At 69.1% G+C, this 113,721-nt stretch carries 100 protein-coding genes, 1 tRNA gene and 1 pseudogene (1 of these 102 only partly in view); 54 read left to right on the plus strand and 48 right to left on the minus strand.

Annotated elements, in window-relative coordinates:
- Together ML01_RS30080 and ML01_RS04225 are read left to right on the plus strand one after the other, a co-directional pair.
- Positions 1-566 (plus strand): DUF6399 domain-containing protein (locus tag ML01_RS30080; protein WP_254045133.1); only part of this gene is annotated, 566 nt, incomplete at its 5' end.
- A 62-nt stretch (positions 567-628) separates the two neighbouring features.
- On the plus strand, positions 629-3,100 hold the full coding sequence (locus tag ML01_RS04225; protein WP_156427547.1) for an autotransporter outer membrane beta-barrel domain-containing protein: 2,472 nt from the start codon (positions 629-631) through the stop codon (positions 3,098-3,100).
- Positions 3,101-3,439: 339 nt separating this feature from the next.
- On the opposite strand, the gene ML01_RS04230 is transcribed toward ML01_RS04225, so the two are convergent.
- From ML01_RS04230 to ML01_RS04245, 4 genes are all read right to left on the minus strand, one after another.
- Positions 3,440-3,784 (minus strand): TusE/DsrC/DsvC family sulfur relay protein, encoded by a 345-nt coding sequence (locus tag ML01_RS04230; RefSeq protein WP_058554162.1) that lies wholly within the window; start codon positions 3,782-3,784, stop codon positions 3,440-3,442.
- A 226-nt stretch (positions 3,785-4,010) separates the two neighbouring features.
- Positions 4,011-5,276 (minus strand): PcfJ domain-containing protein, encoded by a 1,266-nt coding sequence (locus ML01_RS04235; RefSeq protein WP_058554163.1) that lies wholly within the window; start codon positions 5,274-5,276, stop codon positions 4,011-4,013.
- Between the two features lie 118 nt (positions 5,277-5,394).
- Complete coding sequence (locus ML01_RS04240; RefSeq protein ID WP_058554164.1) at positions 5,395-5,988, minus strand: hypothetical protein; 594 nt, start codon at positions 5,986-5,988, stop codon at positions 5,395-5,397.
- A gap of 72 nt (positions 5,989-6,060) precedes the next feature.
- A complete protein-coding gene (locus ML01_RS04245; RefSeq protein WP_082673946.1) occupies positions 6,061-7,407 on the minus strand; it encodes a pyridoxal phosphate-dependent aminotransferase in 1,347 nt (448 codons plus the stop codon).
- Positions 7,408-7,840: 433 nt separating this feature from the next.
- Between ML01_RS04245 and ML01_RS04250 the strand changes: the two genes are divergently transcribed.
- The 3 genes from ML01_RS04250 (at position 7,841) to ML01_RS04260 (ending at position 11,615) form a co-directional block, all read left to right on the plus strand.
- Positions 7,841-8,059, plus strand: a complete 219-nt coding sequence (locus ML01_RS04250) for a hypothetical protein (protein ID WP_156427548.1) — start codon at positions 7,841-7,843, stop codon at positions 8,057-8,059.
- Positions 8,060-8,078: 19 nt separating this feature from the next.
- A complete protein-coding gene (locus tag ML01_RS04255) occupies positions 8,079-10,706 on the plus strand; it encodes an ATP-binding protein (protein ID WP_058554166.1) in 2,628 nt (875 codons plus the stop codon).
- Between the two features lie 159 nt (positions 10,707-10,865).
- Positions 10,866-11,615 carry a molybdopterin-binding protein gene (locus tag ML01_RS04260; protein ID WP_058554167.1) on the plus strand — a complete coding sequence of 250 codons (750 nt, stop codon included), beginning with the start codon at positions 10,866-10,868 and terminating at the stop codon, positions 11,613-11,615.
- Between the two features lie 28 nt (positions 11,616-11,643).
- Here the strand turns inward: ML01_RS04260 and ML01_RS04265 are convergent, their stop codons facing one another.
- A complete protein-coding gene (locus ML01_RS04265; protein ID WP_058554168.1) occupies positions 11,644-12,129 on the minus strand; it encodes an LEA type 2 family protein in 486 nt (161 codons plus the stop codon).
- 366 nt (positions 12,130-12,495) lie between these two features.
- On the opposite strand from ML01_RS04265, the gene ML01_RS04270 reads away from it, so the two are divergent.
- On the plus strand, positions 12,496-12,738 hold the full coding sequence (locus ML01_RS04270) for a hypothetical protein (RefSeq protein ID WP_058554169.1): 243 nt from the start codon (positions 12,496-12,498) through the stop codon (positions 12,736-12,738).
- A gap of 9 nt (positions 12,739-12,747) precedes the next feature.
- Here ML01_RS04270 and ML01_RS28355 read toward each other — a convergent pair whose 3' ends face one another.
- The 4 genes from ML01_RS28355 to ML01_RS04280 form a co-directional block, all read right to left on the minus strand.
- A complete protein-coding gene (locus tag ML01_RS28355; RefSeq protein ID WP_156427550.1) occupies positions 12,748-12,918 on the minus strand; it encodes a hypothetical protein in 171 nt (56 codons plus the stop codon).
- 179 nt (positions 12,919-13,097) lie between these two features.
- The gene (locus ML01_RS04275) at positions 13,098-13,283 is read right to left on the minus strand and encodes a hypothetical protein (RefSeq protein ID WP_058554170.1); all 186 of its coding nucleotides are present in this window, start codon (positions 13,281-13,283) and stop codon (positions 13,098-13,100) included.
- A gap of 10 nt (positions 13,284-13,293) precedes the next feature.
- The gene (locus ML01_RS28360; RefSeq protein WP_156427551.1) at positions 13,294-13,842 is read right to left on the minus strand and encodes a hypothetical protein; all 549 of its coding nucleotides are present in this window, start codon (positions 13,840-13,842) and stop codon (positions 13,294-13,296) included.
- 661 nt (positions 13,843-14,503) lie between these two features.
- Entirely contained in the window at positions 14,504-14,950 is a 447-nt protein-coding gene (locus tag ML01_RS04280) for a hypothetical protein (protein WP_058554171.1), read from the minus strand.
- 254 nt (positions 14,951-15,204) lie between these two features.
- On the opposite strand from ML01_RS04280, the gene ML01_RS04285 reads away from it, so the two are divergent.
- Positions 15,205-15,882 (plus strand): heme-binding protein, encoded by a 678-nt coding sequence (locus ML01_RS04285; RefSeq protein ID WP_254045134.1) that lies wholly within the window; start codon positions 15,205-15,207, stop codon positions 15,880-15,882.
- A 194-nt stretch (positions 15,883-16,076) separates the two neighbouring features.
- On the opposite strand, the gene ML01_RS04290 is transcribed toward ML01_RS04285, so the two are convergent.
- From ML01_RS04290 to hemA, 5 genes are all read right to left on the minus strand, one after another.
- On the minus strand, positions 16,077-16,844 hold the full coding sequence (locus ML01_RS04290; RefSeq protein WP_082673965.1) for a molybdopterin-synthase adenylyltransferase MoeB: 768 nt from the start codon (positions 16,842-16,844) through the stop codon (positions 16,077-16,079).
- A gap of 140 nt (positions 16,845-16,984) precedes the next feature.
- Positions 16,985-17,395 carry a hypothetical protein gene (locus tag ML01_RS04295; RefSeq protein ID WP_058554173.1) on the minus strand — a complete coding sequence of 137 codons (411 nt, stop codon included), beginning with the start codon at positions 17,393-17,395 and terminating at the stop codon, positions 16,985-16,987.
- 33 nt (positions 17,396-17,428) lie between these two features.
- Positions 17,429-18,298, minus strand: coding sequence for a peptide chain release factor N(5)-glutamine methyltransferase (gene prmC, locus ML01_RS04300; RefSeq protein WP_254045135.1), 870 nt, complete (start codon positions 18,296-18,298; stop codon positions 17,429-17,431).
- Positions 18,299-18,322: 24 nt separating this feature from the next.
- Positions 18,323-19,402 (minus strand): peptide chain release factor 1, encoded by a 1,080-nt coding sequence (gene prfA, locus ML01_RS04305; protein WP_058554174.1) that lies wholly within the window; start codon positions 19,400-19,402, stop codon positions 18,323-18,325.
- Positions 19,403-19,414: 12 nt separating this feature from the next.
- Positions 19,415-20,692 (minus strand): glutamyl-tRNA reductase, encoded by a 1,278-nt coding sequence (gene hemA, locus ML01_RS04310; protein ID WP_058554175.1) that lies wholly within the window; start codon positions 20,690-20,692, stop codon positions 19,415-19,417.
- A gap of 229 nt (positions 20,693-20,921) precedes the next feature.
- Here hemA and ML01_RS04315 point away from each other — a divergent pair, with 229 nt between their 5' ends.
- The 6 genes from ML01_RS04315 (at position 20,922) to pth (ending at position 26,286) form a co-directional block, all read left to right on the plus strand.
- A complete protein-coding gene (locus ML01_RS04315; RefSeq protein ID WP_058554176.1) occupies positions 20,922-22,682 on the plus strand; it encodes a tetratricopeptide repeat protein in 1,761 nt (586 codons plus the stop codon).
- Between the two features lie 67 nt (positions 22,683-22,749).
- Positions 22,750-23,592, plus strand: coding sequence for a 4-(cytidine 5'-diphospho)-2-C-methyl-D-erythritol kinase (gene ispE / locus ML01_RS04320; RefSeq protein WP_058554315.1), 843 nt, complete (start codon positions 22,750-22,752; stop codon positions 23,590-23,592).
- A 68-nt stretch (positions 23,593-23,660) separates the two neighbouring features.
- Positions 23,661-23,735: transfer RNA gene (locus ML01_RS04325), tRNA-Gln, on the plus strand.
- A gap of 115 nt (positions 23,736-23,850) precedes the next feature.
- A complete protein-coding gene (locus ML01_RS04330; RefSeq protein WP_058554177.1) occupies positions 23,851-24,804 on the plus strand; it encodes a ribose-phosphate diphosphokinase in 954 nt (317 codons plus the stop codon).
- A 155-nt stretch (positions 24,805-24,959) separates the two neighbouring features.
- Entirely contained in the window at positions 24,960-25,586 is a 627-nt protein-coding gene (locus ML01_RS04335) for a 50S ribosomal protein L25/general stress protein Ctc (RefSeq protein ID WP_058554178.1), read from the plus strand.
- Between the two features lie 115 nt (positions 25,587-25,701).
- Positions 25,702-26,286: an aminoacyl-tRNA hydrolase gene (pth, locus tag ML01_RS04340; RefSeq protein WP_058554179.1), complete on the plus strand. Its 585-nt coding sequence runs from the start codon at positions 25,702-25,704 to the stop codon at positions 26,284-26,286.
- A gap of 197 nt (positions 26,287-26,483) precedes the next feature.
- On the opposite strand, the gene ML01_RS30985 is transcribed toward pth, so the two are convergent.
- Positions 26,484-26,714 (minus strand): IS4 family transposase, encoded by a 231-nt coding sequence (locus ML01_RS30985; protein WP_256363617.1) that lies wholly within the window; start codon positions 26,712-26,714, stop codon positions 26,484-26,486.
- A 618-nt stretch (positions 26,715-27,332) separates the two neighbouring features.
- On the opposite strand from ML01_RS30985, the gene ML01_RS28365 reads away from it, so the two are divergent.
- The 3 genes from ML01_RS28365 to ML01_RS04355 all read left to right on the plus strand — a co-directional run bounded on the left by ML01_RS28365 (position 27,333) and on the right by ML01_RS04355 (position 28,325).
- Positions 27,333-27,605 (plus strand): hypothetical protein, encoded by a 273-nt coding sequence (locus ML01_RS28365; protein WP_156427552.1) that lies wholly within the window; start codon positions 27,333-27,335, stop codon positions 27,603-27,605.
- Between the two features lie 110 nt (positions 27,606-27,715).
- Positions 27,716-27,943 (plus strand): hypothetical protein, encoded by a 228-nt coding sequence (locus ML01_RS04350; protein WP_058554180.1) that lies wholly within the window; start codon positions 27,716-27,718, stop codon positions 27,941-27,943.
- 1 nt (position 27,944) lies between these two features.
- Positions 27,945-28,325, plus strand: a complete 381-nt coding sequence (locus ML01_RS04355) for a type II toxin-antitoxin system death-on-curing family toxin (RefSeq protein WP_254045136.1) — start codon at positions 27,945-27,947, stop codon at positions 28,323-28,325.
- Between the two features lie 626 nt (positions 28,326-28,951).
- On the opposite strand, the gene ML01_RS04360 is transcribed toward ML01_RS04355, so the two are convergent.
- The 13 genes and pseudogenes from ML01_RS04360 to ML01_RS04420 all read right to left on the minus strand — a co-directional run bounded on the left by ML01_RS04360 (position 28,952) and on the right by ML01_RS04420 (position 40,425).
- Positions 28,952-29,851: a hypothetical protein gene (locus tag ML01_RS04360; protein WP_058554181.1), complete on the minus strand. Its 900-nt coding sequence runs from the start codon at positions 29,849-29,851 to the stop codon at positions 28,952-28,954.
- A 92-nt stretch (positions 29,852-29,943) separates the two neighbouring features.
- Entirely contained in the window at positions 29,944-30,123 is a 180-nt protein-coding gene (locus ML01_RS04365) for a type II toxin-antitoxin system HicA family toxin (RefSeq protein WP_058554182.1), read from the minus strand.
- Positions 30,120-30,314: a hypothetical protein gene (locus ML01_RS04370; RefSeq protein WP_058554183.1), complete on the minus strand. Its 195-nt coding sequence runs from the start codon at positions 30,312-30,314 to the stop codon at positions 30,120-30,122. The genes ML01_RS04365 and ML01_RS04370 overlap by 4 nt, the downstream gene beginning before the upstream one ends.
- A 184-nt stretch (positions 30,315-30,498) precedes the next feature.
- Positions 30,499-30,876: pseudogene (locus ML01_RS26860) on the minus strand (efflux RND transporter permease subunit); the annotation flags it as partial.
- 291 nt (positions 30,877-31,167) lie between these two features.
- Entirely contained in the window at positions 31,168-31,503 is a 336-nt protein-coding gene (locus ML01_RS04380; RefSeq protein WP_058554185.1) for a type II toxin-antitoxin system RelE/ParE family toxin, read from the minus strand.
- A complete protein-coding gene (locus ML01_RS04385; protein WP_058554186.1) occupies positions 31,500-31,742 on the minus strand; it encodes a CopG family transcriptional regulator in 243 nt (80 codons plus the stop codon). The genes ML01_RS04380 and ML01_RS04385 overlap by 4 nt, the downstream gene beginning before the upstream one ends.
- 297 nt (positions 31,743-32,039) lie before the next feature.
- Positions 32,040-33,026, minus strand: coding sequence for an Rpn family recombination-promoting nuclease/putative transposase (locus ML01_RS04390; RefSeq protein ID WP_058554187.1), 987 nt, complete (start codon positions 33,024-33,026; stop codon positions 32,040-32,042).
- A gap of 243 nt (positions 33,027-33,269) precedes the next feature.
- Positions 33,270-36,332 carry an efflux RND transporter permease subunit gene (locus ML01_RS04395; protein ID WP_058554188.1) on the minus strand — a complete coding sequence of 1,021 codons (3,063 nt, stop codon included), beginning with the start codon at positions 36,330-36,332 and terminating at the stop codon, positions 33,270-33,272.
- On the minus strand, positions 36,329-37,540 hold the full coding sequence (locus ML01_RS04400; protein WP_058554189.1) for an efflux RND transporter periplasmic adaptor subunit: 1,212 nt from the start codon (positions 37,538-37,540) through the stop codon (positions 36,329-36,331). Before ML01_RS04400 ends, ML01_RS04395 begins: the two co-directional genes overlap by 4 nt.
- A gap of 250 nt (positions 37,541-37,790) precedes the next feature.
- Entirely contained in the window at positions 37,791-38,156 is a 366-nt protein-coding gene (locus ML01_RS04405) for a DUF1640 domain-containing protein (protein ID WP_058554190.1), read from the minus strand.
- A gap of 5 nt (positions 38,157-38,161) precedes the next feature.
- On the minus strand, positions 38,162-39,547 hold the full coding sequence (locus ML01_RS04410; RefSeq protein ID WP_058554191.1) for a glycerophosphodiester phosphodiesterase family protein: 1,386 nt from the start codon (positions 39,545-39,547) through the stop codon (positions 38,162-38,164).
- Complete coding sequence (locus tag ML01_RS04415) at positions 39,544-39,981, minus strand: hypothetical protein (RefSeq protein ID WP_058554192.1); 438 nt, start codon at positions 39,979-39,981, stop codon at positions 39,544-39,546. The genes ML01_RS04410 and ML01_RS04415 overlap by 4 nt, the downstream gene beginning before the upstream one ends.
- Positions 39,982-40,128: 147 nt before the next feature.
- Positions 40,129-40,425: a CU044_2847 family protein gene (locus ML01_RS04420; RefSeq protein ID WP_058554193.1), complete on the minus strand. Its 297-nt coding sequence runs from the start codon at positions 40,423-40,425 to the stop codon at positions 40,129-40,131.
- Between the two features lie 221 nt (positions 40,426-40,646).
- Here ML01_RS04420 and leuC point away from each other — a divergent pair, with 221 nt between their 5' ends.
- The 17 genes from leuC to ML01_RS04505 all read left to right on the plus strand — a co-directional run bounded on the left by leuC (position 40,647) and on the right by ML01_RS04505 (position 61,887).
- The gene (gene leuC, locus ML01_RS04425; RefSeq protein WP_058554194.1) at positions 40,647-42,053 is read left to right on the plus strand and encodes a 3-isopropylmalate dehydratase large subunit; all 1,407 of its coding nucleotides are present in this window, start codon (positions 40,647-40,649) and stop codon (positions 42,051-42,053) included.
- A gap of 9 nt (positions 42,054-42,062) precedes the next feature.
- Positions 42,063-42,713, plus strand: a complete 651-nt coding sequence (gene leuD / locus ML01_RS04430) for a 3-isopropylmalate dehydratase small subunit (RefSeq protein ID WP_058554195.1) — start codon at positions 42,063-42,065, stop codon at positions 42,711-42,713.
- Between the two features lie 11 nt (positions 42,714-42,724).
- Entirely contained in the window at positions 42,725-43,807 is a 1,083-nt protein-coding gene (gene leuB, locus ML01_RS04435) for a 3-isopropylmalate dehydrogenase (protein WP_058554196.1), read from the plus strand.
- A 136-nt stretch (positions 43,808-43,943) separates the two neighbouring features.
- On the plus strand, positions 43,944-45,059 hold the full coding sequence (gene asd, locus ML01_RS04440) for an aspartate-semialdehyde dehydrogenase (protein WP_058554197.1): 1,116 nt from the start codon (positions 43,944-43,946) through the stop codon (positions 45,057-45,059).
- Positions 45,060-45,209: 150 nt separating this feature from the next.
- A complete protein-coding gene (locus tag ML01_RS04445; RefSeq protein ID WP_058554198.1) occupies positions 45,210-48,119 on the plus strand; it encodes a FimV/HubP family polar landmark protein in 2,910 nt (969 codons plus the stop codon).
- Positions 48,120-48,216: 97 nt separating this feature from the next.
- Complete coding sequence (truA, locus tag ML01_RS04450; RefSeq protein WP_058554318.1) at positions 48,217-48,990, plus strand: tRNA pseudouridine(38-40) synthase TruA; 774 nt, start codon at positions 48,217-48,219, stop codon at positions 48,988-48,990.
- A gap of 27 nt (positions 48,991-49,017) precedes the next feature.
- Entirely contained in the window at positions 49,018-49,647 is a 630-nt protein-coding gene (locus ML01_RS04455) for a phosphoribosylanthranilate isomerase (protein WP_058554199.1), read from the plus strand.
- A complete protein-coding gene (gene trpB, locus ML01_RS04460; protein WP_058554200.1) occupies positions 49,628-50,875 on the plus strand; it encodes a tryptophan synthase subunit beta in 1,248 nt (415 codons plus the stop codon). Before ML01_RS04455 ends, trpB begins: the two co-directional genes overlap by 20 nt.
- Positions 50,872-51,702, plus strand: coding sequence for a tryptophan synthase subunit alpha (trpA, locus tag ML01_RS04465; protein ID WP_058554201.1), 831 nt, complete (start codon positions 50,872-50,874; stop codon positions 51,700-51,702). The genes trpB and trpA overlap by 4 nt, the downstream gene beginning before the upstream one ends.
- A gap of 3 nt (positions 51,703-51,705) precedes the next feature.
- Positions 51,706-52,617 (plus strand): acetyl-CoA carboxylase, carboxyltransferase subunit beta, encoded by a 912-nt coding sequence (accD, locus tag ML01_RS04470; RefSeq protein WP_058554202.1) that lies wholly within the window; start codon positions 51,706-51,708, stop codon positions 52,615-52,617.
- Positions 52,618-52,730: 113 nt separating this feature from the next.
- Positions 52,731-55,628, plus strand: coding sequence for a caspase family protein (locus tag ML01_RS04475; RefSeq protein WP_058554203.1), 2,898 nt, complete (start codon positions 52,731-52,733; stop codon positions 55,626-55,628).
- The gene (locus ML01_RS04480) at positions 55,625-56,107 is read left to right on the plus strand and encodes a hypothetical protein (RefSeq protein WP_058554204.1); all 483 of its coding nucleotides are present in this window, start codon (positions 55,625-55,627) and stop codon (positions 56,105-56,107) included. The genes ML01_RS04475 and ML01_RS04480 overlap by 4 nt, the downstream gene beginning before the upstream one ends.
- Before the next feature lie 195 nt (positions 56,108-56,302).
- Positions 56,303-57,577 carry a bifunctional tetrahydrofolate synthase/dihydrofolate synthase gene (gene folC / locus ML01_RS04485; RefSeq protein WP_058554205.1) on the plus strand — a complete coding sequence of 425 codons (1,275 nt, stop codon included), beginning with the start codon at positions 56,303-56,305 and terminating at the stop codon, positions 57,575-57,577.
- A gap of 95 nt (positions 57,578-57,672) precedes the next feature.
- The gene (locus ML01_RS04490) at positions 57,673-58,269 is read left to right on the plus strand and encodes an SPOR domain-containing protein (RefSeq protein ID WP_058554206.1); all 597 of its coding nucleotides are present in this window, start codon (positions 57,673-57,675) and stop codon (positions 58,267-58,269) included.
- A gap of 113 nt (positions 58,270-58,382) precedes the next feature.
- Positions 58,383-58,874, plus strand: coding sequence for a CvpA family protein (locus ML01_RS04495; RefSeq protein ID WP_058554207.1), 492 nt, complete (start codon positions 58,383-58,385; stop codon positions 58,872-58,874).
- Positions 58,875-58,993: 119 nt separating this feature from the next.
- Positions 58,994-60,505, plus strand: a complete 1,512-nt coding sequence (gene purF / locus ML01_RS04500) for an amidophosphoribosyltransferase (protein ID WP_058554208.1) — start codon at positions 58,994-58,996, stop codon at positions 60,503-60,505.
- A gap of 182 nt (positions 60,506-60,687) precedes the next feature.
- Positions 60,688-61,887 carry an O-succinylhomoserine sulfhydrylase gene (locus ML01_RS04505; protein ID WP_058554209.1) on the plus strand — a complete coding sequence of 400 codons (1,200 nt, stop codon included), beginning with the start codon at positions 60,688-60,690 and terminating at the stop codon, positions 61,885-61,887.
- Between the two features lie 108 nt (positions 61,888-61,995).
- Here ML01_RS04505 and ML01_RS04510 read toward each other — a convergent pair whose 3' ends face one another.
- Positions 61,996-63,288 (minus strand): dicarboxylate/amino acid:cation symporter, encoded by a 1,293-nt coding sequence (locus tag ML01_RS04510; RefSeq protein ID WP_058554210.1) that lies wholly within the window; start codon positions 63,286-63,288, stop codon positions 61,996-61,998.
- Positions 63,289-63,609: 321 nt separating this feature from the next.
- Here ML01_RS04510 and ML01_RS04515 point away from each other — a divergent pair, with 321 nt between their 5' ends.
- Positions 63,610-63,945 carry a hypothetical protein gene (locus ML01_RS04515; RefSeq protein ID WP_058554211.1) on the plus strand — a complete coding sequence of 112 codons (336 nt, stop codon included), beginning with the start codon at positions 63,610-63,612 and terminating at the stop codon, positions 63,943-63,945.
- Between the two features lie 100 nt (positions 63,946-64,045).
- Here ML01_RS04515 and lpxD read toward each other — a convergent pair whose 3' ends face one another.
- The gene (lpxD, locus tag ML01_RS04520; RefSeq protein WP_058554212.1) at positions 64,046-65,104 is read right to left on the minus strand and encodes a UDP-3-O-(3-hydroxymyristoyl)glucosamine N-acyltransferase; all 1,059 of its coding nucleotides are present in this window, start codon (positions 65,102-65,104) and stop codon (positions 64,046-64,048) included.
- A gap of 147 nt (positions 65,105-65,251) precedes the next feature.
- Between lpxD and gpmI the strand changes: the two genes are divergently transcribed.
- Together gpmI and ML01_RS04530 are read left to right on the plus strand one after the other, a co-directional pair.
- Entirely contained in the window at positions 65,252-66,934 is a 1,683-nt protein-coding gene (gene gpmI / locus ML01_RS04525) for a 2,3-bisphosphoglycerate-independent phosphoglycerate mutase (RefSeq protein ID WP_058554213.1), read from the plus strand.
- Between the two features lie 267 nt (positions 66,935-67,201).
- On the plus strand, positions 67,202-67,516 hold the full coding sequence (locus ML01_RS04530) for a P-II family nitrogen regulator (protein WP_058554319.1): 315 nt from the start codon (positions 67,202-67,204) through the stop codon (positions 67,514-67,516).
- Between the two features lie 267 nt (positions 67,517-67,783).
- Here ML01_RS04530 and ML01_RS04535 read toward each other — a convergent pair whose 3' ends face one another.
- Both ML01_RS04535 and ML01_RS04540 read right to left on the minus strand, forming a co-directional pair.
- Positions 67,784-68,791 carry a sodium-dependent bicarbonate transport family permease gene (locus ML01_RS04535; RefSeq protein WP_058554214.1) on the minus strand — a complete coding sequence of 336 codons (1,008 nt, stop codon included), beginning with the start codon at positions 68,789-68,791 and terminating at the stop codon, positions 67,784-67,786.
- Between the two features lie 683 nt (positions 68,792-69,474).
- Complete coding sequence (locus ML01_RS04540) at positions 69,475-70,260, minus strand: vancomycin high temperature exclusion protein (RefSeq protein WP_058554215.1); 786 nt, start codon at positions 70,258-70,260, stop codon at positions 69,475-69,477.
- Between the two features lie 250 nt (positions 70,261-70,510).
- Between ML01_RS04540 and ML01_RS04545 the strand changes: the two genes are divergently transcribed.
- Positions 70,511-72,364 (plus strand): M61 family metallopeptidase, encoded by a 1,854-nt coding sequence (locus tag ML01_RS04545; RefSeq protein ID WP_058554216.1) that lies wholly within the window; start codon positions 70,511-70,513, stop codon positions 72,362-72,364.
- A gap of 33 nt (positions 72,365-72,397) precedes the next feature.
- Positions 72,398-73,414, plus strand: a complete 1,017-nt coding sequence (gene birA / locus ML01_RS04550; protein WP_058554217.1) for a bifunctional biotin--[acetyl-CoA-carboxylase] ligase/biotin operon repressor BirA — start codon at positions 72,398-72,400, stop codon at positions 73,412-73,414.
- A gap of 165 nt (positions 73,415-73,579) precedes the next feature.
- Here birA and ML01_RS04555 read toward each other — a convergent pair whose 3' ends face one another.
- The 4 genes from ML01_RS04555 to ML01_RS04570 form a co-directional block, all read right to left on the minus strand.
- On the minus strand, positions 73,580-74,176 hold the full coding sequence (locus tag ML01_RS04555) for a hypothetical protein (protein ID WP_058554218.1): 597 nt from the start codon (positions 74,174-74,176) through the stop codon (positions 73,580-73,582).
- A gap of 53 nt (positions 74,177-74,229) precedes the next feature.
- Positions 74,230-74,841, minus strand: a complete 612-nt coding sequence (locus ML01_RS04560; protein ID WP_058554219.1) for an SPOR domain-containing protein — start codon at positions 74,839-74,841, stop codon at positions 74,230-74,232.
- Between the two features lie 12 nt (positions 74,842-74,853).
- The gene (gene argS, locus ML01_RS04565; RefSeq protein ID WP_058554220.1) at positions 74,854-76,638 is read right to left on the minus strand and encodes an arginine--tRNA ligase; all 1,785 of its coding nucleotides are present in this window, start codon (positions 76,636-76,638) and stop codon (positions 74,854-74,856) included.
- Positions 76,639-76,881: 243 nt separating this feature from the next.
- Positions 76,882-79,095, minus strand: a complete 2,214-nt coding sequence (locus ML01_RS04570) for a primosomal protein N' (protein WP_058554221.1) — start codon at positions 79,093-79,095, stop codon at positions 76,882-76,884.
- Between the two features lie 434 nt (positions 79,096-79,529).
- Between ML01_RS04570 and ML01_RS04575 the strand changes: the two genes are divergently transcribed.
- From ML01_RS04575 to ML01_RS04585, 3 genes are all read left to right on the plus strand, one after another.
- Positions 79,530-80,126, plus strand: coding sequence for an HNH endonuclease (locus ML01_RS04575; protein WP_058554222.1), 597 nt, complete (start codon positions 79,530-79,532; stop codon positions 80,124-80,126).
- A 54-nt stretch (positions 80,127-80,180) separates the two neighbouring features.
- On the plus strand, positions 80,181-81,062 hold the full coding sequence (locus ML01_RS04580; protein WP_058554320.1) for a fructosamine kinase family protein: 882 nt from the start codon (positions 80,181-80,183) through the stop codon (positions 81,060-81,062).
- Between the two features lie 169 nt (positions 81,063-81,231).
- Positions 81,232-81,744, plus strand: coding sequence for a histidine phosphatase family protein (locus tag ML01_RS04585; RefSeq protein ID WP_058554223.1), 513 nt, complete (start codon positions 81,232-81,234; stop codon positions 81,742-81,744).
- A 27-nt stretch (positions 81,745-81,771) separates the two neighbouring features.
- On the opposite strand, the gene ML01_RS04590 is transcribed toward ML01_RS04585, so the two are convergent.
- A complete protein-coding gene (locus ML01_RS04590) occupies positions 81,772-82,176 on the minus strand; it encodes a cytochrome c5 family protein (protein WP_058554224.1) in 405 nt (134 codons plus the stop codon).
- A 315-nt stretch (positions 82,177-82,491) separates the two neighbouring features.
- Between ML01_RS04590 and ML01_RS04595 the strand changes: the two genes are divergently transcribed.
- Together ML01_RS04595 and ML01_RS04600 are read left to right on the plus strand one after the other, a co-directional pair.
- Positions 82,492-83,988, plus strand: coding sequence for an alkaline phosphatase (locus ML01_RS04595; protein ID WP_162267964.1), 1,497 nt, complete (start codon positions 82,492-82,494; stop codon positions 83,986-83,988).
- 260 nt (positions 83,989-84,248) lie between these two features.
- Positions 84,249-84,731, plus strand: coding sequence for a copper chaperone PCu(A)C (locus ML01_RS04600; protein WP_058554226.1), 483 nt, complete (start codon positions 84,249-84,251; stop codon positions 84,729-84,731).
- A 103-nt stretch (positions 84,732-84,834) separates the two neighbouring features.
- On the opposite strand, the gene ML01_RS04605 is transcribed toward ML01_RS04600, so the two are convergent.
- From ML01_RS04605 to ML01_RS04635, 7 genes are all read right to left on the minus strand, one after another.
- The gene (locus tag ML01_RS04605; protein WP_058554227.1) at positions 84,835-86,055 is read right to left on the minus strand and encodes a geranylgeranyl reductase family protein; all 1,221 of its coding nucleotides are present in this window, start codon (positions 86,053-86,055) and stop codon (positions 84,835-84,837) included.
- A complete protein-coding gene (locus ML01_RS04610) occupies positions 86,045-87,286 on the minus strand; it encodes a hypothetical protein (RefSeq protein ID WP_058554228.1) in 1,242 nt (413 codons plus the stop codon). Before ML01_RS04610 ends, ML01_RS04605 begins: the two co-directional genes overlap by 11 nt.
- A gap of 123 nt (positions 87,287-87,409) precedes the next feature.
- On the minus strand, positions 87,410-88,009 hold the full coding sequence (locus ML01_RS04615; protein ID WP_058554229.1) for a nucleoside triphosphate pyrophosphatase: 600 nt from the start codon (positions 88,007-88,009) through the stop codon (positions 87,410-87,412).
- 415 nt (positions 88,010-88,424) lie between these two features.
- Positions 88,425-89,366, minus strand: coding sequence for a Uma2 family endonuclease (locus tag ML01_RS04620; protein WP_058554230.1), 942 nt, complete (start codon positions 89,364-89,366; stop codon positions 88,425-88,427).
- A 338-nt stretch (positions 89,367-89,704) separates the two neighbouring features.
- Complete coding sequence (locus ML01_RS04625; protein WP_058554231.1) at positions 89,705-90,541, minus strand: Uma2 family endonuclease; 837 nt, start codon at positions 90,539-90,541, stop codon at positions 89,705-89,707.
- A 338-nt stretch (positions 90,542-90,879) separates the two neighbouring features.
- The gene (locus ML01_RS04630) at positions 90,880-91,779 is read right to left on the minus strand and encodes a Uma2 family endonuclease (protein WP_058554232.1); all 900 of its coding nucleotides are present in this window, start codon (positions 91,777-91,779) and stop codon (positions 90,880-90,882) included.
- 367 nt (positions 91,780-92,146) lie between these two features.
- On the minus strand, positions 92,147-92,593 hold the full coding sequence (locus tag ML01_RS04635) for a YcgN family cysteine cluster protein (RefSeq protein WP_058554233.1): 447 nt from the start codon (positions 92,591-92,593) through the stop codon (positions 92,147-92,149).
- Positions 92,594-92,681: 88 nt separating this feature from the next.
- Here ML01_RS04635 and ML01_RS04640 point away from each other — a divergent pair, with 88 nt between their 5' ends.
- The 5 genes from ML01_RS04640 (at position 92,682) to ML01_RS04660 (ending at position 96,493) form a co-directional block, all read left to right on the plus strand.
- Entirely contained in the window at positions 92,682-93,218 is a 537-nt protein-coding gene (locus ML01_RS04640; protein ID WP_082673953.1) for a methylated-DNA--[protein]-cysteine S-methyltransferase, read from the plus strand.
- Positions 93,215-94,144, plus strand: coding sequence for a site-specific tyrosine recombinase XerD (gene xerD / locus ML01_RS04645; protein ID WP_058554234.1), 930 nt, complete (start codon positions 93,215-93,217; stop codon positions 94,142-94,144). Before ML01_RS04640 ends, xerD begins: the two co-directional genes overlap by 4 nt.
- Positions 94,145-94,287: 143 nt before the next feature.
- Positions 94,288-94,770: a YajQ family cyclic di-GMP-binding protein gene (locus ML01_RS04650; RefSeq protein ID WP_058554235.1), complete on the plus strand. Its 483-nt coding sequence runs from the start codon at positions 94,288-94,290 to the stop codon at positions 94,768-94,770.
- A 118-nt stretch (positions 94,771-94,888) separates the two neighbouring features.
- On the plus strand, positions 94,889-95,614 hold the full coding sequence (locus ML01_RS04655; protein WP_058554236.1) for a DsbC family protein: 726 nt from the start codon (positions 94,889-94,891) through the stop codon (positions 95,612-95,614).
- 39 nt (positions 95,615-95,653) lie between these two features.
- Positions 95,654-96,493 (plus strand): PP2C family serine/threonine-protein phosphatase, encoded by an 840-nt coding sequence (locus tag ML01_RS04660; RefSeq protein WP_082673954.1) that lies wholly within the window; start codon positions 95,654-95,656, stop codon positions 96,491-96,493.
- A 24-nt stretch (positions 96,494-96,517) separates the two neighbouring features.
- Here ML01_RS04660 and mutS read toward each other — a convergent pair whose 3' ends face one another.
- The gene (mutS, locus tag ML01_RS04665) at positions 96,518-99,118 is read right to left on the minus strand and encodes a DNA mismatch repair protein MutS (RefSeq protein ID WP_058554237.1); all 2,601 of its coding nucleotides are present in this window, start codon (positions 99,116-99,118) and stop codon (positions 96,518-96,520) included.
- 192 nt (positions 99,119-99,310) lie between these two features.
- Here mutS and ML01_RS04670 point away from each other — a divergent pair, with 192 nt between their 5' ends.
- On the plus strand, positions 99,311-99,880 hold the full coding sequence (locus tag ML01_RS04670; RefSeq protein ID WP_058554238.1) for a hypothetical protein: 570 nt from the start codon (positions 99,311-99,313) through the stop codon (positions 99,878-99,880).
- A 146-nt stretch (positions 99,881-100,026) separates the two neighbouring features.
- On the opposite strand, the gene ML01_RS04675 is transcribed toward ML01_RS04670, so the two are convergent.
- Entirely contained in the window at positions 100,027-101,598 is a 1,572-nt protein-coding gene (locus ML01_RS04675; protein WP_156427555.1) for a fused MFS/spermidine synthase, read from the minus strand.
- A gap of 311 nt (positions 101,599-101,909) precedes the next feature.
- On the opposite strand from ML01_RS04675, the gene ML01_RS04680 reads away from it, so the two are divergent.
- The 3 genes from ML01_RS04680 (at position 101,910) to ML01_RS04690 (ending at position 110,592) form a co-directional block, all read left to right on the plus strand.
- Positions 101,910-108,119 carry a transporter substrate-binding domain-containing protein gene (locus ML01_RS04680; RefSeq protein ID WP_058554240.1) on the plus strand — a complete coding sequence of 2,070 codons (6,210 nt, stop codon included), beginning with the start codon at positions 101,910-101,912 and terminating at the stop codon, positions 108,117-108,119.
- The gene (locus tag ML01_RS04685; protein WP_058554241.1) at positions 108,116-109,051 is read left to right on the plus strand and encodes a diguanylate cyclase domain-containing protein; all 936 of its coding nucleotides are present in this window, start codon (positions 108,116-108,118) and stop codon (positions 109,049-109,051) included. The genes ML01_RS04680 and ML01_RS04685 overlap by 4 nt, the downstream gene beginning before the upstream one ends.
- A gap of 398 nt (positions 109,052-109,449) precedes the next feature.
- On the plus strand, positions 109,450-110,592 hold the full coding sequence (locus ML01_RS04690) for a response regulator (RefSeq protein WP_058554242.1): 1,143 nt from the start codon (positions 109,450-109,452) through the stop codon (positions 110,590-110,592).
- A gap of 80 nt (positions 110,593-110,672) precedes the next feature.
- Here ML01_RS04690 and ML01_RS04695 read toward each other — a convergent pair whose 3' ends face one another.
- Entirely contained in the window at positions 110,673-111,590 is a 918-nt protein-coding gene (locus ML01_RS04695) for a diacylglycerol kinase family protein (protein ID WP_058554243.1), read from the minus strand.
- A gap of 90 nt (positions 111,591-111,680) precedes the next feature.
- Here ML01_RS04695 and ML01_RS26865 point away from each other — a divergent pair, with 90 nt between their 5' ends.
- Complete coding sequence (locus ML01_RS26865; protein ID WP_082673956.1) at positions 111,681-111,857, plus strand: PLDc N-terminal domain-containing protein; 177 nt, start codon at positions 111,681-111,683, stop codon at positions 111,855-111,857.
- Positions 111,858-112,167: 310 nt separating this feature from the next.
- On the opposite strand, the gene phbB is transcribed toward ML01_RS26865, so the two are convergent.
- The gene (phbB, locus tag ML01_RS04700; protein ID WP_058554322.1) at positions 112,168-112,890 is read right to left on the minus strand and encodes an acetoacetyl-CoA reductase; all 723 of its coding nucleotides are present in this window, start codon (positions 112,888-112,890) and stop codon (positions 112,168-112,170) included.
- Between the two features lie 342 nt (positions 112,891-113,232).
- On the opposite strand from phbB, the gene ML01_RS04705 reads away from it, so the two are divergent.
- Positions 113,233-113,721 carry the 5' portion of a hypothetical protein gene (locus tag ML01_RS04705; RefSeq protein ID WP_058554244.1) on the plus strand. It continues 288 nt past the right edge of the window, so the window shows 489 of its 777 coding nt (coding positions 1-489); it begins with the start codon at positions 113,233-113,235; its stop codon lies beyond the right edge, outside the window.

Genomic DNA, 113,721 nt, shown 5'->3' on the forward strand with positions numbered 1-113,721 from the left:
TACTGTTGGCGACGATCGCCTTCTTCTTCGCCACCGTGCAGCAGCGCATCGAGGCACTGAACTTGGCGCCGGACATCGAGGCGGCCGTCCTCGGGCAACTGATCCCGGCGCTCTACATCGAGCGCGTCGCCGCGCGCAGCACCCGCGCCGAGGCGCGCACCCGCCTGCACGCGTTGAGCGCGGCGCTGCTCAGGCCCCTGCGCGAACCGGACCATCCGATCCAGGCGCTCGACACCGACACGCGCGCTTATATCGAGCAGGTCGCCGGCGATTGCGCCGACCTGTTTCAGCGCTCCAGCTCCGCGGTGGAGGGCCGCAACGGCCAGCTCTCGCTCCATCACCACGGCCGTCATCGCCTCAGCGATCGCAAGCTCGCCGCGCTCACCGCCGTGCACAACTTCCACATCCGCCGCCCCGACGGCACCACCGCCGCCGAGCGCTTCTTCGGTCGCGCGCCGCCGCCGCTGTTCGAGCAACTCATCGCGCGCATGCCGCTGCCGCCGCGCCCGCGCCGACGACGACCGCCGACGCCAAAGGTGCCCTACCTGACTCCGCTGGCCGCATGACCGGGGGGTGGACGGAGTTATGATCAAGGCCCCCTTTAAATCAGACAAGCGGAGCCTTGATCATGACGAACGATCGACCACGCCAGCGGCAGTGGAGCATTGCGCGATCTGCTGCTCTTGGGTCTGCCATCGCACTGGTTTGCGCCGGTGCGCAAGCCGCCGTGGTGTTCAAGGTCGACTTCTCGGAGGTCGCGCTTTTCACCACCGACCCGACCATCCAGGGCATCGCTTTCAGCGCCGGCGATCCGGCTTCGTTCGAAGATACCTTTGTCGACGACTCTGCTACACCGACCGACCCGTACTTGGTCGCCGGTCTCGAGGGCAGTGGCGGCATCGATCTGCCGGCGTATAACGCGACCTCCTTCGTGCATGCCGCGATGCCGGGCGCACAGGGCGGAGGGGGTAGCGCAGCGACGGTCGAGGTCGATGCGGCCTTCTTGTTCCCGCTCCCGAGCGGCGAGACGCTACGGATGGAGGCCCTGCTCGGTGGTTCGGTTCAAGGCGCTACGGAGGTGACCACAAGCACAAGCGCCGTCGAGCGCCTCGTGCTTGCCCTGGGTTCATTGTCCTTCGACTCGCTGATGTTCTACGTGCCGGCCGATTTCGGCGGCGTCTTCCGCATCGATAATCTGATCATCGACATTCTCGGTGGTCCACCGTCGGGCGGCTGCGGCGACCATACTGCCTCGGAGGTCACCGGGGCCGAAGTCTGCGTCGAAGGCGGGGAGCTTACCTTCGATAAGTCCACGACCGTCGGCGCCGATGTCGATGTCGGCAACGTCGGCGGCACGGTCGACACGGCCGGGGTCGATGGCGAGCTCAGCGGCACCATTTTCGGTACCGGCGGACTCACCAAAATCGGCCTCGGCAACTTGGTGCTCTCCGGCAACAACACCTTTACCGGAAATACGGAGATTCAACGAGGCATACTGACCGTCAACGGCTCTTTGCAGTCGCCGGTCTTTGTCGGCTTGGACGGTATGCTCCGCGGCACCGGTCGGATCAACGGCCGGACCCGCGTCGCCGGTACATTGGCTCCGGGCAACTCGCCCGGCACCTTGACCTTCGGAGCACCGGTGAGCATGGACCCGACCGGCAGACTGTTGATCGAGATCGACGGCGCGGGCACCGGTAACGGCGCCGGCAACTACTCGCGCGTTATCGTTCAGGGCGTTGGCAACACCTTCACGGCGAACGGAACACTGCAGCCGCAACTGCGCGGGATCTCCGCATCCCCGACATCCGCAGCCCCAACAAACGACTTCACGCCGAGCATTGGCCAGTCGTTTGCCATTGTTGAGGCCGTTGGCGGCGTTGACGGCACCTTTACCGCGCTCGCGCAGCCAACGGGTCTGGCCGGCGGAACGCGATTCGATGCCTTGTACGACGCCAATGCGATCCGCTTGGTGCTGACCCCGTCGGACTACGCGAATCTGCCGAACACGGCCTTAAAGGGCAATGCCAGTGCAGCAGGCGGGGCAATCCAGTCCGGCAGACCCGCGCCCCACGCGCGCAAGGACGATCTGTACCGATCCTTGGCGATCCTGAACGAGCAGGAACTGGCCCTCGCACTGCACCAACTCGGTGGTGAGATTCATGCGGATATGATCTCGGCGGGATTCGAGGCCCATCGGCTCAATCGCGACACCATCATTGGACGCCTGAACGACCTTCGCTTGGGTCGATTCGCGCCGTCCGCCAGCGGACAGGTCGATCCGAACCAGCATTTCTGGCTCCAGGCGCGAGGTGGCTGGCTCGATGCCGACGGCGACAAGAACGCTGCTGATTTCGACCAGACGTTGTGGGGTCTGATGGGCGGAGTCGACATGCCGATCAACCCGTCGTTGCGCCTCGGTGCGGCCATCGGTTACGTGGAAAACGATGTCGATGCCAACGCCATGGGCGAGGGCAACACGGACAGCGTCCAGCTCGTCGGCTACGGCCTCTGGGAAGACGGCGGTAAGTTCGCCAACTTCGCGGTCGGTTACGGTTGGGACAGTTACGACACAAAGCGCCGGATCAACTTCCGCGAGCCAAGCGCGCTCAGGTCGAGCACCGATGGATACAGCCTGTTCCTCGACGCCGAGGGCGGCATGCGCATCGATCAAAACGGCTACTTCATCGAGCCGACCTTGGGCGTGCGTGGCGATATCCTGCGGCGTGACGGTTTTGCCGAGCGGGGCGGCATCGGCGCGTTGTCGGTCGAGGCCGACACCTATCAAGCCATCCAGACCAGGCTGGGCGCAATGATCGAGCGGCCCTTCGAGACCGCTGCTGGTCAGTTGGTCCCGCAACTGCGCGCTTACTGGCTGCACGACTTCGGCGACTCGATCGCACCCAGCTCCGAAGCGACGCTCAGCGGTCAGCGCTTCTCTGTCGACGCGTCAGACGTCGGTCGGGATGCGTTGGCGCTCGGCGTCGGCCTCACCATGGAGGCCAACGAGAACTTGTCCGTGTTCATCGACTACGACTTCACCTATCGCAGCGAACAAACCGGACATGGACTTGTTGCGGGTATCCAGATGCGTTGGTAAGCCATTCCCGAGTCACGCGCAACAGAACCGGGGGGGGTAGGGATGCTCGCCTGCCGAAGCGGCCCACGATTTGGGCGCCCTCGCCGGAGCGGTGCTGCTGCGGGCGTGCAGTACCCCAGCCCTTTGTGGGATCGCTCGTCGTTGTAGAAGCCGAAGTACTTAACTCAGCCAGAGCCCGAGCAGCCGCTCGGGCGGGCTGACATAAACCTCGACTTAGACGTCCTCGGACTTCACCGTCCGCCGCAGGCGCATCCGCCCGGATGGGCGGTGCGCTCCGGGCGGTGCTTCTACGGCCCCTCGCCGACATCGAACCGGGCGCTACTCGACGAGTAGGCGCCGTCAGCTCATGTAGGCCAGCGCCTCGGTGCCGGGGTTCGGCAGCCCGGCGGTGCGCCAGGCGGCGCGGCAGGTGCCGAACAGCTCCTTGACCCGGGCCTTCTGCATGCCTTGCTCGTGGCAGACCTGCTGCACGGGCGGCATGGCGGCGTAGCTCAGAAAGTGCTCGCGCAGGTAGTAGATGATGGCCATGTGCTCTTCCTCCAGCGTGCCGCGGCCGTCCATGGCGGTGACCAGGCAGGCGAAGGTCTCGGACCACAGGTGCGGGTCGGTGATGAAGCCGTCCGCATCCACGGGCAGCGGGTCGTGGATGGAGTGGAAGCGGGTGCTTGCGGCGAGTTGCGGCATGGGTCTGGGCTCCTTGGGCAGTCGGAATTAATTCTCTTGATGACGGCATCAGCGATGCGTCTGGTGAGCTTAGCCGAGTGAGCCCGTGCGTCAATACCCAAGTGTCGGCCTGGGCGATCAAACCGCGCCGATGCGGGCTCGGCGTTGGCGATGGCGATGGAGCATGGCGAGGGATCTTGGCGAGGGACCGACCTTGGCGAGGGACCATGGCGCGGGTGGCGCGTGGTCAGAGCCGATGGGACTCCAGCCACGCCTGCACCGCGCGGCGGGTGGTGGCGCTGACGGGATGGTTGCCGGCCATGAGCAGCTCGCCGATCTGCCAGCCGCCGCCGGGCCAGCGCACCAAAGACAGCGTCGCGCGCTGCGGGCGCAGCACGCGGTAGATGTAGGTGTCGCCGCCGGCGACGCGCTCGGCATAGCCGGCGACGCAGTTGTGCTGCTTGCGACCTTCCTCCACCAGCGCCTGCGGGGCGCGCAGCGGCACGATGTCGTCGCTGCCCGGGATGGGCGGCGGCGGGAAGCGCACGCCCGCGAGCCGGCCGTCCTCCAGGCGGGTGTAATCGCGGGCGAGGTCCTGGAACAGGGCGTCGAGCCGCTGGCGCTCGCGAAAGCGCCGCCGGGAGATGTCCACGCCGAGCGCGTCGGCCATGACTTGGATGTCCGCAAGCCGCCGTGCCGTGAACGGGAAGTAGGTCTCCTGCGGCGCCGCGAGCACGGCCTCGAATAGCACCGGTGTGGCGAGCGCGCGCAGTTGCGGGTCGGTGAGCAGCGTCAGCACGCCTAAGTTAAGCGCCGGCAGGTGGCCCATCACCGCGAGCGCGTCTTCGTCCGCGAGCAGGCGCTTGAGGCCGCCCATCAGCTCCCGGCTCATGGACGCGGGGCGGATCTTGGCCATGGCCTTCACGGCGCGGCGGCTATCCGGCAGCCCGAGGTGGGCCATGATCTCGGCCTGCTTCCGCGCGATGAGCCGGTCCAGGCGCGGATCGCGCTCCGGCGTGCGGCGCGCCAGCGACGGCCGGAACGCGAGCGCGAGGCAATAGCCGAGCGCCGGGTTGCCGTCGAAGAGATCGCCGCGCTCGCCGAGTGCCCGCAGCAGCCGAAGCAGCGTCAGGTGCTCGCCGCGGAAGGGCTCGACGCGCCGTGCCACGGGCTTCGGGCAGGCGAAGCGGAAGGCATCGAAGGCGCGCCGACGGCGTTGTGCCGGCGTGAGCGGCGGCCGGAGCACGGGCGCGGGCGGTGCATCGGCGGGCAGCAGGAGCTCAAGCTCGAGCTGTCCGGCCGGCGCGGTCTTCGCCCGCGGCTGCGCCGGGCGCCTGGGCCGATAGGGGCGGATTAGTGGATAGTCCGGCTCGAACGCCGCCCACTGTGCCGCCCGGTCGTGCTTGCGCACCGCCGTCAGGTCCGGCCAGGCGCGGATGAGCTGCGTCTCCTGCGCGGTGAAGACGTACAGGGTGTCCTGCTTGAAACGCGCTTCCAGGCGGGCGGCGGGCATGTCCGGGGGTGGCTTGGTTGCGTGGTCAGGTGAGCATAGGCCGCAAGCGGCTCAGGGCGCGAGCTTGGGGCGCGCGCGACTGGGAGCGTCGGCGTCTCGCCGACGGCCGAGCGCCCGCTCAGCCGCCGCCCACGCCGCAGCGCGCTGCAACGCGCTGCCACAACGCATCGAGCCCGCGCAGGGCGAAGGCCGGCTCCAGCGCGCGGCCGTTCAGCTTGACCTCGGCGCGCTCCGCTTGGCGCAGCCCATCGATGAGCGCGCGCAGCCCCGCCTGCTCGCCGCCGCTGAGCTGCGGGCGGAAGGCCACCAGCCGCGCGCGCTCGGCGTCGATGATGGCGGTGGGGAAGAGCGGCACGGTGCGCCCGCCCGGGCCGTTCAGCCCGAGCGTCGCGCGGGCCTCAAGCAGCTCGGGCGGCGTCAGGTCCGTCGGTGCCTGGACGGTGACGCGCAGCGGGGCGGCGGGGTCGCTGCGCTCGATGCCGATCAGGAGCAGCGGGTCCTGCTCGCCCGCCGCGTGGTCAAAGCCACCGGTGGTGAGCTCGCAGGGCTCGGCCGGGTCGTCGGGGATGGCGGCGGACCAGGCGCCGTCGTCGAGGCGCTCGGTGGCGGCGCCGACGGGCATGGACAGCGCAAGCGCCGTGGCGAGGAGCAGGGCACGGGTTGTGCCCTGCCGGAGCGTCGGCGGGGCGGGGCGGTGACGGTCAGACGGCAAGGTCGATCTCCTGCGGCCGGCAAGGGCGCAGGCTAAGCCAAAGCGGCGCCGGGGCAAAGCCGCTGATGCTCCCTAAAGCGCCTCGAGCCACTGCGCCATGCGCTCGATCCCGGCCATGCAGTCCGCGCAGTATTCAGCGAGGAAGCCGGCATCGGCGACGGCGGCGTCGTTCAGTGCGGCGGCGCCCTCAAGCGCCGCGGCACCGTCGAAGTTGACGTAGGCGAGCCGCAGCGACAGCTCCGCCGGCGAGCGGCCGAAGTCGCTGCCCGGCAGCATGGCGACGCCGGTGTCGGTGAGCAGCCGCTCGCACAGCAGGCGTGCATCGTGGATGCCGCGGGCGGCGAGGCGCTCGCGCAGGTCGCCGAGGTCCGGGAACAGGTAGAAGCCGCCCTCCGGCTCGTCGAGGTGGCAGCCGGCGGCGCGCAGCCGCGCGGCGATGGCGGGGCCCACCTGCCGGAGCACGCGGCGCGAGCGGTCGAGATAGCGCTGGATCTCGGGGCCGCCGTCGAACGCGGTGATGGCGGCGTGCTGGATGGGGTTGCTGACGCTGGTGTAGCTCTCGCTCGCGACCACGGCCATGGCGTCCAGCACGCCGCGCAGTTGCGGCGGGAAGCAGAAGGTGCCGAGGCGCCAACCGCCGGCGCCGGCCCACTTGCTCAACCCCCCGGAGATGATGGTGCCTTCCGGGTACCAGCGCGCGATGGACGCGTGTGCCCCCTGGTGGTGCAGCTCGCCGTAGATCTCGTCGGACAGCACGACGAGACCGTAGCGGCGTGCGACCCGGGCCAGGGCACGCAGCTCGGCCTCGCTGTAGGTGACGCCAAGCGGATTGGACGGATAGTTCAGGATCAGGATGCGCGGGCGGTCCGGATCATGGCAGCAGGCGGCATCGAGCCCCTCGGGCGTCAGGCGCCAGCCGTCCTCGCGCCGGGTATCGATCCAGCGCTGCTGGCGTCCGGCGATGGCCGCCTGCGGCGCGTAGGACACCCAGCTCGGCGACGGCACCAGCAGGTCACCGTAGAAGCACAGTTGCAGAATGAACAACAGCTCCTTGGAGCCCGGGCCGATCAGCACGTCGTCGGCGGTGCGCGCGACGCCCTGGGTGCGCCGGTGATAGGCCGCCACCGCCTCGCGCAGCGGCTCGAGTCCGCGCACCGGTAGGTAGTCCTTGCGTGCGGCATTGGCCTTGAGCGCCTCGACCACGCTCGCCGGCACGGGGAACGGCGACTGGCCGAGCCCCATGCGAAAGACCTTACGTCCCGCTCGTTCCAGCCGAGCGCTGTGCTCGTTGATGGCCAGCGTCGAGGATTGGGACAGCCCACGGACGTTGAGGCTGATGTGCACATGCGGTGCGACGGGCGGCTGGCTTGGGTGCTGGCTCGCGATCTGGTCGACGACGTCGAGCGGGACGGCGCTCATCTTGGGTTGTCCTCGTGGTGTTCTTTGTGTTAATGGGGCTCGCAAGGGTCTGCGCAGTCGGGTCTGGGGGGTTCCCTCGGTTCGCAGCCCGCGGCCGTGTGCCAGGCGGGGCGCGGGTTAGGGTTTTCCCCAGTCTCGCATTGACCCAAAGCAGTATTCGTGCCGAAAGAGTGATCCCTGTCTCCATCGGGACCTCCGGATGTCATTGAAGTCGTTCGCAACGGCGCATATCGAAGGCGGGAGCGGATGATTTCGCCCGGCAGGCGGGTCGGCGCTGACACCCCCTGCGGCGCACGAGCCGGCGGGCCTGCACAACATCGGTGCGCGCTGCTCGCAAATGGTCACAGCAGCCGATGCCGGCGTGGAGCCGATGAGGTGCGAGTTTCGGTTCATCCTGCTGCAACCGGGGCCGACATTTGAGGAATGGGAACACATGCGCCAACACACACTGATCCGTCACGACTCCCTGCGGGAGAGCGCGTTGCCTGACCCGGGGTTCGGCGCCGAGCGCGGGCGCGGCTACGACGACGACCGCCCGGACGGCCCGGGCTATCCGCCCGGGCTCGCTGCCGGGCCGGCCGATGCGCGGGTGCGGAGCAGCTTGGATTGCCCGGCGCCGCTTGCGGCGGCGCGTGGGCGCGCGCCGACCTAAGGATCGCAAGCCGTCAACCATGGGCAAGACGCGGCATCGCAGTCCGGTCGGGAGTCGCCGGGCGTCGCTGCGTCGGCGGCTCGGCAAGCGCGAGGACAGCGAGCTTGAGCAGGCGCTAATGCGACTCGGCATCGGCGCCGTCGTCTGCACCTATCTCCTGACCTTGCAAGACGATGCGCCCGGCGCACCGCCGCTCGCCGAGCCGCTGCTCTGGATCGTGGCGGTCTTTCTGAGCGGTGCGGTGCTGCTGTTTCTGCACAACCTATTGCGTCCCGCCCCGTCATCGCCTCGGCGCGTGCTCGGCACGCTCCTCGACATGTCCGCGACCTCGGCGGCCATGGCCATCGCCGGCGAGTCCGGCGTGCCGCTGCTCGCCATCTATCTCTGGGTCATCGTCGGCAACGGCTTCCGCTTCGGCGCGCGCTACCTGCTGATCGCGGCCGGTCTCGCCATCGCGGGCTTCATCGGCGTGGCGATTTACTCGCCGTTCTGGCACACGCATAAGTTCTTCGCGGTGAGCTTCCTATTTATCCTGATCTTCATCCCGGGCTACGTGGCAGCGCTGCTGAACAAGCTGCAGGCGGCGATGCGCCGCAGCGATGATGCGAACCGCGCCAAGAGCCAATTCGTTGCGCGCATGAGCCACGAGCTGCGCACGCCGCTCAACGGCGTCATCGGCATGAGCGAGCTGTTGCTGGAGACGCCGCTGAACCCGCAGCAGGCGGGGTTCGCGCAATCGATTCAAGGCTCCGCGGCGAGCCTGCTCGGCATCATCGAGAGCGTGCTGGACTTCGCGAAAATCGAGGCCGGCCGCATCGAGACCGAGCACGTGGACTTCGACCTGCACCGGCTGGTGCACGAGCTCGCGGACGTGTTTCGGTTGCAGGCGGAGCGCAAGGGGCTTGAGTTTGTTGTGCAGGTGGAGCCGGCCGTGCCCTTTGCCCTGCGCGGGGATCCATTGCATCTGCGCCAGGTGCTGCTGAACCTGCTCGGCAACGCGGTCAAGTTCACCGAGCGCGGGGAGGTGCGGCTCATCGTCGCCCTCGCCGCGCCGCCGCCGGATGCCGCGCCGCAGCGTGGGAGTCGGCTCAGGGTCGAGGTGGCGGACACCGGCATCGGCATTCCGCCAGCGGATCAGGCGCACATCTTCGAGAGCTTCCGCCAGGCGACGAGCGCCACGCAGCGGCGCTTCGGCGGCACTGGGCTCGGTACCGCCATTGCGCGGGATCTGGTGCACCTCATGGGCGGGGAGATCGGTTTGGTGAGCGCCGCGCGGCGTGGCTCCACCTTCTGGTTCGAGCTGCCGCTGACGCCGTCGCTGGCCTCCGCGGCGGCGGCGTCGCTGCGCGGCCTGCGTGTGCTGTTGCTCGGCCCGGCGCAAGCGGCAGGCGCCGTGCCGGCCCAGCTTGCGGCCAGCGGCGTGCGCGGCGCTTACGCGCATGACCTGACCCTGGCGTACGCGATGCTCAAACGCGCCAGCGACGGCGCGGAGTCGTTCGCGGCCGTGATCGTGCTTGGCACGACGGTCCGCACCGCCAACGGCCCGGACGGCGCGGGCGGTGAGATCGATGCGGGCGAGCTTGCCCGCGGGCTGCGCGCCGAGCCTCGGCTCGACAAGCTTGGCCTCATCTTGCTCTGCGGGGAGCACAGCGGGGCACAGATGGAATGGTACCGGGCCGGCTACGATGCGGTATTGACCAAGCCGGTGTCGGCGAGTGCGCTGCTGAACGCCCTGCATTATGCGGTGGGGGGCGGCGCGGGCGGCGGCATCGCGGTGCCCTTCGCGGAGCGCTACGCGCGTGCCGCAGGCGTTGGCGGCGCGCGGCGGCTGCGCGTGCTCGTGGCCGAGGACAACGAGACCAACCGCCGGGTGCTGGTGGAGCTCCTCGGCCGCATCGGCCACCAGGTGACGGCCGTGCCCGACGGCGAGGCCGCGCTGGACGCCCTGGCCCGTGCCGACCCTCCGTTTGATCTGATGATCCTTGATAAGCGCATGCCGGGCCGCAGCGGTCTGGAGGTATTTCGGGCGCATCGCTTCATGGCGCCCGGCAGCCGCATCGCGACCATTGCACTAACCGCGGATGCCACGACCGAGAGCTTGGAGGAGCTGCGCGAGGCGGGCGTCGATGTGGTGCTGACGAAGCCGCTCGACACCGATAAGCTGATCGCAGCCATCGCCGACATCATGGCCCGGCTACCGGCCCGGGCCGCCGCCGCGGCCCCCCCGCGTCCGGCACTGGCGCCGGTGCCGCGCCTCATGGCCCTGCCCACCGCCGAGCCTGGCCTGCTCGACCGGCACAAGCTCGCCGCGGTGCGTGCGCTCGGCACCAGCCCGGATTTTTTCGCGGAGCTGACCGCGGGCTTTGCGGAGGACGCCGAGCGCAGCATCGAATCGGCCGCCGCTGCCTTGGCGGAGCGGGACTATCCGCGCCTGCATGCGGCGCTGCACGCGCTGCGCGGCTGTGCCGTCGAGCTTGGGGCGGTGGGCGTCATCGCGATCTGCGATCGGCTGCGGGCGCTGCGGCCGTTCGAGCTGGGTCGGCCCGAGGCAGCAGCGCTGCTGGGTCGGCTGCGCGAGACCCAGCGGCGCACCGATGCGGCCCTGCGCGAGATCGCCGCGGCGGTCACGCCCGTGCAGTCGTCCTGATTGCGCAGCGGCCGTCGCCGCAGGTGAACCAAGGGCCGAGGGCCGAGGGCCGAGGGCCGAGGAGGGCGTCCTCGGCCCTCGGCCCTTCTACCGCCGCGTGAAACTTGACTCATCTGCACACATTCGGCGCCGTCCCGACTGACCACCGGAAACCCCAACGTGACCACCACCAGCTTCGGCCTGATCGTCATCGGCGACGAGATCCTGAACGGGCAGCGCACCGACAAGCACCTGCCCGCCTTCAAGGGCCTGCTCGCGGCACGCGGCCACGCGCTGGCCTGGTGCTGGATACTGCCGGACGAGCCGGCGGTCTTGATCCGCCAGCTCGAAGCGTCGATGGCCATGGGGCTGCCCGTTGTTTGCTGCGGCGGCATCGGCGCGACGCCGGACGACCACACCCGCGCTGCCGCGGCGGCGGCCGCCGGCGTCGATCTGGTCTGCCACACGAAGGCGCGCGCGCTCATCGAGGCCCGCTTCGGCGCCGAGGCCCATCCGCACCGGGTGCTGATGGCGGACCTGCCGGCCGGCGCCGACCTGATCCCGAACCCCGTGAGCGGGATCCCAGGCTTCGTGCTTCGCGAGCACTGGTTCCTGCCGGGCTTTCCGAACATGGCTTGGCCGATGGCGGAATGGGTGCTGGACCGGCACTACCCGCCCGGAACGCCGCCGCAGGAGGCCGCCCTGCTGGTGCGGCACACGCCGGAGAGCCGGTTGATCCCGCTGCTGCGGACGCTGGATGGCCGCTGGCCGGGGCTCAAGCTCTTCAGCCTGCCGCATATGGGCGATGACCCCGCGGACCGGCATGTGCTGCTCGGCTTTCGCGGCCGCGGCGACATCGACGGCGCCATGGCGGCGCTGCGCACGGCCTTGGACGCGGCCGGGGTCGCGTTCGAGGCCGTCGCGCAGTGACCGCAGGCCGGCACTGCGAGCCCTGTCCTCAGCGCAGCCCCCGGCCCGCCGAGCGCAGCAGCATCTGCGGGTCCAGCTCCCCCGACCAGCGATACGGAATCGGCACGACGCCGGCCACGGTCACGGTGCCGGCAATGCGATAGCCGACGGGCTCGCGCCTCAGCGCGAGCGTCGGCAGCAGGCCGAGCATGGAGGCAGCGTCGGCCACCACTGTGACCTCCACCGGCGCTGCGCCGAAGGCCGGGATCTGCTTGTCCAGCGCACCGCCGCCCTGGGCCACCTGCGTGCCCTCCAGCGACAGCTTGTACGTCATGGCCTTAATCGGCAGCATGCGGTCGTTCGGGTTCTTGAGGTTGAGCCCGACCCGCAGCGTCTGCTGATCCAGGCCGATGCGCTCCGGCGTAATGGACGTAACCTGCACCTCCGGCGGCAGCCAGTCGCGGGTCAGGCTCGCGCAGGCGGTGAGCAGCAGGGCGGCGACCATCGCCGCCATGGGACGATTGATGATGAACATGCTGGGCGGACTCCTTATGTTTCGGGCAGGGCTGCTGGGGGCTGCATTCTAGCGAGGCGGAGTCGCGTTGAATCGAGGGCCGAGGGCCAAAGGCCGACGCAGGCTCCCTTGGCCCTCGGCCCTTGGCCCTTCCCTCCCAGGGGTTGGTCTCCGCTCCGCTGATCTGTCAATCTCGGCATCCGGCGCGCGGTAATGCCCGGAGCCTCTGGCGAGTCCATCGAGCGGCGTATCGAGTCGGCCCGCCCGCCGGCCCGATTGCGGTCAGGCTCGCCGCGGATGCGTGCGCTCTGCACCGCTCGCGACCGTGCACAAAACTGCTATCCTCGTCGCGGAAGGATTCGGCAATGACCGCGAGTATCCAACGCCATGACCGACAATGTTGAAAACCCGATCTCGGAGCACCTGCGGGCCATTCGTGGCGATCTGTCCAACCTCGGCGGCAAGGTCGACAACCTGACGCTACGGGTCGGTTCGCTGGAGGACCACGTTGCCGGCATGCGCCGAGACCTCGCGCTGCTGCACGGCGATCTGGCTCAAGTCAGCCATCGGCTGGACCTGCACGACCGCCGCCTGGACCGCATCGAAAAGCGGCTGGAGCTGGCGGACTGAGCCTTGCGCTTACGGCCGGCTCCCGCAGGGAATGAATCGCCCCCCGACGATTTTCAGGGTCTCATCCACCTCGATCTCGATCTCGCCATAGTCCCCGTACTCGAAATAGCGGGAGAACGTCTCCTCGTCCAAGCCGAGCTCCTGGCTCAGGCTCCACCAGAGATCGGGAGCCTTCAGCATGTCAATCCGCGCATGTCAATCCGCACAGTCGTGGTCTTCATCGGTTTCGGTCTGCCGCAAACGTTGGTGAATCCGACACGCGGCTCCAAGGCCGGCATGGGGCCGGCGCATAGCGGGGCGAAGGGCGCGACAAGCGGCGGTCATTGCTCCGCAAGTATGGGGTCGGCGTGATGTGCGTATCAGGCGTCGTTCTCTGTGCCTTCTTCGTGCTTCTGCCGAAGAATTTTTGCAAGATTAGAGACATACAGCGCGTCCGCCATGCTTGGGCCAGGGTCGTCTTCGTCTTGCTCAAGCGTGTTCACGTACGCGTCAAGGGCAAGGATAATATAGGTAAGCTGCTTTTGATTCAGCTCGAGCGAATACATGTTGAGACTCCTAGTGCTGTCCGAAAATATCTGTGCCGACATAGGAAAAACCAAGATGATTACCCACTAGGTCCAAAAACTCATGCACGGTCATGCTTCGCGTAACTGTCAGAGTGCAATGACCAGGCGGATCATTGTCAAATACAACCTCTAATCCGGCCGGCATGATCGGGCCCTCGTCCATCTTGAACCAGTGCATTTGGTGGGCGTCCTGATAGCCCTTTTCTTCGGCTAATTTTCTGAGCGCCGCTTTTCCACATTGTTCGCTTTGGCTGGCGAGGAGATGGAAGTCTGATTGAACCACTTTTTCGATGAACAATGATAATCCTTGGCCTGGATTCACGATCGCCTTTTGCAAGTCCTCGCCTTCAATCTTTCCCTGTTTGGCGGCGCCGACATCGCGCCATCTGAGATAGATTGCTGAGTTGGCGGGTGAATTGCCGGCGCGATAGGCGTCGCCCGACACTTTGTCGCCGGCGACCCAGAGACGGTCTCCAGGGACCAGTTTTCGCTCCCTGGCGCGGACGGCAATTGTCTCCGACGTGTATATTTTCCCCATGAATCTCCTCCGGTTTCGTGTTCGCGAAGAGCAGCGTTCCAGGACGCCTTAGCGTTCAGCGCATCCCGCCAAGGGCTGGCTGGTCGGCGCGGGAGCGCCGACCAGCCAGCCCGTGGTCTGGGGTGGCGCCGTTGTTCGGCCGTTGCTCAACGAAACTCCGAAAGATGCCGCTGTGCTTCCTGAGATACTCTTTTTGTTGTTCCCAGGGCATCCCCGGCAGTCTCCCGCACCTCGATCTCAACGATCCGCAGAAGACCCGTCGGAGCGATCGGATCAGAAAAGCGCTCGAGTGTCCAGAGGTTTCCAGCGCTGCAAAGTGATCACTCTGGGCGATAAGGCGATTTCCCGATTCGCTCCTACCGTACCCTCGATAGCGTGCCCCTCACACCGCCCGCGGCGTCAACACCTCTCGTGACACCGCTCCCGCGGTGTCACGCGGTCTTCGGCGCTCTGCGCCCACCGAGCTTGAGGCGGACACCAAAAGTTGCCTCGGTGGAGCGGCGCAGAGCGCCAAGAGGCCGTGACACCGCAGGAGCGGTGACACGAGCTCGGAACAGGGCGCCGAATGCTCGTCGACGCCACCTGCCGATCCGGCAAGAGCCAAGGGGTAGACCTTCGTCTGTCGCGTTGCGCCCTCCGCACGTCAGGGCCGAGCCGAGCATCAGGCGTCCAGCTCATCGCCCCACAGTGCCGGATCATCGCTGTGCCGGGGAATGCCGGCGACATCGCGCTTGTCGACGAGCAGGTACAGCCAGTTGTGTGGCTGCTGGCCGCCCGGTGTGTTGTCGCACCTGAGGAGGCGGCCCGTGGACTTGTTCAGAACGCCGCCCCGAAAGCGCGCGATTGCCGCCGATTCGAGGTTGTGGAACCGATCGCCGAGGTGCGATTGCTCCTCCTTGTAGATCGCACACATCAACGTGAATTCCGGCCGCGTTTTCTGGTGCTCCTTGAGGCGCCGCGCCAGATGGTTGGTGATGCCGATATAGAACTTGGTGCAGTCCTGCTTGGCGGCAAAGGAATTCAGTACATCCTTGAGGTGGCTCAGCACCGCCTCCTGATCCACGGTGCCGACCGGGATGCGAAAATGATAGGTGAGCTTGATTGCCATCGGATTCGCCTCCACACGCGGTGGTACTGGTTGAGTGGGTCAAGCTGACAGGCTCAGCATACGATCACTCTGGCTGCTGAGCGACCGAATACTATCAGCGAGCGGCCCCCGAGCCGATGTCGGTTCTCGCCCATGCCGTGCAGCGCCCGATCGGCAGGCACTTGCCTTCGCGGGCGCTGACCCGAAACTTCGGGCTTTGAGCATCTTTCGTTGAGCATCTTTCGTTGAGCATCTTTCAGTTTCGACCGACCAACATGTACCCGCGAGCCCTTGCCCTGCTGGCCTTGCTGCTCCTCGCGGGTGCCGTACCCACGATCCTCATGGCCACCGAAGAACCCAGCCACCGCATTGTCGAGACCTATCCGGAATTCGAGCTGCGGCGGTATGCGCCGTACCTCGTCGCCGAGACCGTCGTCGATGCCGGCTTCGATACCGCCGGCAACCGCGCCTTCGGCATCCTCGCGGACTACATCTTCGGCAAGAACCGGGGTGAGAAGAAGATCGAGATGACCGCGCCGGTGACCCAGCAGCCGGCCGACGGCGACGGTGCGGCTCGCAAGGGCCAGAAGATCGAGATGACGGCCCCGGTGACGCAGCAACCGGCCACGCGGACCGCGGGCACGGCCACCGGGGCGGATCGCTATGTCGTGAGCTTCGTGATGCCAGAGCGCTTTACGCTGGAGACGCTGCCGGAGCCCATCGACGCGCGCATCGAGTTGCGCCAGGAGCCGGAGCGGCTGATGGCGGTGCGCCGCTACTCCGGCCGCTGGACAAGAGACAAATACCGCGACGAGGAGCAGAAACTGCTTTCGGCCGTGCGCGAGCGCGGCTACGAGCCCGTCGGCACGCCGGTCTACGCCCGCTACAACTCCCCGTTCTCGCTGTGGTTCATGCGACGGAATGAGGTGATGGTGGAGGTGCGAGAGCGCTAATCGAAATCGCTATCGAAATCGCTATCGAAATCGCTATCGAAATCGCGATCCGCGGTGAGCGACATCGCACGACGCTAGTGCTTCGCGCTCCGACGTCGCTAGCCTGATGCGGTTGAGGGCAGAATTGCGATTTCGATCCCGATCCCGATCCCGATCCCGACGCAGGGATGGCTGAGCTCGATCGTCGGGCGGGATCAGTTGTTTTTGAACAATTCCTCAGCCGGCCGTCCACAGACTGCGCAGCCCGGATCGGCAGGGACTGTGAGGCTTCGCCAGTCCATGGTCAGGGCATCGAGCAGCAGGAGCCGGCCGAACAAGGGCTCGCCGACGCCGGCGAGGATCTTGATGGCCTCCGCGGCCTGCATGCTGCCGATGATGCCCACCAGCGGGGCGAGCACGCCCTCGCGGGCGCAGGTCTCGCCGCCGACGCCGATGTCGGGATACAGGCAGCGGTAGCACGGCTCGCCCGGCCGGCCTGAAAAGCAGGCGAGCTGCCCCTCGGTGCGAATCGCGGCGCCCGATACCAGCGGGATGCCCGCCGCGACACAGGCCGCGTTGACGGCATCGCGGGTCGCGAAGTTGTCGCTGCAATCGCAGATCAGGTCCACGCGGCCGGCGAGCGCTGCGAGCCGCTCGGCGTTGAGCGCGCCTTTGACGGGGACCAGCGATGGCCCCGGGTTCAGCGCCCGCAGCGTGTCCATGGCCGAGTCGACCTTGCTCCGCCCGACCCGGTCGTACGTGTGCAGGATCTGCCGCTGGAGATTGGATAGGTCCACGGCATCGAAGTCCGCCAGCAGCAGCTCCCCGACGCCCGCCGCCGCCAGGTACATTGCCACCGGCGAGCCAAGCCCGCCCAGGCCGACAATCAGCACCCGCGCATCCAGCAACCGCCGTTGCCCCGCCTCCCCGAACCCCGGCAACAGCAAATGCCGCGAGTACCGTTCCCGCTCGGAGTCCGTCAGGTCATGCCGAGCCGTCGCGGCGTCCGTGCCCAGCCCCTGGCCCCTAGCCCCTAGCCCCATTTTCTTCGCTCCTTCCTCGGCCCCCGCCCCCGCCGCAGCACTCTTCCTTCCTCCCTCGGCCCTCGGCCCTAGCCCCTTCCTCAAAGGTACCTTCGCCAATGCTCCGGCCGCTGGTCACGGCAGCCATGCTCCAGCGCCTCGTAGCGCTTGGCGAAGACGCGCTTGGTGCAGTTGCTCCCGCCGCGCTTGCAGCCGGAGTTCTCGCGGAAGGTGTCTTCGGTGTAGTAGTAGAGCGCGCGGCGCATGCGGTAGAGCAGGCCGTTGTCGCGGTGCAGGCCGAGCTCGTCGAGCGCCTGCTCAATTTCTTGCAGGCAGGTGTGGGCCAGGTCGTAGCTCAGGTTCAGTAGGATGGGCGTTTCGGGCTCGGCCGCGAGCACGCCTGCCACCTGGAGCAGGAAATCCGCGGCGGTGCGGGCGTCGTTGCGCTCCGGGTGCAGATCACGAAAGTTGATCTGCCGATGCTTGATGCGGTCTGACTCGGGTATGTCCATGGGTATCGTATGCTAATGCCGTGGGCGTGGCTGTCAATCGCGGCTGGCGGAGCGACGGGCGCCCGTCGCGCGCTCCCACCCGGCGAGGTCGCGGCGGGTGACGACTGTACCCCAGCCACCGCGTTGCAGCAGCGCGCGCACCTCGGCTCCCTGCTGCCAGCCGTGCTCCAGCAGCAGCAGGCCGCCCGGGCGGAGCGCCGTGGCCGCCTGTGCCGCGATCTGCCGAATGGCGTCGAGCCCATCCAGACCGGCGGCCAGCGCCTGCTGGGGCTCGAAGCGCAGGTCACCGCGGGCCAGATGCGGGTCGCGGGCCGCGATGTAGGGCGGGTTACTGACGACGAGGTCCAGACTCTGCGCTGCGAGGGCGGCGAGCCAGTCGCCCCGGATCAGGCTCAGGTTACCAGGCGCGAGGCGGGCGCGGTTCTGCGCGGCAAGGGCAAGGGCGGCCGGCTCTCGCTCCACGGCGAGCAGCGTCCAAGCCGGGCGTGCCAGCGCCAGGGCCAGGGCGATGGCGCCGGTGCCGGTGCCCAGGTCCAGGCAGCGCAGCGGCGTGTCCGCCGGGAGCGCTGCGAGCGCCCAGTCCACCAGCAGCTCGGTCTCCGGGCGCGGAATCAACGCCCCCGGCGCGGTGGTGAGCGTCAGGCCGTGGAACTCGCGTTGGCCGAGGATGTAGGCCATGGGCTCGCCCGCCAGGCGGCGTTGCAGCAGGCGCTCGAACGCTGCCGCCTGCTCCGGCCGCAGCGCGCGCTCCGGCCACGCGAACAGCGTCGTGCGGCGGAGGTCCGCGGCGGCACAGAGCAGCAGCTCCGCCTCCAGCCGTGCGTCGGCACCGCCCGCGTCCGCAAGTCGCCGCCCGGCGGCTCGCACCGCCTCGCCGAGGCTATCGGCGGTTGCCTTGGGCACCGGGGTGATCCGCCGGGACCTGGCTCAGGTCGCCGTCATCGCCGCCAGCGCGTCCGCCTGATCCTCCTGGCGCAGCGGCTCGATGATCTGGTCGAGCTGGCCCAGCATGACCTCGTCGAGCTTGTACAGCGTCAGGTTGATGCGATGGTCCGTGACCCGGTTCTGCGGGAAGTTGTAGGTGCGGATGCGCTCGGAGCGGTCGCCGCTGCCCACCTGCAGCCGCCGTGCCTCGCTCTGCTGCGCCACCTGCGCGGCGACGGCGCTGGACAGCAGCCTGGCCTGCAGCAGGGCCATGGCCTTGGCGCGATTCTTGTGCTGCGAGCGTTCTTCCTGACACTCGACGACGACGCCGCTCGGCAGGTGCGTGAGGCGCACGGCGGAATCGGTCTTGTTCACGTGCTGCCCGCCGGCCCCGGAGGAGCGATAGGTATCCACGCGCAGATCGCTGGCGTCGATCTGGATGTCGTCCACGGCTTCCGCCTCCGGCAGGATTGCAACGGTGCAGGCGGAGGTGTGCACGCGGCCCTGGGATTCGGTCTCCGGCACCCGTTGCACACGGTGCGCGCCGGACTCGAACTTGAGGCTCGCGTACACATCGGTGCCCGCGATGCGGACGACGACCTCCTTGTAGCCGCCGAGCTCGCCGTCGCTCGCGCTCATGACCTCGTGCCGCCAGCCGCGGAGCTCCGCGTAGCGCAGGTACATGCGCAGCAGGTCTGCCGCGAACAGTGCCGCCTCGGCGCCGCCGGTGCCGGCGCGGACCTCGAGGAAGATGTTGCGGTTGTCGTTCGGGTCCGCGGGCACCAGTAGACGCATGAGCTCGGGCTCAAGGGCCGCGCGGCGCGCCTCGGCGGCGGCGATCTCGTCGGCGGCGAGATCCTTCATCTCGGCGTCCGACAAGAGCTCGCGGGCGGCGTCGATGGCCGCCTCGGCCGCGCTGAATTCGCCGAGCCGGGCCACCAGGGGCTCCAACTGGGCGTATTCGCGGCTCAGGTCGCGGAAGCGGGTCTGATCGTGCTGGATCGCGGGGTCCGCGAGCAGGGCCGTGACCTCGGCGTGGCGTTCGGCGAGCTGGTCGAGCTTGCCCCGTAGGGATGGATTCATCGATTACGGGGCTTAGGATTGGCCACTGCCGCTCTCCACTTTGAGCTGGAACAGCTCGTTGGCCGCATTCAGCAGCTCGTTGCGGCCCTCACGGCCGGCGCGGCGCAGTCGCACGCTCGGGTTGTGCAGGAGCTTGTTGGTCAGCAGGTGAGCGAGCTGGCAGACGACCTCTTCCGGCGGCTTGCCGGCGGCGAGCTGGCGCTGGGCACGCTCCACGAGCGCGTCGCGCGTGTACTCGGCGCGGGAGCGGTAGTCCTGGATCAGCGAGACGGCGTCGAGCGAGCGCACCCAGGCCATGAACTCCTCGGTGTGTAGCTCGATGATCTCCATCGCCTGCTCGGCGGCCTGCTGGCGCGAGCGCAGGCCCTGCTCGACGACGCCTTGCAAATCGTCCACGGTGTAAAGGTACACGTCGCGCAGCTCGCCGACCTCGGGCTCGATGTCGCGCGGCACGGCGATGTCCACCATGAACATGGGCCGGTAGCGGCGCTTTTTGAGCGCGCGCTCGACGGTGCCCTTGCCGAGCACGGGCAGAGGGCTTGCCGTGGAGGAGACGACGATGTCCGCCTCCGGCAGGTGGTTGGCGAGCTCCGTCAGCGCGATAGCATAGCCGCCGAACTGCTGTGCGACGTTGTGCGCGCGCTCCACGGTGCGATTGGCGACGATGATCCGCCCGATGCCGTGCTGGTGCAGGTGGCGGGCGGCGAGCTCGATGGTTTCGCCGGCGCCGATCAGGAGCGCGGTCTGCTTGCTGAGGTCGCTGAAGATCTGTCGCGCCAGGCTCACCGCGGCAAAGGCCACGGACACGGGACTGGAGCCGATGGCGGTGTCCGTGCGCACCTGTTTGGCCACGGAGAAGGTGTGCTGGAACAGCTTGCCGAGCATGCGCCGGGCGGCGTTGGCCGCGTTGGCGGTCTGAAAGGCGGACTTCACCTGCCCTAGGATCTGCGGCTCGCCGAGGACCATGGAGTCGAGTCCGCTCGCGACCCGCAACAGGTGGCGCACGGCGTCGCGATCCTGGTGACAGTATAGGTGTTGGGCGAAGAGCTGCGGCTCCAGGCCGTGGAAGTTGCCGAGCCATTCGCGCAGCGTGGACTCGCAGTTTCCGCCGTCCAGCGCGCAGTACACCTCCATGCGGTTGCAGGTGGACAGGATCAGCGCTTCGTCGACCGGCGTGTGCTCGGTCAGGCTGCGCAGCGCGCCGACGATGACGTCGGGCCCGAAGGTCAGGCGCTCGCGGGTCTCCACGGGCGCCGTCTTGTGGTTCAAGCCAAGGGTCAATATCGTCATGGTTTCGAGGCGGCTATTGCTTGGTGGGGCTTTCGTCTGGCCCTGCCGGAGCACGGTGCCGTGCGGGGCTCGGCCTGCTTAGCGGCGTGCACGTGACCCTGCACCACCGCAGGGTCGGGATGCTGAATCGCCGATGCTCAATCTCAATGGCGCAGGAACTGCCTTAGTATACTGCCATCAAAAGCGGTCACCGCTGATCGTGGTCAACACCCGGGAAAGCCACACACCCATGAAGCTTATTGCCCCAATTGCTCCGCTGTTCCTGGCGCTCGGTCTGCTGCCTGCCGCTGCGGCGGAGCCCGAAGGTCCGCGGGCGATGCCCGTCGAGCAGGACGCGGCGCAGCCAGCCCCGGCCGCGGCGGACGCGCCGGAGCTGACCGACGTCGCCACCGTGCCGGTCCTCTCCGCGGATCTCATCTACGCCGTGCTGGTCGGCGAGATCGCCGCGCAGCGCTCCGATCAGCACATGGCCTTCACCCACTATCTGCACGCGGCGCGGCTCGCGCAGGACCCCGAGCTGGCGGCGCTCGCTGCCCGGGCCGCCCTGGCATCGGGCGACGCACAAGCGGGCCAACGCGCGGTGGACCTGTGGCAGGAGCTGGCGCCGGAATCGCGCAAGGCGCGGCAGATCGGGGCCTATGTGCAGATCGAGGCCGGTGATCGCGACGCGATCCTAGCCGCACTGCGCGAGCTGATCGGACTCACGCCGGCGGACGAGCAGCCGTACATGCAGGCCGCCCAACTGCTCGCCCGTATCGAAGCACCGGCGGAGCGCCTGGCGCTGATGCAGGCGCTGATCGGCGATGCGCCGGACGACGCCGGTGGTCAGTTCGCGCTCGCGAATCTGGCCGCCGCCGCGGACGACAATGCGCTCGCCCGGCAGGCGGCGGAGCGGGCCATCGCGCTCAAGCCGGACTGGATCGAGCCGCGATTGTTCATCGTTCAGCTTCTGGTGTCAGACGGCAAGCCGGAGGATGCCGGGGCGATGCTCGACGGCTATCTCGCCGAGAACCCGGAGGAGCAGCAGCTCCAGTTGCTGCGCGCCCAGCTCTACATTGACGCATCGGAGTATCCGCCGGCGCTCACGCTGTTCGAGCAGATCCTGGCGCAGCAGCCGAAGCAGCCCGACGTGCTCTTCACGGCCGCGGTGCTGGCACTGGAGATCGAGGCGCTGGATCAGGCGCGTGGCTACCTGACCAAGCTCAAGGAGCTCGGCCAGCGCGCCGACGACGTGGCCTTCCTGTTCGGCCAGGTGGAGGAGGGTGCCGGCAACGCCGACGCGGCCCTGGGCTGGTATGCCAAGGTGAGCGGCCCCAACGCCACCGATGCCGCGGTGCGCATCGCGCGCCTGCACGCCGCCGGCGGCGATGTGAGCCGCGCGCGCGACATGCTCCAGCAACTGCGCGATCAGATGCCGGACGAGACGGCAACGCTGTACATGATCGAAGGCGAGATGTTGCGCGACAACGACGCGCTGCAGCAGGCCATGTCAGTCTACGACCAGGCCGTGCAGGGGGACCCCGACAACCCGGACCTGCGCTATGCGCGGGCCATGGTGGCGGTGGCGCTGGATCGCGTTGATCTGCTGGAGTCGGATCTGCGCCACATCCTGGCGCTGGACCCGGAGCACGCCGACGCACTCAACGCTCTGGGCTACACCCTGGCCGACCGCACCAATCGGTTCGATGAGGCGAAGGCGCTGATCGAGCAGGCGCTGGCCCTGCGGCCCGACGAGCCCGCCATCAAGGACAGCATGGGCTGGGTGCTGTATCGCATGGGCGACCCGGCGGCGGCGGAACCCTACCTGCGCGCGGCGCTGGATGCGGTCTTTGACCCGGAGATTGCGGCCCACCTGGGCGAGGTGCTCTGGGCGCTGGATCGCCGGGACGAGGCACGGGCCATCTGGGACCGGGCGCTCAAGGAGGACCCTGAGCACGAGTACCTGCTGCGCACCCTCGGCAAGCATCGTTATAGTCAGACGCCGAACTGATGCGTTGCTTGCGGCTCACTCTGCCCACTTGGACATCCGTACCGATGACTTTGCCGCAGCCATGCTGATGCCGCGACCCGCCGCCGACGGCGCCTGGCTCGCCCCGGCGAAGCTGAACCTGATGCTGCGCATCCTGGGGCGCCGCGACGACGGCTACCATCGGCTGCAGACGGTCTTTCAGTTCATCGACCGCGTGGATAGGCTCTATCTGGAGCCGCGTGCCGACGGCCGCATCGTCCGGGTCGCGGGTCCGCCCGGCGTGCCGCCGGAGCAGGACTTGGTGGTGCGTGCCGCCGATGCGCTGCGCCGGGCCACCGGCTGTGATGCCGGCGTCGAGATCCGGATGCAGAAGGTGCTGCCGATGGGCGGCGGACTGGGCGGCGGCAGCTCCGATGCCGCGACGACGCTGCATGCGCTGAATCGGCTCTGGGGCTTGGGCCTCGATGTCGATACGCTTGCCCACATCGGGCTGTCGCTCGGTGCCGACGTGCCGGTGTTCATCCGCGGACAGGCCTGCTGGGCGGAAGGGGTCGGCGAGGACATCACGCCGGTGTCGCTGCAGGAGCCCTGGTATCTGGTGCTGAGGCCGCCGGTGGAGGTGTCGACAGCGGCTGTCTTCAACGACCCTGAATTGACACGGGATTCCGTTGCCATCACAATGCGCGACTTCGTTGCGGGCGACCATCGGAATGATTGCCTGGCCGTGGTGTATCGGCGGTATCCCAACGTGGCGGCTTGCTTCGATTGGCTCGACAGTATCGGTGGCGCTCCGCGCTTGACCGGCACCGGCGCCTGCGTCTTCGGTACCTTCGGGTCCGAGCCGGCGGCCCGGCAGGCCGCGGCGCGGCTGCCGGCGGGCTGCACAGGCTTCGTCGCCCGGGGTTGCAACCGATCGCCGCTGTTCGGTTGAAGCCGGGATTGATGTCGCAGCTACGGCTGCGGGACCAGGCTCTTTCCGACGCTTCACGCAACACAACTTGGGGCGTCGCCAAGCGGTAAGGCACTGGGTTTTGATCCCAGCATTCCCAGGTTCGAATCCTGGCGCCCCAGCCAACATCCGCCCGCTTTCCGGGCGCCACGCCGACGCGCATCGGCCAGTGCGGCGGCCGCATGGCGCCGACGACAGCGGTGCGGCGGTCCCGCCCAGCGTGTCCGCGGAGCTTACATCGTGCCCGACAGCCAAATGATGGTCTTCACCGGGAACGCGAACCCGGAGCTGGCCGCCGAAATCTCATCCCACCTGAGCCTGCCCCTCGGTAAAGCCGTCGTCGGTCAGTTCAGCGACGGCGAGGTGATGACCGAGATCCAGGAGAACGTTCGCGGCCGGGATGTCTTTGTCGTGCAGCCGACCTGCGCGCCGACGAACGATAACCTGATGGAGCTCTTGGTGATGATCGATGCGTTGCGCTGGGCGTCTGCCAAGCGCATCACGGCCGTCATCCCGTACTTCGGCTACGCACGGCAGGACCGCCGGCCCCGCTCAGCCCGGGTGCCCATCACGGCACGCCTGGTGGCGAAGATGATCGGCAAGGCCGGCGCGGACCGGGTGCTGACCATGGACCTGCATGCGGATCAGATCCAGGGCTTCTTCGACATCCCGGTCGACAACGTCTACGCGTCGCCGATCCTGCTCGGCGATGTCTGGAAGCAGAAGTATCCCGGGTTGATGGTGGTGTCGCCCGACGTCGGCGGCGTGGTGCGGGCCAGGGCGTTGGCCAAGCGCCTCGACGATGCGGATCTCGCCATCATCGATAAGCGCCGTCCGAAGCCGAACGAGGCCAAGGTGATGAACATCATCGGTGATGTGCGCGAGCGTTGCTGCGTGCTCATCGATGACCTGGTGGATACCGCCGGTACCCTGTGCCAGGCCGCGGCGGCGCTGAAGGGGCAGGGCGCGGCCATGGTTGCGGCCTACTGCACGCACCCCGTATTGTCAGGGCCTGCTGTGGACAACATCGCCTCGTCGCAGCTCGATGAGCTGGTGGTGACCAACACCATCCCGCTCGGCCCCGACGCGCTCGCGTGCCCGAAGATCCGCCAGCTCAGCATCGGCGAGCTGCTGGCGGAGACGATGCGCCGGGTCTCGGACGAGGAATCGGTGAGCTCGCTATTCGTCGATTAGCTCGATCGGAGCCTTGCCGGGATCGCCGGCTGGATGGATGTGGCACGCTAGTGTCCGGGTCCACATCATTCTCTCCCGCTGCCTGGGGCAGCGGGTTTCTACGGCGCCGCCGGCTTGGTCGCGGGCGGCGGCGCTTATTGCTGTTGGAGTAAACGATGAGTGAAACCATTGAGGTCATGGCCCAAGACCGAACCGACGGGGGGAAGGGTGCGAGCCGCCGCCTGCGTCGAACGGGGCTGGTGCCGGGCATCGTCTACGGCGGGCACAAGGACCCGCAGATGATCGCCGTCTCGCACAACGAGATGCTGCGCAAGCTCGCTGACGAGGCCTTCTATTCGAGCTTGCTGGACCTGAGGCTTGGTGATGAGAGCACCAAGGTCGTGCTGAAGGATCTACAGCGCCATCCGGCCAAGCCCTTCATCCTGCACGTGGATTTTCAGCGCGTCAGCATGGAGGAGAAGCTCCGTTTGACGGTGCCGCTGCACTTTGAGAACGAGGCCACGGCGGTTGGTGTGAAGAAGGGCGGCGTTGTGACCCATAACCTGACGGAAGTGGAAATCACCTGCCTGCCGAAGGATCTGCCGACCTTTGTCGCCGTCGACATGGCGAAGCTGGATATCGGCGACATCGTGCACGTATCGGAGCTTGTGCTGCCGTCCGGCGTAGAGCTGACCCACGCGGTGGAGCCCGAGACGCCCGTGGTCATGATCCAGTCGGGCTATGGCGGTGGTGCCGCGGGCGATGAGGAAGGCGAAGAGGGCGGCGAAGAGTCCGCAAGCTGATGTGGCCTTGGCCGTTCCGTGGCGCGGAGTTGCCTTTGCCTGCGCCGCGCGGCTTTGAGCCGACGTAACCGCGCCCGGGCGCTGGTCCGGGCGACTAGGTCGATGCGTTTTCACCATGTCCCATCCCGGCATCCGGCTGATCGTCGGGCTCGGCAACCCGGGCCCGGACTATGCGCTCACGCGGCACAACGCGGGCTTCTGGTTTGCGGATCGCGTCGCGACCGAGCGGCACGCCGAGTTCCACGCCGAAGGGAAGTTTCATGGCGCGGTGGCACGCGCGTCGTTGGCCGACGCCGACGTCCGGTTGCTCAAGCCCGCTACGTTCATGAACCACAGCGGGCGGTCCGTCGCCGCTGTCGCACGCTATTTCGATATTCCACCGGCAGAGATTCTCATTGCCTACGACGAGCTGGACCTCCCGCCCGGGCGCATCAAGCTCAAGTTCGGTGGTGGCCACGCGGGCCACAACGGCATGCGCGACAGCATTGCCGCACTCGGCAGCTCGGATTTTTGGCGCCTGCGCATCGGCATCGGCCACCCGGGGGAGAAGTCGCGCGTGATCGGCTACGTCTTGGGCCGTCCATCGCGGCCGGACGCGGAGAGCATTTTGGCCGTGCTCGACGACGCCGAGCGGGCCTTGCCCGACCTGGTGGAGGGCCGGTTTCAGCTCGCCATGAACCGGCTGCACGCGGTGCCCTGACCGCTGGCCTACCCTAGAAAGCTTGACGGCGCCGAATGCTTGCAGATGAGTCAAGTTTCGAACCGGGCGTCGGACTGGCTAACGGCCATGGCGACCAGCGCCACCCCGCAGGATGAAAGGCGCTGCTCGCCATCGCCGTTTCCCTCACCCCGGCCCTCTCCCAACGGGCTGTCTATTGCCCACTCTGGAGACAACCCTCACGGTCCGGCCGGAATCGACGGATGAAAGATCGCAAACGTATCGGTGATATCGGACAGTCGCGCGAGGCCGCGCCAAAGCGCGGTGGCGCCGGGTTGGCCGTCGCACTTGCGCCCAAGGAAACCGCCGAGCTTTGCCACCATGTGCATGGCCTCGCCGAGGGTTGGCGGTGTGTCAGGCGGGCTGGGTGAGCGGTGGTGATGGCAAGCGCAGAATAGGGGACAGACCACTTTTTCGCAGAATAGGGGACTCGCAGAATAGGGGACAGACCACTTTTTTGACTCTGCCAACTTGTCTATTCGTCGAAAACGTGGTCTGTCCCCATTTTTCCCCGCGTAGCGCGCGAGGGCTTTTAGCAGAATAGGGGACAGACCACTTTTTTGACTCTGCCAGCTTGTCTATTCGTCGAAAACGTGGTCTGTCCCCATTTTTCCCTTGTCCCCATTTTTCCCTTCACCTTGCGAAAACGTGGTCTGTCCCCATTTTTCCCTCCGAGGCTGACCCGGCGGCCCTAAGCGTTGCGGAGATCGTCGGAAAGCCCTTGACTGCTTCACCTTGAGCCCTGGCATCGACGTTGCGCGGCGTCTATGCTCACCCGGCACCCCAACTTGAAGAGGCCGGATCCATGACGACTATGCTGCGCAGAATAGGGGACAGACCACTTTTTTGACTCTGCCAACTTGTCTATTCGTCGAAAACGTGGTCTGTCCCCATTTTTCCCTGTGTCCCCATTTTTCCCTGTCCCCATTTTTCCCTTGTCCCCATTTTTCCCTTCACCTTGAGCCCTGGCATCGACGTTGCGCGGCGTCTATGCTCACCCGGCACCCCAACTTGAAGAGGCCGGATCCATGACGACTATGCTGGGCGAAACGCTCTCCTCCGTCGCCAGTGTGGAGACATTGGCGGCATTGCGAGAAATCGCCCGGCGCGATGGGCGCGACCTGGAAGCTGTCGTCGACGAGGCCTCGCAGAATAGGGGACAGACCACTTTTTTGACTCTGCCAACTTGTCTATTCGTCGAAAACGTGGTCTGTCCCCATTTTTCCCATTTTTCCGGTCTCCGCGGCGCGAAGGCGTTGAACGGATCTTCCCGGTTGCCGAGGCTGACCCGGCGGCCCTAAGCGTTGCGGAGATCGTCGGAAAGCCCTTGACTGCTTCACCTTGAGCCCTGGCATCGACGTTGCGCGGCGTCTATGCTCACCCGGCACCCCAACTTGAAGAGGCCGGATCCATGACAACTATGCTGGGCGAAACGCTCTCCTCCGTCGCCAGTGTGGAGACATTGGCGGCATTGCGAGAAATCGCCCGGCGCGATGGGCGCGACCTGGAAGCTGTCGTCGACGAGGCCTTGCGCGACTATGTCGAGCGGCGGACGGAGTGCCCACGCCGGCATGTTTTCGGCGCACTGGCCGAAAGCGTGCGAGAGTTTGACGACCTCTATCGCGCGTTGGCGAAGTAAGGTGGCCGCGCGTGACTACCTGACTGTTGCCGATGTCCTGGGTATGCACGTGGTACTGATCGAGCGGTACGGGGGCGCACCAGGTTTGCGTGACCCCGGGGGCTTGGAGGCCGCGGTCTTCAGGCCGCAAACTGGTTACTACGGCGACATCGTCGCGGAGGCCGCGGCATTGATGGAGAGTCTCGCCGTTAACCACCCGTTTGTGGATGGCAACAAGCGCGTGGCTTTTGCCGCTGCCGATGTGTTTCTGCGTATCAACGGTTGGCGCTTGTGCAGGCCTTCGACACGAGTGCATGGCGAGATGATTCAGATGTTCGAGGCTGGAAGTTTCGATATGGCACACCTGGAGCCCTGGCTGCGTGACTTCGCAATGGAGAAATAGCAATCCTGAAACGCCGGGGCCAACGCGCGCGCGAATTCTGGGGACGCGAACGCGAGTTCGAATTCTGGGACAGCCCGCGTAGGGCGGAACGCGATAGCGGTTCCGCCAACGGCGGACGAGCTCGACGCTGACCGCGCATTCCGACGCATGCTTCGATTTGGCGACGCTTCGCTGGGCGGGGGCTGGCGGATCGCCCTATCGGGCATCCGCCCTACAGTGTTTTCCCTCGCGACACCGCTCCAGCGGTGTCGCGCCTCTCCGGGCGCTCTGCGCCTTGTCGAAGACGGGTCGCATGGCCAACAAGCAATCCGTTGCGGCGTTGCGCTCTCGCTCGTGCAAGTGGTCGGGGGGATGGCTTGCAGGAACGCTGCGGTGGGCAGCTCGCGGGGCGGGTTCGGCACGCTGCTCCGGTAGTGGTCGGGCGGGACTAGGCGGGGCGCATCATCGGGCCGGTACTCGTAGGCGCTGAGGTAGGGCTGGCCGCCTGCTTGGATCTCGGCGAGCAGGTAGCGGACGTCGCGCAGGTCAGGCCGGTGACGAGGCCGGCGAGGCGGAGCGGGACGGGCTGCCGCGGCTGCCCGAGTCCTTCTTGGGCGATGTGCAGGGTCGCGATCGGTACTGGCATGCTAAGCGGCTGGTGGCGGTTGCCGGAACACGTCTTCGATGCTCTCGGCCCTGAGCACCCGCCGGGACCACCGCAGCAGGGATTCCGGGTTGGCTGCTTCGACCTGTGCGCGGACTTGCTCGGGAACCGGGCCGAACTTGTCCTCCAGTAGAAGCAGCAACATCGCTGCTTCGCCGATCTGGATGCCGATCTGCTTGCCCTCTTCTCGCATGCGGGTGGAAAACGACTGCATGGTCTTGGTCTCCTCGGGATACTCGCGTTCGTACTGCTCGCGCTCGGCGTCGGTCAGATCAGCGTAGATATCGACGAAGTCCGCATATTTCAGCCGCTTCTCGGGGTCGGGCTCCAACTGCACCAGCCCGCGCAGCGCCAAGGCGTAGACGGCGACGCGCTCGTTGGGATGATCGTAGCGCATGTTGGGGAGGTTGAGGCGGGCGACGATGTTGTCGCTGTCGCGCCAGTCTTGCCACGGCAGGTCGGCCAGGGCGCAGGCGAGGTAGCGGAACGCGAGGTAGCGATGGCGGTCGCCGCCGAGGATCAGCTCCTCCGGGCGCTGGCCTTGGCGCAGGAAGATCGCCACGGGCACCACCCGATCCGTCTTGAACAGCTCGGCGAGGTCCAGGCAGTAGTGGGCCAGCCGATGGATCGAGAACTTGGAGGTGTCCGTCTCCTCCTCCAGCACCAGCAGCAAGGCTTCGCGGCGGCCGTCCGGCCACTCGACCAGCAGCGGCGTGTCCAGCTCACGGAAGCGATCGCCGAGCCGTTCTTTAAGCTGCTCCTCGCGGATCGGGATGATGCGAACGCCCTGGTCCACGTGCGCGGCCTCGTCGGCGGCGAAGAACTGCACCGCTTGCTGCGGGTAGTCGATGATCAGGTTCTTGAAGTTCTGGTCGTGGCTCATCGGTGTCCTTGCATGTCGGTGAGGACTTGGCCGGAACGGCGGGGCATGATTTCGGGCTTTGCTCGCTCGGCTCAAAGCGACGCTCCGGAGTCCTATGCGGTTGTCAACGCCTTGATGATCCGCTTGGCGAGCTGCTCGTTGATGTCAGCGTGCCGGGGCACGGGCTCCGAGGCGCCGCTTTGCGGATTGTGGTAGATGTCGTGCCTCTTGCCGTGTCGGAGCAGGACACAGCCCTGCTGCTCCAGGATCGTCAGCAGCTTCAGCCTTTTCACGCGACTTCGATTTCCGCGACGCGCTTGATGCCCGGGATGTCCTCGGCCGTGAACAGCTCAAACAGATCGGCAAGATGCGCTTTGAGGTCGTTCAGGTCGTCCCCTTGCGTCCAATGGTCGGGAAACTCGTTCAAGTACCCGAGATACTTGCCATCGGAGGCAATCCAGTAGGTGAAGGCGGCCTTTCTCATCGCGCGCTCCTCTGGTTGTTGCCATGCCCGGCTGCATGGCGTCTCGGCGTGACTGCGCTCAGTATACGAGGGAGCCTTGCTCGGGGGCAGGGGGAGCCGGGGCGGTGGGGCGCGAAGCCGGGCTTCCTGGCGACACCGCGGGAGCGGTGTCACCAGCGTCAACCTTCGCTGCCGGCGCTCCCGCTCAGGCCCGCGCTGCCGCCGCGGCCTCGGTCTGCTGCTGCGTCTGCTTGGACGCCACCAGCACGTACATACCGGGCACGATGAACAGTGTGAACAGCGTGCCGATGCCGAGCCCCGTGGTGATGACGAGCCCGATGTCGAAGCGGCTGACGGCGCCCGGGCCGCTCGCGGTGAGCAGCGGGATCATGGCCACCAGCATGGACACCGTCGTCATCAGGATGGGGCGCAGCCGAATCATGGACGCCTTGACCACGGCGTCGCGCTTATCCAGCCCCTCGCGCTCGCGCAGTTGGTTCGAAAACTCGACGATGAGGATGCCGTTCTTGGCAATGAGCCCGATGAGGGTGATGAGCCCGACCTGGGTGTAGATGTTGACCGTCGTTCATACGCCGTGCACCTCGAATCGACAACGTGCTACGCCGGGCGGGGCGCTGCACTTGGAGATGCAAGGATTCTGTCGGGTTGCGCTCGGTGCTTCAAGTCTTGTCTCAGCTTCGACTTGCAAGCTGTTGTTCTGCATGGGCGACTGCAGCCGGGTTCGGCGGAAACTGAACTACCTAGGCGGTGATCGAGTTGCAGAGGCGCCCGGTCAGGCTTCCGCTTAAGAGAACCGCGAGTGAATTAAGATGCAGCAGCACTATCGGCGCCCACCTTCACGGGGTCGGAAAACTCAAGCATCCTCGTCGCTGTCGTCTTGGAAGATCTTGGGGATATCCCGGCGTTGATGGAGGATGCGCAGCATGTCGATCCGGTCCGGATGCTCGATATAGAAGACGAGATAGGGGAAGCGCTTGACTCGAAAACAGCGCAGACCGCTGCGCTGGAGCGCTTCGGCGTAGCGTGGTGAGCCGATGCCGGGCATGTGGGCGATTAGGCCAAAGGTATCCTCAACAGCATCAATGAACCTCAGCTCCAGTGCCCCACCGCCTTTCCCATAGTAGTAGTCGGCGGCATCCTCCAGGTCTCTGCGGGCTCGTTGCCGGCGGATGACGGGTTTGCGTGTCACCCCCGTGTATCCCTTGATCTCGCCCGTGCCCGCAGGTCATCGAAATAGGCCTTGTCAAACGTGCCCTCGATGGGCGAGCCGGCGCCCTCGTCGATGAGGTTGCGGAAGCGCACCACCTCGCGGTGCTCGCGGATGAGTTGGCGCAGGTATTCGCTGCTGCTGGTGTAGCTGGACGCAGCGACCTGCTCGTTGACAAAGTCGCAGAGGTCGTCGGGCAGAGAGACGTTGATGGAGGGCATGATGCGGCTCCTGGTAGTGCTTGTTTAAGGGACGGCTGTGGCTGCTCGGGCGGGTCGTGCGAGGCCAAGTGCGAGGCAAAGGGCCAGGTCTTGTATTTTGCATCTGGCCTGCATGGTTTTCGCCACTGCAAGAACGGTGAATTGCGGGGACAATGCGGGCAAGGCCGCGTGTTCTAGCGAGAGATGCTCAGTCCTGCGTGGATGTCAGCAACAGGTTCTCGAACGGAGCGTGCTGCTTCCACCGATCATTGCGAAAGTCTCGGACATCCGTCGAGAGACCCAAGTGCCTCGCCGCCGTCAGTGCAGCACCGCGTCCAGGGACTCGGCGACGAGGATGCGATCAAGCCACTCCAACAGGGTGTCACTGTCGGCGGCGAGCACGCGCTCGCGCACGCTGTCGTTGGGCGGGCCGAACTTGCGCTCGATCTGCCGCAGCAGCGCGGTTGCCTCGCCGAGGCGTTGGCCTTGATCGAGACCCTGACTGATGCCCTGGTTGATGCCCTGCTCGATGTAGCGGTCGATGAAGGTCTGCATGATCGGCTCTCCGGTAGAGGTCTGTTGCAGCGAGGTCTGTTGCAGCAAGGTCCGGACAGTGGGCTCGTCGACGCGCTGCGTACCTTGGACAAAGTAGCGCAGCAGGGATTCCAGGACTTGGACCGCGGTGTCGCGGTCTTCGATCTGCTCGATGAGCGCCAGCAGCTCGCGCAGCCGCTCGACGGGTTGGGCGTCGAAGACCCAGCGCATGGCAAGCTGCACCAGCCGCGTCAGCACCCGGCCTTTGATCTCGGCATCCGTGGGGCCGGACAAATCCACCAGCCGGTAGCCGAAGCTCGGCACGAAGGGCGCCAGGATGTCCGGCAACGGCTTGACCAGGTCTTGGAATGCCGCGGGCGCCTGCCAGGGCCGGTCGCCGTGGTAAATCACCAGCGGGAAGACCGGCGGCAGGTGCCGGGCCTTGGGATGCTGTTTGCGGTACTGCTCGCCTTCGGCGGCGATGTAGCGCAGGAGCTGGAGCGCCGTCCAGTGCTCAGCCCAGCTTTTATGCTCGAACAGGAGGTAGACGTGCAAGGCCTCGCCGCCATAGCCGACCCGGTAGACCAGGTCCGAGTAGGCCGTGCGCAGGTCGCTTGCGACGTAGGTGTCCTTGCTGATCGTCAGCGTCGTCAGGTCCAACTGCGCAAGCAACGCCGCCGGGAGCTGGCAGCGCAGGAAGTCGCGGGCGACCTCTTGGCGGGTGAAGCTCTCGCGGAAGAAGGTGTCGTGGGGCGAGGCGATGCTATCCATGGCGGGGGAGCATAGCGCGGGGTTGAATCGTTGGCGATACCCGGGCTGGTCGGTCCGATTTCCAGTCCCGCGGACCGACACGCGCTCGCCGGGGGGCGGGCGAGTCGGCGCGCTCAGATCCGTGTCTCGTGGACTGCGGGCCTGAACCGAGCATCCACCGCATCAGTCCGTCGATCGGTGTCATCAGCCTTGTTGGCCGGCAGTGGGTGGACCTGGCCCGAGGCGGACCGCCCGCGCCCCCGCTCAGGCCCGCGCCGCCGCCGCGGCCTCGGTCTGCTGCTGCGTCTGCTTGGACGCCACCAGCACGTACATACCGGGCACGATGAACAGCGTGAACAGGGTGCCGATGCCGAGCCCCGTGGTGATGACGAGCCCGATGTCGAAGCGGCTGACGGCGCCCGGGCCGCTGGCGGTGAGCAGCGGGATCATGGCCACCAGCATGGACACCGTCGTCATCAGGATCGGGCGCAGCCGAATCATGGACGCCTTGACCACGGCGTCGCGCTTGTCGAGCCCCTCGCGCTCGCGCAGTTGATTCGCGAACTCGACGATGAGGATGCCGTTCTTCGCAATGAGCCCGATGAGGGTGATGAGCCCGACCTGGGTGTAGATGTTCACCGTCGCAAAGCCGAGGAACAAGAACGCCATGGCCCCGGCGATGCTGAGCGGCACCGACATCAGAATCACGAAGGGGTCGCGCCAGCTCTCGAACTGCGCCGCGAGCACCAGATAGATGACCAGGATGGACAGGAAGAAGGTCACCTCCAAGGCCGCGCCTTCCTGGCGGAACTGGCGCGACTCGCCCTTGTAGTCGAAGCGCACGTTGCGCGGCGCCACCTCGCGCGCGGTCGTCTCCAGGTATTCCAGTGCCTCGCCGAGGGAGGTCAGCATGACGCCGGACAGGGTTACGGCGTTCAACTGCTGGAACTGCACCCGCTTGGACGGCACCACCTCGTGGCGCACGCTGACCAGCGTCGCGAGCGGCACCAGCTCGCCGGAGGCCGTGGCGATCTGGTAGTCCTGGATCGCGTCCAGGTCATTGCGCGCCGCATTGGTCACCTGCGGAATCACCTGATAGCTGCGCCCGCCCAGGCTGAACCAATTGACGTAGTCCTGATTCAGCATCGCGGCGAGCGACTGGCCGAGCTGGCGCATGCTGATGCCCAGATCGCCCGCCAGGTCCCGGTCCACCTCGATGACCGTGCGCGGGCGCGCGAGCTTGATGTCCTTTTGCAGGAACATGAACTTGCCGCTTTCCATCGCGCGGCCGACGATCGCGTCCGCGTACTCGGCCAGCTCCTCCACCGGCGCATCGGACAGCATCACGAATTCCACCGGGATGCCGTTGCCGGGCGACGGCAGGCTCGGGCGCGGAAAGGCCACCGCATCGAAGCCGGCGATGCCGCCGAGCAGCCCTTGCAGCTCCGGCATCACCTCCATCTGCGCGCGCTCGCGCTCGGAGGGCTGCGGCATCTTGAAGCCGCCGAAGGTCGTCGCCGTGTCGCCCATGAAGCCGGCGAGGATGAAGCTCTCCTGATACTCCGGCACTTGCTCGAAGGCCTGCTGCATCTGCGTCACGTAGTGCTTGTTGTAGTCCACGGTGGCCGTCTCCGGCGCCGTGGCCATGAAGAACAGGATGCTCTGGTCTTCGGTGGGCGCCAGCTCCTTCTGCGCGAAGCTGTACATGGCCCCGATGCTCGCGACGACCACCACGGCCACCAGCACAGTGCTGCTCGGATACCTGATCCACCCGCGCAAGAGCCGCCCATAGACGCGCGCGAGACCCTCGAAGAAGTGCTCGACCCGCTGCTCGAAGCGCCCCTGCTGCCCGGCCGGGCGCAGCACGCGCGCCGAGATCATCGGCGAGAGCGTCAGCGCGACCACACCGGAGATCAGCACCGCCGCCGCCAGCGTGAACGCGAACTCCACGAACAGCGAGCCCACCAGCCCGCCCATGAAGCCAATCGGCGCATACACCGCCACCAGCGTCGTGGTCATCGCGATGATCGGCAGCGCCAGCTCCCGCGCCGCGTCGATGGCCGCCTGCATGCGCGGCTTGCCCATCTCGATGTGCCGGTGCACGTTCTCCACCACCACGATGGCGTCATCGACCACCAGCCCGATGGCCAGCACCAGCGCCAGCAGCGTCAGCAGGTTGATGGAGAAGCCCATCAACAGCATCAGGAAGGCCGCGCCGACGATGGCGAGCGGCACGGTCACCGACGGCACGATCGCCGCGCGCAAGGAGCCCAGCGACAGGAAGATCACGAACAGCACGATCAGCACTGCCTCCGCGAGGGTCTTGAAGACCTCCTGGATCGACTCCTCGATGAACTCGCTCGCGTCGTAGGGGATGTCCGCTTCCAGCCCCTCCGGAAACTGCGCCTTAAGCTCCGGCAGGGCCTCATGCACGCGGGCGGCGACGTCGAGCGGGTTGGCGCCCGGCGTCGGCTCGATGCCGATGAAGATGGCCGGGATGCCCTTGTACAGCGTCGCCGAGTCGTAGTCCTGGGAGCCCAGCTCCACGTCCGCGATGTCGCGCAGGCGCACCAGCGCGCTCGCATCGGAGCGGATCACCAGGTCGCGGAAGTCCTCCACGTCGCTGACATCGGTGTTGGTGGCGAGGTCCACCTGCACCATGTTGCCGCGCAGGTTGCCGATGCCGGCCAGGTAGTTGTTCTCCGCCAGCACGCCGGCGACCGCCGCGCCGGTGACGCCGAGCGCCGCCATGCGCTGCGGGTCCAGCCACACGCGCATGGCGTAGGTCTGGTTGCCGAAGATCTCGGCCTTGGCGACGCCCTCCAGCGCCTGCAACTGCGGCTGCACCACGCGCAGCAGATAGTCCGTGATCTGCGGCAGGCCCAAGTCCTCGCTGTAGAAGGCGAGGTACATCAGCGCCGTCGCGTCGCCCGTGGTGGACGTGATGACCGGGTTCTGCGCCGCCTCCGGCAGCACGTTGAGGCGGCTTGCGACCTTCGCTTGGATCTCGGCGATGGCCGCGTTCGGGTCGTAGTTGAGGCGCAGCGTCGCCTCGATGGTGGACATGCCTTGGGTGCTGGTGGAGGTGAGGTAATCGATGCCGTCGGCCTCCGCCACCGCCTGCTGCAACGGCGTCGTGATGAAGCCCTGCACCAGGTCGCTGCCCGCACCGGGATACGCGGTGGCGATGGTCACCACCGTGTTCTGCGTCTCCGGGTACTGGCGCACCTCCAGGTCGACGACGGCGCGCAGCCCGAGGATGAAGATCAAGAGGCTCACGACGCTCGCCAGCACCGGGCGGCGGATGAAGAGGTCGGTGAAGCTCATGACTCGTCGCGGCCTGCGGCCTGCCGGTTGTCCCGGGACGTCTGCGGCGCGAGCTCGGGCGCCTCGGCAGCGGCCGGCGCGCCGTCCGCGGCGGGGCCGTCATCGGGCACGATCTGCACCTCGACGCCGTTCCTGAGCTTCTGGTGTCCCGCGAGCACGACGCGATCGCCCTCGGCGAGGCCGGCGCGCACCTCCACCAAGTCGCCGCGCACGTCGCCGGTGGTGATCTGCCGGCGGTTCACGACGAGCTTGGTGCCTTGCCCGGTGTCCGCGGCGGCAGCCTCGCCGGCGCCCGCCGGCTGCTCCTCGATGACGAACACCGAGTCCCCATAGGTGTTGAACGACACCGCGCGCCGCGGCAGCGTCAGCACCGCATCGCGCTGCGGCATCAGGGTCGCGACCTTCGCGAACATGCCGGGCCGCAACAGATCGTCGCGGTTCGGCAGCTCCGCGCGCAACTGCACGTTGCGCGTGCCCTGGTCCACGGCCGGGCTGATGGCCTGCACGCGACCCGTGAACACCCGCTCGGGATAGGCCGCGACGCGCACCTGCACCGGCTGGCCGACCGCGAGCTTGGCCAGGTTGCGCTCCGGCAGCCGGTAGTCCACGAACACGGGGTCGAGCGCCTCCAGCGCGACGATGGACGAGCCCTCTGACAGGTATTGGCCGAGGTCCACCTGGCGGATGCCGAGCACGCCGTCGAAGGGCGCGCGGATGGTCTTCTTCTCGATCAGGGCGCGCTTGGCGGCGACGGCGGCACGGGAGCGGGAGACCTCGGCGCTGGTCTCGTCGAAATCCCCTTGGGAGACGGCGCGGTCGCGCAGTAGCTTGGTGTTGCGCTCCAGCTTGATCTCGGCGAGCTGCAAGGACGCCTGCAGCCCAGCGAGATCCGCCTCGTCCACGGTGGTGTCGAGCTGCACCAGCGCCTGGCCTTTGCTCACGCGGTCGCCGGACTCGAAGTTGATGGCGTTGACCTGGCCCGCGACCTCGTTGTTGACCATGACGCCCTGCACCGCGCGCACGTTGCCGATGGCGTCGAGCTGCGGCTGCCAGCGCGCGCTGCCGACACGCACCTCCGAGACCGTCGACGGCGGCATCGGCTGCGAAAACTGCGCGATCTGCGCCGTGACCTGCTCGAATTTCATATACGCGAGGGCACCGACCAGCGCGGCCAGAATCAGAAAGACCAACAGCAAGCGGAGAAACATAGGGGGTCCCGGGCCGGGTAGGAGAGGGCGGACCGGCATGATCCGTTAGGTGGGTCGGGCGTCGGCGGGGTTGTGCCGGACGGCTTCAAACAGGTGTTTGCTTCGGGGCGCAGTATACGGGATCGAGCGCCCCGGGTTGCATTCCGGCGCGCAACCGCGCCAGGTCCGGTCCGCGTGAGCGCGGGTGAACAGCGCCTGCGGCGTGAGACTGCGCGTGCACCGGGCGGTTCCGCCGGGTGCGGGCTCGGCGCTAGAGCAGCTTGACGAGCGCGGCGATGGCGGCGACCTGCGCGAGCATCAACGGCACCAGCCACCTCAGCAGCTCGACGCGGGAGTGGGCGAGCTCGGTGCGGACCTCGCCGCGCAGGCGCTCGATGTCCAGCGTCAGGTCGGCGCGGAGCTTTTCGATGTCGGCCTTCAGCTCGGCGCGAAGTTGCTCGATCTCCTGCTGCAACCGCAGCTCCGTCTCCCGCAGGTGGCCCTGCGTGGCCAAGTCCGGCAAGTGCGGGTAGCGTTCTTCCAGGCGTTCGAAGGCCTCCGCGATGAGTCGGGCGCGGGTCTTTTCGTCGGGTGCCGCGGTCAGCGCCTCGTAGAGCTCGATCTTGGACATGGCCATGGGCGTTACTCTCGCACCGGTTCGGCCGCTCGGCAAGGTGCCGTGCTCGGCGCGCCCGCGCGCTGCAAAAAACGCCGCACCGCCGCCCGCGCCGCCGCCGGGTCGTCGCTAAAGAGCCCGTCCACGCCGGCACCGAGCAACTGGTCCAACTCCTCGCCGAAGCTCTGCGGCACGCCGTCGGCGGTGAGCGCGCGGAAGGACTCCTCCGGGCGCAGCGTGTAGGGATGCACCGCCAGGCCCGCCGCGTGGGCCATGGCGATGAGCGGCGTCGCCGCGCCGGTCTGGCGCATGGTCATCTCGGCGCGGCCGTCGCCGTCCGCGTCCACCGGCTCCGACACGGGCGCCTGCGGAAAGATCAGCAGCTTCCACGGGCCGATGGCATCCGCATAGCCGGCGATGGCGCGGGCGCCGGCCGGGCTCGCGAGCGCGCCGTAGCCGGCCTGCCAGCCACCGCCCTGCGCGATGACGCCGGCGAGCTCGGCGCCGTAGATGGCTGCGAGGTCGGCGTCGGCGGCGGCGTGGTGCACGAGGTCATAGGGCCGCGAGAAGCCGCCGCCGCCCGGGTTGATGAAGCGCCCGGTCACATCGCCGATGAGCTGCACCAGCGGCAATGCGAGCCCCGCCGCCGGCAGCAGATCGCGCCTCAGTGCCACCAGCGACGCGGGCTCGAAGGACTGGATGTAGATGCGCGCGGGGTCGGTGAAGTCCGCCTCGCGCAGCGCCGCCACCAGCAGCGCGCCCAAGTCCATCCGGATCGGCGTGCCGTCGAGGAAGCGGCCGGTGTGCAGGAAATAGGTCGGATGCTTGATCTCCGGGTAGATCCCCACGCGCCGGCCCGTCTCCAGCTCCGCCCGGCGCACCAGATCGATGATCTCCGCGAGCGTCGGCACCTTGAAGCGGCCGTCGAAGCTCGTATTGCCGGGGCGGATGTCCGGGATGCGCTCGCGCGCATGCAGGGTCTTGAGCTCCGCGAGCGTGAAGTCCTCGCTGAACCAGTCCGTGCTGGGCTCGCCGTCGATGGTCTTGGTGGTGCGCTTGTGCGCGAAGTCCGGTCGCGCGGCGACGTCCGTGGTGCCGGACAGCGCGTTCTCGTGCCGGGCGACGAGCACGCCGTCGCGGGTCGGCACCAGGTCCGGCTCGATGAAATCGGCCCCCTGCTCGATGGCCAGCGCATAGGCCGCGAGCGTGTGCTCCGGCCGGTAGGCGCTCGCCCCGCGGTGGGCGATGACGATGGGCACGCAGGCGGGCGTCGCCGGCTGTTCCATGCTGTTCGGCTCCGGGCCCGCTGCCGGGCCGGCCAGGTTGGGGGGCAACTGCTCCGGGTCGGCCGCAGCGCACGGCGCGGCGCCCATGCCCAGCACGAGCGCCGCCGCCGCGAGCCGCGCGATCATTGGGACAAGGCCTTGCGCGCCGCTTCCCCCGCCTGCTCGACGAATTCCCGGCCCTGCTTTTGCATCGCCCGGCCAATGGCCGTTGCCAGCTCGCCCTGCGGCAGCGTGCGCGAGCCGATGATGACGCGGTACGGTGAGGTGGAGTAGGCCGTGAGCGGGTTCGCGATCTGGTCCGCCGTGTCCTCCACCGCGTTGTAGCGGTAGAAGCAGGAGGCCGAGCCCGCCTCGCCGCCCGCGGTATAGGCGACGCGCACCTCGGCGTATTCGCGCCCGCGCGTGCGCGCCTCCGCGCTCTGAAACAGCGGCGCCGTGCCGCCTTGGACGGTGACGATGTCCTTGCACAGCCGCACCCGCACGTCCTCCCCGGCGCCGGAACAGCCGACGGCGAGCAGGGCGGCGGTGAAGAGAGCGGCGAGAGTGCGGATGGCTTGCATGGCAGGGCTCCTGGCGGTGCGTCGACGCCCGGGAGTATGGCACGGCTGGGAGAGGGGAATGGGGAGAGGGGAGAGGGCCGAGGGCCGAGGAGGGCGCTCCTTGGCCCTTGGCCCTCGGCCCTGCCTTAGACGCGTCGGCGGGCAAGATCAGTCGTCGTCGCGCTTCCAGCGGGCGGTGACCTTCACGGAGCCGGAGCTGCTGCCGGCGACGATGACCGGGACCGGCGTGCCCTCGCCCTTGAAGCCGATGCCGAGCTCCATGGTCCATTCCGTCGGCGGGGCGTCGCCGAAGCTTGCCTGCACGCCGCGGGCCATGCCGGCGATGGCGCGCTGCATGGCTTGTAGCGTGTGCGTGTCGGCGGCGCCGCCGGGCAGCTCGGCGTGATCGACCTCCACGAGGATCTGGCTGCCGTCGTCGAGGGTCAGGGGTTTGATGCGGATCATCCTTAGAACCGTGAAGTTTGAAGTGACAAGGCGGAAGTGTGAAGTGAGAAGCTCGCCGTGTGAAGCCCCAACGCGCCTGGACGAGGGCGGCGCCTCGCGTAGACTTTGACGTTGCTGGCGGTATGTCGGCTACGGCTTTCAAACTTCAAACTTCCAACTTCAAACTTTCTTCATGCCGCGCTACGCTACCCGGCTTCGCGCCAGCCTCCCGAGATTCCCCCATGGCCTCGCCCCGCACCCTCTACGACAAGATCTGGGACGCCCACGTCGTCCGCATCGACGAGCACGGCACGTCGCTCCTGTACATCGACCGCCAGTTGGTGCACGAGGTCACCTCGCCGCAGGCCTTCGAGGGGCTTAGGCTCGCCGGGCGCACGCCGCGGCGGCCGGAGGCGAACCTCGCCGTGCCGGACCACAACGTGCCCACCACGGACCGCCATCTCGGCATCACCGACCCGGTGTCGCGGTTGCAGGTGGAAACGCTGGGCGCCAATTGCCGCGAGCTCGGCATCCGCATCTTCGACATGGCGGACAAGCGCCAGGGCATCGTGCACGTCATCGGCCCGGAGGAGGGCTTCACGCTCCCCGGCATCACGATGGTCTGCGGCGACAGCCACACCTCCACGCACGGCGCCTTCGGCGCGCTGGCCTTCGGCGTCGGCACCTCCGAGGTGGAGCACGTGCTGGCGACGCAATGCCTGATGCAGAAAAAGTCCAAGGCCATGCTGGTGAGCGTGGACGGGGAGCTCGGCCGCGGCGTCACGGCCAAGGACATCGTGCTCGCGGTCATCGGCGAGATCGGCACCGCCGGCGGCACCGGGCACGTCATCGAGTACGCCGGGGATGCCATCCGCGCGCTGTCCATGGAAGGGCGCATGACCGTCTGCAACATGGCCATTGAGGCGGGCGCCCGCGCCGGTATCATCGGCATCGACCAAAAGACCATCGACTACGTCCGCGGCCGGCCCATGGCCCCGCAGGGCGCGCTGTTCGAGCAGGCCGCCGACTATTGGCTGAGCCTCAACTCCGACCCCGGCGCCGCGTACGACCGCGTCGTGCACCTGGACGCCGCGAGCATCCGCCCGCAGGTCACCTGGGGCACGTCGCCGGAAATGGTGCTGCCGGTGGACGGCGCCGTGCCGGACCCGGACGAGATCCCGGACCCGGTCAAGGCCGGCAGCTACCGCCACGCCCTGGCCTACATGGGGCTGGCGCCCGGCACGGCCATCGGCGAGATCCCGCTGGATAAGGTCTTCATCGGCTCTTGCACCAACGGGCGCATCGAGGATCTGCGCGCGGCCGCCGAGGTCGCGAAGGGTGGCAAGGTGGCCCCGTCCATCAAGCTCGCGATGGTCGTCCCGGGCTCCGGGCTGGTGAAGGAGCAGGCGGAGGCCGAGGGGCTGGACCGGGTCTTTCTGGACGCGGGCTTCGAGTGGCGCGAGCCCGGCTGCTCCATGTGCCTGGCCATGAACGCGGACAAGCTGGAGCCCGGCGAGCGCTGCGCGTCCACGAGCAATCGCAACTTCGAGGGCCGACAGGGGCAGGGCGGTCGCACGCACCTGGTGAGCCCGGCCATGGCCGCGGCCGCCGCGATCCACGGCCGTTTCGTTGACGTGCGGGAGATCTGAGTCATGCCCATGCAGCCCTTCGAGAACTTCCGCGGCATCGTGCTGCCGCTCGACCGCGCGAACGTGGACACGGATGCGATCATCCCGAAGCAGTTCCTGAAGTCCATCCAGCGCACCGGCTTCGGCCCGAACCTGTTCGACGAGTGGCGCTATCTGGACCGTGGCGAGCCTGGGCAGAGCTGCGTCGGCCGCCCGCTGAACCCGGACTTCGTGCTGAATGATCCGAAGTACGCCGGCGCCGACATCCTGCTCGCGCGGCACAACTTCGGCTGCGGCTCCTCACGCGAGCACGCGCCCTGGGCGCTCGCGGACCACGGCTTTCGGGTGCTGATCGCGCCGAGCTTCGCGGACATCTTCCACCAGAACGCCATCAAGAACGGGCTGCTGCCCGTGGTGCTCGACGAGGCGGTTGTGGACCGGCTGTTCGAGCTGGCCACCGCCGGAGACGCGCCGCTCACCATCGACGTCGATCTGCATAACCTGACGCTCGACGCCGCGGGCTTTGGGGTCATCGAGATCGCCATCGATCCGTTTCACCACCATTGCCTGATCCACGGCCTCGACGACATTGGCCTCACGCTGACCCATGCCGATGAGATCGCGGCCTACGAGGCGCGCCGACGGACCGAGACGCCCTGGCTGTTCGCCGCCGCCAACTGAAGGAGAAGCGCGTGAGCAAGACCATCCTGATCCTGCCCGGTGACGGCATCGGCCCGGAGATCGTCGCCGAGGCGGTCAAGGTGCTGGCCTGCCTCAAGCAGGACTTCGGCCTCGACATCGAGCTGACCGACGGCCTGGTCGGCGGCGCCGCCTACGACGCCCACGGCCATCCGCTGCCCGAGCAGACGCTCGCGCTCGCCCGCGCCAGCGACGCCGTGCTGCTCGGTGCCGTCGGCGGGCCCAAGTGGGAGCCGCTCGACATCGCCGTGCGCCCGGAGAAGGGCCTGCTCGGGCTGCGCGCCGAGCTTGGGCTGTTTGCCAACCTGCGCCCGGCAATCCTATACCCGCAGCTCGCCGACGCCTCGACGCTGAAGCCCGATGTTGTCTCCGGGCTCGACATCCTCATCGTGCGTGAGCTGACCGGCGGCATCTACTTCGGCCGCCCGCGCGGCGTCGAGACGCTGGCGTCCGGCGAGCGCCGCGGCATCAACACGCTCGTCTACACCGAATCCGAGATCGAGCGCATCTGCCGCGTCGCCTTCGATATGGCCATGAAGCGCGGCAAGCGCGTCTGCTCCGTGGACAAGGCCAACGTGCTCGAATGCACCGAGCTGTGGCGCGAGGTCGCGACCCGCATCGGCGCCGAGTATCCCGAGCTGACGCTGTCGCACATGTACGTGGACAACGCCGCCATGCAACTGGTGCGCGCGCCGAAGCAGTTCGACGTCATGGTCACCACCAACATGTTCGGCGACATCCTGTCCGACTGCGCGGCCATGCTGACCGGCTCCATCGGCATGCTGCCCTCGGCATCGCTGAACGCGGACGGGCAAGGCATGTACGAGCCGATCCACGGCTCTGCACCGGACATCGCCGGTCAGGGCGTCGCCAATCCGCTCGCGACCATCCTGTCCGTGGCCATGATGCTGCGCTACTCGCTCGACGAGCCGACCCACGCCGAGCGCATCGAGCAGGCCGTGTCGACCGTGCTCGATCAGGGACTTCGCACCGCGGATATCGCATCGGAGGGCACCACAACGGTTGGCACTGCTGCGATGGGTGATGCTGTCGTTGAGGCGATCAGAAGGGCCTGATGGGAAGGGCCAAGGGCCGAGGGCCAAGGTGGGCTCGTCCTCGGCCCTCGGCCCTTCCACTTGCTCTGCCTCACCTAACCATCCCCGCGCTCTCGCTATGCTAGTTGCCTGACTAAGTTCCAGGGGCTTTTCCAAAATGAATCGAATCGGTTTTGTCGGCTGGCGCGGCATGGTGGGCTCCGTGCTCATGGAGCGCATGCGCGAAGAGGACGACTTCGCGCACATCGCCGAGCCCGTGTTCTTCTCCACCTCCCAGCAGGGCGAGCCCGGGCCGGACGTGGGTCGCGGTGCCACGGTGCTGCGCAACGCCCGCGACCTCGACGCGCTCGCCGACATGGACGTCATCGTCACCTGCCAGGGCGGGGACTACACGGCGGAGGTTTTCGGCCCGCTGCGGGCGCGCGGCTGGCAGGGCTACTGGATCGACGCCGCCTCGACGCTGCGCATGCACCCGGACAGCACCATCGTGCTGGATCCGGTGAACCTCGATGTCATCGAGCGGGCACTCGCCGCGGGCAAGCGCGACTTCATCGGCGGCAATTGCACCGTGAGCCTGATGCTCATGGCCATCGGCGAGCTGCTGCGCCGCGATCTCGTCGACTGGGTCAGCGCCATGACCTACCAGGCGGCCTCCGGTGCCGGGGCGCGCAACATGCGCGAGCTGCTGGCGCAGATGGGCGCGCTGCGCGATGCCGTCGCGGGCGAGCTGGCCGACCCGCAGAGCGCCATCCTCGACATCGACCGCACGGTCATCGACACCATGCGCAGCGACGCCTTCCCGCACGAGCTGTTTACGGTGCCGCTCGCGGGCAGCCTGATCCCGTGGATCGACAAGCAGCTCGACAACGGCCAGAGCCGCGAGGAATGGAAGGGCGGTGTCGAGACCAACAAGATCCTCGGCCGCGAGCACAACCCGGTGCCCATCGACGGCATCTGCGTGCGCATCGGCGCCATGCGCTGCCACAGCCAGGCGCTGACCATCAAGCTCAAGCGGGATATTCCGCTCGATGAGATCACGGCCATGCTCGCCGCCGGCAACGACTGGGTCAGCGTCGTGCCGAACGAGCGCGAGCGCACCATCGCCGAGCTCTCGCCCACCGCGGTCACGGGCCGGCTGCAGGTGCCGGTGGGCCGGCTGCGGAAGATGCACCTGGGGCCCGAGTACCTCGCCGCGTTTACGGTTGGTGACCAACTGTTGTGGGGAGCCGCCGAACCGTTGCGCAGGATGGTCCGCCTACTGCTGATGCAGTGAAAATCCCGACAGGTCGTTGGTCGGATTCCTGCCTTTCCGCTATAGTCCGCGGCATGTTGCGACCACGTTGCAGCCGGCGCGTCGCCGGTATCGCAGCGCTTCGGGCGAGCTCCTCGGAGCCGCACCGTGTCGCCCCGGAGAGGACGGAGGATGTTGCCGAAACCGCCCCTGGTCATCGCCTTGATGCTGCTGCTGGCGGCTCAGTCCGGCACGGCAGCAGCCCTCGGGCTCGGCGGCATGCGCACGCAGTCTGCGCTGAACCAGCCCTTCTACGCCGAGATCGAGCTCAGCGACGTCAAGCCCGATGAGATCGACGCCATCAAGGCACGCCTCGCCACCAGCGAGGAGTTTGCCGATGCGGGTGCCGAGCGTCCGCATTTTCTGACCCGGCTCCAGTTCAGCCCCGCCATCGGCACGGACGGGCGTCCGTACATCCAGGTATCGAGCCGCGAGCCCGTCCGCGAGCCCTATATCGACTTCCTCGTCGAGGTCGTCTGGCCACAGGGGACGCTGGTCAAGCAATACACGGTGCTGCTGGACCCGCCCGCGCGCAGCAGCGCGCCGCCGCCGCGGCTGGTGCCGCCGACCACGACGGCGCGGCGCCGGCCGCCGCCTGCGCCGGAACAGGCCCCGGAGCCTGCTCCGGCCCCACGCAGCACTGCGCCGCCGCCGCCCCAGCAGGCGGCACCCGCGCCACTGCCCCGCCCCGCCCCGGCGCCGGTGCCGCCGCAGGCGCGCGACACCCGCTTCCCGCTCTATTACGGGCCGGTGCCCCGGGGCGCCACGCTGACCCGCATCGCGCGCGAGATGACGCCGCCCGGCGCGACGGTTGAGCAGACGGCCATGGCGCTGTTCCGCAACAACCAAAACGCCTTCATGCGCGGCAGCATCAACCGGCTGAGCGTGGGCGTGGACCTGGTGGTGCCGACGGCAGAGGAGCTGTTCGCGCTGGACGCCGCTGCCGCCCGCCGGCAGTTCCAGGACGCGCTGGCCGGGCGCAGCGTGAACACCAGCCCCATCACCGACGTGGCGAGCGACGCGCGCCTGAGCATTGGCGCCGCCGGTGGCGGGCAGCCCCTGCCGCCTGGGGCGGAGGTCCCGCCGATCGCCGCTGCCGACCCGGGCCTGCGCGATGATCTGCTGGATGTGCAGGCCGCGACCGAGAGCACGCGCCAAGAAACCACCGAGCTGCGCGACCGCATCCTTGAGCTGGAGAGTCAGCTCGCGGACATCCAGCGGCTGCTGGCGCTGCGCAACGAGCAGCTCGCGGGATTGCAGGCCGACGAGTCCGACCCGAGCGCACTGCCGATACCACCGGCACCGGGCGAGCCGGCCGTGGCGTTGCTGCCGCCGGTGGGTGAGTCCGCCGACGCCGGCGTCGTCCAGCCGCCGGAGACCAGCGACCGACCACCCCCTGAGCCCATCGTCGAGCCCGGCATCGGCACCGTCCAGCCGGACGGCAGCGTGGCGGAGCTGCCCACCGCGGAGCCGCCAACGGCAACAGCGGCCGCCGCGGCGGAGGTGGGCGCCGACGCCCAGGTCGGTGTGCCCGCCGCGGGCAAGCCCTTCTGGGCCGGCGCCGTCGAGCGCGTCTCCGGCGCTGCCGCTGCCCTGCCGCCCTGGGGTCTCGGCATCGTCGGCGCGGCGCTGCTGGGCGGGCTCGGGTTTCTGGTCTACCGTCGGCGTCGGCTGGCGGCAGGGGAGGAGGCCATGGACTGGGTGGCGACGCCCGGCGGGCCGATGTCGGAACCGCTGCCGGATGCCGGTTCGCAAGGGGGCTTCGAGCTCGCCTCCACCGCGGCGAACGACCTCGGCCTGGACGTCGACACCCTGCCGGACCTGGACTCGGACGCACCCTTGCAGCCCAAGCAGGCCGTGTCCGCCGGGCCTGTCATCGATGTGCAGACCGGGCTCCCCATCAGCGTCATCACCAATCTGCCGCAGAGCCAACAGGAGACGCAGGAGGCGGACGTCATCGCCGAGGCGGATATCTACATCCTCTACGGCCGCTACCGCGAGGCCGAGGGGTTGCTGCGCGAGGAGCTGGAGCGCGCGCCGAACCGCCGCGAGCTCAAGTTCAAGCTCGGTGAGGCGCTGCTCGGCAGCGGCAACCGCGCCGCCCTGGCCGAGCTGCTTGCGCAGATGAAGGCGGCCGGCGACGACGCCTACGACCCGGCAAAGTGGGCCAGCCTGCAGACCGGCGTCGCCGGCCTCGGCAGCGACGGCGAGGCGGCCCCGGCGCCCGCGCCGGCACGGCGCGTCCGCGCGCTCGACAAGGCGCCGACGCACATCGCGTCGGACCAGGCTCTGGAAGGCGACGGCCTGCGGAGCACCGATGTCCCCGGCCACAGCGAGGATACGGATCTCGGCTTCTCGGTTCGGGAAGTCACGCCGTCGAGTGCGAACCGGCTGCGGGAGCAGATGGCCGACCTGGAGCTGGACCTGCAGGAGATGGACGACCTGGGCGTCGCGATGGCTTCGACCTCCACGGAGGGCGCGCGCAGGCCCGGCATTTACACCGAAGACCTGTCGGCCTTCGAGCCGACCGAGCCGACCGAGTCGACCGAGTCGCCGGCCGCGCCGGCACCGCGGCCGGGGCGTGCCGACCGGCTGGATCTCGACCTGGACCTGGACCTGGACGGCCTGGACGAGCTCGCCGCCGCGCCGCTGGAGGACGACCTACCGGACCTGACGATCCCGGTCGATGCCGTCGAGCTGCCCGCCGACCCGCCCGCCGCGCGCGGCCCTTGGCTCGGCGAGCCCGGCGGGCTGCCCGATCCGTTGGAGACCCTGGCCTTGAGCCCGGGCATTGAAGACGAGCAGGAGGCGCTCGCGGGCAGCGGTCCCGTCGAGGACAGCATCTCCAGCGACGTGCTGTCGTCGCAATGGCGCATGGACTCGGGTCTCTGGGACGAGGCGGCGACGAAGATGGACCTTGCCCGCGCCTACATGGAGATGGACGACGCCGACGCCGCCCGCGCAATCCTTGAGGAGGTGCTCCAGGAGGGGAGCGACGCTCAGCGCGCGGATGCCACGTCGCTGCTCGCGAGACTCGGCTGACGCGGTGCCGACGCACGGCCCGCGAAGCCCAGCCGACACGTCGGCCGCGCGATCCGCCGAGCCCGCCGAGCCCGCCGACGGCACGCGGCGCATCGCGATGCAGGTCGAGTACGACGGCTCCGCCTACAGCGGCTGGCAGGTTCAGCACCACGCCGACACCGTGCAGGCGCGCCTGGAGGCGGCCATCGCGCAGGTCGCGGCAAGCCCGGTGCGCGTGCATTGCGCCGGCCGCACCGATGCCGGCGTGCATGCGCTGGGGCAGGTCATCCACTTCGACGCGCAAGCCCGGCGCAGCCCCCGCGGCTGGGTGCTCGGCACCAACAGCAACCTGCCGGCCGACATCGCCGTGCGCTGGGCCGTGCCCGTGCCGGCGGACTTTCACGCCCGCTTCAGCGCCACCGGCCGGCATTACCGGTACCTGATCCTGTGCCGGCCGACGCGCTCCGCGCTGTGGCGCGGCCGGGCGGTCTGGACGCATCGACCGCTCGATCTCGCGCGTATGCGCACGGCGGGCGCCTTGCTCGTCGGCCGCCACGACTTCACGAGCTTCCGCGCGCTCGCCTGCCAGGCGAAGAGCCCCGTGCGCACGCTGCGCTACCTGCATCTCGCCCGGCAGGACGAGCTGATCCGCCTCGAGGTCGGTGCGGACGGCTTTCTGCACCACATGGTGCGCAACATCGCGGGCGTGCTGATGACCATCGGCCGCGGCGAGGCGCCGGTGGACTGGACAGCGGAGCTGCTCGCGCTGCGCGACCGCGCTCGGGGCGGCGTCACGGCACCGCCGGACGGGCTCTATCTCACCGGCGTGGATTACCCGGAGCACTTCGATCTGCCCAGTCGGGACGACGCGGGGTCACCCCTTGTGCTGTAATCCGGGGTTTCCATGAGCGGCCCGGGCATGCGAACACGCGTCAAGATCTGTGGTCTGACCCGCGAGCAGGATGTCGCGGCGGCGGTCGCGGCGGGCGCCGATGCACTCGGCTTCGTGTTTCATGCGCCGAGCCCGCGGGCGGTAGACATCGAGCAGGCTGCCGTGCTGGCCGCGCAGGTGCCGGCCTTCGTGTCGGTGATCGGGCTGTTCGTGGACGCACCCCGAGCGCTGATCGAGGACGCCGTGCGCCGCGTGCCGCTGGATGCGATCCAGTTCCATGGCCACGAGTCGCCCGCGGACTGCGCCGGCTACGGCCGGCCCTGGATCAAGGCCATTGCCATGCGTGCGGGCATCGATATCACGACTACCGCCGCCGCTTATCATGGCGCCGCGAGCCTGCTGCTGGACACCTACGACCCGGCGCTCGCGGGCGGCACCGGCCGGCGCTTCGACTGGGACCTGGTGCCTGCGGCCTTGGCGCCGCACATCGTCCTCGCGGGCGGGCTTGATGCCGGCAACGTCGCCGACGCCATCGTGCGGGCGCGGCCCTACGCGGTGGACGTGAGCGGCGGCGTTGAGCAGGCCAAGGGCATCAAGGATCACCGCAAAATCAACGACTTCATGCAGGGGGTACGCGATGGCGACTGTCGCCGATGACATAAGCCGACTCACCGCGGCGGTGCCGCACGCCGGCTACCGGCTCCCGGACGCGAGCGGGCACTTCGGTCGCTACGGCGGGCGCTTCGTACCGGAGACGCTGATGCATCCGCTCGCGGAGCTGACCGCGGCCTACGAGCGCTTCCTGAAGGACCCGGCCTTCCTCGCCGAGCTGGACAATGATCTGCGCGACTATGTTGGCCGGCCGTCGCCGCTCTACCACGCGGAGCGCTGGAGCCGCGAGCTCGGCGGCGCGCAGATCTATCTCAAGCGCGAGGACCTCAATCACACCGGCGCCCACAAGGTGAACAACACCGTCGGCCAGGCGCTGCTCGCCCGGCGCATGGGCAAGACCCGCATCATCGCCGAGACCGGCGCCGGGCAGCACGGCGTGGCCTCCGCCACCGTCGCCGCGCGCATGGGGCTCGAATGCGTCGTCTACATGGGCGAGGTGGACGTCGCCCGCCAAGAGGCCAACGTCTATCGCATGCGCCTGCTCGGCGCCCGCGTCGTGTCGGTAACGTCCGGCTCGCGCACGTTGAAGGACGCGCTGAACGAGGCCATGCGCGACTGGGTGACGAACATCGACGACACCTTCTACATCATCGGCACCGTCGCCGGGCCGCATCCATACCCGGCCATGGTGCGGGACTTCCAGGCCGTCATCGGGCGGGAGGCGCGCGCGCAGATGCTGGAGCGCAGCGGCCGGCTGCCAGACGTGGTCATGGCCTGTGTCGGCGGCGGCTCCAATGCCATCGGGCTCTTCTATCCGTTCATCGACGACGCCGACGTCCGCATGATCGGTGTGGAGGCCGGCGGCGACGGGCTCGCGTCGGGCCGCCATGCGGCACCGCTCTGCGCCGGCAAGCCGGGCGTGCTGCACGGCAACCGGACCTATCTCATGGAAGATGAGAACGGCCAGATCACCGAAACCCACAGCATCTCCGCCGGGCTCGACTACCCCGGCGTCGGCCCCGAGCATGCCTGGCTCAAGGACAGCGGCCGTGCCGAGTATGTCGCCGTCACCGACGCCGAGGCGCTCGCCGCCTTCCACGCGCTGACGGTCACCGAGGGCATCATCCCGGCGCTCGAGACCAGCCACGCGCTCGCCTACGCGGCCAAGCTGGCGCCGACCCTGCGCCGCGACCAGACCATCGTCATCAACCTCTCCGGCCGCGGCGACAAGGACATGCACACGGTCGCGCGCCTGGACGGAATCCAGCTATGAGCCATCCCGCCGACAGCCGCATCGGTGCGCTATTCGCGCGCCTTCGTGCCGAGGGCCGCACCGCGCTGGTCCCCTTCGTGACGGCCGGCGACCCGAGCCCCGACGTCACCGTGCCGCTGATGCACCGCATGGTGGCCGCCGGGGCGGACCTCATCGAGCTCGGCGTGCCCTTCTCCGACCCCATTGCCGACGGGCCGGTGATCCAGCGCGCCACGGAGCGGGCGCTCGCCGCCGGCGTGCGCCTCACGGACGTGCTCGACATGGTGCGCGCCTTCCGCACCGACAACAGCCAGACGCCCGTGGTGCTGATGGGCTATCTCAACCCCATCGAGATCATGGGGGCAGACACCTTTGCCGCCGCCGCCGCGGCGGCCGGCGTGGACGGGGCGCTGGTGGTGGACGTGCCGCCGGAAGAGGCCGCGGAGCTTGCCGGGCTGCTGCGCCCGCAGGGGCTCGACCTCGTCTACCTGCTCGCGCCCACATCGGACGCCGAGCGCATCGCGCGCATCGGCGAGGTCGCCTCGGGCTTCGTCTACTACGTCGCCGTGAAGGGCGTCACCGGCGCCGGCAATCTCGACATCGACGCCGTCGCGGCCAAGCTCACGGAGATCCGCGCGCGCATCGAGCTGCCCGTCGGCGTCGGCTTCGGCATTAAGGACGGCGCGAGCGCCGCGCGCGTCGCCGCCGTGGCGGATGCCGTCATCGTTGGCAGCGCCATCGTCGAGCGCATTGAGGCGTTGGTGGATCGTCCGGCGGAGATCCCGGACGCGGTGGGTGGCTTCCTCGCCGAGCTGCGAGCGGCCATCGACGCCGCCGGAGGGGTATGAGCCATGGCCGAGCCCACCCGCAGCGGCGCCGTGAGCTGGTTCGAGAAGCTGATTCCGAGCCGCATCCGCACCGAGGCCAACAACAAGCGCGCGGTGCCGGAGGGGCTGTGGGACAAGTGCCCTGGCTGCAGCGCCGTGCTCTATCGGGCCGAGCTGGAGCGCAACCTGGACGTCTGCCCCAAGTGCAACTACCACAACCGCGTCGGTGCGCGGCGGCGGCTCGCGCTGTTCCTGGACAGCGTTGAGTCCGCGGAGGAGATCGGCGCCGAGCTGGAGTCCATCGACCCGCTCAAGTTCAAGGACCTCAAGAAGTACCGCGAGCGCCTGGCGCAGGCGCAGAAGCAGACCAACGAGCGTGAGGCGCTGGTGGTGCTGCGCGGGCAATTGAAGGGCATGGGCATCGTCGCCGCGGCCTTCGAGTTTAGCTTCATGGGCGGCTCCATGGGCTCGGTGGTCGGGGAGCGCTTCGTGCGCGGCGTCGAGGTGGCGCTGCGCGATCACCTGCCGATGATCTGCTTCTCGGCGAGCGGCGGTGCGCGCATGCAGGAGTCCTTGTTCTCGCTCTTGCAGATGGCCAAGACCAGCGCTGCGCTCGGGCGGCTGAAGGATAAAGGCCTGCCGTTCATCTCCGTGATGACGGACCCGACCATGGGCGGCGTCTCCGCGAGCCTCGCCATGCTCGGCGACATCAACATCGGCGAGCCTGGCGCGCTGATCGGCTTCGCCGGCCCCCGCGTCATCGAGCAGACCGTCCGCGAGACCCTGCCCGACGGCTTCCAGCGCAGCGAGTTCCTGCTGGAGCACGGCGCCCTGGACCAGATCTGCGACCGCCGCGACCTGCGCGGGCGTATCGCTGAGCTGCTGTCGATGCTGATGCGCCGACCTCAGAATGAGGGGCTAGGGGCTAGGGGCTAGGGGCTAGGTCGTTAGCCCACCGAGGTTTGCCCTACGCGGCTGCCGGCCCGGACCTTGGCACCGCGCCTGCCCGGCGCTACGCTTGCCCGATGCCAAGGACCGGAGACTCCCCGATGACCGAGCCCGCCGCCGACCCCTTCCCGACCACCCCGCAACTGCGCCTCAGCCCGGAGGCGCACACCGCGGCGATCTGGCGCATCGACTGCGATGCGGCCGGGCGCTGGCTCGTGTCCGGCTCGCACGACAAGACGGTCAAGGTCTGGCGCATCGCGGACGGCGCGCTGGTGCGGACGCTGCGGGTGCCGCTCGGCGCCGGCGACCTGGGCAAGGTCTATGCCGTCGCCATCTCGCCGGACGGGGCGCGGGTCGCGGCCGGCGGGTTCCTGGGTCCGTCGGAACAGGATTTCATCTACATCTTCGACCGCGCCACCGGCGAGCTGCTGCGCACCCTCGCCGGCCTGCCGAACGTCGTGCAGCACCTCGCGTGGTCCCCGGACGGCGCCCGGCTCGCGGCGACGCTGGGCGGTGGCACCGGCCTGCGCGTCTACGACACCATGGACTGGCGGGAGCAGGCGCGCGACACCGACTATGGCGCCGCCGCCTATGGGGCGGACTTCGCCGGCGACGGCCGGCTCGTGACCAGTAGCGAGGACGGCAAGGTCCGGCTCTACGCCGCCGATGTGGCCGGTGCCCGCGCACGGCCCCTGCGGACCTGCGAGCCGCCCGGCGGCAAGGATCCCTTCACCGTCGCCTTCGCGCCGGACGGCGGGCGGATTGCCGTTGGCTTCTATGACAGCACGCGGGTGGACCTGCTGGACGGCCGCACGCTCAAACCCATCGCCGCCGCCGACACCGCGGGCGTCGACAACGGCAGCCTGAGCGCGGTCGCCTGGAGCGCGGACGGCCAGCGGCTGCTGGCGGGCGGGCGGTTCGACATCGGCGGCCATCGTGCCATCCGCCGCTGGCAGCAGGCCGGGCTCGGCCGCCACGACGACGCGCTGCGGCCGGCGCGCGACACCATCATGTCCCTGCGCCCCCTGCCCGACGGCGCGCTGGCGGTGGGCGCGTCCAATGCCATCGTGCTGCTGGACGCCGACGACACCGAGCGCTGGCGCCGGCCGAACGCGGCGGCGGACTTCCGCGATCAGTTGCACAAGCGGGGCCTGCGCCTGGCGGCGGACGGGGCGCGCATCGCCTTCGGCTACGGGCAAGGGGGCGAGCGCCCGGTGCTGTTCGCGCTGCCGGCGCTGTCGCTGACCCCGGCGCCTTTTGGCGACGACCTCGCGGGGCTGAGTCTGCCGGACGAGGGCCCGCGGCCGGACCTCGCCGTGACGGACTGGGAGGACGAGGTCCAACCCCGGTGCAACGGCCGCCCGCTGGCGCTGAAGCGCTTCGAGCGCGCCCGCGCCCTGGCGCTGCTGCCGGGCGGCGCGGGCCTCGTGCTCGGGACTGATTGGTCGCTGCGGGCCTTCGACGCGGCAGGCGAGCAGCGCTGGGAACAGCCGGTGCCCGGCATCGCCTGGGCCGTGAACGCCTCCGCCGACGGCCGCTGGGTGGTGGCCGGCTACGGCGACGGGACGCTCCGCTGGCATCGCGCCGGCGATGGCGCCGAGGTGCTGGCCCTCTACCCGCACCCGGACGGGCGCCGCTGGGTGGCCTGGACGCCGCTCGGGCACTACGCCGCGTCCGCCGGCGGCGATGACCTCATCGCCTGGCACCTGAACCGCGGGCCGGAGCAGGCGCCGCAGGTGTATGGGGCGTCGCGCTTCCGCGAGGGCTTCGAGCGCCCGGACCTGATCGCGCGGGTGCTGGAGGCCGGCGACCCGGCGGCGGCGCTGGCCGCGGCGGATGCGGCGCGCTCGGCGGCACCCGGGTCGGCCGCGCCGGCGACGCCCGCGGCGGCGGCGGCAAGCATCGCGGCCTCGCTGCCGCCGACCCTGACCCTGCTGGCGCCGCCGCCGGGCACGCCGGTGGACTCGCAGCGGCTCGCGCTCTTCTACCGCGCCGAGTCCGGCACCGGGCCGGTGACGGACATCCTGGCGCGCCTGGACGGCCGCCCGGTGGAGGTGCTGCATCACGCCGTCGGCTCCCGCAGCGACGACGGCGCCGTGCAGGTCGGCCAGGTCACGCTCTGCATCGCGCCGCAGGACGGCACCGCGGAGCTGATCGGCGTGAACCGCCACGGCGCCGGCGAGCCGGTGCGCTTCGACGTGCAGTGGGGCGGCGGTGCGGACTTCTACAAGCCGCGGCTCTTCGTGCTCGCGGTGGGCGTCGGTGCCTATGCGAAGGCCGATCCGCTCGCCTTCGCGGCCGGCGATGCCGAGGCCGTCGCGGCGGAGCTGGCGCGCCAGCAGGGCGGGCTGTACCGGCAGGTGCAGGTGCAGCGGCTCATCGACGCGCAGGCGTCGCGGGTCGCGCTGCTCGACGGGCTGGACTGGCTGGAGCGCGAGGTGGACGCCCGCGACGTGGCCATGGTCTTTCTGGCTGGGCACGGCGTGCGCACGCCCGCCGGCGAGTATTGCTTTCTGACGCCGGACAGCGAGCCGCTGCGCCCGCACCGGGATGCGCTCAGCGACGCGGACCTGCGCCGGTCGCTCAGCGCCTTCCGGGGCAAGACGGTGCTCTTCATCGACAGTTGCCACGCTGGGGCCTTCCGGCCCGTCGGCGCGCGCATGGCCGAGGCGCTGCCGGACATCGACCGGCTTGCCAACGAGCTGGCGGACGCCGAGCGCGGCGTCGTGGTGTTCAGCGCCTCCACCGGCCGGCAGACCGCCCACGAAGACCCTGCTTGGGGCCACGGCGCCTTCACCGCCGCGCTGCTGGAGGCGGTGCGCGACGGCCACGCGGACTTCACGCAGAACGACCACGTGACCGTGAGCGAGCTGGACGTCTACATTGCCGAGCGGGTGCGGACGCTCACCGCCGGGCGCCAGCAGCCGACCATGACCAAGCCGGACGCGGTGCCGAATTTTCCGATCTTTCGGGTGCTGGGGGAGGGGACAACGCGATGATGCAGGCCGACCTGTTCGAGATTCTCGCCACCGAGCGCGCCCTGGGCGAGGGCCACGCGCGGCTGCTGCACGAGCACGGCGGCGCCGACCCCAACCTCTACACCCGCGGCCTGGTGCTGTACATCGAGGCCAAGGCCGCCTTCGACGGCCTCATCGAGTCGGCGAAGGCCGCGCTCACGGCCGGGCGAGGTGTTGACGATGTGCACGACCTGGACCTCAAGATCCGCGCCGCCGTCGCGCGACGCACGGCGCTGGTGGGGTTGGTGCGGGACGAGCTGCTGCCCCCGGGTGGCGGCACCCGCGACGGCTTCGCGCCGTCCGGCCTGCTGGACCCGGGCGCGCTCATCGGCGGTCTGCTGGAAGGCATCGCCGCCATGCTGCGCGAGCGCCGCGAGGCCGCCGACGTCCGCCGCAAGGAGACGCTGACGCAGCTCGACGGTCTCAAGTGGCGGGCGTTCGAGGCGCTGGCCGCCGGCTGAGCCCCGTGGGGCCGGCATCCTGCCGGCCGGTCGCTCCTGAGGCAAGGCAGCCGGGCGAAGCATAAGCAGCGGGCGCCGCTGGGCGTCCGGCGCGGGCATTGAGCCCGCGCCGGACGCAAGCCGACTGAAGTCGGCGTACCCGGGGGCCGCGCGCGTACTCCGTACTCCGTACTTCCAACTTCAACTTTTCTTCCCATGCGCTTCAACACCCTCAACGACTGGCTCGCCTGGCAAGAGACGCTGCACCCGAGCCGCATCGATCTGCGTCTGGAGCGCGTCGGCGCGGTGTGGGACGCGCTCGGGCTCGGGCTCGGCTGCCCCGTCATCACCGTCGGCGGCACCAACGGCAAGGGCTCGGTGGTCGCGTATCTGGACGAGATCTACCGCGCCGCGGGCTATCGCTGCTGCGCCTATACGTCGCCGCACCTGCTGCGCTACAACGAGCGCATCCGCATCGACGGTGCCGAGGCGGACGACGCCGCCATCTGCGCGGCCTTCGCGCGCATCGACGCGGCGCGGGGCGATGCGCAGCTCACCTATTTCGAGTTCGGCACCCTGGCGGCGCTGCTGCTCTTTGCGGAGGCGGCGCCGGATGTGGTGCTGCTGGAGGTGGGCTTGGGTGGCCGGCTCGATGCCGTGAACATCATCGATGCCGACGTGTCCATCGTGACGACCATCGGCCGCGATCATATGGCCTGGCTCGGCGACACGCCGGAGCAGATCGCCTTCGAGAAGGCTGGCATCTTCCGCGCCGGGCGGCCCGCGATCATCGGGCAGGCGGATGCGCCTTTGCTGCTGCGTGAGCGGGCGCTGGAGCTGGGCGCGGTGCCGATGCAGCAGGGCCGGGAGCTGCACTGGCGGCTCGCAACCGGCCAGTGGCAATGGCAGGGGCCGGATGGGGCGGTGCGGGACGCGCTGCCGGCGCCAGCGCTGCGCGGGCGTTTTCAGTACGACAATGCGGCGGCCGCGATCGGCGCGGTTCAATGCCTCAACGCGCGCCTGCCCGTGAGCAACGCGGCGCTGCGCCAGGGTCTGCATCGCGTGCGGCTGCCCGGGCGCTTCACGGTGCTGCCCGGGCGCCCGCGTTGGATCCTTGATGTCGCGCACAACGCGGACGGCGCGCGCGCACTGGCGGGCAATCTGGCGGCCCTCGGCGCTGCCGGCGCGCGGCACGCGCTTGTCGGCATTTCCACCGACAAGGAGGCCGGTGCCATCGCCAGCGCGCTCGCGGATTGGGTGGACGAATGGCACCTGGTGGCCGCCCCCGGCGACCGCGGTATGCCCGTGGACATGCTCGCCGGTGCCATCGCCGGGGCGCTGCCGGGCGCCCGAATGCAGTGCCACGCGGACATCGACGCGGCCATCGGTGCCCTCGCCGGGACGCTGTCGGAGGATGCCTGCGTGTTGGTGCTCGGGTCTTTCACCATGGTCGAGGCCGCGCTGCGCAACCCCCGGATCGGTCCTGTATAATCCCGCCGATCGAGCGGGCGAGATTCGTGCAATCAGTGGCTTACAGAACCGGGGTCGGCATTGAGCGATCCCTGGCCGATAGAGGGGCGACGGCAATGGATGAAGGTGCGAAACGGCGATTGGTCGGGGCTGCGGTCGTCGTCGCGCTCGTCGTCATCTTCGTGCCCATGCTGTTGGAGGACTCCGACCCAACGGACCTTGGCGAGCCCATCGTGATCCCGGACGAACCCGCGGTGGAAGACACCGACGAAGCCGAAGCGCTGGGGAGCCTGACCGCCGAGGACATTATCCCGCCGCTGCCGGCGCCGGAGCCGCCGCCCGGTGCGGTCATCGAGCCGCCGCAGCCCCCGGATGCAGACACCGCGGGCGAGCCCGACCCGGCGCCGGGCGTGGATGAGCCCGTGGCCACAGCCGCCGACCTAGCCCCCGCCGGCCCCGCGCCGGTGCCCGCCGGCACAATGTCCTGGGTGGTGCAGGTGGCGAGCCTGGGGTCCCCGGATGCGGCCAAGGGCCTGCAGAACAGGCTCCGTGCCAAGGGCTTCACCGCTTTCGTGGAGCAGGCGACGGTGAATGGCAAGCAGTACTACCGGGTGCGCGTCGGCCCTGAGGTCGAGCGCGCCCGCGCGGACAACCTGGCGGCGAGGCTGCAAGGCGAGACCGGCAACAAGCCGCTGGTGCAGCGCTATCCCTGATTGATACCAGGCCCAGCCATCAAGGCCGAGCCATCAAGGCCGTGCCATCAAGGCCGTGCCACAAGGCCGCGCCGGCACGCCGCAAGCAACCGCACAGCAGCACAGGACTCCACATGATCTGGGTCGATTACGTCATCATCGGCATCATCGCGTTGTCGGCCATTATCGGGCTCGCCCGGGGCCTGATCCGGGAAGTGCTGGCACTCGGTGTCTGGATCGCGGCACTGCTGGCCGCCTGGTTCTTCTATCGCCCGGTGGCGGAGCAGTTGTCGCCTTGGCTGGAGACGCCGTCGCTGCAGATGGGGGCCGCGGTGGTGTTGATCGTGCTGGGGGTGCTGATCGTCGGCGCCATCATCGGCTGGATTTTGGCCATGCTCGTGGACAAGACGGGCCTGACCGGCACCGACCGGCTCCTGGGCATGGTGTTCGGCGCTGGACGCGGGGCCGTCGTCGTCGCGCTGCTGGTGTTTCTGGCCTCGCTGACGCCCATCGTGCAGGACCCCTGGTGGGCGCAGTCGGAGTTGCTACCCAAGTTCCAGCTCTTGGCCGACGCGATGCTGGATCTGGTGCCGCCCGAGGTCACGCAGCGGATCAAGTCCATCTGACCGCGGGCCGATGCGCTAGGCTGTATAGTCCAACGAGCCGTCCGCCCGCCGCCGACGGCGGCTCCGACCCATCGGGCGGCCATGCCGGCAGCGGTGCTGGCACGCTTCTGAGGTAAGCCATGTGCGGCATCGTCGGTATCGTCGCGAAGCAACCCGTCAACCAGTCGCTGTATGACGCACTCCTGGTGCTGCAGCACCGCGGCCAGGATGCCGCCGGCATCGTTACCAGCGATGGCGACAAGCTGCACATGCGCAAGGACGGCGGGCTGACTCGGGACGTGTTCGCCAATCAGCACATGGTGCAGCTCAAGGGCCACATGGGCATCGGCCATGTGCGCTATCCCACGGCCGGCCTGTCGAGCAGCGCCGAGGCGCAGCCCTTCTACGTCAACTCGCCCTACGGCATCGTGCTCGCGCACAACGGCAACCTGACCAATGCCGAGGAGCTGAAGCAGGATGTCTTCGTGCAGGATCTCCGGCACATCAACACGGAGTCCGACTCCGAGATCCTGCTCAACGTCTTCGCGCATGAGCTCCAGGCGCAGGATCGGCTGCGCATCGATGAGGCGGACATCTTCCGCGCCGTGGAGGGCGTGCACCGGCGCTGCCGCGGCGGCTACGCGGCGGTGGCGATGATCCCGGGCTTCGGCCTGTTCGGCTTCCGCGACCCCTACGGCATCCGCCCGGCCGTGTACGGGAAGCGCGAGACGGACCGCGGCACCGAGTACATGATCGCCTCCGAGAGCGTCGCGCTCGACATCAACGGCTTCGACCTCATTGCCGATATCGCCCCCGGCGAGTGCGTGCTCATCGACGTGCGCGGCAATCTCTATCGGCACCAGTGCGCGCAGCAGCCGGTGCTGTCGCCCTGCATCTTCGAGTTCGTGTATTTCGCGCGGCCGGACTCCATTATCGACAACATCTCGGTGCACAAGGCGCGCTCGCGCATGGGCAAGAAGCTCGCGGCCAAGATCAAGCGCGTCTGGCCGGAGCACGACATCGACGTTGTCATCCCGATCCCGGACACCAGCCGCACGGCGGCGTTGCAGCTCGCGAACCAGCTCGGCGTGCCCTATGCCGAGGGCTTCATCAAGAACCGCTACATCGGGCGCACCTTCATCATGCCGGGGCAGCAGGTGCGCAAGAAGTCGGTGCGCCAGAAGCTCAACGCCATTGACCTTGAGTTCCGCAAGAAGAACGTGCTGTTGGTGGATGATTCCATCGTCCGCGGCACCACGTCGCAGCAGATCATCCAGATGGCCCGGGATGCGGGGGCGCGAAGGGTGTACTTCGCGTCCGCGGCGCCGCCGGTGCGCTATCCAAACGTCTACGGCATCGACATGCCGTCCGCGACCGAGCTCATCGCCCACGGCCGCACCGAGGCACAGGTCGAGGCCGAGCTCGGCTGTGACCGACTCATCTTCCAAGACCTGATGGACCTCATTGAGGCCGTGCAGAAGCGGGGCAAGAGCCACGTGGACCGCTTCGACACCTCCGTGTTCGACGGCGTGTACGTGACTAACGACGTGACGGCGGCCTACCTGGACACGCTGGAGCGGCAGCGTAACGACGGCGCCAGGCAGCAGTCCCGGCGCGACGAGACGATCCTGGACCTGCATAACTCCGCCTAGGGAGACGCCGATGATTGGCCATCCAGGGCCAAAATCGGCACGGGCTCGCAGGACGCGGTCCTGCGAACCCTTCATTTGCAGCGGCTTAAGGCCGCTGAACATGGCGGGGCATCCTGCCCCGCGGGCAACGCCGAATTGGTCGGCGTTTCCCTAGACGACGCCACCGGAGCCGCGCCCGCACCATGCATGACGACGACGCCGACGCGGCGTCCTGGGGCTTCGCGACCCGCGCGCTGCGCACGGGCCACCAGCGCACCGCCGAGGGCGAGCACTGCGAGCCCATCTTCATGACCTCGAGCTTCGTCTTCGCGAGCGCGGCGGAAGCCGCCGCGCGCTTCGCGGGCGAGTCGCCGGGCAACATCTACTCCCGCTTCACCAACCCCACCGTGCGCGCCTTCGAGCAGCGCCTGGCCGCGCTGGAGGGCGGGGCGGCCTGCGTCGCGACGGCCTCCGGCATGTCCGCGATCCTCGCCGTCTGCATGGGACTGCTCGCCGCCGGCGACCACATCGTCTCGTCCCGGAGCCTGTTCGGCAGCACGACCATGCTGTTCGACAAGTACCTGGCCCGCTTCGGCATCGCCACCAGCTACGTGGACCTGACCGACCTCGATGCCTGGGCCGCGGCGGTCCAGCCCCGCACGCGGCTCCTGTTCCTGGAGACGCCGTCGAACCCGCTGACCGAGATGGCCGCCATTGCGCCGCTCGCGGACCTGGCCCACGCCCATGGCGCGCTGCTGGCGGTGGACAACTGCTTCTGTACGCCGGCGCTGCAACGCCCCCTTGCCCTCGGGGCGGACCTCGTCATCCACTCGGCGACCAAGTACCTCGACGGGCAGGGGCGCGCGGTGGGCGGCGCGGTGGTCGGCGACGCGAAGCGGGTCGGAGAGGATGTCTTCGGCGTCGTGCGTACCGCAGGGCCGTCGCTTAGTCCGTTCAACGCCTGGCTGTTTCTGAAGGGTCTGGAGACCCTGGAGCTCAGGATGCTCGCCCACGCGCGGGTCGCGGCACAGTTGGCAGCCTGGCTCGCGGAGCATCCCGCCGTGGCGCGGGTGCACTATCCCGGGCTCGCGTCGCATCCGCAGCACGCGCTGGTGGGCGAGGGTGCCCAGCAGCGCACGGGCGGCGGCATCCTGTCCTTCGATGTGGCCGGTGGGCGGGAGGCGGCCTGGCGCGTCATCGACGCGACGCGGCTCTGCTCCATCACGGCCAACTTAGGCGACACCAAGACCACCATCACGCATCCTGCCAGCACCACGCACGGCCGCCTGAGCCCCGAGGCGCGCGCCGCCGCCGGCATCGGCGAGGGTCTGATCCGCGTCGCCGTGGGCCTGGAGTGCGTCGCGGATATCCAGGCGGACCTCGCCCGCGGGCTGGACGGCTAGAGGGGAAGGGCCAAGGGCCAAGGGCTAAGGGCCAAGGAGAGCGTCCTCGGCCCTCGGCCCTCGGCCCTTTTGCCCTCGGCGACGCGCGATGCCGAGCCGCGCGCCCCTTCAAGCCGCCCGTGCCGGCATGTCGTTCTCCAAGATGCCCTCTTCGCCTTCGGACTTCGCGATGATGACAGCACCGCAGGAGTCGCTGGCCACGTTCACCGCCGTGCGCATCATGTCGAGGATGCGGTCCACGGCCAGGATCAGGCCGATGCCCTCCAGCGGCAGCCCCACGGCCGACAGGATGATGGAAATGGCCACCAGGCTCGCCGCCGGGATGCCGGCGACGCCGATGGAGGTCAAGAGCGCGAGCACCACGACGATAAACTGGGTTGCGAGCGTCATCTCGATGCCGTAGGCCTGCGCAATGAACATGACCGCGACGCACTCGTAGAGCGCGGTGCCGTCCATGTTCACCGTGGCGCCGAGCGGCAACACGAAGCTCGTCGTCTTGTTCGACACGCCCGCGTTCTTTTCAACGCATTCCATGGTGACCGGCAGCGTGGCGGACGACGACGCCGTCGAGAAGGCCGTGAGCATGGCCGGACTCACGGCGCGGTAATGCCGCAGCGGGCTCACGTCGCCGAGGTAGTAGAGCAACAGCGGCAGCGTGAAGAAGAAATGGAACGCCAGCGCCGCGACCACGGTGAAGAAGAAGGCGGCGAGGGGTCCGAAGGCCGCAAGCCCGGTCGCGGACACCGTGGAGGCCACCAGCGCGAAAACGCCAAGCGGCGCGAAGCGCATCACGAGGTCGGTGATGCGCATCATGATCTCGAACATGCCGTTCCAGAAGTTGTACTGGGCCTCGGCGTACTGGTTGGCGATACGGGTCAGGAAGAAGCCGTACAGCAGGCTGAAAAAGATGAGCCCGAGCATCTGGCCGCTGCTTGCGGCCTGCACGACGTTGGTCGGGATCATGCGCAGGAAGATGGCGACGATGTCGTCGGCGCCCTTGTCCGCGAGATCGCGCTCCAGCTCGGCAGTGCTGGCGTGCAGCCCGAACACCTCCTGCGGCGAGCCGTCAACTACACCCGGCTGGATCGTGTTGACCGCGACCAGCCCCACCACGATGGCGAGCATGCTGGTGAGCGCGTAATAGCCGATGGTCTTGCCGCCCAAACGCCCCAGGTTTTCGGAATCGCCGATGCCGGCGACGCCGATGATGATCGACGACACGATGAGCGGCACGATCAGCATCTTCAGTGCATTGAGGAACAGCTCACCGATGAAGTCGAACCCGGCGTCGACATTGACCCCGAGCAGCAGGCCGTCCCTGCCCACGGCGAGGCCGACGGCGATGGCGAGTGCCAGGGCAATGAGAATCTGCCAATGCAGCTTCAGTTTGAGTGGGCTCATGAAAAACTCCTGAAATCCTATGGCGCGCGGCGCCGGCGCGCCATCATCGGGATCGACAGTCGGGATCGACACGGGCAGGTTACCGGAAGGGATGCAGCTAAGGAATGCGAACGCGCGGTTCGGTCTCGGCCCGGTGGCTGGCCTTGTGGCTGGCCTTGTGGCTGGCCCTTTGGTTGCCTTTGCCGGCCGATGCTTCACGCGGGCGAAGTGGCGGTGCTATAGTGCCGTGCTTGATCTCGTTTAGTCCCGGTCCGGCATGGAAGCCCCTGTGCGTCGGCACTGCCCACCTTGCATGCGCAGTGACGGCGCCGAGACACTGTCATGCAGTTTCGCGTTTTCTACCTCATCAACCGCTCCGGCGAATGCGTGTCGTCCACCAGTGCCGTTGCGATGAGCCCACGGACCATTTGCGAGCAAATGCTCGATCGCCTGCAATCTGAGGATGACTATCTCGGCATCCTTGACGCCGAGGACACGACCCTCCAGGTGCTGCCCGAGCCCGCGCAGAAACGCTACTACGTCGAGGTCCCCATCGACGCCGCAAAGGCCTCCTACGGCCGCTATGTGACCCGCGCGGAGCTCGAAGAGCTGGTGCGCTCCCTGCCGCAGCGCTTCGACGAGCAGAGCATCCCGGGGCTCACCTACCGGCCCTGGTGAGAATGGCTGAGAATGGCTGAGAATGGCTGAGAATGGCTGAGATTGGCTGCATTGGCTGAGCCCCGCTGGGGTGCCGCCGTCCCGCGCCGCAGCCGCGGGCTCAGGCTTCCTCGCTGCTGGCCAGGCGCGCACGCAGGGCGGCAAGCTCTCGCTCCTGGCGGCGCACCTGGCGCAGCAGCGCCGGCAACTGGGCCAGCGCGGCCAGCTCCCGCATGGTCCGCTGCATGTCCCGCGCTGGCGTGCCGAATACCTTGGCGCCGGCGGGGATGTCCTTGGTGACGCCGGACTGACCGCCGATCAGCGCGCCGGCGCCCACCTCGACGTGATCCGTGATCGCCACCTGGCCCGCGACGATGACGCCGTTGCCGAGCCGGCTGCTGCCCGCGACCCCGGACTGGCTCGCCATGATCGTGTGCTCGCCGAGCTCGACGTTATGCCCGATCTGCACGAGGTTGTCGATCTTGGTGCCCCGACGCACGCGCGTCTCGCTCAGCGTGGCTCGATCCACGCAACTGTTGCAGCCGATATCCACGTCGTCCTCCAGCACGACGCGCCCGAGCTGCGGCACCTTGCGGTGCGCTTGGCCGTCCCACGCGAAGCCGAAGCCGTCGCTGCCGATGACGGCACCGGCGCGCAACGCACAGCGCGCGCCGATGCGGCTGCCGCGCATGATCGTGACATTGGGCTCGATGACGCAGTCGGGGCCGATCTCGACAGCCTCCCCAATCTGTACGCCCGTGGCGATGATGCAGCGCGCGCCGATGCTGGTGTTGGCACCCACCACGGTGCCGGCGCCGATGCTGATGCCCGCGCCGAGCACCGCGGACGGGTCGATGTGCGCGCCCGGATGGATGCCCGCCGGCGGCGCCGGTGGCAGGAACAGGGCGGCGATGGCGAAAAAGCACTGGCGCGGGTTGGCGCAGCGTATCAGGAGCTTCTCGGGAAGCTCCGGAAAGTCCAGCGGGACGACAACCACCTGCGCTCTACTGGCGCCGACGGCGGCGGCCTGGTCGGCGCGCTCGGCGAAACAGAGCTCGGTCGCGGTTGCGGCGCCAAGGTCGGCGACGCCGGACAGCGCTGCCGAGAGCCCGGCGGGCAGGGCCGCGCCCGGGTCCTGTGCGCGCAGCGCCGTGAGCAGGTGTTGCGGGTTCAGGGTCATGTTCTTGTACCTTTGGCAGGGAGAGCCGGTGCGCCGGTCCTGCCCGATGCCCCAACCCGTCCGGTCGCGGTCGGCAGCATCGCATAAAGGTCGCCGCGCGACGATACGATACGCGCTGAACTGTCGGACAATTGAGAGGAATCACCGATGTCCATACAACTCGGACTGTGGCAAGACAGCTACACACCTCCGGCCGGCCCCGTGGTCCTGGTGATCATGGACGGCGTCGGCCTGGCCGCCCCCAGCGACGGCAACGCCGTGTCGCAAGCGCAGATCCCGACCCTGCGCCGGCTTTGGCGCGAGCACGCGTCGCTGCAGCTCGCCGCGCACGGTACCGCGGTCGGCCTGCCCACGGACAAGGACATGGGCAACTCCGAGGTCGGCCACACCATCATGGGGGCCGGCCGCGTGCTGCCGCAGGGCGCCTCCCTGGTGCAGCGCGCGATCGCGGACGGCTCGCTGTTCAGCGGCGAGACCTGGCAGCGCATCATGGCCCGCTGCACCGGCCCCGGGGCCGGCACCCTGCACCTGATCGGGCTGTTGTCCGACGGCAACGTGCACTCGCACATCGACCATTTGTTCGCGCTGCTGCGCGCGGCCGATGCCGCCGGCGTCGCGCGGCTGCGGGTGCATCCGCTGCTCGACGGGCGCGACGTGGAGCCGCACTCGGCCTTGCGCTATCTGGACCAACTGGAGGGGCTGCTGGCGGAGCTGTCGGCCAAGACCGACCGGGACTATTGCATCGCCTCCGGCGGCGGGCGCATGCGCACCACCATGGACCGCTACTGGGAGCACCCGGAGATGGTGGAGGCGGGCTGGAAGGCGCACGTGCTGGGTCAGGGGCAGCCCTTCGCAAGCGCCGCGGAGGCCGTGGCAGCGGCCTATGCGGCGCCGGTGTCGTCGGATCAGGACATCCCGCCCTTCGTCGTCGTGGATGGGGCGGGCGCGCCGGTCGGCACCATCGAAGACGGCGATGCGGTGCTGCTGTTCAATTTCCGCGGTGACCGCGCCATCGAGCTGTCCACCGCGTTCGAGGCGGACAGCTTTGATTGGTTCGACCGGGTGCGGCGCCCGGACGTGCTCTTCGTCGGCATGCTCCAATACGACGGCGACCTGCTGTTGCCGAAGGAGTGCCTGCTGGTGCCCCCGCCCATCGACAACACCCTAATCGAGCTGCTGAGCGCCGCCGGCGTGCCGAGCTTCCATGTCGCCGAGAGCTCCAAGTTCGGTCACGTGACCTATTACCTGTTCGGCATGCGCGCCAAGCCGTTCCCGCGGGCCACCGTGCAGCAAGTGGACTCTCTCGGGCTCGACCCCGAGCAGCACCCCGAAATGCAGGCCGCGGCCGTGGCGGACGCTGTCATCACGGCTGTCGGCAGCGGCGACTCCCGGCTCATCGTCGTCAACCTCGCCAACGGCGACATGGTGGGGCACACCGGCAACCTGAGGGCCGCCGTGCGTGCGGTGGAGGCCGTCGATGCCGCGGTGGCACGTATCCACGAGGCCACCGTCAGCGCCAACGGGGTGATGGTGCTGACGGCGGACCACGGCAACGCCGAGGAAATGTTGCAATGGAGCGCCAAGACGTCCGCATTCAAGCGTGACGCCAACGGCAAACTCATCGCCAAGACCAGCCATACGCTGAACCTGGTGCCCTTCGTTATCAGCGATGGCCGCAATCCGCCGGGTTATGCACTGCGCCGCGACCTCGCCCGGCCCGGGCTCAGCAACATCGCCGCCACGTTGCTGAATCTGCTGGGCTATGCGGCGCCAACTGCCTATGAGCCATCGCTCATTCGCCCGGCGCCCGATCAAGCCGTGGCGGGATAGAGGCCGCGGCTTCGGAGCAACCATCGGCGTTTCCGTCTGCCGTGATGATGAATGCGATTGAAATGATGCTTGAAGATGCCGGGCTTGCCCGCTAGCTTGCTACCAACAGTGCCTACTGTCCGCCGTGCGCCATTGCACCTGCGGCCCCTGGTGTATCGCAATAGCCGGGCGGCCGCAGGCGCGGGCCGATGGTAGGCCTCAATCGCTCCCATGCTCGCGCACCGGCTCGAGTCCGGCGCAGGTGAAACCCAGCAAGAGGCAATCGTCATGACCCAGCAGGCCAGCAAGCTCGTGATCGTCACCGAGAAATTGCTGCTAAAGGAGATTACCAAGATCATCGATGCAGCGGGCGCCACGGGCTATACCGTCGTCGCCGCCGGCGGCAAGGGCAGCCGCAACGTGCGTTCATCCGGGCAGCCTGCCGTATCGGATACCTTCACGAACGTGAAGATCGAGGTGCTTACCGCAAGTCGCGAGCTGGCGCTCAAGATCTGCGATGAAGTGGCCGGTAGGTTTTTCGACAACTATTCCGGCATCGCCTACCTCTGCGACGTGGAGGTCTTGCGCGCGCACAAGTTCTGACACGCAATCTTTCCGAGCACGCAGTAAGCCGGGCCATAGGGCCCGGCTTTTTTCGTACTGCAACGGTCGCTGGCCCTCCGACGCCTGTTGAAATCGGGATCGGGATCAGGATCGGGATCGAACTTCTACCGCTAACCACATTTGGCTCAAGCTGCGTCGAACTGCGAAACCCTCGTGTCGTGCATTCGCTTGAGGGAAGAAAGGGCCAAGGGAGCCTTCCTCGGCCCTTGTCCCTTGTCCCTTGTCCCTTGTCCCTTGTCCCTCGGTTCAACTGCCCATCAGCGCCTGCGCGAGCCCGATGTAGAGCGGGATGCCGATGGCGATGGCGACCGGCGTGCCGACCGCGGTGGAGGCGCCGACGTAGGCGGACGGATTGGCCGTCGGGATGCCTGCGCGCAGCGTCGGCGGCCCGGAGATGTCGGAGCTGGAGCCGGCGATGACGGCCAAGATCACGACGCCGCCGGGGCTGAAGCCCGTGGTCACGTGTGCGATCATGCCGAGCCCGAACGCAATGAGCCCATGTGTCAGCGGCGCCAGCGCCGCGTACACCGCATACCAGTGTGCCACCTTGCGGAGCTCATTGAGCCTGGCCCAGGCTTCCATGCCCATAATCAGCATGAGCACGGACAGGAGGCCGCGGAACAGCGGCTCGAAGAAGCTGTCGTAGACGGGCGCGGGATTGGTGAGTATCCCGAGGGCGATGCCTAGCAGCAGTGCCGACAGCGCCGAGCCCTGCAGGCTTTCCTTGATGATGGGCCAGATCTGGACCTTTTCGCCTTTCCTGCCGCTCTTTTTTGTCAGATAGACGTTTGCCAGGACGATGGCGGTGACCAAGGCCGGGATGTCCATGAACGGATACAGCGCCGCGGCCCAAGCTTCGTAGGGGATGTTTTCGGCCTCCAAAACCGCAAGCGCGGCTGCAAGAGTTGAGCCGCTTACCGCACCGAACAACCCTGCTGTGGCGATGCCGTCCTCGGTGCGGACGCTCGGCAGCATCGCCAGCGTCCAACGTCCGATAAAGACGATGAGCACGCCGATGGCCACGGCGAACAGCGCCGGCAGCAGCATCTCGCCCAGCTCCGCTTCGCGGATTTTCATGCCGCCTTTTAGTCCGATCTTCACCAGCAGCATGAAAACAATGAACTTGTAGATCGCGTCAGGGATTTCGAGGCGGCTGCCGAGCGCGGCAATGACCATGCCGCCAACCAGGAAACCGAGCGTCGGTGACTGCAACTGCGATAGAAATCGCAGCAAGAATTCCAGCAGGGCGTCCACGTGATCGCTCCTCTCTTGTTAACGTTAATCGCATCAGGCAGGAGGCGGCCATTGCCGGGGCTTCTGCATGAACCATCAGCAGGCGTTGTCGCTTGGCGGGATCATCCATTCCTGCCGCGAGGGTCTGCAATGGCGTCGAAGATATGGATTGATATGCAAAATGGCAAATGATTTCACGAGCTCTTTTCGATTCATCAGCGATCGCACTCATTGCCATTGCACGCCGCCTATTGGTTCGCGAAAACCGAGCAATGGGGCGGGGAATGTCGTTTGAGTGGGCGCAATCCGCGCCAATGGTCAAGGCCGGTCAGGGGCGGCCCGTGCCGCGCAAGGGGGCCGAGGGCCAAGGGAGCCCTCCTCGGCCCTCGGCCCTCGGTTCACCTGCGGCGACGACCGGATTGCGCGAGACAGCGCTCCGCGCACGGGTCGGTCTGAGGCGACGCCTCGCTAGCGACAGCGATGAACGCGACTCGCCGGTCTGAGGCGAAGCCGCGCTAGGGGCGGGGTTGGCGGCGGGAAGGCTTTAAGGCGATTTCTGTCAAAAAACATACCGCCTGGCTTGTCTTTTCGCCCGCCTTCTGCGTCGCGGCAGCGGGTGCATAGTTCGACTATGCACCCGCTGCCGCTCCTTGAAGGCAGACGAAAATCCTGCGCCAATCGGTACGTTTTTTTCCGGCAATCGCCTAAGCGGCGTCGTCCGCGATGGGATCGCGCAAGCGCACGGTCTCTGGCTTGCCGAGGAACTTGGGCGCCCGGCCGGTGACGATGTCGAGCACGGCTGCGACGCGGGCGAAGACCTCGCGCGCGCGCACGCTCAGCATGCCGATGTTGTCCGGATCGCGGGCGGCGAGGCCGCTCGCGTCGATGCCGTAATGGCGGGCAAGAAAGATCGCGCGCTCGGCGTGGAAGCGCTGGCTCACGACGATGAGGTGCTGCTGGCCGAAAACCTCCTTGGCGCGGACCACGGAGTCGAGGGTGCGAAAGCCGGCATAGTCCAGCGTGATGAAGTCCGCCGGCACGCCGGCGGCAATCAGGTCCTTCTGCATCGCGATGGGCTCGTTATACCAGCGCGTCGCGTTGTCGCCGCTGACCAGGATGCCCTGAACCTTGCCGCTGTGAAACAGCGCCGCCGCCGCCTCGATGCGGGCTTGATAAAAGGCGTTCGGCTTGCCGGCGAGGGTGCGCCGTGCGGTGCCGAGCAGCAGCGCAACGGGTTTTGGCTCCACGTCCTCGATACCATTGGCCACGGCCCTGGCCGTGCTCTCGGTTACCAACGCGTCCAGTACGGGCGGCACCGCGAGCATCAGCGCGAGTAGGGCGGCCATCGGCAACAGGAAGCGGCGCAGCCAGCGGTGGCCGGTGGGCCGCGGTGCGCCCGGTGCCGATGCCGGGTCGCCCTCGGCCGCCCGCGTATCCGCTTGCGGTGCGGCTTCGTGGGTCGAGGTGGGCTTGTCCAGGTGATCCGCCAATTGGGGCTGTCCGAGGATCGCCGACAGAGATCGGCGTGAGCTTGATTGTAGACACAAAAACACCGGTCATTGCCAGAGCGCGGGCGCAACTTGGGTGTGTTTGGGCCGAAATCCCGACGAGCGTCAAGTCCGCGTCGGCAGTCCTGATCTGCTAGGGTCGCGGTTCATGGCCAAACGGACTCCGGCGTTCGCTGCCGCCAGTGATGGCTGGAGCCGCTCCCACAACAATTGACAGCGCCGAGCTGCCTCCATGACCGATACCGACCTCATCACCTACTACGTCACCCCGTCGCGCCCGGCGGCGCACATCTTCTGCGTCGAGCTGATGATTGCGGACCCCGGCCGCGGCGAGCTGACCCTGTCGCTGCCGGCGTGGATCCCGGGCAGCTACATGATCCGGGACTTCGCGCGGAACATCGTCGGCATTGCCGCCGAGGGGCCGGACGGCCCGGTGCCGTTGGTCAAGCTCGACAAGCAGACCTGGCGGGTCTGCACGACGGACAAGCCGCTTCGCATCCGCACCGAGGTCTATGCGTGGGATCTATCCGTGCGCGCGGCGCACCTCGACCGCACGCACGGCTATTTCAACGGCCCGAGCCTGTTCCTGCGCGTGCACGGACGCGACCACGCGCCCTGCCGCGTCGAGCTGCTGCCGCCGCCGGACCCCGAATGCGCCGATTGGCGGGTCGCGACCAGTCTCGCGCCGGACGGTGCCGAACGCTGGGGCTTCGGCGGCTACCGGGCCGATGACTATGCAGACCTCATCGACCACCCGGTGGAGATGGGCCGGTTCGACGTCGTCGCCTTCCGCGTCGGCGACGTGCCGCACTGGATGGCCGTGAGCGGCCGGCAGCACGCGGACCTCGCGCGCCTGGCCGCGGATCTCGCGCCCATCTGCGCCGAGCACGCGGCGATGTTCGGCGAGCTGCCCGTGGACCGCTACCTGTTCCTGACCCAGGTGCTGGGCGACGGCTACGGCGGGCTGGAGCATCGCGTCTCATCGAGCCTGCTCTGCTCGCGCGACGACCTGCCGGCGCCGCGGGGCGAGGCGGCGGCTGCGGCCGACACGGCCGCACCCGTCGAGTCCCCGCCCGACGGCGACTATCGCAAGCTCCTCGGGCTCTGCAGCCACGAGTACTTTCACCTCTGGAACGTGAAGCGCATCCGCCCCGCCGCTTTCATCGACGGCGGGCTGGAGCGCGAGGTGCACACGCGGCTGCTGTGGGCCTTCGAGGGCATCACCTCCTACTACGACGACCTTGCACTGGTGCGCAGCCGCCGCATCGACGCGAAGGGCTACCTCGCGCTGCTCGCCGAGACCATCACGCGCGTGCTGCGCAACCCCGGCCGGCTCCGACAGAGCATTGCGGAATCGAGCTTCGATGCCTGGACCAAGTTCTACAAGCAGGACGAAAACGCCCCGAACGCCATCGTCAGCTATTACGGCAAGGGGGCGATGACGGCGCTGGCGCTGGACCTCACCATCCGCCGCGACAGCGACGACCGCCGCTCCCTAGATGATGTGATGCGCGCGCTCTGGGAACGCCACGGCCGCACCGGCGTTGGCGTGCCGGAGCGCGGCGTCGAGGCGCTGGCCGCGGAGATCGCGGGCCTGGACCTCGCCGGCTTCTTCGCGCAAGCGCTGGACGGGACAGAGGACCTGGACCTGCCGGCGGTGTTCCAAAGCGTCGGCATCGAGATGCGGCTGCGGCCGAGTCGCGGGCCGAAGGACTTCGGCAACGTCGCCGAGCGCTTCGAGCCCATTGCACCGGTCAGCCACGCAGGGCTGCGCTTCGCGTCGGGCGAGGCCAAGATCGCGGTGGTGCTGGACGGCGGGCCGGCGGAGCAGGCGGGGCTTGCCGCCGGCGATGTCGTCATCGCCGTAGACGGTCTGCGCGTGGACAGCGGCAACGCGGCTGCGCGGCTGCGGGCGCTGCCCATCGGCCGGGCGGTGCAGGTGCACGCCTTCCGCCGGGATGAGCTCATGACCTGCATGCTCACCCCGGCGCCGGCGCCGGCGGACGTGTGCGAGCTCCGCCTCGACGACGCGGCGCCGGCGGTGGTGCTCGCCCGTCGCGAGGCCTGGCTCGCGAGCGTCGCCTGAGCCGGTCCGGCTAGGTCGGCCAAGGCGCAGCGCATGGGGACGGACACTCTCGATCGTCGCGACGCGCTGCTGCGGCTGCTCGCGGACGGCGGGCTGCATTCCGGCGCCGAGCTTGCGGCGGCGCTCGGTGTCAGTCGGGCGGCGGTGTGGAAGGCGCTGCATCGCGCCGCCGACGATCTCGGGCTGGAACTGACGGCCGTGCGCCGCAAGGGCTACAGGCTGGCACGGCCGCTGGAGCTGCTGGATGCGGACAGCATGACGTCGGCGCTGTCGGCGCCGGCACGGCAGCGGCTCGCCGGCCTTGAGGTACTGTTCAGCGTCGACTCCACCAATACACGGCTCATGCAGGCCGCTGCCGCCGGCGCAGCCTCCGGGCGGGTCTGCCTCGCCGAGCGCCAGCTCGCCGGTCGCGGGCGCGGCGGGCGCGACTGGGTGTCGCCGTTCGGCGAGAACATCTATTTATCGATGCTTTGGCGCTATCCCGGCGGCCCCGCGGGGCTGGGCGGCTTGAGCCTTGCCTGCGGCGTCGCGGTGGCCGAGGTGCTGCGGCAGGCGGGCGTCGCGGACATCGCGCTCAAGTGGCCGAATGATCTGCACTGGCGGCGGCGCAAGCTCGGCGGGCTGCTGTTGGAGGTGGCCGGCGAGTCCCACGGGCCGAGCCATGTCGTCGTGGGGCTTGGTCTCAACCGGCGCTTGGGGGAGCAACAGGCCGCGGCCATCGACCAGCCCTGGGTGGACCTGGCCGCCGTGCTCGGTGATGCACTGCCCGGGCGCAATCGGCTCGCGGCGGGGCTGATCGAGGCGCTGTCGGCGGCGCTGGCAGCCTACGGCGACGGTGGGCTCGCGCCCGTACTGCCGGCGTGGCGGGCGTTCGACGCCTATCAGGGCGAGCCGGTGGCGTTGCTCATGGGGGGGCAACGGATCACCGGCACCTGTGCCGGCATCGCAGACGACGGGGCGCTGCTGCTCAAGACGGCCGATGGCCTGCGGGCCTTCCATGCGGGCGAGGTGAGCCTGCGGCCGCTGGCAGGGGGTTGGGTGCGCGCCTAATTGTCGGATTGGCCAATTGCGTCGAAATCGAAATCGGGTTCGGGATCGAAAATCGGGATCGGTCGCCAATCGGTTCGATTGCGATACCGATTTCGATAGCGATGCACGCGACTCGTCGGTCTGAGGCGAGGGAGCCCCCCTCGGCCCTCAGCCCTTGGCCCTTCTTCAAGGCGCTGGCGGGACCTCGCTCGGCAGCGGCACGACCTCGCCCGCGGCCTCGCGGTCCGCCGCTTCGATCATGGCGTCCACTGCGTCGCGGTCCGCGGCGGGGACCTCCTCAAGGCCGAGATCCTGTTCGGCGACCATCTGCTCGGCGGCGATGTCATCGGGCGAGGCTGCGGGGCGGCCGTCGCAGCGGGTGCTGAGGCAGGTGTCGAGAGCGCGGGCGATGCAGCCCGTGGCCGGGATGTTGGCATCCGCCGCGGGGTATTCCTGCAGCAGTTGGTTGGTGAAGCCGTCCTTGGAGATGTCACCGGTGTAGAGGCGCGAGGTGAGCTGGCGGAAGGTGGTGTCGCGCTCCATCAGCGTCGCGACGGTCTCGCCGCCGACGAGCTTCTCGCCACAGTTCTGGTCCACCAGGTCCACGAAGCCCGCCTCGCTAGGGCCGCCGAACAAGGGGCCGACGCTGTCGCGCAGTGCGCCGCGCATGGGGTTGTCCGCGGCGCAGCCGCCGAGCAGCGCGAGCGCGAGCAGGGCAACGGCAGCCGCGGGGGCCGGCACGGAGCGGGCAGGGCGCTGTCGGGTCTGGCAGGTATCGGGCATGGGGTGTTCCCTAGGCGGCTTGGGTTGGGACGGCGCGGCGGTCGGACGGCGGATCATTGGGCGCGCATCATCATGGGCTTGTGTCCGTTGCCTTGCAGCCTGGAGCGCAGCGCATTGGCATCCGCCTTGGCATAGGCGCCGGTGCGCACGCGGTGATAGGTCTGGCCGCTGTCGATGGTGACGGTCTGGATGGACGTCTGGATGCCGAGCAGCGCGAGCTGCGCCTTGAGCTTTTCGGCGTCGGCGGTGCTGCGGAAGGAGCCGACCTGGAGAATGTAGCTGTTCGGGCCCGCCGCGGTCTCCGGCACCGGCGCGGGCGTGGCGCTTGCGGTTTGGGGCGCGGCCTGCTGCCGCGGCGGCTGCATCTGCTGGCCGGGGGCCGGCAGCGGCACGGGCTCGGGGACGCGCTCCGCGGGCACCACGACCTCTTCCTTCGGCAACATGTCGTAGAAGTCGAAGGTGGGCTTCGGCCGCTGCGCCTCAGCGGGCTCTGTTGTCGCCACCGCCGCGAGCGGCGCCGTGGCCTGTTGCTCGTTCAGCATCCAGGCGACGCCGACGCCGAAGGCGCCGACGAGCCCGCCGGCAAGAAACCAGAACGCGCAGGTGCCGCGCGGCTCCTTACGCCGGCGCGAGGGTGGTGCTCCCTTGCGATAGTCACGGGTCATTGGGTGCCTCGCTCACATCCGATCCGGCGCCGAGACGCCGAGCAGGTTCAGACCGTTCGCAAGCACGACCCGCACCGCCAGGATCAACTGGACCCGGGCGTCGCGCAGCTCGGCGTCGTCGACGAGGAACTGGTGGGCGTTGTAGTAGGTGTGGAAGTCGTTGGCCAGCTCGCGCAGATAATGGGTGAGCTGGTGCGGCTCTTCGCTCAGTGCGGCGCTCTCGACGGCTTCCGGCCAGCGCGCCAGGGTCTTGAGTAGGCTGATCTCGTGTGACTCCACCAGGCGCGCTAGACGCGGGTCGTCGGGCGTTGGCCTGACCTCGAGCGCGATGCCGCGCTCGGCCGCCTGCTGCAGCACGCTGGCGACGCGCGCGTGGGCGTATTGCACGTAGTAGACGGGGTTGTCGGCGGACTGGCTCTTCGCGAGATCCAGGTCGAAGTCCATGTGCTGCTCGCAGCGGCGCATGACGTAGAAATAGCGCGCGGCGTCGCGGCCGACCTCTTTGCGCAGCTCCCGCAGGGTCACGAAGTCCCCGGAGCGGGTGGACATCTGCACCTTCTCGCCGCTGCGGTAGAGCACCGCGAACTGCACCAGCAGCACGTCGAGCCGGCGCGGGTCGTCGCCGAGCGCCGACAGCGCCGCCTTCACGCGCGGCACGTAGCCGTGGTGGTCCGCGCCCCAGACGTCGATGACACGGTCGAAGCCGCGCTCGAGCTTGTCCATGTGGTAGGCGATGTCCGACGCGAAGTAGGTCGTCTGGCCGTTCTCGCGCACGACGACGCGGTCCTTCTCGTCGCCGAAGGCCGTGGAGCGAAACCACAGCGCGCCCGCCTGTTCGTACAGGTGGCCGGCCTCGCGCAGGCGCTCCACGGCGCGGTTGACGGCGCCGGACTCGGTCAGCGAGCGCTCCGAGAACCACGCCTGATAGGTGATGCCGAACTGCGCCAAGTCGTCGCGGATGTCGTCGAGGATGGTGTTCAGCCCCAGCTCGAAGACGTAGCGCCAGCGGTTGTCCCCGAGCAGGTGCTTGGCCTGTCCGATGAGGGCGTCGATGTGCGCCTCCTTGTCGCCGCCGTCGCCCGGCGTGACTTCATCCGGGGGCAGCCCGACCCGCACCTGGTCCATGTCCACGCGATAGGCGTCGCCATGCTCGCGGTGCAGGGTCGCGGCGATGTCCCAGACGTAGTCGCCCTTGTAGCCGTTGCTCGGGAAGTCGAGCGCCTCGCCGCACAGCTCCAGGTAGCGCAGCCAGACCGAGGTGCCGAGGATGTCCATCTGCCGGCCGGCGTCGTTGACGTAGTACTCGCGGTGCACGTCGAAGCCGACGTATTCCAAGAGATCCGCCACCGCCGCCCCATAGGCCGCACCGCGGCCGTGGCCGACATGCAGCGGGCCGGTGGGGTTGGCGGAGACGAACTCCACCTGCACGCGGCGGCCCGCGCCCAGCTTGGCGCGGCCGTAGTCGGGGCCTTGGCGCAGGATCTCCGGCACCAGCGCGCGGTACGCGTGCTCGGCGATATGGAAGTTGATGAAGCCGGGGCCGGCGATGTCCATGCGCGCGATGTGCGAGCCGACTGCGCCGAGCTGACCGCGCTCGCGAATCAGCTCGATGCTCGCGACGATGCGCGCCGCCAAATCGCGCGGCTTCAGGCCCAGGCCCTTGGCCAGCACCAACGCGATGTTGCAGGCGAAGTCGCCGTGGTTCTGATCCTTTGTGCGCTCGACCGTAATGGCGTCGTAGCCGATCTTGAGCTCGTCGAGCGCTGTGGCGATGAGGTTCTGAAGCTCGGACTGCATGTGTCGGTCAGGGGTCCTGGTGTCGTGCAATGCGTCATTCGCCCGCCCCTGCATGGCGGGCGAGCATGGCTTGCCTTGCTTCGGCGTCTGCCGTGCCGGATCGACTCACGGGCAGGCGTAGCGCGGTCGGGGTGTTGAGAATTCGAGCCTTCTCGCAGCGGCCTAGTATAGAGCAGCCCGCGCTCGGCGGCGGAACGCGCGTTGGCGGCAATGTACCGTTGCGGCGGAGCTGCACGCGTTCGCTCACAGGCTCTCCTGCGGGTCCACATCGATGCTCCAGCGCAACTGCGTTGGCCGGCGCAGCGCGCGCAGCCGCGGCAACAAAAGCGCCAGCACGCGCTGCAGCAGGGCGCGGCTCGGCGCCTGCAGCAGCAGTTGGGCGCGGATGCGCCCGGCGCGGCGCTCCATCTGGGCCGGCGCCGGCCCCCAGAACTCCAGCTCAGGCGGCGCCAGCGGCCGTGCCGCTGCGAGCACCTCGGTGAGGAAGTCGAGCGCCGCCTGCTCCTCGGGGCTGTCGGCGCGCAGCATGGCCTGGTGGCTGAAGGGCGGGAGCCCGGCCTCGAGCCGTTCCCGCAGCGCTGCCGTGGCGAAGGCGCCGTAGCCTTCGCGCAGCAGTAGCGCCAGCAGCGGGTGCCGCGGGTGGCGCGTCTGCAACAGGACGGTGCCGGCGCGCTCGGCGCGGCCGGCGCGGCCGGCAACCTGGATCAGGAGCTGCGCCATGCGTTCGGTGGCGCGGAAGTCGCTGCCGTAGAGTCCATGGTCCAGGTCCAGAATGCCCACCAGCGTGACGCCGGGCAGGTGGTGGCCCTTCGCCAGCATCTGGGTGCCGAGCAGGATGCGGTGCTCGCCCCGCTGCGCACAGGCCAGGAGCCGCTCCAGCTCGCCCCGGCGGCGGGTGCTGTCGCGGTCGATGCGTGCCAGCGGCAAGCCGGGGAAGCGCTGGCGCAGCGTGTCCTCCACGCGCTCGGTGCCCTGGCCGAGGGGGCGCAGGTCCGGCGAGCCGCAGTCGGGGCACTGCACCGGCTGGGCCTGCTCCAGCCCGCAGTGATGACAGACCAGGCGCGCACGGCCGCGATGCACCGTGAGGCGCGCGTCGCAGCGCGTGCACTCGCTGATCCAGCCGCAGTCGTGGCAGGTGAGCACGGGCGAGAAGCCGCGCCGGTTCAGAAACAGCAGCACCTGGTTGCCGGCATCGAGCACCTGATCCATGCGCGTCAGCAACGCATGACTCAGCCCCGTCTCCAGCGGCTGGGCGCGGATATCCGCCACCAGGATGTCCGGGTCCGCGGCACCGCCGGCGCGCTCGGGCAGGCAGAGCTGCCGGTAGCGCCCGAGCCGGGCGTTATGCAGCGTCTCCAACGCGGGCGTCGCGGAGCCGAGCACGATGGGGCAGCGTGCCTGCTGCGCGCGGCGCACGGCGAGGTCGCGGGCGGAGTAGCGAAAGCCCTCCTGCTGCTTGAGCGACAGGTCATGCTCCTCATCGACGATGACCAGCCCCAGCTCCGGCAACGGCGTGAACACGGCCGAACGCGTGCCGAGCAGGAGCCGCGCCGCGCCGGTGGCCGCGGCGCGCCAGGCGCGCTCGCGCTCGGTGTCGGCGAGGGCCGAGTGGAGCACCACCATGGCCGCCGGCACGCGGCGCGCGAAGCGCGCTTGCAACTGCGGCGTCAGGCCGATCTCGGGCACCAGCACCAGCACCTGCCGGCCCGCCGCGAGCGCGCGCTCGATCAGAGCAAGGTAGACCTCGGTCTTGCCGCTGCCGGTGACGCCGTCGAGCAGGAAGCAGCCGAAGCCGGTGCCCGCGGCGACCGCGGCGACGGCGGCGGCTTGGTGCTCGTTCAGGGGCGGCGGCGCGTCGCGCGCCGGCGCGGGCACCGGATCGAGCGGCGCCGCGTGCAGCCGGCAGCGCGCGATGAGCCCGCGGGCGGCCAGCGCCCGCAACGGCCCATCGCAGTTGCCCACGCGGGCATGCAGCTCGGCATCGGTGAGGCCTTGCGGCGTCGCCGCGAGCAGCGCGAGCAGCTCGCGCTGCCGCGGCGCGCGATGCAGCGCGTCGGCGGCGGTGGCGACATCCGCCGCCGCCCGCCAGCCCAGCGGGCGCTCGTCGAGCAGCGCTCGTGCCTGGCGCAGCCGCACGGGCAGGGCGCCGAACAGGGCCTCGCCGGGATCAGCGCGATAGTAGTCCGTCGCCCAGAGCAAAAAATCCAGGTCCGCCTGGGTCAGGAGCGGGGCCGGGTCGATGACGGCAGCGATGGGCTTGAGGCGCTCCGTCGGCACCGTGGTTTCCAGCGCGGCGGATACGACCATGCCGACCCGGCGGGCGCGGCCGAGTGGCACCAGCACCCGGGTGCCGGGTGGCACGGTGCCGCCCGGCGGCGGGAGGTAGTCCAGGAGCTCGCCCAAGGGCGCGGCGACGGCCACGCGAAGCACGCTGACGGCGTGGCTGGGGGAAGGCATTACGGGTGGTTGGGGCGGTGCCGGAGGGGTCTCATTTTGACGTAGCTCAGCCCGACATCAATTCGTCATAAACCACGATATTCACAGCCCCTGTGGATAAGTCGGTGGAAAACGCGTGTGAACGATCCGCGAAGCGGAGCCATTGTTACCCTCTCGTAAGATTGGCCAGGAATTGACCAATCTTAAAAAAAACATATAAAACAGTCAGATGTTGAATATCAGCCAATGCTAATCATTGTTTCGGCCGATGGGGATTGACAGGGCATGCCGATGCTGCTGACTGTGCAAAACCGCCCGACATCGCCGCCGGCATAGCGCTGGGACTTCCTTCGGCATCCTGGTTTTCCTTGAATCTGGCAACTATTTTGCACAGGACGTTGCAACGCGCGGGCGGGGATGTATTATGGCCGCCAACTCGCGACCGGGGTCCAGTCATGGTGTCACTGAGCCAACAGGTTTTGCGTACCGATCTGGCGGGCATGCCGCTGGAGTGGGTCGACTACAAGGCCGCCGCCCGGTTGTACTTCCTCGACCAGGTGGCCTATAGCTGCGGCAATCCGCTGATCCTGCTGCGTGGCGGCATCAATGCCCGCACGCGCGAGCAGAGCAGCCTGCTGATCCACAGCATCATCGCGACCCACGGCACGCACCACGCGCTGAGCAAGCTGCGCGACGACTACGTGCCGCCGTTGTCAAACCGCACGCTGTTCCAGCGCGACGACCATCTCTGCCTCTACTGCGGCGGGCGCTTTTCGCCGCGGCACCTGTCCCGCGACCACGTGCAGCCCATCAGCCGCGGCGGCCGGGACGTCTGGACCAACGTCGTCACCGCCTGCGTGCGCTGCAACAACTACAAGGCCGGCCGCACGCCGGAGGCGGCCGGCATGGAGCTCCTGGCGGTGCCCTTTGCGCCGACGCATGCGGAGTACATCTATCTGATGGGACGCAACGTGCTTGCGGATCAGATGCAGTTTCTGCGCGCGCACTTCCCGCGCACGTCGCCCCTGCTGCGGCGGCTGCCGAAGCCCTGAATCGCGCCGGCGCCGGCATTGCCCGGCCACCGGCAGCCCAAGCGAGGCCGCATCGTGACCGACTGGTCCGCCATCGCCGCCGCCATCGCCGCCGCGAGCGGCCGCCCCTTCGCGCCGCGCGCGCCGCGCCACGTCGGCGGCGGCTGTATCAACAGCGCCGTCGTGCTCGCGGACGGCGAGCAGCGCTGGTTCGTCAAGCTCAACGACGCATCCAGGCTCGATATGTTCGAGGCCGAGCGCGATGGGCTGACGGCGATGGCCGCGACCAACAGCATCCGCGTGCCGCGACCGCTGTGCTGCGGTGTGGCCGCGGGCCAGGCCTTCATCGCGATGGAGTACGTGCCGCTCGGCGGTGCCGGCGGTGCGACCGCGGCCCTCGCCGGCGAGCAGCTCGCGGCGCTGCACCGTGCCGGTGCCGATGCCTTCGGCTGGCACCGTGAAAACACCATCGGCGCCACGCCGCAGCCGAACGGCTGGGAGGCGGACTGGCTAGGGTTCTGGTGCGAGCGCAGGCTCGGCTTTCAGTTGGCGCTTGCCGCGCAGAACGGCTACGGCGGGCGCCTGCAGCAGCGGGGCGCGCGGCTCTTGGCCGACGTCGGCGCGCTGCTCGGGCATGCACCGGTGCCGTCGCTGCTGCATGGAGATCTGTGGGGCGGCAACCTGGGCGGCGACGACGCCGGCAACCCCGTGATCTTCGACCCTGCCTGCTACTACGGCGACCGCGAGGCGGATATCGCCATGACCGAGCTCTTCGGCGGCTTCGGCAGCCGCTTCTACGCCGCCTACAACGCCGCCTGGCCGCTGGACGCTGGTTATAGCGTGCGCAAGACGCTCTACAACCTCTACCACATCCTGAACCACCTGAACCTATTCGGCGGCGGCTACGCCAACCAAGCCGAGCGGATGATCGACCGCCTGCTCGCCGAGCTCGGGTGACCCGTTCGCCCGTCGCCGATTCGGCGGCGCGATACGCTCGTTGCTGCTGCATCCGGGCGCCTGGGCCCGAAAGCGGCGGAGTTCCGGCAACATGACAGTTGTGTTAAAAGATGCCCTTGCCCACCGGCCACTCGTCGCCGCCTTGCAGACGCCCGATCCGTTTTCCCGTATGCCCCGTGAGCTATTGATTCTGCGGCACGCCAAGTCGGACTGGGATAGCGCTGCCGGGTCGGATTTCGAGCGCCCGCTCGCCAAGCGTGGCAAGAAGGACGCGCCGCGGGTCGGCGAATGGCTCTATCGCGAAGGCGTGATCCCGGAGCTGGTGCTGAGCTCGCCGGCGCAGCGGGCGCGCGACACCGCGCTCAAGGTATGCAAATGCCTGGACGTGTCGAAGAAGGACATCATCTGGGCCGGCGATATCTACGAGGCCGAGCTGCGCACGCTGCTCGCCGTGCTCGCGCGCGTGCCGGCGGACGCACAGGTGGTGCTCCTGGTCGGGCACAACCCGGGACTGGAGGAGCTGCTGCGCCACCTTGCGGGCAGCGACGTCGACGAGCCCGAGGACGGCAAGCTCCTGCCCACCGCGACGCTCGCACGACTCGAGATGCCGGACGACTGGACCCAGCTCGCGTCGGGCAGCGCGAGCCTCATCGGGCTGGTGCGCCCGCGCCAGCTCAAGTGACAGCCGGCTGCCAACGTGCGCGGGGGCTCAGCCGCCCGCGGGCTCCCGGTGCAGATACTTCACTGCCGCGACCATATAGTCCGCCGCCCGCTTGATCTGCGTGTCGGACAGCCGATCGTTGCCGGCCCGCGCCGGCATCTTGTACTGGCCGTTCTCACCCATGATGCCGAGCAGCGGACCCTGGTAGAGCGCCGCCATGCCCTTGGCGATGCGGGGCTCCCAGTTGGCGTAGTCCGTCACCGCCGGGGCGCCGGCGACGCCAAGCAGATGGCAGGCGCGGCAGGTGCCCATCCACACGGAGCGGCCTTCCGCGAGCAGGGGATCATCGAACTGGGGCATATCGATGCCGGCATCGTCCTGTTGACCGCAGCCCGCGAGGGCGGCGGTGAGCAGCAGGGTCCAGCCGAGGTGGAGATTGAACTGTCGGGACATGATCGAAGCCTGAGAGCTCGGGATGCGAGACGAGGTCGTGAGGATTCCGATGCGGCCATCCGCTGCGCTAGACTGGCGCAGCATTAAAACGGCCCGCCGCGGGCAGACCATAGGATGACACATGCCGGGCGCCTCAGGCCCGGCGGCCCCATCCGCGGCTGCGGCCGGACGCCCGACAACCGGGCCGCATCCTGCCGCGGTGCTCGACCCCGCGACCCCGACCGAGTGATCAAGCTGATGTACCGATCCGTCGTCTCCGCGGTCTGTCTATGGCTCCTGCTGTCCTGTCCGGCGAGCGGCGACGCTCCGCAAGCCATGCCCGCATCGGCCGCATCGCTGCCCGGCGAGACCATTCAGAGCCCGCCGGGGGAGCCCGCCACGCCCGTTGCGCGCGCGCCGGCCTTCGCCGTCGGCGACGTCGGCCCGAACCAGGCACTGTTCTGGGTGCAGGGGGAGGGCCCCGGGCGCGTCGTCGTCGAGGTGGAGTCCGACGGCCCCAGCGCGCCGCAGCGGCTGCAACGCGAGCTGGACGCGAGCCGCGACTACACGGCCAAGCTCACGCTGAACGGTCTCAGCCCCGGCCGTCGCCAGCGCTGGCGCGCGGTGCTGATCGGCGCCGACGAGCAGCCCGGGGCCATCACGCAGGGCAGCTTCCGCACCGCCCCGCCGTCGAGCGCGCCGCTGGCCGTGCGGCTCGTCTTCGGGGCCGACCTCGCCGGGCAGAACGTCTGCCGCGATGCCGCGGCGGGGTTCGAGGTCTTCGGCGCCATGGCGGCGCGGGAGCCCGAGCTGTTTGTGGCGCTCGGCGACATGACCTACGCCGACGGTTTGTGCGAGGCCACGGGCCGCTACGGCAATGCCCAAGTGCCGGGCGACTTCGGGCCGGCGTCGGACCTCGCCGGCTTTCGGGCGCACTGGCGCTATGCCCGCGCCGACGCCGGCCTGCGCCGGTTGCTCGCGAGCACGGTGTATCTGCCCACCTGGGACGACCACGAGGTGGTGAACGACGTCGGACCCCTGCACGACACGCGCGCCGACCCGCCCTACACGCCGGGTGAGCCTCTGCTCCCCATCGGGCTCGCCGCCATGCTGGAGCAGAACCCCATCGGCGAGCACCCGGACCGCCCCGGCCGCCTTTACCGTGGCGTGCGCTGGGGCAAGCACCTGGAGGTGCTGCTGCTTGACACCCGGCAGTATCGGGATGCGAACAGCGCAGTGGACGCCCCGGAGCGCCCGAAGACCATGCTCGGGCGCGAGCAGCTCACCTGGCTCAAGGAGCGGCTGCGCCAATCCGATGCCACCTGGATCATCATCGCCTCCAGCGTTCCGCTCGCCATCCCGACCGGCGCCCCTGCCGAGGGTGGGCGCGACGGCTGGGCAGGTTTCGACCAGCCCACGGGCTTTGCGCAGGAGCGTGACGAGATCCTGCGTGTCGCCGCCGACCTCGGCCGCAACAACCTCGTCTTCATCACCGCCGACGTGCACTTCGCCGCGGCGTTCAGCCACCGGCCGCGGGCGACGCTGCCGAGCTTCGTCGTGCATGAGCTGGTGGCCGGTCCGCTCAGCGCCGGCATCGGGGTCATCGACGACTACGACCGCGGCCTCGGCAGCGCGCGGCTGTTCATGCATGCGCCACCAACGCGGGACGCGCTCCGCACCTACGCCGACGCCCGGCGCTTTTTCGGTTTCGGGGAGCTCGACATCGCCGATTCCGGCAGCCTCACCGCGACGCTGCGCGGGGTCGACGGCGGCGTGCTGCACGAGCTTAGGCTGACGCCGGAGACCGCAACCAGGCTTGCGACGCTGCGCTGAGGGCATTCGCGCTCGGCGCGCGTTGACCGGTGCAGCCGTCGCTGCCTCGGGATCGGGATCGAAACTCTGCCTCTAACCCCATCAGGCTCCGCATCAGGCTCCACATCAGGCTCGATCGCCGTCGAAGTGCGGCGGTGCGATGTCGCGATTTCGGTAGCGATTTCGATTGCGATGGCCCAACGTCGCGTGCTGCCGCGCTCACCCGATTGACGGGTGTACCGCATACTTAATGCATCCTTACCAATGGAGCTCCGTCCCTCATGAAGTACCTGCCCATCACCGCAACCGCCGCCGCGGCGCTGCTCGGCGCCCTGGTCTGGTTCTCGGCATTCGCCGATCCACTGGTCGCGGACGCCGTGCGCATCGAAGACCCCTATGCGCGTGCGGTCCCTCCCGGACAGCCGAACAGCGCCGTGTTCATGGTCATCGAGAACACCGGGCCAACGCCCGTCGCCGTGGTGGCAGCCGAGAGCCCGGCCGCTGCAACGGTGGAGCTCCATACCCACCGCATGGCCGACGGCATGATGCAGATGCGCCGCATTGAGCGCATCGAGCTGCCGGCCGGCGAGTCCGTGGCCCTCGCGCCCGGCGGGCTGCACGTGATGCTGATCGGCCTGACCGAGACCCTCGCCCCGGGCATGGAAGTGCCGCTGACGCTGGTGTTCGACGACGGCGGGCGCGCCGAGGTCACGGCGCCTGTTCGCCATGTGCAGCCGATGATGCAGGGTCACGAGCAACACTGAGCGGCGCTAGGGCCAAGGGCCAAGGGCCGAGGCAAGCGGGCCGGGGCGCGCGACGCTCGGCCCTGCTGAGCTTGAGGTCCTGACCCGGCGCGGCCCGCGGCGGTCAGGACGCACGCCGCGGCGCGATGTTCGGGCGCTGCGGGCGGGCCGACAGCAGCCGCAGCAGCCCCAGCGGTGCCAGCACCCGCCGCGGCGGTGCGGCGCCGAAGCAGACCGCAATGAGCCGATCCACCATGTCCTGCCCGGCCGCGCCGCGACCGAACAGGCGGTCGAGCACGAACGGATTGAAGGCCCAGCGCTGCGCGGCCGACATCAGCAGGAACAGCGCCCGAAAGTGGCGGTCGAGCGCCCGCGGATACCCGGCCAGCGCGGTTGCAGGCAGCGCACCGGACGTGGGCTCGGCATGGAGCGCGGCGACGATCTGCGCTGCTGCGAGCTCGGCCGACTCCAGCGCATAGTCGATGCCCTCACCGGTGAACGGGTTCACCAGCCCTGCGGCCTCGCCGACGGCGAGGAGCCCGTCCGCAAGCATGGGTGCGGTGAGAAAGTCGGTGCGGATCGGATAGCCGGCGACGCGCCCGACCGGGCCGGCGCCCGCGGTGAGCGCCGCAATCTCGGCGTGCTCCTTGAGCAACCGAGGCAGCAGCGCCGCGGCGCTGACGCCCTCCGGGCCGTTGTACCAATAGCCGAGATTGGCGCTCGCCGGACCCGTCGGAAAGAGCCAGGCGTAGCCCGGCAGCGGCAGTTGATCGAAGAAGAAGCGCAGATCCGGCCCGGGCGCCGGGAGCCCCTCCAGGTAGCAGCGGGCGGCGACGCTGTGCACCGGCCCGGCCGGCGCCAGCGGCGTGTTCCGGATCAGCGACAGCGCGGCGCCCGTGGCGATGACGACCACCCGCGCCGGCAGCGGCTCGCCATCCAGCACCACACCGCCGGCGGGCAAGAGCGCGCGCACGTGCCCGACCCGGAAGGCGGCGCCGGCGGTGACGGCATGGCGCCAGAGCAGCTCGTCGAAGACGAGCCGCGGCAACACCAGGGTGCGGTCGGGCAGGGTGGCGTTGCCGGCGATGGCCGTGCTCGCCTCGGCACCGCCCGGGGCGCGAAAGCGGATGCGGGTCGCAGCATGTGCTGCGCCGGCGACGGCATCGGCGAGTCCCATGCGCCCGAGATAGTGTTGTGCGCGCGGGCTCAGACAATCGCCGCACACCTTGTCCCGCGGGAAGGCGGACTTGTCCACCAGCAATGTCGCAACGCCCGCCCGGGCGAGGTGCCAGGCCGTGGCGCTGCCGGCCGGGCCGGCACCGACGACGATGACGTCAAAGGGCATCGGCCCGACCTGCTGCGACGCGCGGCGCGCGCAGCCGGAAGTGCGCGAGCTCGCCGCCGCAGGGCAGGCCGCGCGCCGCCACCAGCACCCGGCCCGCCGCGTCCGTGAGCGTCCAGTCCGCGATGCCGATCTCCTCGCTGATGAAGAAGTGCCGCACCGCCAGCTTCTGCCGTCGCAGCAGCGGCAGCCGGTGCAGCACCCGGTTGGTGAGGGTCAGCCGATAGTCGGCGTCCGCCGCCGCGATGCGCCGCACGCGCGGCCGGCGCACGCCGAGCACCGGGTCCTGCACCTGCTCCGGCCAGGTGAGGGTTAGGTCATCCGCCGCAAAGCGATGCTGGTGCGCTCTGCCGTCCTGCCGCCAGCAGACATCCAGGTAGCGCAGCGCCCGGCTGCCGCGGTAGGTCTGCAGCACGGCGGCGCTGCCGCTTGCGGCGTCCGGCACGAACAGGAAATCCCAACCATGCAGCGGCAGAGGCCGCACGCCGAAGCTGTGCTCGTAGTAGCCGCTCGCCCCGGCCCAGGTCCACTGGCTGGTGCCGGCGCCCACCTGCCGGCGGAGCGCCGCAGTCGCATAGCCGGGCGGGCCGCCGGGCGCCGCGGCGAGGTCGGCCAGCAGCCCGCCGCCCAGCGTGAGGGAGCCTTCCGAGCGCGCAACCGGTGCCGGACAGTCCACGGTCCAGTGCGCGCCGAAGGCCTTGCTGCCGAAGGGTCCCGTTAGATCCCGCCCCCTGGCGGGCGGCAGGGCTACGCCCGCGAGCCCCTCGTGCGTGAGCCTGAGATGCAGCCCGGCGCCGGCCTCGATCTCAATGCGCACGGAGGCGGCGTCGTCATGCTCCAGCGCGAAGCAGCACCCGTCAGCGCCGGCGCGCACCGAGCCCGGCGTGGGCGTATCGAAGCTGCAGGTGCGGGTCGGAAAGAGGTGCATCCAGCACAGGGATGCGGGGCCTGGCGCCATCAGCGAGGGTGCCGGTGCTGCGGCGTCTGCAGGCAGCTCCGGGCGGTCCAGCAGGCCCGCGATGATGAGCAGGAGCCCGCCCTCCGCCACCAGCCCGAAGCGCCGCTCCGGGTTCACCAGCGCGAGCCCGACAATGCCGTGGAAGGCCGGGGCCAGGATGGCGTAGTAGCGCCATTCGATGAAGCTCGCGGCCTTGAGCGGCCCGAGCGGGCGGTTGCTTCGCAGCGCGGGCCAGAGCCATCCGGCGGGGTGTCGCTGATTGTCGGCTGATGTCATCTGCGTCTCCGGAGCTTGAAACCGGCGAGGGGAGGGGCCGAGGGCCGAGGGCCGAGGCTGCGCGCCCGAGCGGCCGAGCCCCTAGCCGCTAGCCCCTAGCCGCTAGCCCCTAGCCGCTAGCCCCTAGCCGCCAGCACCTTCCGCCAAGACATCCACCCCCTCCGCGGCCAGCATGTCCACGAGCCGGATCAGCGGCAGGCCGATCAGGGTGTTGGGGTCGGGGCCGTCGAGCCGCTCGAACAGCGCGATGCCGAGCCCCTCGGACTTGAAGCTGCCGGCACAGCCGAGCGGCTGCTCGCGGTCCACGTAGGCGTCAATCTGTGCCGCTGTCAGCTCGCGGAAGTGGACCTTGAAGGTCTCGCAGCAGGTCTGCGCCCGACCGCTCGCGGCATTCAACAGGCAGAGTCCGGTGCGGAACACGACCGTGCGCCCGCTGGCGCGGGTGAGCTGGTCGATGGCGCGCTCGCGGGTGCCGGGCTTGCCGAGGATGGCACCGCCGAGCCCGGCGACCTGGTCCGAGCCGATGATCAGCGCATCCGGAAAGTCCGCCGCCACCGCGCGGGCCTTGCCCTCGGCGAGGCGGACCACCAGCCGCTCGGCGTCTTCACCGGGCAGCGCGGACTCATCGAGCTGGGGTGCGGCGGTGGCAAAGGGCAGGCCGAGCCGCGCGAGCAGCTCGCGGCGGAACGGCGAGGTGGAGGCGAGCACGAGTTGTCGCGTCATCGTCGTTCGGGTCTCCGCAGGGTTGGCCCCTGGTCGTCTGGGGCAGACCGTCAGAGTATGGTCGTTGCGGTTGTCGTTGTCGCTCCGCGTGCTCGGCATCTCTTGTCCTGACGCCCGAGGACATGGTTCCCTTGCGATGCCGCGCAGCGGCTCTTGATGTCCACCAAACTGCCGAGGATGCCCGATCGTCCGCTCGCGCCTCGGCGCGGAGCGCCAAGATAGGGGTGAAACCGGCGGAGCGGTGTCACCAGTGCAAGTGAAGCGTGCTCAGCGTTGGCCCTCGTGACACCGCTCCAGCGGTGTCACGCGTCTGCGGGCGCTCCGCGCCCCGCTCGTCCAAAGCGCGCACGCAGCAGGCGTCGGGCAAGCGCCACAGCGGGCGTGCCGGCAGCGCGGCGACGCTCGCGATCGTCGCTTACTGTTTGGATGCGGCGATTTGCGCGCGCAACCGTGCAAGCTCCGTTTCCGCCTGCTGGCGCGCGGCGGCCTCGGTCTCGGCGCGCTCGGTCGCGAGCTCGGCGCGTGCGGCCTCGGTCTCGGCGCGCTCAGTCGCGACCTCGGCGCGCTCTGTCGCAAGCTCGGCGCGTGCGGCCTCGGTCTCGGCGCGCACGGTCGCGAGCTCGGCGCGCTGCTCGGCCGCGGTCCAGCCGGGCAGGACGAAGCCGGCATAGACCGGGTCGGCGCGCAGACTGTCCCAGTCCGGCTGCGCGCAGAGGTCGCGTTGGCGGAACTGGAAGCCGGGCAGCACCCGCGAGCGGACGATGCCGTCGGTGATGGGCAGCGGCACGTAGAGGCCGGAGGCATCCAGGCTGTAGAAGGCCTGGTGCTCGTCGCGATGGGAGAGGATGTAGTACTCGGGCACGCCGCCGCCGGCGTATTCGCCGTGCTTGGTGACGGTGTCGCGGCGAATGTCCCGCTGGCGCAGGTCGGACAAGGCCTCGATGCATAAGTCGAAGACGCCCGGATAGGAGGCCATGCCGGGTCGCAAGGGCTCGGGATTGTCCCGGCGCACCACACCCAAGTCCGGCCGGCGGATGACGGTCTTCTCAGCCAGCGCCAGGCGAAAGCCCATGTCCAGCACCACCCAGTCGGCGATGGGATGCACCCGCAGAAAGTGCTCCAGCAGACCCATGAGCCACTTGTAGACGGCGATGGTGTCCCAGCTCGACACGGGCTTCTCCTCCAGCCGGCCGTTGTTCCATTCGTAGCAGATGTCCGCGGCGTGGTAGTACTCCGCCCAATAGTCCGCCTCCGACACGCGGCGGCCGTCCTCGGAGCGGGGCTCAATGGCGTCGTCGGGGGCGGGATAGGCCTTGGTGCGGACCGGCGCGGGCTCGGTCGCTGCGCTGTGGGTCATGACGGCAGAAAAAAGGCTGGAAACTGTGCCAAAGAGCCTAGCACAGGCGCCGAATCATGGCTTCGGCTTGCGAGTAGTAGCGGGAGCGCCCGCACGCCGGGCTGGCGGACTCAGCGCGCATCGTCTTGCCAAAAGGCCCGGTACCCGAAGGATGAGGCCGCGTCCGCCTAGAGTCGGCCATTCCCCGTGAACGCGACTCGGCCGATCCGCGGCACGGCGCCGACCGCTCAAGCCCCGACCTCGGACAGAGCATCACCGACCACCGAAAATGGCCGCAACGAGCGTGACCCTGGAGCCCGCGGGAGCACCGGCAGCGCGGCGACGCCACCGATCGGCGCTTATTGTTTCGAGTCGGCGATCTGCGCGCGCAGCCGGGCAAGCTCCGCTTCGGCCTGTCGGCGCGCGGCGGCCTCGGTCTCCGCGCGCACGGTCGCGAGCTCGGCGCGCTGCTCGGCCGCGGTCCAGCCGGGCAGCACGAAGCCGGCATAGACCGGGTCGGCGCGCAGGCTGTCCCAGTCCGGCTGCGCGCAGAGGTCGCGTTGGCGGAACTGGAAGCCGGGCAGCACCCGCGAGCGGATGATGCCGTCGGTTGCCGGCAGCGGCACGTAGAGGCCGGAGGCATCCAGGCTGTAGAAGGCCTGGTGCTCGTCGCGATGGGAGAGGATGTAGTACTCGGGCACGCCGCCGCCGGCGTATTCGCCGTGCTTGGTGACGGTGTCGCGGCGAATGTCCCGCTGGCGCAGGTCGGACAAGGCCTCGATGCATAAGTCGAAGACGCCTGGATAGGAGGCCATGCCGGAGCGCAAGGGCTCGGGATTGTCCCGGCGCACCACACCCAAGTCCGGCCGGCGGATGACGGTCTTCTCAGCCAGCGCCAGGCGAAAGCCCATGTCCAGCACCACCCAGTCGGCGATGGGATGCACCCTCAGGAAGTGCTCCAACAGGCCCATGAGCCATTTGTAGACCGCGATGGTGTCCCAGCTCGACACGGGCTTCTCCTCCAGCCGGCCATTGTTCCATTCGTAGCAGATGTCCGCGGCGTGGTAGTACTCCGCCCAATAGTCCGCCTCCGACACGCGGCGGCCGTCCTCGGAGCGGGGCTCAATGGCGTCGTCGGGGGCGGGATAGGCCTTGGTGCGGACCGGCGCGGGCTCGGTCGCTGCGCTGTGGGTCATGACGGCAGAAAAAAGGCTGGAAACTGTGCCAAAGAGCCTAGCACAGGCGCCGAATCATGGCTTCGGCTTGCGAGTAGTAGCGGGAGCGCCCGCACGCCGGGCTGGCGGACTCAGCGCGCATCGTCTTGCCAAAAGGCCCGGTACCCGAAGGATGAGGCCGCGTCCGCCTAGAGTCGGCCATTCCCCGTGAACGCGACTCGGCCGATCCGCGGCACGGCGCCGACCGCTCAAGCCCCGACCTCGGACAGAGCATCACCGACCACCGAAAACGGCCGCAACGAGCGTGACCCTGGAGCCCGCGGGAGCACCGGCAGCGCGGCGACGCCACCGATCGGCGCTTATTGTTTCGAGTCGGCGATCTGCGCGCGCAGCCGGGCAAGCTCCGCTTCGGCTTGCCGGCGCGCGGCGGCCTCGGTCTCCGCGCGCACGGTCGCGAGCTCGGCGCGCTCTGTCGCGAGCTCGGCGCGTGCGGCCTCGGTCTCGGCGCGCACGGTCGCGAGCTCGGCGCGCTGCTCGGCCGCGGTCCAGCCGGGCAGCACGAAGCCGGCATAGACCGGGTCGGCGCGCAGGCTGTCCCAGTCCGGCTGCGCGCAGAGGTCGCTTTGGCGGAACTGGAAGCCGGGCAGCACCCGCGAGCGGATGATGCCGTCGGTGATGGGCAGCGGCACGTAGCGGCCGGAGGCATCCAGGCTGTAGAAGGCCTGGTGCTCGTCGCGGTGGGAGAGGATGTAATACTCGGGCACGCCGCCGCCGGCGTATTCGCCGTGCTTGGTGACGGTGTCGCGGCGAATGTCCCGCTGGCGCCGGTCGGACAAGGCCTCGATGCAGAGGTCAAACACGCCCGGATAGGAGGCCATGCCGGGTCGCAAGGGCTCGGGATTGTCCCGGCGCACCACACCCAAGTCCGGCCGGCGGATGACGGTCTTCTCAGCCAGCGCCAGGCGAAAGCCCATGTCCAGCACCACCCAGTCGGCGATGGGGTGGACCTTAAGAAAGTGCTCCAACAGGCCCATGAGCCATTTGTAGACCGCGATGGTGTCCCAGCTCGACACGGGCTTCTCCTCCAGCCGGCCATTGTTCCATTCGTAGCAGATGTCCGCGGCGTGGTAGTACTCGGCCCAGTAGTCCGCCTCCGACACGCGGCGGCCGTCCTCGGAACGGGGCTCAATGGCGTCGTCGGGGGCGGGATAGGCCTGGGTGCGGACCGGCGCGGGCTCGGTCGCTGCGCTGTGGGTCATGGCAATGCGAAAGCTGAAGGCTGTGGCGAAAAGCCTAGCACAGACATCCCGCTGCGGCAGCTCAGAGAGTGCCGGAAGCAGGTCCCGCCAATCGGTTCAGCGCCGCGCAGACATTAGGCCCTCGCTATCGAAATCGCTATCGCTATCGCTATCGAAATCGCTATCGAAATCGGTATCGACATCGAAAATCGACGGTGAGCGACATCGCACGTGTACGTCGCTTGAGCCTGTTGGGGTTAAGGCAAGCATTCCGATTCCGATTCCGATTCCGATTTCGATGCCGCTGATGGTCCGGCCGTCCAGGCGTCGCCGACCGCGTTGCGGACGTTGCTGCCGGGGGCAGGCGTTTGGGGCGCCTGCGGCTTGTTCAGACCACCCAATCAACCAGATGCATGAGCGGGTCCTCGACCCGGGTCTCGCAGACGACGCGCCCGCGGACACTGGCGCCGGCGCGGTGCACGGCTTCCGGGTTGCCACTGACGAGGTAATGCCAGCGCGGCAGCGGGCGTCCCTCGGCGAGGCGGCGATAGGCGCAGGTCTCCGGAAGCCAGGCGGGTTCTTCCAGGTGCGCCGGCGTCAACGTGATGCAGTCGGCGACCTCGGCGGCGCGGTTGGCGTAGTCCGTGCAGCGGCAGGCGTTGCCGTCCAGCAGCCGGCAGGCGACGTTGGTGTAGTGCATCGCGCCGGTGTCCTCGTCCTCGTACTTGTTGAGGCAGCACTTGCCGCAGCCGTCGCAGAGGGATTCCCACTGCTCGGCGGTCATGTCGGCAAGCCGGGTCGTCTCCCAGAAGGGACCGGGCTTCGGCTCAGGCATCGCGGCGGGCTCCCGAGCCCGGGGCTCGCTTGGGTTACACTCGCGCCGAGTATAACGAGCATGCCGGAGCCTGACTGCCGGAGCGATCATGCCTTTTGATCCGTCCGTGCCTTCCCCCGCGAGCATCCGCGCAGCCGCGTCGCCTGGGCTGCTGCGCTGGGCCCTGCCGACGCCCATTGGTCGCATCGGGCTTTGCTGGCGTCCCGGCGCAGCAGGTAGCGACGGCGTGCTCACCCGGGTCGAGCTCGCCGCCGACGGGCTTGATGCACCGGTACCGCCGGCGCATGTGGCGGCCGCCTTCGCGGCCTACTTCGACGACGCCGATCAGGCCGTCGGGCTCCCTGTCGCGCTCGCCGGCACGCCGTTTCAGCAGCGCGTGTGGCGCGCCATCGCCGCGATCCCGTCCGGCAGGACCCGCACCTACGGCGAGCTGGCGGACGCGCTCGGCTCCGCCCCCCGCGCCGTGGGCGGTGCCTGTCGGGCCAACCCGTGCCCACTGGTGGTGCCCTGCCACCGCGTGGTGGGCCGGCGCGGACTCGGCGGCTTCGCTGGCGATACCGACGGCCGGCTCCTGGCCATCAAGACCTGGCTGCTCCGCCACGAGCAGGCGCTGCCCGCGGCATGAGCGCGCGGTCTGCCGCTGCCGGGTGCGATGAGGCGCCGGACCTGGATCTGGTGGAGGGCTTCACCGACGCTCTGTGGCTGGAGCGCGGGCTCTCCGCCAACACCCTGGCCGCCTATCGCTCGGACCTGACGGCCTTCCTGCGCTGGCTCGCCGCCGAGCGCGGGCGCGGGGCCTGCGCCACCGAGCGCCTGGATGTGCTCGACTACCTCGCCGTGCTGTCGCAGCAGGGCCGCAAGCCCAGGTCCACGGCCCGGCTCCTGTCTTGCCTGCGGCAGTTCTACGGCCACTTGCTCAGGGTCGGTCAGATCAGCGAGGACCCCTCCGCGCGGGTCGCGGCGCCGCGGCTCGGCCGGCCCCTGCCGAAGACGCTGAGCGAGCGCGAGGTGGAGTTGCTGCTCGGGGCGCCGGATACCGAGGACCCGCGCGGCCACCGCGACCGCACCATGCTGGAGGTGCTCTACGCCAGCGGGCTCCGGGTCAGCGAGCTGGTGACCTTGCGCCCCCAGGCGGTCAACCTGAACCAGGGCGTCGTGCGCATCACCGGCAAGGGCGACAAGGAGCGCCTGGTGCCCCTAGGCGAGGAGGCGACGGGCTGGCTCGACGCCTACCAGCGCGGCACCCGCGCCGTCATCCTGGGCGTGCGCCGCAGCGAGTACCTGTTTCCGACGTCGCGCAGCGACTGCATGACCCGGCAGGCCTTCTGGCTCCTGATCAAGCGCTATGCCGTGGAGGCGGGCATCCTGAAGCCGCTGTCGCCGCACACGCTGCGTCATGCCTTCGCGACCCATCTGCTGAACCACGGCGCGGACCTGCGCGTGGTGCAGATGCTGCTCGGGCACAGCGACCTGTCGACGACGCAGATCTACACCCACGTGGCGCGCGAGCGCCTGAAACAGCTCCACGCGCGCCACCATCCGCGCGGCTGAGCGGCAACGGGGCGGCTACGATTGTCGACACGGAGCGTTCGGATGCTGGAAGTTTCCCCGCCGTTCCTCTATCTTCGCCGTCTTTGCCGGTAGGTTAAGGGGCCGCTTATCGACCCGCCTGCCTGCCCCGAGCGGTCTGCCCTATGCCATCTTTCGATGTTACCGCCGAGTGCGATCTGCAAGAGGTCCGCAATGCCGTGGACCAGGCCAACCGTGAAATCGACACCCGCTTCGATTTCAAGGGCATCGACGCCAAGTTCGAGCTCACCGATGGCAAGATCCTGATGCGCGGCGAGCAGGAGTTCCACCTGCAGCAGATGCAGGACATCCTGCGCCAGAAGCTGGTCAAGCGAAAGGTGGACCTCGCGGCACTGGACGTCGGTGAGCCGGTCAGCACGTTGAATCAAGCGCGCCAGGAAATCGGTCTTAAGCAGGGGATCGACGCGGACACCGCCCGGCGCATGGTCAAGGCACTCAAGGCCAGCAAGATCAAGGTGCAGGCCCAGGTGCAGGGCGAAGAGCTGCGCGTCAGCGGCAAAAAGCGCGACGACCTGCAGCAGGCCATTGCACTGCTGCGCGCCGAAGACTGGGAGCTGCCGCTCGCGTTCACCAATTTCCGGGACTAACCCGCCGGCGCGCTGGCGTCCCGACGCATACCAGTTGACGCATACCAGTTGACGCATACCAGTTGACGCATACCAGTTGACGCATACCAGTTGACGATACCATCACCGAGGTTTCAGCATGATCAAGCGTTTCGTCCAGGTCGGCCTTGCCACGCTGGTGCTCGCGGCCTTCGCCGCCGGTGCCGACGAGGCCGCCAATATCCGCGCCGCCCTGGCCAAGGTGTTGCCCGACTACAAGCCCACCAGCGTCAAGGCGACGCCGATGAAGGGCCTCTACGAGGTGGAGATCGGTCCGCAGGTGATGTTCGTCACCGGCGACGGCCGCTATCTCATCGACGGCGCCATCGTTGATCTCAAGACCCGCGAGAACATCGCCGAGAGCGCCCAGTCGCGGGCGCGGCTGCGCGCCGTCGATCAGATCGGCGAAGACAACATGATCGTCTTCAACGCGCCATCGTCGCAGCACACCGTCACCGTGTTCACCGACATCGACTGCGGCTACTGCCGCAAGCTGCACGAGCAGATGGATGGCTATGCCGACGAGGGCATCAGCGTGCGCTACCTGTTCTATCCGCGCACCGGCGCCGACACGCCGTCCTTCGACAAGGCCGTGTCGGTCTGGTGTGCGGACGACCGCCAGGAGGCCATGACCCGTGCCAAGGCCGGCGCCCAGTTGCCGAAGAAGAGCTGCACCAACCCGGTGACCAAGCACATGGAGCTCGGCGAGATGATGGGCATTCGCGGCACGCCGGCCATCATCCTCGACAACGGCGAGATGGTGCCCGGTTACGTGGAGCCGAAGCGCCTCGCCACACTGCTCGACCAGAGCCGCGCCAACAACTGACGCCGCACCGGACCCCCGAAGGGAATGGAGAAGCCCGTGATGACAAGGCCGCCGCTGGAGTTTGCGTGGCGCAGCGATCGGGGCCGGGTGCGCAGGCGCAACGAAGACGCCGTGGTCTGCCTGCCGGAGGTGCGCGTCGTCGTCGTCGCCGACGGCATCGGTGGTGCCAGCGCCGGCGACGTCGCCAGCGACACCGCCGTGCGCATCATCAGCGAGCGCTTCCAGCGCCAGCCGCCGGCGCTCGACGAGCCGCGGCGCGCCCAACTGCTCGCCGAGGCCGCCGTCAACGAGGCCAATGTCGCCATCGTCGACCTCGCACGGCACCGCGAGGGCTGCGCCGGCATGGGCACCACCGTGGTCATGGGCTACTTCGGCGACGACTGGCTGCTCTGCGCCCATATCGGCGACTCGCGGCTCTATCGCCTGCGCGATGGCAAGCTCAGGCAGCTCACGAGTGACCATTCCTTCATCCAAGAAGTTGTTGACCAGGGCTTCTTCCCGTCGCTTGAGGAGGCTCGCGAGTACGGCATCAACGAGAACGTGCTGACCCGCGCGGTCGGCTCCGCGCCCTATGTGGTCGCGACCACCGCGGTCGAGGACCTCGCCGTGGGCGACATTTATCTCTTTTGTACCGATGGGCTAAGCGGCATGGTCTCGGACTCGGAGCTGGAGATGCTCTTGCGCGCGGCCAAAGGCGGCCTCGGCGTCGTCGCCGACGCGCTGGTGCACTTCGCCCTCGACAACGGCGGCAGCGACAACATCACGCTGGCCCTGGTGCGCGTGAACAGCGTGGAGCGCTGCCGGAAGCCGGACACTGCCGCCGGCGACGAGGACGAGTCCTTCCTCAGCGACGGCGACGGCGACGGCGACGGCGACTGAGGCCGCAGGCCGCAGGCCGCCGGCTCACAGCATCCGCTTGAGGCGACACAGCGCTGCCAGCGCATCCTGGGGCGTCAGCGCGTCCGGGTTCAGCGCCTCCAGCGCATGCAGCGCCGGGTGCGGTGCCGGCGGCGCGAACAGGCTGAGCTGCCTTGGGCCGCCGGTCTCGGCGGTGGCGGGTTGGGCAGCGGCCTCTTCTTCCAGCGCGCGCAGGCGTTCTCGTGCCCGCGCGATGACCCCCGCCGGCACGCCGGCGAGCGCCGCCACCTGCAGGCCGTAGCTCTGGTTTGCCGGCCCCTCGCGCACGCTGTGCATGAACACGATGCGATCGTTGTGCTCCACGGCGTCCAGGTGCAAGTTCGCGATGCCGGCATGCTCCTGCGGCAGCGCCGTGAGCTCGAAGTAGTGGGTCGCGAACAGCGTCAGCGCCCGCACGCGGGTGGCCAGCTCCACGCCGCAGGCCCAGGCCAGAGACAGCCCATCGAAGGTGCTGGTGCCGCGGCCGACCTCGTCCATCAGCACCAGGCTGCGGTCGGTGGCGTTGTGCAGAATGTTCGCGGTCTCTTCCATTTCGACCATGAACGTGGACCGGCCGCCCGCCAGGTCATCCGCCGCGCCGATGCGCGAGAAGATCCGATCCACGGGTCCGATGCGCGCCGCCGCCGCCGGCACGAAGCTGCCGGCGTAGGCCATCAGCACGATCAGCGCGGTCTGGCGCATGAACGTGGACTTGCCGCCCATGTTCGGCCCGGTGATCACCAGCATGCGCCGCCCGTCGTCGAGCCGCACCGGGTTCGGGATGAAGGGCTCGGCACCGCCGAGCACGCGTTCCACCACCGGGTGGCGGCCGTCGGCGATGTCGATGACGATGTCGTCTGTCAGCGTCGGCCGGCGCCAGTCCAGCATCGCCGCGCGCTCGGCGAGCCCCGCCAGCACGTCCAGCGTCGCGAGCGCCCGGGCGAGCCGCTGCAAGCCGTCGATGGACTTCCCGAGCGTCCCGAGCAGCGCGTCGTAGAGCGACTTCTCCAGCGCCAGCGCCCGCTCGCGGGCGGAGAGCACCTGATCCTCGAAGCGCTTGAGCTCCGGCGTAATGTAGCGCTCGGCGCCCTTGAGCGTCTGCCGGCGCTGATAGTCCGTCGGCACCTTGTCCGCGTGGGCGCGGCCGAGCTCAATGTAGTAGCCGTGCACGCGGTTGTAGCCGACCTTGAGCGCCGCGATGCCGGTGCGCTCGCGCTCGCGCCGTTCCAGCTCCAGCAGGAACTTGTCCCCGTGCTCGGCCAGGTCGCGCAGCTCGTCCAGCTCCGCATCGAAGCCCGCCGCGAGCACGCCGCCGTCGCGGATCAGCACCGGCGGCGTCTCCACCAGCGCGCGGGTCAGCAGGTCGCGCGTGTCCGGGTGCTCGCCCAGGTCGGCGTCCAGCGCGGCGAGCAGGTCCGGTGCGGGCACGTCATCCTTTGACGCGAGGCACGCGTGCAGCGCCGGCAGCCGTGCCAGGGCATCGCGCAGCGCCGCTAAGTCCCGTGGCCTTGCGGTGGCGATGGCGATGCGCCCGACGATGCGCTCCAGGTCGGCAATGGCGGCCAGCTCCTCGCGCAGCGCGGCGCGGGAGCCCGCCAGCGCGCCCCCCGGCAGGAGCGCTTCGATGCTGTCGTGGCGTCGGCCGACCTCGCGGGCGTTGCGCAGCGGGCGGCCGATCCAGCGCCGCAAGAGCCGCGCGCCCATGGCCGTGCGGGTGGCGTCCATCACGCTGGCGAGGGTGTGGGCGTCGCCTGGCTCGCCGTCCGCGCGCAGGGGGGCGAGCAGCTCCAGGTTGCGCCGCGTCGCCGCGTCCAGGATCAGCGCGTCGTCGCGGCGCTCCGTGCTCAAGCCGCGCAGATGCGGCAGCTCGCAGCGCTGGGTGTCGCGGACGTATTGCAGCAGGCAGCCCGCCGCGCCGACGGCGAGCGCGAGCCCGGTGCAGCCGAAGCCCGCCAGGTCCCGGGTGCCGAACTGCCGGCACAGCAGCCGCTCGGCGCTGTCGGCATCGAACAGCCAGGGCTGGCGGCGGGCGATGCTCGCCGGCAGCCGGCCGCCGGTGCCGAGCCGCTCCGGCAGGCGGCTGTCGTCCGCGAGCAGCAGCTCGGCCGGCCGCAGGCGCTCCAGCTCCGCCGCCAGCGCCGCAACCCCGTCCAGTTCCAGCACCGCGAAGCGCCCGGCGGCGAGCTCCAACGCCGCGATGCCGAAGCGCGGCGCCGCCGCCGTGCCGCCCTCGGCGACGGCGCAGAGCAGGCTCTCGCGGCGATCGTCGAGCAGCGCCTCGTCGGTGAGCGTGCCGGGCGTGACCACGCGCACCACCTTGCGCTCCACCGGCCCCTTGCTCTTGGCCGGGTCGCCCTGCTGCTCGCAGATGGCCACGGACACGCCGGCGCGGACCAGCTTCGCCAGATAGCCCTCGACCGCATGGTAGGGCACGCCCGCCATCGGGATCGGCTGCCCGGCCGACTGGCCGCGCTTGGTCAGCGTGATGTCGAGCAGCGCCGCGGCGCGCTCGGCGTCGTGGAAGAACAGCTCGTAGAAGTCCCCCATGCGATAGAACAGCAGCATGTCCGGGTGCTCCGCCTTGATGCGCAGGTACTGCTGCATCATTGGGGTGTGCTGGGTTTGCGTGGACGGGGCGGGCGCGGAGTCGGGCATTGGAGTACGGAGTGGGAAGTACGGGGGGAAGTACGGAGTACGGAGTACGGGGGGCCGTGTGCGAAGGGCGAATTGCGGGGTGCGACCGTGCTGTCGCCGCTCGCCGCTCGCAGGGCACTACGGAGCGGCTACAATGCGCGGACTATGCGTTTCAAGCTACCCCCCACCTACAAACTGCTGCTCGCGCTCGCGGTGGTCATCGGGCCCTTCTACTGGCTGATGTTCACGGAGGACGGCCGTCGGCGCAGCGACCTGGTCATTTTGCACATCCTCGGCAAGCCGAGCTTCAACATTGCGCTGGACCGGCTCACCGGTGCCACGACACATGCCGCCATCAAGGAGCAGTTCCCGAAGGTGGACTTCGCGTGCCAGGCGCGCACAAGCGCCCTGGGCGAGGAGGTCTGCGCCGCCGAGATCGCGTCCTTCAACGGCCTGCCGGCGCGCCAGGCGCGGCTCTTCTATGGCGGCGGCCGGCTCACGGCGGTGCGGCTCGATTATCGCCGCCATTACCACCGGCTGCTGGCCGCATCGCTTGCCAATGGTTTCGGCGAGCCGAGCGTGGAGGCGGGCGGCACGACGCAGCGCTGGCGCATCGACGGCGGCACCATCGTGCTGCCGGCCGAGCGCCCTGCCACGGACGACGAAGCCGCGTTGATGTGGCTGTCGCCGGTGCTCACGGGCGACCCGCAGCGCGGCAGGGCCGCAGACGGATAAGGGCGGGGAGCATTCCGGGAGGGCCAAGGGCCGAGGGGCAACGGAGCCCTCCTCGGCCCTCGATTCACTCGCCGCAACGAGCGGGTTGCCGAACACGGCGCCCCCGCGCCTGTGGCTCTGCCTTTTCACGGTTTGATGAGCACCTTTCAGCCGTCCTTGCCGAGCAGCAGCCCGGCGATGAGCCGCTCCACGGGGGCATAGTCGTCGGTCAAGAGCGGGATCTCGGTGGGCGGGGTGCCGAAGTCCAGGATGTCTTCGGTCATGCGGCTCCAGGCGCGGCGGAAGCCCCGGCGGGCCGGCACGGTTTCCGGCAGCCGCGGGCCGTTCGTTGCGCTGATGATGAAGGTGACGCGCGGGGCATCCGGGACGCGGTCCATCCAGATGTCCACGTGGCGGAACTGGGTCGCAAGCGTCTTCGCGATGGCCTTGATGAGCCGCGGGTCCGGGAAGGTATCCACGACGTTCATCAGATAGAGGCCGTCCGCTGCGAGCCGGCTGCGGACCAATGCCGCAAACTCGGCGGTGACGAGGTGGAATGGGATCGCGACATCGTGGAAGACGTCGCCGACGATGACGTCGAACCGGCCCTCGGTTGCTGCCAGGGCAACGCGGGCGTCGCGGTGCAGGATGGTCAGGCCGGCGGGCTCCAGGCCCAGCGATTCCGCCGCCGTCAGCGTCACGAGCGGGTCCAGCTCGGCGACGGTGATGCGGGACCCCGGGCTTAATGCTGCGACGGCCCGCGGCTGGCTGTAGGCGCCGCCGCCGGCGAAGAACCAGCGGAGCCCGTCGTCGTAGGCGCCTTGAAAATGCGTGTAGGCCAGCTCGTCCAGCCCATGCACGTAGGGCGCAATGAGCAGGTCCGGCTCGGCGAGGTGGTTGATGCCGTGCAGCAAATGATCCAGCACCAGCCCGCGGGCGGTGCCGGGCGCGGCGACCGCGGGCTGCTCCACGACGCGGATGCAGAAGTACGCGCTCTCACGGTCGCAGGTGCTTCTGAGCCCGCCCGACAGCGCCGCGAGCGCCCCTGCGCCGAGCACGGCCGCGAGCAGCAGCACCCGCGCGGGCCGCGTCGCCGGGCGCAGAAAGGGCAGGGCGAGGCCGAGCAGCGCGAGCCCCGTCCCGAGCACCACGACGCGGGTGCCGAAGCTCTGCACCAACCACCAACCCGCGGCGAAGGTGCCGGCTATGCTGCCGATGGCGGCCAGCGCGTGCATGCGCCCCACCACGTGCCCGGCGCGCGGGTCGAGCTTGAGCGCGAGCGTCGTCAAGAGCGGCGTGACCACGCCGATGAGCGCCGCCGGCACCAAGAACAGCACCGCCGCCAACGTGAAGCTCGCCGCGAGCAGCGTGAGCCCCTGCTGTTGCACCGCGGCGCCGAGCGGCCCGAGCAGCGCCAGGCTCGCGAGGCAGTAGAGCCCGCCCGCCGCCAGTACCCAGCCGACGCTCCGCCCGGTCGCGCCGTTGTCGGCCCAGACGCCGCCGAGCCAGTTGCCGAGCGAGAGCCCCGCGAGGATCACGCCGATGATGGATGTCCAGGTGTACAACGACACGCCGACGTAAGGTGCCACCAGGCGCCCCGCGACGATCTCCAGCACCAGCAGCAGCGCGGAGCTCAGGAACACCGTCGCGCCATAGCCCGCGAGCAGGCGCCTATTCGGCCGCGCATCGGGGCCAGGTGCCGGGGCCGTCGGCAAAGGGCTTTGGGGATTGTCTAACATCGGCTTACATTCGGTTTGGCGATGCCACGGCGCGTGCTTTACGCACAATGCGTGTGGCCGCAGCGGAGCAGAATAGGAAGGGGCTAGGGGCTAGGGGCTAGGGGCTAGGGGCTAGGGGCTAGGAGCTAGGAGCTAGGAGCTAGGAGCTAGGAACTGGGGCCAAGGATAACGCGCGGCGGACCCGCTCACCGGCAATCGACTTCGCACGCCGTACTCCGCACCCCGTACTCCGTACTCCGCACCCCGTACTCCGCACCCCGTACTCCGTACTCCGCACCCCCGTACTCCGTACTCCGTTCCTCCCCAAACCAATGCGCCGCGACGCCATCCTGCTCTGCATCCTGCTCCTGCTGCCCGGCGCGTTGCCGGCGGTGTCGCCGGTGGCAGACGCGGAGGCGCTGACGCCGGTGCGCATCCAGTTGCAGTGGCGCCACCAGTGGCAGTTCGCGGGCTTCTACGCGGCGCTCGCGCAGGGCTGGTACCGCGACGCGGGGCTGGAGGTGACGCTGCTGGAGGGCGGGCCTGACATTGACCCGGTGGCGGTGGTGCTGGACGGCGGCGCCGACTTCGGCACGGCGGCGGCGGATGCCCTGTTGCTGCGGCACGGGTCTGGGGAGCCGATGAAGCTGCTGGCGAGCTGGTTCCGCCGCTCGCCGCTCGTGCTCGTGGTGCGCCCCGACGTGGTGCTGCCGGACCAGCTCGCCGGCAAGCGCGTCATGGCGACGCCGGGGCAGTTGGCCGGGCTCAAGCTCTACGGGTTGTTCGCCCGCGGGGGCGTTGATTTGGCCGATCTCGACCTCGTACCGTTTGCGCCCGGCGTCGACGCCTTCGTGCGCGGCGACATCGACGCCATGACCGCCTATCGCAGCAACGAGGTGTTCGCGCTTTACCGCCGCGGCGTCCCGTTCAATGTGATTGACCCGGCGGACTACGGCGTGCCGGTGCCGGACCTGAACCTGTTCGCCGCCGCCGCGACGGTAGAACGCGCCCCGGCCGTGGCAGCGGCGGTGACGCAGGCGACGAACCGCGGCTGGGCCTACGCGCTGGACCACCCGGACGAGCTCGTGGCCCTGATCCGCCGGGAATGGAACACCCAGGACAAGTCGGCGGAGCACCTGCGCTTCGAGGCCCGCCAGACCCACAGCGCGATGTTGCCGGAGGTGCATCCCATCGGCGAGCCGGACACCGCGGCGCTCGCCGATGTCGCCCGGCTGCTGTTCGATGCCGGTCGCCTCGCGAAGCCCGTGGACGTCGCCGACATGCTCCATGCGTCGGCGCCGACGCTCGATCTCAGCGCCGCGGAGCAGGACTTCCTGCGCCGCCACCCGCGGCTCAGCGTGCGCTATGTGTCGGTGCCGCCGTTCGTGCATGGCACCGCCGCCGGCCCCGACGGCTACTCGGTGGAGCTGATGGAGCGCACCGCCCGGCTCGCGGGCTTCACGCTGAGCTGGCGCGAGGCGGACCTGCCGCGCATCCACGAGGAGCTGCGCACGGGCAGCGCGGATCTGGCCATCAACGGCATCCGCACACCGGCGCGCGAGGCGTATCTGCGCTACAGCGCGCGTGGCGATCCCGTGCGGCTCGTGATCGTCACGCAGCGCGGGCAGGCGACGCTCGGGACCCTGGAGGCGCTGCGCGGCAGGACCGTGGCGACCCTGGCCGGGGATGCCATCGGTGAGCTGCTCGCCGCCTGCTGCGACGACATCGGGCTCATGTCCGAGGCCAGCTACGCCGAGGCGCTGCAAGCCGTCGCGGGCGGCCGCGCCGATGCGGCGCTGCTGCCGCGCCAGGTGGCGCTGCACCTGATGGCGGCTGAGCGTATGGCGGAGCTCAAGGTCGCCGCGGAGCTGGGGCCGCTGGACCTGGGGACATCGCTCACCGCCCACCCGTATGTGGTGCGACGCGATCTGCCGCTCTTGCAGCGCATCCTGGACAAGGCCTATGCGGCCCTCGATCCGGCCGACCTGACGCGCCTCTGGGCGCGCTGGTTCGGCGATGACGAAACGCTGACCTATCTGCGTCCGCACGCGCCGCCGTCGCTGAGCGCGGCGCAGGCGGCCTGGCTCGCGACGCAGCGCCGGCTGCGCGTGGCGTATACCGAGCTGCCGCCCTATGCCATGACCGCCAACGGGCGTGCCACCGGCTATACGGTGGAGCTGCTGCGGCAAGCGGCGCGACCGCTCGGGCTTGAGCTGCAGTTCATGCCGGCACCGACGCAAGCGGCGCTGGCGGCGCTGCGGGAGGGCCGCGCGGATGTCCTGCTGAACGTCCTGCAGACGCGGGAGCGCGAGGCCTGGATGCGCTTCGGCGCGCATGCTGGGACCGTGGATTTTCGCATCTACAGCCACGCGGGCGGACCCGTCTTCGGCAAGCTCGCCGACCTGTCGGGCAAGCGCCTTGCGGTTTGGCCCGGCGGTGCCGCCGAGAGGCTCGCGGCGGGCATCGACCCGCTGCCGAAGCTGCTGCCCGTGGCGAGCATCGAGGAGGCGTTGCGCGCCGTGGCCGCCGGTGATGCAGACGCCACCATCATGGAGCAGACCTACGCCCGCTACGTGATGGCGCAACAGGCCATCGGCGGCGTCGCGGAGGGGCCGAGTGGCCGCGGCGGCGGGCTGCCGGCGCAGCGCGCGAGCGGGTTCGCCGTGCGCGCCGACCAATCGCTTGCGGCGGAGGTGCTGGATGCGGCCATCGCGGCGCTGCCCCCGGGCATGCTGCACCGCCTGCACAAGGACTTCTTCCACGTCGAGCGCACGCCGCGCTCGGTGGCGCTGAGCGCCGCGGAGCGCGCCTTTCTCGATGCCTATCCGGACATCCGCTTTGGTGCCGCCGCGGACTGGGCGCCTTATGCCTACCGGGGTGACGACGGCGCGACGGTCGGCATCGATGCGGACACTGTGGCCGCCATCAACGAGCTCCTCGGTACCAATATTCAACTCGTGCCAGGTGCGTGGGCGGACCTCGTCGAGCAGGCGATGCAGCACGACATCGACGGCCTGTCCACCTCGCGCCCGCACGCGGACCGAGCGCATCGGCTGACCTTTTCCACGCCCTATGCGCAGTTGACCAACGCCGTCTTCGTCCGCGCCGGTGACGCCGCCGACATCAATGGTCCGCCAGCGCTCGCCGGACGACGAATCGGCTACGCCCAGGGCTCGCTGCTCAACCAGCGCTGGATCGCGGGCATCGCCGGTGCCGTGGGCGTCCCGCGCCCGAGCGTGCCGGCGCTGCTGAATGACTTGCTGTCGGGCAATGTGGACGCGGTCATCGGCGGCAGCGAGGTGCTGCGGTTCCTGGTCTCGGATGCCGCGGAGCCACCGGTGGCGCTGGCCTTCGAGATCGGGGAGCCCCTGGATCTGGTGTTCTCGGTGCGCAACGACTGGCCGCTGCTCGCGAGTGCCATCGACAAGGCGCTTGCCGCGCTGACCTCGGAGCGCCGCCGGACCATCCGCGAGCGGCACCTAGGGCCGTTCCCGCCGCCGCCGCCTGGGCAGGTGCGCCTGAGCTACGCCGAGCGCGAGTACCTGGCGCAGAAGGGCGGGCGGCTGCGCTACTGCTTCAGCCCCGTGTGGGCCCCCTACGACTACCTGGACGGGGGCGAGCACCGCGGCCTATTCCGGGACTATCTGACGCTGTTTGCGCAGAAGCTCGGGGTGGCGCTGGAGCCGGTGCCGACCGCGACCTGGGCAGAGGCGCTGGAGCTGGCGCGCGAGCGCCGCTGCGACCTCTTGTCCGGCGCCGTGCGGACGGATGAGCGAGAGGCCTATCTCGACTTCACCGCGCCCTACTTCAATCTGAGCCATGTGCTGGTGGGAACCTTGAACAAGCCCTTTGTGCGGGAGATCGCGGCGCTCGCCGGCGAGACCATTGCGGTCCCCGGCGCCAGCGCCATCGAGGCCATGCTGCGCGCAGAGTACCCCGCCCTGACGTTTGTGCCGACGCAATCGGCGGAGGATCTGCGGCAGGGCTTCGGCACGGCACGCATCACGGTCGCCGTGACCACGCTGGAGCACGCGGCGGAGCTTGTGGACCAGAGCGCCGGCGGGCTTCGCATCATCGGCGAGCTGGACGATCGCTACCCCATCGCGGTGGCGACGCGCAGCGACGAGCCGCTCCTGCATCTGGTCATGAACAAGGCGGTGGCCGCGCTGACGCCGGCCGAGCGCGACGCCATCGAGCTCAAACAGACCAAGTTCACCATTGAGCAGCGCCTGGATCTGACGCTGCTGTGGCAGGTGCTCGCGGTGGCGACCCTCATCGGGCTGTTGCTGCTGCACCGCCAGCGCGAGCTCACGCGCCTGAACCGCGATCTGATCGCGGCCCGCGATGCGGCGCAGGTGGCCGCGGCGGCCAAGACCCGGTTCCTCGCCAACATGTCCCACGAGATCCGCACGCCGATGAACGCCATCATGGGCATGGCGCGGCTGTGCCTCGACACGGAGCTGGATGTGCGCCAGCGCGGCTGGCTGGAGCGCCTGCACAGCGCCTCGCACTCGCTGCTCGGGCTCATCGACGACGTGCTGGACCTGGCCCGCATCGATGCCGGCGGCACGGTGCTGAAACCCGCTCCCTTCGCGCTCGACGAGGTGCTGGACCGGGTGCAGGCCGTGGTCGAGATGCAGGCCCGGGAGGCCGGGCTGACGCTCTGGTTCGACATCGATCCGGCAGCGCCTGGCGGCCTGGTCGGCGATGCGCTGCGCCTGGAGCAGGTGCTGCTGAACCTGGCCTCGAACGCCGTCAAGTTCACGCCCCGCGGCGAGGTCTGCCTGCGTGTGGAGTACCGCGGTCGGGAGGCGGATGGGGCGAGGCTGCGCTTCACCGTGATCGATACCGGCATCGGCATCGCGCGGCAGCAGCGCGCGCGGTTGTTCGAGCCCTTCTGTCAGGGCGACACCTCCACCACGCGCCGCTACCCGGGCTCGGGGCTGGGGCTCAGCATCAGCCGCGAGCTGGTGCGGCGCATGGGTGGCGACATCGTCGTCGTCAGTGCGCCGGGGCAGGGGAGCGCCTTCCACTTCACGCTGTCGCTGCCGCCGGCCACCGACGCACACGAATCGCCGCCGGTGGCGACCGCGGCCGGGACGGCGGTGCTGCTGTGCGATGCGCACGCGGGCCGGCGCGCGGTGCTGGCCCGACAGCTTGAAGCGCTCGGTCTTGCGGTGACGCAGGTCAACGAGCTCGCGGCGGTCGCGGAGCGGCTGCGCGGGCCGGCCGCCCCCGGCGCCGCGGCGGCCTGGTCGCTGGCCCTGGTGGTGCCGGCGGCCACGGCGATGAACCCGATGCTCGCGGATCTTCGCGCCGCAGCCGCTGCGGCCGCGGTGCCGCTCGTCGTCTTCGCGCTGGATCAGCCGCCACCGGCGCTGCCGCTGCCGGCCTCGCGCACGCGGCTGCGGCAGATCGTCGCCGCGGCCCTGCGCGGGGAGCCCACGGCGGTGGCCGCCGCCGTGCCCGCGTCCGCCGACGGCGCGCCCGCGCTCGGCGGGCGGCGCGTGCTCTTGGCCGAGGACAACGAAACCAGCCGCGAGTACATCCGCGCCCTGTTGGTTCGCGCCGGCTGCACCGTGGCCACCGCCGTCAACGGGCTGGCGGCGGTGCGTTGGGCCATGGACGAGGCGTTCGATCTCATTTTGATGGACATCCAGATGCCGGAGCTCGACGGCCTCGCCCCGGCGACGCGTATCCGCAAGGCCCTCGGCGAGCGCACGCCGCCGATCATCGCGTTGACGGCGCATGCACAGCCGGAAGACCGTCGGCGGAGCCGCGCGGCGGGCATGACCGCGCATCTGGTGAAGCCGCTGTCGCCGGAGGCCCTGTGGGCTGCCGTGCAAGCGGCGCTCGGGCTGGCCGCCGCCGCACCGGCATCGGCGGAGCTGTCTCGAAACGCAATGGAGACAAGCATGCAGAGCGATACCTCGGGCGCTCGTCCCCCCGTGGACTTGGACGCCGGCTTGGTCCAGGCGGCGGGGGATGCCTTGCTGTACCGGCGCGTGCTGGCGACCTTCCACGCCGAGCACAGGAAGGACCCCGCGCGCCTTGCCGCCGCCGTCAGCGCCGGCGACGCCGAGACCGCGCGCGGCATTCAACACGCGCTGAAGGGCGTGGCCGGACTCATCGGCGCCGGGGACCTGCAACAAGTGGCCGCGGCGGGCATGGCCGCGGGTGACGATGGCTGGCAACAAGCGGCGCTCGCCACCGGCGCCACGCTGTCGGCGGCGCTGGCGGCGCTGGCACCGCTGGTGGATATGCCGGAGGCCGAGGCCGAGGCTACCGGCGCGGTCGACCCGCTGACGCTCTGCGCGGAGCTCGATGCGCTGCTCGCGCGCCGTGAGCCGGACGCCGCGGGGCTGCTCGGGCAACTGCGGGGGGCCGCCGAGGTCGGCCGTGTCGGCGGCGAGCTGATGCTGCTGGAGCGGCGCATCGCGGCCGGGCGCTTCGACGACGCCCGCGCCACCCTCGCGGATCTGCGCCGCATCCTGATCAGCAGGTCGGCGGCCGGCGCCGCGGCCCTGAGCGAGATCTCGTGAGCAGCCCCGAGCGCCGCGCCCAGCGGCTACTCATCGTCGACGACGAGGGCGTGAGCCGGCTCCTGCTCGGCGCGCTGTTCCGCGACGAGTGCGAGCTGATGGAGGCGGGCGATGGTCGCACGGCGCTCGCGGCCGCGGCCGCGGCCGGGGCGGCGCCGCCGGACCTGATCCTGCTCGACATCCTGCTGCCGGACATGGACGGGCGGGAGGTCTGCCGCCGCCTCAAGGAGGATGCGGCGACGCAGGACATCCCGGTGATCTTCGTCTCCGCCGTCGCCGACGAGGCGGAGCAGGCGCGCGCCTTCGAGCTCGGCGCCGTCGATTACATCGTCAAGCCCTTCCACCGCGATATCGTGCGCGCGCGGGTGCGGCTGCACCTGCGCTTGAAGCGCCAGAGCGATCTGCTGGAGCGCCTGGCGGCGCTGGATGCGCTGACCGAGATCGGCAACCGGCGCGCCTTCGAGCAAAACTTCGACACGGCCCTCGCGCAGGGCGACCGCGCGCCGCTGGCGCTCGCAATGATCGACGTGGACCTGTTTAAGCAATACAACGACAGCCTGGGCCACGCGGCGGGTGACGAGTGCCTGCGCCGGGTGGCGGCGGCCCTGGCGGCCGCGGCCGGCGTGCTCGGCGGCAGCGTCGCGCGCTACGGCGGCGAGGAGTTCGCCTGCATCCTGCCCGGCATCAATGCCGACACGGCCGCCGGCGCCGCGGAGCGGCTGCGCACCGCCGTGCTGGACCTGGGGCTGCCGCATCCGCATGGGCTCCCCGGTGCGCTGCTGAGCGCAAGCGTCGGCATCGCCACCTGTGCCGCGCCGGCGCCCGCGTACCGCGCGCGCTTGCTGGCAACGGCCGATGCCGCGCTGTACCGGGCCAAGCAGCTCGGGCGCAACCGGGTTGAGGTGGCCGACGCAGCGGTTGCGCAGGGCTGATTGATCGATGCCCTTGACGTCGGGTTTCGCTGCACTGATCAGCGGCGCAACGCGATGCTCCCGCGCGTCGGCCGGTCGGCGGCCCACCCCGCGGCGCTGGGAATCTGCCCTAACCGCAAAATCGGGTGCCATTTCCGGATTTGACGCGTCGCGCGGTAGGTCTCGATTGCGTTACCGTGGAGCAATGTCGGCGTTCGGCTGATATCGGCGCCAAACAGGGCAACGTTTTCCCTCGACTCCCAAGTAGTTGTACTAAGCTCGCTTGCTGCACCGGCACCGGCACCGGCACCGGCACCGGCACCGGCACCGGCACCGGCACCGGCACCGGCCCAAGCCTTGAGGTTCGCTCTGCCATGGATGCTCGACTCCGACCGACACCCTACCCAGATCCCGCTCACTTGACCGCGCCCTCCGTCCCGGCCCGGATCCTCGTCGTCGATGACGAGGAGACGACACGGCTGTACGTCTCGGGGCTGCTCGAAAAAGAGGGCTATGCGGTCAGCACCGCGGCCTGCGGCGCCCACGCGCTGGCGGCGGCGGCAGAGCGGCCGGACCTGATCCTGCTCGACGTCATGCTGCCGGACGCCGACGGCTTCGCGCTCTGTCGGGAGCTGCGGGCAGAGGCCGCCACCCGCGACATCCCGGTAATCTTCCTGACCGCGAAGGGCGATGAGCCCGAGATCGTCCGCGGCTTCGAGTCCGGCGGCGTGGACTACATCGTCAAGCCCTTTGCCGTGGCGGTGCTGCTGGCCCGGGTCGGCACGCATGCGACGCTGTCGCAGCTCTCGCGGGGCCTTTGCTCGGCGCTCGACGACCGCACCGAGCGGCTGCAACAGGCGAACCTGCGCCTGCGCGAGCTCAATGTCGAGATGGCCACGTTGGACGAGCGCCAGCGTCGACAGCTCGCCCAGCAATTGCACGACACCACGATCCAGCAACTGGTGCTGACGCGCATTCTGTTGGAGGGCGAGGTGGATCTCGCTCAGCGCCGCGATCAGCTCGTGGACCTCGTCGCCGGGTCGATCCGCCAGCTACGCTCGCTGGTGTTCGAGCTGAGCCCGCCGTTGCTGCGCAGCGGCGGGCTCTATCCGGCGCTGGAATGGCTCGCTGGAGAGGTGCGCGAGCAGTGGGGGCTTGAGGTGATCTGCGAGCGCGAGGGCGCGCTGCCGCCGCTCGCCGATGCCCTGGTGGTGACGCTGTTTCAGGGCGCGCGGGAGCTGCTGATCAACGCCGCGAAGCACGCGGAGGCGCAGCGCGCGACGCTGTCTGTGCGCTGCGACGGCGCCGTGTTGACGCTCTGCATCGCCGACGACGGCCGCGGCTTTGACCCGGACTGGCTCGCCCGGCAGGCCAGCGGCGGCGGTATCGCCTGCGCGGCGCCGCCGCCCCGTAACCCGGCCGGCGGCTTCGGGCTCTACAGCCTGCGCTCGCGCATCGAGCTGCTCGGCGGCTGCCTCACGCTGTGCAACGGCCGCGCCCGCGGCGCCGAGGTCGGCCTCAGCATCCGCGTCGATGCGGCCGCGGGAGAGCGCGGCGGCTGACCGGATGACCCGCCGCGCCGCGTCGGGCCCGCGTGCGCGACGAGGGGGCAGGAATGCGCGGCATGGCGGGTCTGCGCGCCTCAACTGTCGGCTGGCACCAGCACCGGCAGTGCCCGCGGCAGCAGGTCGAATTCGAGCGGCGTGCCGAAGCGCTCGCGCTCGCCGTCGAGCAGCGCGGTCGTGGACAGCAGCCGCGAGGTCAGTATCCGCGCGCGTCTGCAGGTGCGCTGGAACACCCGCGGCTCCTCGCCCCAGGTGCCGGAGATCAGGCTCATCGCGAGGCGCGGCAGGTCGTACAGAGGGCCCTCGGTGACGCCGTAGACGCCGAGCTCTGCGCCATCGAGCACCGGGCGCGCCGGGTAGAGACCCGGCCTGGGCGCTAGCGGGTTATTGGTGACCACCAGCGCGCGGGTGGTCAAGGTCAGCGGGGCATCATCCAGGTGCAGGCGCACGCGCTGGAACGGATAGCTGCGCAACACCCAGTAGGCCTTGCGCAATAGCCGCGGCAGGATGCGCCAGGTGCCGACGCCGCGCGCCGCCTCGCGCGTGCGGGCGAGCTGTGTGGTCATGCCGAACATGGCCGCGCACAGAAACGGCCGGCCATTGCAGCGGGCCACGTCGATGCGGCGCACGTCGGCGCCTTGTCCGAGCGCCGCGACGGCATCGGCGGGCGTGAGCGGCAGCCCCAGGTCCCGCGCCAGCAGGTTCGCGGTGCCGAGCGCTACAATGCCGAGCGCGACATCGCGCCCGAGCACCCTGGTTGCCAGCGTGCGCACGGTGCCGTCGCCGCCGAAGACATACAGGCGCTTAGCCCCGGCGTCGAGCAGGTCATCGAGGCGCCGGCGCCAGCCGGGCTCCGCCGCGACCTCCGGAAAGGGCAGCGTGGTGGTCTCGGTGCCGGCTGCCGCGAGGCGCCCTGCGAGCTCACGCATGAGCGCCGGGGCGTCGCCGGCCTGCCCGGCACGGGTGTTGCCTACGATGATGGCGTTGTCGCTCATAGCCGTTCCAGCCGGACCACTGCAGGGTGCCGGGCGACGGCAGGCGGCATTGGCCAGGACAACGGAGCATTGCGCTCGGGAGATAACGACATGGTGGAAGTGGGCGGTTTTTTCGGTTTCCTGCTGCTGGTTCTTATCGTCTACGCCGTCGTGAAGACGGTGCAAAGCGACGCGAGTACCCTCGGCAAGGTGATCTGGGTGGTGCTGCTGCTGATGCTGCCGTTACTCGGCTTCATCCTCTGGCTCCTGTTCGGACCGAAGCGCTAGCACGCCATATCAGCGTCTATGGGGATGTTGTTGCCGGCAAGGCCCGCGGGCCAACCGGCAATAAGCGCGCGCCGAACGCGAGCGCGAAGCGACCCAAGGGCCGAACTGATTAGAAGATGTTTCAGCCAACCGGCTTCTTGGCCTGAAAACCATCTGAAAAACAAACAGACACGCTGAATCTGCCATGAATCGGTGCCGCAGGCCGAAATTTGGGTTGAGATCATGCGGCTGGGGTGTGCTGGCTGATGATTGTATCTAATCAGGAGGGCCGATGAGCCCCCCTCGGCCCTCGGCCCTCGCCCCTTCGCCCTTAGTACATATGCTGTCCACCATTCACCGACAGCGTCGCTCCGGTGATGTAGCTCGCCTCGTCGGCGACCAGGAACAGCACGCTGCGGGCGATGTCCTCGGGATGGCCCAAGCGCCCCACCGGGATGCGCTTGATGATCTTCTCGAGCACGTCCGGCGGCACCGCGCGGACCATCTCCGTGTCCACATAGCCCGGGGCGACGGCGTTGACGGTGATGCCCTTGGCGGCGCCCTCCTGCGCCAGCGCCTTCGTGAAGCCGTGGATGCCGGACTTGGCCGCGGCGTAGTTCACCTGGCCGTATTGGCCGGCCTGGCCGTTGACGGAGCCGATGTTGACAATGCGCCCGAAGCCGCGGTCGCGCATGCCTTCGATGACCGCGTGGCAGCAGTTGAAGCAGGAGCTCAAATTGGTGTCGATGACGGCCTGCCACCTGTCGTGCGTCATCTTGTGCAGGGTGCCGTCGCGGGTGATGCCGGCGTTGTTGACCAGGATGTCGATGGGGCCGTTATCCTGCTCCACCGCCGCGATGCCGGCGGCGACGGCGTCGAAGTCGCTCACATCGAACTTGTAGGCCGGGATGCCGGTGCGGGCCGTGAACTCCTGCGCCGCCTTGTCGTTGCCGCCGTAGTTGGCAGCCACCTTGTAGCCCGCGTCTTTGAGGGCAATGCAGATTGCCTCGCCGATGCCGCGGGTGCCGCCTGTGACCAATGCTGTTCTCACGATAATGTCCTCACTCTCGTTGTTTTGATAGACAGACGCGCCCGGGTTGCGTGAAGCGGTCCGGGACGCATCCAGGAACAACCGCGAGCGGCGCCGCGCCGGGGCCGACGCCGCCGCCGGATCGGCCGCGATGGTAGCGCAGCTATCCCGATGGATGGCAGCGCGAAGGAATCGCTAAACTGCGGGCGGACGGGAGGTGCCGCAATGCCTCCCCAGCGGCCGTCAGAGCCGCAAGGTCTGTCATCGACAGCGGGCAGCGCCGGGACAGCACCGCGCCGCCCGTCACTACAACACCAAAGGCTTCTGCGCCAGCCCGGCGCGGAGGGTTCAGGAGGACCCGGTCTCATGCTGACCAAAGACCGCATCACTGCTGTCGTCACGACCCTGTTTGTCTGGAGCCTCGCTGGCGCGCTGTTCGGCGGGCTCTTCATCGGTCTCTACGAGGTGCTGCGGGTGCTGGGGCTCGCCCATTGGCAGCCCGTGGTGCTCGCGGCGGTGGCCGCCGCCATGACCACGGCGGCCTTCTACAGCGCGATGCCGGTGGCGCTGCTCGGTGCCATGGCCGGCGTTGTGGCCTCCATCGGCTATCTCATCGTCGCCGGGCCGAGCCTGGACCTCGGCGTCATGGCCGCCGCCGCCGCGGGGCTCGGGCTGCTCGGCGGCGCATTCTACGCGTGGACGTCCGAGGGCGGCTCGCGACCGCTGGCGGAGACGCTGACGGGGCTCCTGGCGGGTCTCGGCGCCGGTGCGCTGCTGGCGCTGGTGCTCTGGCTTTCGCCCGCGCCGGTCGGCACCTTCGTCATGGCCGCCGGCATCGTCGCGCTGGTGGGCTCG

Source organism: Thiohalocapsa sp. ML1 (assembly GCF_001469165.1).
Taxonomy (GTDB): Bacteria; Pseudomonadota; Gammaproteobacteria; order Chromatiales; family Chromatiaceae; genus Thiohalocapsa.

Bases quoted from the DNA above. Each gene is read 5' to 3' on its own strand.
- ML01_RS04225 (WP_156427547.1), top strand. From the start codon at position 629: ATGACGAACGATCGACCACGCCAGCGGCAGTGGAGCATTGCGCGATCT.
- ML01_RS04230 (WP_058554162.1), bottom strand. From the start codon at position 3,784: ATGCCGCAACTCGCCGCAAGCACCCGCTTCCACTCCATCCACGACCCG.
- ML01_RS04235 (WP_058554163.1), bottom strand. From the start codon at position 5,276: ATGCCCGCCGCCCGCCTGGAAGCGCGTTTCAAGCAGGACACCCTGTAC.
- ML01_RS04245 (WP_082673946.1), bottom strand. From the start codon at position 7,407: ATGAGCGCCGTCCCGCTCGACGTCGTCGACCAGATCGCGAGCCAGCAC.
- ML01_RS04250 (WP_156427548.1), top strand. From the start codon at position 7,841: ATGCGCCAACACACACTGATCCGTCACGACTCCCTGCGGGAGAGCGCG.
- ML01_RS04255 (WP_058554166.1), top strand. From the start codon at position 8,079: ATGGGCAAGACGCGGCATCGCAGTCCGGTCGGGAGTCGCCGGGCGTCG.
- ML01_RS04265 (WP_058554168.1), bottom strand. From the start codon at position 12,129: ATGTTCATCATCAATCGTCCCATGGCGGCGATGGTCGCCGCCCTGCTG.
- ML01_RS04270 (WP_058554169.1), top strand. From the start codon at position 12,496: ATGACCGACAATGTTGAAAACCCGATCTCGGAGCACCTGCGGGCCATT.
- ML01_RS28355 (WP_156427550.1), bottom strand. From the start codon at position 12,918: ATGCTGAAGGCTCCCGATCTCTGGTGGAGCCTGAGCCAGGAGCTCGGC.
- ML01_RS04275 (WP_058554170.1), bottom strand. From the start codon at position 13,283: ATGTATTCGCTCGAGCTGAATCAAAAGCAGCTTACCTATATTATCCTT.
- ML01_RS28360 (WP_156427551.1), bottom strand. From the start codon at position 13,842: ATGGGGAAAATATACACGTCGGAGACAATTGCCGTCCGCGCCAGGGAG.
- ML01_RS04280 (WP_058554171.1), bottom strand. From the start codon at position 14,950: ATGGCAATCAAGCTCACCTATCATTTTCGCATCCCGGTCGGCACCGTG.
- ML01_RS04285 (WP_254045134.1), top strand. From the start codon at position 15,205: ATGTACCCGCGAGCCCTTGCCCTGCTGGCCTTGCTGCTCCTCGCGGGT.
- ML01_RS04295 (WP_058554173.1), bottom strand. From the start codon at position 17,395: ATGGACATACCCGAGTCAGACCGCATCAAGCATCGGCAGATCAACTTT.
- prfA (WP_058554174.1), bottom strand. From the start codon at position 19,402: ATGAATCCATCCCTACGGGGCAAGCTCGACCAGCTCGCCGAACGCCAC.
- hemA (WP_058554175.1), bottom strand. From the start codon at position 20,692: ATGACGATATTGACCCTTGGCTTGAACCACAAGACGGCGCCCGTGGAG.
- ML01_RS04315 (WP_058554176.1), top strand. From the start codon at position 20,922: ATGAAGCTTATTGCCCCAATTGCTCCGCTGTTCCTGGCGCTCGGTCTG.
- ispE (WP_058554315.1), top strand. From the start codon at position 22,750: ATGCCGCGACCCGCCGCCGACGGCGCCTGGCTCGCCCCGGCGAAGCTG.
- ML01_RS04335 (WP_058554178.1), top strand. From the start codon at position 24,960: ATGAGTGAAACCATTGAGGTCATGGCCCAAGACCGAACCGACGGGGGG.
- pth (WP_058554179.1), top strand. From the start codon at position 25,702: ATGTCCCATCCCGGCATCCGGCTGATCGTCGGGCTCGGCAACCCGGGC.
- ML01_RS28365 (WP_156427552.1), top strand. From the start codon at position 27,333: ATGACGACTATGCTGGGCGAAACGCTCTCCTCCGTCGCCAGTGTGGAG.
- ML01_RS04350 (WP_058554180.1), top strand. From the start codon at position 27,716: ATGACAACTATGCTGGGCGAAACGCTCTCCTCCGTCGCCAGTGTGGAG.
- ML01_RS04360 (WP_058554181.1), bottom strand. From the start codon at position 29,851: ATGAGCCACGACCAGAACTTCAAGAACCTGATCATCGACTACCCGCAG.
- ML01_RS04370 (WP_058554183.1), bottom strand. From the start codon at position 30,314: ATGAGAAAGGCCGCCTTCACCTACTGGATTGCCTCCGATGGCAAGTAT.
- ML01_RS04385 (WP_058554186.1), bottom strand. From the start codon at position 31,742: ATGCCCTCCATCAACGTCTCTCTGCCCGACGACCTCTGCGACTTTGTC.
- ML01_RS04390 (WP_058554187.1), bottom strand. From the start codon at position 33,026: ATGGATAGCATCGCCTCGCCCCACGACACCTTCTTCCGCGAGAGCTTC.
- ML01_RS04395 (WP_058554188.1), bottom strand. From the start codon at position 36,332: ATGAGCTTCACCGACCTCTTCATCCGCCGCCCGGTGCTGGCGAGCGTC.
- ML01_RS04400 (WP_058554189.1), bottom strand. From the start codon at position 37,540: ATGTTTCTCCGCTTGCTGTTGGTCTTTCTGATTCTGGCCGCGCTGGTC.
- ML01_RS04405 (WP_058554190.1), bottom strand. From the start codon at position 38,156: ATGGCCATGTCCAAGATCGAGCTCTACGAGGCGCTGACCGCGGCACCC.
- ML01_RS04410 (WP_058554191.1), bottom strand. From the start codon at position 39,547: ATGATCGCGCGGCTCGCGGCGGCGGCGCTCGTGCTGGGCATGGGCGCC.
- ML01_RS04415 (WP_058554192.1), bottom strand. From the start codon at position 39,981: ATGCAAGCCATCCGCACTCTCGCCGCTCTCTTCACCGCCGCCCTGCTC.
- ML01_RS04420 (WP_058554193.1), bottom strand. From the start codon at position 40,425: ATGATCCGCATCAAACCCCTGACCCTCGACGACGGCAGCCAGATCCTC.
- leuC (WP_058554194.1), top strand. From the start codon at position 40,647: ATGGCCTCGCCCCGCACCCTCTACGACAAGATCTGGGACGCCCACGTC.
- leuD (WP_058554195.1), top strand. From the start codon at position 42,063: ATGCAGCCCTTCGAGAACTTCCGCGGCATCGTGCTGCCGCTCGACCGC.
- asd (WP_058554197.1), top strand. From the start codon at position 43,944: ATGAATCGAATCGGTTTTGTCGGCTGGCGCGGCATGGTGGGCTCCGTG.
- ML01_RS04445 (WP_058554198.1), top strand. From the start codon at position 45,210: ATGTTGCCGAAACCGCCCCTGGTCATCGCCTTGATGCTGCTGCTGGCG.
- truA (WP_058554318.1), top strand. From the start codon at position 48,217: ATGCAGGTCGAGTACGACGGCTCCGCCTACAGCGGCTGGCAGGTTCAG.
- ML01_RS04455 (WP_058554199.1), top strand. From the start codon at position 49,018: ATGCGAACACGCGTCAAGATCTGTGGTCTGACCCGCGAGCAGGATGTC.
- trpB (WP_058554200.1), top strand. From the start codon at position 49,628: ATGGCGACTGTCGCCGATGACATAAGCCGACTCACCGCGGCGGTGCCG.
- trpA (WP_058554201.1), top strand. From the start codon at position 50,872: ATGAGCCATCCCGCCGACAGCCGCATCGGTGCGCTATTCGCGCGCCTT.
- accD (WP_058554202.1), top strand. From the start codon at position 51,706: ATGGCCGAGCCCACCCGCAGCGGCGCCGTGAGCTGGTTCGAGAAGCTG.
- ML01_RS04475 (WP_058554203.1), top strand. From the start codon at position 52,731: ATGACCGAGCCCGCCGCCGACCCCTTCCCGACCACCCCGCAACTGCGC.
- ML01_RS04480 (WP_058554204.1), top strand. From the start codon at position 55,625: ATGATGCAGGCCGACCTGTTCGAGATTCTCGCCACCGAGCGCGCCCTG.
- folC (WP_058554205.1), top strand. From the start codon at position 56,303: ATGCGCTTCAACACCCTCAACGACTGGCTCGCCTGGCAAGAGACGCTG.
- ML01_RS04490 (WP_058554206.1), top strand. From the start codon at position 57,673: ATGGATGAAGGTGCGAAACGGCGATTGGTCGGGGCTGCGGTCGTCGTC.
- ML01_RS04495 (WP_058554207.1), top strand. From the start codon at position 58,383: ATGATCTGGGTCGATTACGTCATCATCGGCATCATCGCGTTGTCGGCC.
- purF (WP_058554208.1), top strand. From the start codon at position 58,994: ATGTGCGGCATCGTCGGTATCGTCGCGAAGCAACCCGTCAACCAGTCG.
- ML01_RS04505 (WP_058554209.1), top strand. From the start codon at position 60,688: ATGCATGACGACGACGCCGACGCGGCGTCCTGGGGCTTCGCGACCCGC.
- ML01_RS04510 (WP_058554210.1), bottom strand. From the start codon at position 63,288: ATGAGCCCACTCAAACTGAAGCTGCATTGGCAGATTCTCATTGCCCTG.
- ML01_RS04515 (WP_058554211.1), top strand. From the start codon at position 63,610: ATGCAGTTTCGCGTTTTCTACCTCATCAACCGCTCCGGCGAATGCGTG.
- lpxD (WP_058554212.1), bottom strand. From the start codon at position 65,104: ATGACCCTGAACCCGCAACACCTGCTCACGGCGCTGCGCGCACAGGAC.
- gpmI (WP_058554213.1), top strand. From the start codon at position 65,252: ATGTCCATACAACTCGGACTGTGGCAAGACAGCTACACACCTCCGGCC.
- ML01_RS04530 (WP_058554319.1), top strand. From the start codon at position 67,202: ATGACCCAGCAGGCCAGCAAGCTCGTGATCGTCACCGAGAAATTGCTG.
- ML01_RS04545 (WP_058554216.1), top strand. From the start codon at position 70,511: ATGACCGATACCGACCTCATCACCTACTACGTCACCCCGTCGCGCCCG.
- birA (WP_058554217.1), top strand. From the start codon at position 72,398: ATGGGGACGGACACTCTCGATCGTCGCGACGCGCTGCTGCGGCTGCTC.
- ML01_RS04555 (WP_058554218.1), bottom strand. From the start codon at position 74,176: ATGCCCGATACCTGCCAGACCCGACAGCGCCCTGCCCGCTCCGTGCCG.
- ML01_RS04560 (WP_058554219.1), bottom strand. From the start codon at position 74,841: ATGACCCGTGACTATCGCAAGGGAGCACCACCCTCGCGCCGGCGTAAG.
- argS (WP_058554220.1), bottom strand. From the start codon at position 76,638: ATGCAGTCCGAGCTTCAGAACCTCATCGCCACAGCGCTCGACGAGCTC.
- ML01_RS04570 (WP_058554221.1), bottom strand. From the start codon at position 79,095: ATGCCTTCCCCCAGCCACGCCGTCAGCGTGCTTCGCGTGGCCGTCGCC.
- ML01_RS04575 (WP_058554222.1), top strand. From the start codon at position 79,530: ATGGTGTCACTGAGCCAACAGGTTTTGCGTACCGATCTGGCGGGCATG.
- ML01_RS04585 (WP_058554223.1), top strand. From the start codon at position 81,232: ATGCCCCGTGAGCTATTGATTCTGCGGCACGCCAAGTCGGACTGGGAT.
- ML01_RS04590 (WP_058554224.1), bottom strand. From the start codon at position 82,176: ATGTCCCGACAGTTCAATCTCCACCTCGGCTGGACCCTGCTGCTCACC.
- ML01_RS04595 (WP_162267964.1), top strand. From the start codon at position 82,492: ATGCCCGCATCGGCCGCATCGCTGCCCGGCGAGACCATTCAGAGCCCG.
- ML01_RS04600 (WP_058554226.1), top strand. From the start codon at position 84,249: ATGAAGTACCTGCCCATCACCGCAACCGCCGCCGCGGCGCTGCTCGGC.
- ML01_RS04605 (WP_058554227.1), bottom strand. From the start codon at position 86,055: ATGCCCTTTGACGTCATCGTCGTCGGTGCCGGCCCGGCCGGCAGCGCC.
- ML01_RS04610 (WP_058554228.1), bottom strand. From the start codon at position 87,286: ATGACATCAGCCGACAATCAGCGACACCCCGCCGGATGGCTCTGGCCC.
- ML01_RS04615 (WP_058554229.1), bottom strand. From the start codon at position 88,009: ATGACGCGACAACTCGTGCTCGCCTCCACCTCGCCGTTCCGCCGCGAG.
- ML01_RS04620 (WP_058554230.1), bottom strand. From the start codon at position 89,366: ATGACCCACAGCGCAGCGACCGAGCCCGCGCCGGTCCGCACCAAGGCC.
- ML01_RS04625 (WP_058554231.1), bottom strand. From the start codon at position 90,541: ATGACCCACAGCGCAGCGACCGAGCCCGCGCCGGTCCGCACCAAGGCC.
- ML01_RS04630 (WP_058554232.1), bottom strand. From the start codon at position 91,779: ATGACCCACAGCGCAGCGACCGAGCCCGCGCCGGTCCGCACCCAGGCC.
- ML01_RS04635 (WP_058554233.1), bottom strand. From the start codon at position 92,593: ATGCCTGAGCCGAAGCCCGGTCCCTTCTGGGAGACGACCCGGCTTGCC.
- ML01_RS04640 (WP_082673953.1), top strand. From the start codon at position 92,682: ATGCCTTTTGATCCGTCCGTGCCTTCCCCCGCGAGCATCCGCGCAGCC.
- xerD (WP_058554234.1), top strand. From the start codon at position 93,215: ATGAGCGCGCGGTCTGCCGCTGCCGGGTGCGATGAGGCGCCGGACCTG.
- ML01_RS04650 (WP_058554235.1), top strand. From the start codon at position 94,288: ATGCCATCTTTCGATGTTACCGCCGAGTGCGATCTGCAAGAGGTCCGC.
- ML01_RS04655 (WP_058554236.1), top strand. From the start codon at position 94,889: ATGATCAAGCGTTTCGTCCAGGTCGGCCTTGCCACGCTGGTGCTCGCG.
- ML01_RS04660 (WP_082673954.1), top strand. From the start codon at position 95,654: ATGACAAGGCCGCCGCTGGAGTTTGCGTGGCGCAGCGATCGGGGCCGG.
- mutS (WP_058554237.1), bottom strand. From the start codon at position 99,118: ATGATGCAGCAGTACCTGCGCATCAAGGCGGAGCACCCGGACATGCTG.
- ML01_RS04670 (WP_058554238.1), top strand. From the start codon at position 99,311: ATGCGTTTCAAGCTACCCCCCACCTACAAACTGCTGCTCGCGCTCGCG.
- ML01_RS04675 (WP_156427555.1), bottom strand. From the start codon at position 101,598: ATGTTAGACAATCCCCAAAGCCCTTTGCCGACGGCCCCGGCACCTGGC.
- ML01_RS04680 (WP_058554240.1), top strand. From the start codon at position 101,910: ATGCGCCGCGACGCCATCCTGCTCTGCATCCTGCTCCTGCTGCCCGGC.
- ML01_RS04695 (WP_058554243.1), bottom strand. From the start codon at position 111,590: ATGAGCGACAACGCCATCATCGTAGGCAACACCCGTGCCGGGCAGGCC.
- ML01_RS26865 (WP_082673956.1), top strand. From the start codon at position 111,681: ATGGTGGAAGTGGGCGGTTTTTTCGGTTTCCTGCTGCTGGTTCTTATC.